The organism is Thalassobaculum litoreum DSM 18839 (assembly GCF_900102465.1).
Lineage (GTDB): Bacteria > Pseudomonadota > Alphaproteobacteria > Thalassobaculales > Thalassobaculaceae > Thalassobaculum > Thalassobaculum litoreum.
Genome location: NZ_FNBW01000005.1, coordinates 226,262 through 335,109 on the forward strand (window position 1 = coordinate 226,262; position 108,848 = coordinate 335,109).

104 protein-coding genes (1 of these 104 cut by a window edge) are annotated in these 108,848 nt (G+C 67.4%); 55 read left to right on the top strand and 49 right to left on the bottom strand.

Annotated elements, in window-relative coordinates:
- Positions 1-365, top strand: partial view of a methyl-accepting chemotaxis protein gene (locus tag BLS34_RS09850; RefSeq protein WP_093149977.1) — the 3' portion only. 964 nt of this gene lie to the left of the window's left edge; the window shows 365 of its 1,329 coding nt (coding positions 965-1,329); its start codon lies off the left edge, out of view; its stop codon occupies positions 363-365.
- A gap of 32 nt (positions 366-397) precedes the next feature.
- Here BLS34_RS09850 and BLS34_RS09855 read toward each other — a convergent pair whose 3' ends face one another.
- From BLS34_RS09855 to BLS34_RS09875, 5 genes are all read right to left on the bottom strand, one after another.
- A complete protein-coding gene (locus BLS34_RS09855; RefSeq protein ID WP_051243486.1) occupies positions 398-808 on the bottom strand; it encodes a PAS domain-containing protein in 411 nt (136 codons plus the stop codon).
- Positions 809-1,105: 297 nt separating this feature from the next.
- Positions 1,106-3,367, bottom strand: a complete 2,262-nt coding sequence (locus tag BLS34_RS09860) for a xanthine dehydrogenase family protein molybdopterin-binding subunit (RefSeq protein WP_093149980.1) — start codon at positions 3,365-3,367, stop codon at positions 1,106-1,108.
- Complete coding sequence (locus BLS34_RS09865) at positions 3,364-3,846, bottom strand: (2Fe-2S)-binding protein (protein WP_028792690.1); 483 nt, start codon at positions 3,844-3,846, stop codon at positions 3,364-3,366. Before BLS34_RS09865 ends, BLS34_RS09860 begins: the two co-directional genes overlap by 4 nt.
- A gap of 5 nt (positions 3,847-3,851) precedes the next feature.
- The gene (locus tag BLS34_RS09870) at positions 3,852-4,721 is read right to left on the bottom strand and encodes an FAD binding domain-containing protein (RefSeq protein WP_093149982.1); all 870 of its coding nucleotides are present in this window, start codon (positions 4,719-4,721) and stop codon (positions 3,852-3,854) included.
- A 149-nt stretch (positions 4,722-4,870) separates the two neighbouring features.
- The gene (locus tag BLS34_RS09875) at positions 4,871-6,499 is read right to left on the bottom strand and encodes an amidohydrolase (protein WP_093149984.1); all 1,629 of its coding nucleotides are present in this window, start codon (positions 6,497-6,499) and stop codon (positions 4,871-4,873) included.
- 131 nt (positions 6,500-6,630) lie between these two features.
- On the opposite strand from BLS34_RS09875, the gene BLS34_RS09880 reads away from it, so the two are divergent.
- From BLS34_RS09880 to BLS34_RS09915, 8 genes are all read left to right on the top strand, one after another.
- Positions 6,631-7,431: an MBL fold metallo-hydrolase gene (locus BLS34_RS09880; protein WP_093149986.1), complete on the top strand. Its 801-nt coding sequence runs from the start codon at positions 6,631-6,633 to the stop codon at positions 7,429-7,431.
- A gap of 84 nt (positions 7,432-7,515) precedes the next feature.
- Entirely contained in the window at positions 7,516-8,622 is a 1,107-nt protein-coding gene (locus BLS34_RS09885) for an ABC transporter ATP-binding protein (protein WP_093149988.1), read from the top strand.
- A 56-nt stretch (positions 8,623-8,678) separates the two neighbouring features.
- Positions 8,679-9,869, top strand: a complete 1,191-nt coding sequence (locus BLS34_RS09890) for an ABC transporter substrate-binding protein (RefSeq protein WP_028792685.1) — start codon at positions 8,679-8,681, stop codon at positions 9,867-9,869.
- Positions 9,870-10,022: 153 nt separating this feature from the next.
- Positions 10,023-10,859 carry an ABC transporter permease gene (locus tag BLS34_RS09895; protein WP_028792684.1) on the top strand — a complete coding sequence of 279 codons (837 nt, stop codon included), beginning with the start codon at positions 10,023-10,025 and terminating at the stop codon, positions 10,857-10,859.
- Positions 10,856-11,686, top strand: a complete 831-nt coding sequence (locus BLS34_RS09900; RefSeq protein ID WP_028792683.1) for an ABC transporter permease — start codon at positions 10,856-10,858, stop codon at positions 11,684-11,686. The genes BLS34_RS09895 and BLS34_RS09900 overlap by 4 nt, the downstream gene beginning before the upstream one ends.
- A 51-nt stretch (positions 11,687-11,737) precedes the next feature.
- Positions 11,738-13,342 carry a zinc-binding metallopeptidase family protein gene (locus BLS34_RS09905; protein WP_093149990.1) on the top strand — a complete coding sequence of 535 codons (1,605 nt, stop codon included), beginning with the start codon at positions 11,738-11,740 and terminating at the stop codon, positions 13,340-13,342.
- Between the two features lie 33 nt (positions 13,343-13,375).
- Positions 13,376-14,389: a dimethylarginine dimethylaminohydrolase family protein gene (locus tag BLS34_RS09910; RefSeq protein ID WP_093149992.1), complete on the top strand. Its 1,014-nt coding sequence runs from the start codon at positions 13,376-13,378 to the stop codon at positions 14,387-14,389.
- Between the two features lie 513 nt (positions 14,390-14,902).
- The gene (locus BLS34_RS09915) at positions 14,903-15,847 is read left to right on the top strand and encodes a helix-turn-helix transcriptional regulator (RefSeq protein WP_175474173.1); all 945 of its coding nucleotides are present in this window, start codon (positions 14,903-14,905) and stop codon (positions 15,845-15,847) included.
- Between the two features lie 419 nt (positions 15,848-16,266).
- Here BLS34_RS09915 and BLS34_RS09920 read toward each other — a convergent pair whose 3' ends face one another.
- The 4 genes from BLS34_RS09920 to BLS34_RS09935 are packed head-to-tail and all read right to left on the bottom strand — an operon-like array spanning position 16,267 to position 19,777.
- Positions 16,267-17,166, bottom strand: a complete 900-nt coding sequence (locus tag BLS34_RS09920) for an NAD-dependent epimerase/dehydratase family protein (protein ID WP_093149996.1) — start codon at positions 17,164-17,166, stop codon at positions 16,267-16,269.
- Positions 17,163-17,870: a hypothetical protein gene (locus tag BLS34_RS09925; protein ID WP_051243481.1), complete on the bottom strand. Its 708-nt coding sequence runs from the start codon at positions 17,868-17,870 to the stop codon at positions 17,163-17,165. Before BLS34_RS09925 ends, BLS34_RS09920 begins: the two co-directional genes overlap by 4 nt.
- A gap of 36 nt (positions 17,871-17,906) precedes the next feature.
- Complete coding sequence (locus BLS34_RS09930) at positions 17,907-18,722, bottom strand: sugar phosphate isomerase/epimerase family protein (RefSeq protein ID WP_093149998.1); 816 nt, start codon at positions 18,720-18,722, stop codon at positions 17,907-17,909.
- The gene (locus BLS34_RS09935) at positions 18,719-19,777 is read right to left on the bottom strand and encodes a Gfo/Idh/MocA family protein (RefSeq protein ID WP_093150000.1); all 1,059 of its coding nucleotides are present in this window, start codon (positions 19,775-19,777) and stop codon (positions 18,719-18,721) included. Before BLS34_RS09935 ends, BLS34_RS09930 begins: the two co-directional genes overlap by 4 nt.
- 169 nt (positions 19,778-19,946) lie before the next feature.
- On the opposite strand from BLS34_RS09935, the gene BLS34_RS09940 reads away from it, so the two are divergent.
- Together BLS34_RS09940 and BLS34_RS09945 are read left to right on the top strand one after the other, a co-directional pair.
- The gene (locus tag BLS34_RS09940; protein ID WP_215906078.1) at positions 19,947-21,644 is read left to right on the top strand and encodes an FAD-dependent oxidoreductase; all 1,698 of its coding nucleotides are present in this window, start codon (positions 19,947-19,949) and stop codon (positions 21,642-21,644) included.
- A gap of 26 nt (positions 21,645-21,670) precedes the next feature.
- Complete coding sequence (locus BLS34_RS09945) at positions 21,671-22,111, top strand: type II 3-dehydroquinate dehydratase (RefSeq protein WP_093150003.1); 441 nt, start codon at positions 21,671-21,673, stop codon at positions 22,109-22,111.
- 125 nt (positions 22,112-22,236) lie between these two features.
- Here BLS34_RS09945 and BLS34_RS09950 read toward each other — a convergent pair whose 3' ends face one another.
- Together BLS34_RS09950 and BLS34_RS09955 are read right to left on the bottom strand one after the other, a co-directional pair.
- A complete protein-coding gene (locus tag BLS34_RS09950; RefSeq protein ID WP_093150005.1) occupies positions 22,237-23,790 on the bottom strand; it encodes a bifunctional aminoglycoside phosphotransferase/ATP-binding protein in 1,554 nt (517 codons plus the stop codon).
- Positions 23,791-23,884: 94 nt separating this feature from the next.
- Complete coding sequence (locus BLS34_RS09955; protein WP_093150007.1) at positions 23,885-25,012, bottom strand: TauD/TfdA family dioxygenase; 1,128 nt, start codon at positions 25,010-25,012, stop codon at positions 23,885-23,887.
- A gap of 108 nt (positions 25,013-25,120) precedes the next feature.
- Between BLS34_RS09955 and BLS34_RS09960 the strand changes: the two genes are divergently transcribed.
- Positions 25,121-26,032 carry a LysR substrate-binding domain-containing protein gene (locus BLS34_RS09960; RefSeq protein WP_169400802.1) on the top strand — a complete coding sequence of 304 codons (912 nt, stop codon included), beginning with the start codon at positions 25,121-25,123 and terminating at the stop codon, positions 26,030-26,032.
- Here BLS34_RS09960 and BLS34_RS09965 read toward each other — a convergent pair.
- Entirely contained in the window at positions 26,021-26,905 is an 885-nt protein-coding gene (locus BLS34_RS09965; RefSeq protein WP_093150011.1) for a LysR family transcriptional regulator, read from the bottom strand. The two genes, BLS34_RS09960 and BLS34_RS09965, sit on opposite strands and share 12 nt — an antisense overlap.
- A gap of 192 nt (positions 26,906-27,097) precedes the next feature.
- On the opposite strand from BLS34_RS09965, the gene BLS34_RS09970 reads away from it, so the two are divergent.
- The 7 genes from BLS34_RS09970 (at position 27,098) to BLS34_RS10000 (ending at position 35,502) form a co-directional block, all read left to right on the top strand.
- Complete coding sequence (locus tag BLS34_RS09970; RefSeq protein ID WP_093150014.1) at positions 27,098-28,354, top strand: 3-methyl-2-oxobutanoate dehydrogenase (2-methylpropanoyl-transferring) subunit alpha; 1,257 nt, start codon at positions 27,098-27,100, stop codon at positions 28,352-28,354.
- A gap of 3 nt (positions 28,355-28,357) precedes the next feature.
- Complete coding sequence (locus tag BLS34_RS09975) at positions 28,358-29,371, top strand: alpha-ketoacid dehydrogenase subunit beta (RefSeq protein ID WP_028792670.1); 1,014 nt, start codon at positions 28,358-28,360, stop codon at positions 29,369-29,371.
- 1 nt (position 29,372) lies between these two features.
- Positions 29,373-30,689, top strand: a complete 1,317-nt coding sequence (locus tag BLS34_RS09980) for a dihydrolipoamide acetyltransferase family protein (protein ID WP_093150015.1) — start codon at positions 29,373-29,375, stop codon at positions 30,687-30,689.
- 3 nt (positions 30,690-30,692) lie between these two features.
- Complete coding sequence (gene lpdA, locus BLS34_RS09985; RefSeq protein ID WP_093150017.1) at positions 30,693-32,081, top strand: dihydrolipoyl dehydrogenase; 1,389 nt, start codon at positions 30,693-30,695, stop codon at positions 32,079-32,081.
- A 72-nt stretch (positions 32,082-32,153) separates the two neighbouring features.
- Positions 32,154-33,164: a membrane dipeptidase gene (locus BLS34_RS09990; protein ID WP_093150019.1), complete on the top strand. Its 1,011-nt coding sequence runs from the start codon at positions 32,154-32,156 to the stop codon at positions 33,162-33,164.
- On the top strand, positions 33,161-34,870 hold the full coding sequence (locus tag BLS34_RS09995; RefSeq protein WP_093150020.1) for a hypothetical protein: 1,710 nt from the start codon (positions 33,161-33,163) through the stop codon (positions 34,868-34,870). Before BLS34_RS09990 ends, BLS34_RS09995 begins: the two co-directional genes overlap by 4 nt.
- Positions 34,867-35,502, top strand: a complete 636-nt coding sequence (locus tag BLS34_RS10000) for a DUF3726 domain-containing protein (protein ID WP_139189212.1) — start codon at positions 34,867-34,869, stop codon at positions 35,500-35,502. The genes BLS34_RS09995 and BLS34_RS10000 overlap by 4 nt, the downstream gene beginning before the upstream one ends.
- A 125-nt stretch (positions 35,503-35,627) precedes the next feature.
- Here the strand turns inward: BLS34_RS10000 and BLS34_RS10005 are convergent, their stop codons facing one another.
- Positions 35,628-36,848, bottom strand: a complete 1,221-nt coding sequence (locus BLS34_RS10005) for a TauD/TfdA family dioxygenase (protein WP_051243468.1) — start codon at positions 36,846-36,848, stop codon at positions 35,628-35,630.
- Positions 36,849-37,214: 366 nt separating this feature from the next.
- Here BLS34_RS10005 and BLS34_RS10010 point away from each other — a divergent pair, with 366 nt between their 5' ends.
- From BLS34_RS10010 to BLS34_RS10035, 6 genes are all read left to right on the top strand, one after another.
- Positions 37,215-38,768, top strand: coding sequence for an ABC transporter substrate-binding protein (locus BLS34_RS10010; protein ID WP_093150025.1), 1,554 nt, complete (start codon positions 37,215-37,217; stop codon positions 38,766-38,768).
- A 474-nt stretch (positions 38,769-39,242) separates the two neighbouring features.
- Positions 39,243-40,964 (top strand): methyl-accepting chemotaxis protein, encoded by a 1,722-nt coding sequence (locus BLS34_RS10015; protein WP_093150027.1) that lies wholly within the window; start codon positions 39,243-39,245, stop codon positions 40,962-40,964.
- A gap of 108 nt (positions 40,965-41,072) precedes the next feature.
- Positions 41,073-42,131, top strand: a complete 1,059-nt coding sequence (gene ltaE / locus BLS34_RS10020; RefSeq protein WP_093150029.1) for a low-specificity L-threonine aldolase — start codon at positions 41,073-41,075, stop codon at positions 42,129-42,131.
- Positions 42,132-42,274: 143 nt separating this feature from the next.
- A complete protein-coding gene (locus BLS34_RS10025) occupies positions 42,275-44,113 on the top strand; it encodes an ABCB family ABC transporter ATP-binding protein/permease (protein ID WP_093150031.1) in 1,839 nt (612 codons plus the stop codon).
- Between the two features lie 111 nt (positions 44,114-44,224).
- On the top strand, positions 44,225-45,556 hold the full coding sequence (locus BLS34_RS10030) for an OmpP1/FadL family transporter (protein ID WP_093150033.1): 1,332 nt from the start codon (positions 44,225-44,227) through the stop codon (positions 45,554-45,556).
- A gap of 74 nt (positions 45,557-45,630) precedes the next feature.
- Entirely contained in the window at positions 45,631-48,021 is a 2,391-nt protein-coding gene (locus BLS34_RS10035; RefSeq protein WP_038012987.1) for a transketolase, read from the top strand.
- Positions 48,022-48,130: 109 nt separating this feature from the next.
- On the opposite strand, the gene BLS34_RS25345 is transcribed toward BLS34_RS10035, so the two are convergent.
- On the bottom strand, positions 48,131-48,505 hold the full coding sequence (locus BLS34_RS25345; protein ID WP_139189214.1) for a hypothetical protein: 375 nt from the start codon (positions 48,503-48,505) through the stop codon (positions 48,131-48,133).
- A gap of 258 nt (positions 48,506-48,763) precedes the next feature.
- On the opposite strand from BLS34_RS25345, the gene hmgA reads away from it, so the two are divergent.
- The 5 genes from hmgA to BLS34_RS10060 all read left to right on the top strand — a co-directional run bounded on the left by hmgA (position 48,764) and on the right by BLS34_RS10060 (position 54,051).
- Positions 48,764-50,134 carry a homogentisate 1,2-dioxygenase gene (gene hmgA, locus BLS34_RS10040; RefSeq protein ID WP_093150035.1) on the top strand — a complete coding sequence of 457 codons (1,371 nt, stop codon included), beginning with the start codon at positions 48,764-48,766 and terminating at the stop codon, positions 50,132-50,134.
- Between the two features lie 5 nt (positions 50,135-50,139).
- Entirely contained in the window at positions 50,140-50,811 is a 672-nt protein-coding gene (locus tag BLS34_RS10045; RefSeq protein ID WP_093150037.1) for a PAS domain-containing protein, read from the top strand.
- A 322-nt stretch (positions 50,812-51,133) separates the two neighbouring features.
- Positions 51,134-52,114 carry a TRAP transporter substrate-binding protein gene (locus BLS34_RS10050; protein WP_028792656.1) on the top strand — a complete coding sequence of 327 codons (981 nt, stop codon included), beginning with the start codon at positions 51,134-51,136 and terminating at the stop codon, positions 52,112-52,114.
- Positions 52,115-52,192: 78 nt separating this feature from the next.
- Positions 52,193-52,747 (top strand): TRAP transporter small permease, encoded by a 555-nt coding sequence (locus BLS34_RS10055; protein WP_093150039.1) that lies wholly within the window; start codon positions 52,193-52,195, stop codon positions 52,745-52,747.
- Positions 52,747-54,051, top strand: a complete 1,305-nt coding sequence (locus BLS34_RS10060; RefSeq protein ID WP_028792655.1) for a TRAP transporter large permease — start codon at positions 52,747-52,749, stop codon at positions 54,049-54,051. The genes BLS34_RS10055 and BLS34_RS10060 overlap by 1 nt, the downstream gene beginning before the upstream one ends.
- Before the next feature lie 77 nt (positions 54,052-54,128).
- Here the strand turns inward: BLS34_RS10060 and BLS34_RS10065 are convergent, their stop codons facing one another.
- From BLS34_RS10065 to BLS34_RS10080, 4 genes are all read right to left on the bottom strand, one after another.
- Entirely contained in the window at positions 54,129-55,034 is a 906-nt protein-coding gene (locus BLS34_RS10065) for a PRC-barrel domain-containing protein (RefSeq protein WP_093150042.1), read from the bottom strand.
- A 126-nt stretch (positions 55,035-55,160) separates the two neighbouring features.
- Positions 55,161-56,069, bottom strand: coding sequence for a polysaccharide deacetylase family protein (locus BLS34_RS10070; RefSeq protein WP_093150043.1), 909 nt, complete (start codon positions 56,067-56,069; stop codon positions 55,161-55,163).
- Positions 56,066-56,794, bottom strand: coding sequence for an aspartate/glutamate racemase family protein (locus BLS34_RS10075; RefSeq protein ID WP_139189216.1), 729 nt, complete (start codon positions 56,792-56,794; stop codon positions 56,066-56,068). The genes BLS34_RS10070 and BLS34_RS10075 overlap by 4 nt, the downstream gene beginning before the upstream one ends.
- Positions 56,749-57,165 carry a DUF3830 family protein gene (locus tag BLS34_RS10080; protein ID WP_093150048.1) on the bottom strand — a complete coding sequence of 139 codons (417 nt, stop codon included), beginning with the start codon at positions 57,163-57,165 and terminating at the stop codon, positions 56,749-56,751. The genes BLS34_RS10075 and BLS34_RS10080 overlap by 46 nt, the downstream gene beginning before the upstream one ends.
- Positions 57,166-57,401: 236 nt before the next feature.
- Between BLS34_RS10080 and BLS34_RS10085 the strand changes: the two genes are divergently transcribed.
- Positions 57,402-57,977 carry a GNAT family N-acetyltransferase gene (locus BLS34_RS10085; protein ID WP_051243452.1) on the top strand — a complete coding sequence of 192 codons (576 nt, stop codon included), beginning with the start codon at positions 57,402-57,404 and terminating at the stop codon, positions 57,975-57,977.
- Between the two features lie 116 nt (positions 57,978-58,093).
- Entirely contained in the window at positions 58,094-59,641 is a 1,548-nt protein-coding gene (gene guaA / locus BLS34_RS10090) for a glutamine-hydrolyzing GMP synthase (RefSeq protein ID WP_028792650.1), read from the top strand.
- Between the two features lie 12 nt (positions 59,642-59,653).
- Here the strand turns inward: guaA and BLS34_RS10095 are convergent, their stop codons facing one another.
- Positions 59,654-60,358 (bottom strand): 2OG-Fe(II) oxygenase, encoded by a 705-nt coding sequence (locus BLS34_RS10095; RefSeq protein ID WP_215906086.1) that lies wholly within the window; start codon positions 60,356-60,358, stop codon positions 59,654-59,656.
- Positions 60,359-60,678: 320 nt separating this feature from the next.
- Here BLS34_RS10095 and BLS34_RS10100 point away from each other — a divergent pair, with 320 nt between their 5' ends.
- Positions 60,679-61,383: a sulfotransferase gene (locus BLS34_RS10100; RefSeq protein ID WP_139189218.1), complete on the top strand. Its 705-nt coding sequence runs from the start codon at positions 60,679-60,681 to the stop codon at positions 61,381-61,383.
- A gap of 224 nt (positions 61,384-61,607) precedes the next feature.
- On the opposite strand, the gene BLS34_RS10105 is transcribed toward BLS34_RS10100, so the two are convergent.
- The gene (locus BLS34_RS10105) at positions 61,608-61,823 is read right to left on the bottom strand and encodes a DUF3126 family protein (protein WP_028792648.1); all 216 of its coding nucleotides are present in this window, start codon (positions 61,821-61,823) and stop codon (positions 61,608-61,610) included.
- A gap of 160 nt (positions 61,824-61,983) precedes the next feature.
- Here BLS34_RS10105 and BLS34_RS10110 point away from each other — a divergent pair, with 160 nt between their 5' ends.
- Entirely contained in the window at positions 61,984-63,012 is a 1,029-nt protein-coding gene (locus BLS34_RS10110; RefSeq protein ID WP_093150053.1) for a nucleoside hydrolase, read from the top strand.
- A gap of 95 nt (positions 63,013-63,107) precedes the next feature.
- Positions 63,108-63,989, top strand: coding sequence for a hypothetical protein (locus BLS34_RS10115; protein ID WP_093150055.1), 882 nt, complete (start codon positions 63,108-63,110; stop codon positions 63,987-63,989).
- A gap of 233 nt (positions 63,990-64,222) precedes the next feature.
- On the opposite strand, the gene BLS34_RS10120 is transcribed toward BLS34_RS10115, so the two are convergent.
- From BLS34_RS10120 to BLS34_RS10140, 5 genes are all read right to left on the bottom strand, one after another.
- The gene (locus tag BLS34_RS10120) at positions 64,223-64,999 is read right to left on the bottom strand and encodes an SDR family oxidoreductase (protein ID WP_028792645.1); all 777 of its coding nucleotides are present in this window, start codon (positions 64,997-64,999) and stop codon (positions 64,223-64,225) included.
- An 82-nt stretch (positions 65,000-65,081) separates the two neighbouring features.
- A complete protein-coding gene (locus BLS34_RS10125) occupies positions 65,082-65,678 on the bottom strand; it encodes a hypothetical protein (RefSeq protein ID WP_093150057.1) in 597 nt (198 codons plus the stop codon).
- A gap of 38 nt (positions 65,679-65,716) precedes the next feature.
- A complete protein-coding gene (locus BLS34_RS10130) occupies positions 65,717-66,070 on the bottom strand; it encodes a PilZ domain-containing protein (RefSeq protein ID WP_093150059.1) in 354 nt (117 codons plus the stop codon).
- 300 nt (positions 66,071-66,370) lie between these two features.
- Positions 66,371-66,652: a hypothetical protein gene (locus BLS34_RS10135; protein WP_028792642.1), complete on the bottom strand. Its 282-nt coding sequence runs from the start codon at positions 66,650-66,652 to the stop codon at positions 66,371-66,373.
- 309 nt (positions 66,653-66,961) lie between these two features.
- Positions 66,962-67,300: a DUF2794 domain-containing protein gene (locus BLS34_RS10140; RefSeq protein WP_028792641.1), complete on the bottom strand. Its 339-nt coding sequence runs from the start codon at positions 67,298-67,300 to the stop codon at positions 66,962-66,964.
- A gap of 254 nt (positions 67,301-67,554) precedes the next feature.
- Here BLS34_RS10140 and BLS34_RS10145 point away from each other — a divergent pair, with 254 nt between their 5' ends.
- From BLS34_RS10145 to BLS34_RS26660, 7 genes are all read left to right on the top strand, one after another.
- Complete coding sequence (locus BLS34_RS10145) at positions 67,555-68,199, top strand: tetratricopeptide repeat protein (protein WP_028792640.1); 645 nt, start codon at positions 67,555-67,557, stop codon at positions 68,197-68,199.
- A gap of 7 nt (positions 68,200-68,206) precedes the next feature.
- Positions 68,207-69,544, top strand: a complete 1,338-nt coding sequence (locus BLS34_RS10150) for an outer membrane protein assembly factor BamB family protein (protein WP_028792639.1) — start codon at positions 68,207-68,209, stop codon at positions 69,542-69,544.
- A gap of 10 nt (positions 69,545-69,554) precedes the next feature.
- Positions 69,555-70,994 (top strand): ribosome biogenesis GTPase Der, encoded by a 1,440-nt coding sequence (der, locus tag BLS34_RS10155; RefSeq protein WP_028792638.1) that lies wholly within the window; start codon positions 69,555-69,557, stop codon positions 70,992-70,994.
- Between the two features lie 76 nt (positions 70,995-71,070).
- Positions 71,071-71,373, top strand: a complete 303-nt coding sequence (locus BLS34_RS10160; protein WP_093150061.1) for a hypothetical protein — start codon at positions 71,071-71,073, stop codon at positions 71,371-71,373.
- 7 nt (positions 71,374-71,380) lie between these two features.
- Positions 71,381-71,908 (top strand): cysteine dioxygenase, encoded by a 528-nt coding sequence (locus BLS34_RS10165; protein ID WP_093150063.1) that lies wholly within the window; start codon positions 71,381-71,383, stop codon positions 71,906-71,908.
- A gap of 149 nt (positions 71,909-72,057) precedes the next feature.
- On the top strand, positions 72,058-72,582 hold the full coding sequence (locus BLS34_RS10170; RefSeq protein ID WP_093150065.1) for a PAS domain-containing protein: 525 nt from the start codon (positions 72,058-72,060) through the stop codon (positions 72,580-72,582).
- 163 nt (positions 72,583-72,745) lie between these two features.
- Positions 72,746-75,130: a sensor histidine kinase gene (locus tag BLS34_RS26660; RefSeq protein ID WP_093150067.1), complete on the top strand. Its 2,385-nt coding sequence runs from the start codon at positions 72,746-72,748 to the stop codon at positions 75,128-75,130.
- A gap of 49 nt (positions 75,131-75,179) precedes the next feature.
- On the opposite strand, the gene BLS34_RS10180 is transcribed toward BLS34_RS26660, so the two are convergent.
- From BLS34_RS10180 to alr, 7 genes are all read right to left on the bottom strand, one after another.
- Positions 75,180-75,890 (bottom strand): SDR family NAD(P)-dependent oxidoreductase, encoded by a 711-nt coding sequence (locus BLS34_RS10180; RefSeq protein ID WP_028792633.1) that lies wholly within the window; start codon positions 75,888-75,890, stop codon positions 75,180-75,182.
- A 7-nt stretch (positions 75,891-75,897) separates the two neighbouring features.
- A complete protein-coding gene (gene purF, locus BLS34_RS10185; protein WP_028792632.1) occupies positions 75,898-77,358 on the bottom strand; it encodes an amidophosphoribosyltransferase in 1,461 nt (486 codons plus the stop codon).
- Between the two features lie 93 nt (positions 77,359-77,451).
- Positions 77,452-78,141: a CvpA family protein gene (locus BLS34_RS10190; RefSeq protein ID WP_028792631.1), complete on the bottom strand. Its 690-nt coding sequence runs from the start codon at positions 78,139-78,141 to the stop codon at positions 77,452-77,454.
- A gap of 12 nt (positions 78,142-78,153) precedes the next feature.
- A complete protein-coding gene (radA, locus tag BLS34_RS10195) occupies positions 78,154-79,557 on the bottom strand; it encodes a DNA repair protein RadA (protein WP_028792630.1) in 1,404 nt (467 codons plus the stop codon).
- 14 nt (positions 79,558-79,571) lie between these two features.
- A complete protein-coding gene (locus tag BLS34_RS10200) occupies positions 79,572-80,348 on the bottom strand; it encodes an ABC transporter ATP-binding protein (RefSeq protein WP_093150068.1) in 777 nt (258 codons plus the stop codon).
- An 11-nt stretch (positions 80,349-80,359) separates the two neighbouring features.
- The gene (locus BLS34_RS10205) at positions 80,360-81,133 is read right to left on the bottom strand and encodes an MlaE family ABC transporter permease (protein WP_028792628.1); all 774 of its coding nucleotides are present in this window, start codon (positions 81,131-81,133) and stop codon (positions 80,360-80,362) included.
- A 46-nt stretch (positions 81,134-81,179) separates the two neighbouring features.
- Positions 81,180-82,301 carry an alanine racemase gene (gene alr / locus BLS34_RS10210; RefSeq protein ID WP_093150070.1) on the bottom strand — a complete coding sequence of 374 codons (1,122 nt, stop codon included), beginning with the start codon at positions 82,299-82,301 and terminating at the stop codon, positions 81,180-81,182.
- A gap of 101 nt (positions 82,302-82,402) precedes the next feature.
- On the opposite strand from alr, the gene BLS34_RS10215 reads away from it, so the two are divergent.
- The gene (locus tag BLS34_RS10215) at positions 82,403-83,200 is read left to right on the top strand and encodes a 2-keto-4-pentenoate hydratase (protein ID WP_093150072.1); all 798 of its coding nucleotides are present in this window, start codon (positions 82,403-82,405) and stop codon (positions 83,198-83,200) included.
- A gap of 4 nt (positions 83,201-83,204) precedes the next feature.
- On the opposite strand, the gene BLS34_RS10220 is transcribed toward BLS34_RS10215, so the two are convergent.
- The 9 genes from BLS34_RS10220 to rpsF all read right to left on the bottom strand — a co-directional run bounded on the left by BLS34_RS10220 (position 83,205) and on the right by rpsF (position 91,804).
- On the bottom strand, positions 83,205-84,023 hold the full coding sequence (locus BLS34_RS10220) for a CE1 family esterase (protein ID WP_093150073.1): 819 nt from the start codon (positions 84,021-84,023) through the stop codon (positions 83,205-83,207).
- 530 nt (positions 84,024-84,553) lie between these two features.
- A complete protein-coding gene (locus BLS34_RS10225; protein WP_093150074.1) occupies positions 84,554-86,083 on the bottom strand; it encodes a replicative DNA helicase in 1,530 nt (509 codons plus the stop codon).
- A gap of 374 nt (positions 86,084-86,457) precedes the next feature.
- A complete protein-coding gene (gene phnE / locus BLS34_RS10230; RefSeq protein WP_215906079.1) occupies positions 86,458-87,303 on the bottom strand; it encodes a phosphonate ABC transporter, permease protein PhnE in 846 nt (281 codons plus the stop codon).
- Positions 87,296-88,123, bottom strand: a complete 828-nt coding sequence (locus BLS34_RS10235; RefSeq protein WP_093150076.1) for a phosphonate ABC transporter ATP-binding protein — start codon at positions 88,121-88,123, stop codon at positions 87,296-87,298. Before BLS34_RS10235 ends, phnE begins: the two co-directional genes overlap by 8 nt.
- 49 nt (positions 88,124-88,172) lie before the next feature.
- Positions 88,173-89,039 carry a PhnD/SsuA/transferrin family substrate-binding protein gene (locus BLS34_RS10240; protein WP_093150078.1) on the bottom strand — a complete coding sequence of 289 codons (867 nt, stop codon included), beginning with the start codon at positions 89,037-89,039 and terminating at the stop codon, positions 88,173-88,175.
- 342 nt (positions 89,040-89,381) lie between these two features.
- On the bottom strand, positions 89,382-89,984 hold the full coding sequence (gene rplI / locus BLS34_RS10245) for a 50S ribosomal protein L9 (RefSeq protein ID WP_093150080.1): 603 nt from the start codon (positions 89,982-89,984) through the stop codon (positions 89,382-89,384).
- A gap of 104 nt (positions 89,985-90,088) precedes the next feature.
- Entirely contained in the window at positions 90,089-91,015 is a 927-nt protein-coding gene (locus tag BLS34_RS10250) for a DUF2232 domain-containing protein (protein ID WP_084618588.1), read from the bottom strand.
- Positions 91,016-91,073: 58 nt separating this feature from the next.
- Entirely contained in the window at positions 91,074-91,328 is a 255-nt protein-coding gene (rpsR, locus tag BLS34_RS10255; RefSeq protein WP_175474174.1) for a 30S ribosomal protein S18, read from the bottom strand.
- A complete protein-coding gene (rpsF, locus tag BLS34_RS10260; protein ID WP_028792618.1) occupies positions 91,325-91,804 on the bottom strand; it encodes a 30S ribosomal protein S6 in 480 nt (159 codons plus the stop codon). The genes rpsR and rpsF overlap by 4 nt, the downstream gene beginning before the upstream one ends.
- 368 nt (positions 91,805-92,172) lie before the next feature.
- On the opposite strand from rpsF, the gene ppk2 reads away from it, so the two are divergent.
- The 6 genes from ppk2 to mltG all read left to right on the top strand — a co-directional run bounded on the left by ppk2 (position 92,173) and on the right by mltG (position 97,639).
- The gene (gene ppk2 / locus BLS34_RS10265) at positions 92,173-93,060 is read left to right on the top strand and encodes a polyphosphate kinase 2 (RefSeq protein WP_051243441.1); all 888 of its coding nucleotides are present in this window, start codon (positions 92,173-92,175) and stop codon (positions 93,058-93,060) included.
- Positions 93,061-93,175: 115 nt separating this feature from the next.
- Positions 93,176-94,138, top strand: a complete 963-nt coding sequence (fabD, locus tag BLS34_RS10270; RefSeq protein ID WP_093150082.1) for an ACP S-malonyltransferase — start codon at positions 93,176-93,178, stop codon at positions 94,136-94,138.
- 25 nt (positions 94,139-94,163) lie between these two features.
- The gene (gene fabG / locus BLS34_RS10275) at positions 94,164-94,904 is read left to right on the top strand and encodes a 3-oxoacyl-[acyl-carrier-protein] reductase (protein WP_028792616.1); all 741 of its coding nucleotides are present in this window, start codon (positions 94,164-94,166) and stop codon (positions 94,902-94,904) included.
- A gap of 173 nt (positions 94,905-95,077) precedes the next feature.
- On the top strand, positions 95,078-95,314 hold the full coding sequence (locus BLS34_RS10280) for an acyl carrier protein (protein ID WP_028792615.1): 237 nt from the start codon (positions 95,078-95,080) through the stop codon (positions 95,312-95,314).
- 64 nt (positions 95,315-95,378) lie between these two features.
- Positions 95,379-96,644: a beta-ketoacyl-ACP synthase II gene (gene fabF, locus BLS34_RS10285; RefSeq protein WP_028792614.1), complete on the top strand. Its 1,266-nt coding sequence runs from the start codon at positions 95,379-95,381 to the stop codon at positions 96,642-96,644.
- Between the two features lie 11 nt (positions 96,645-96,655).
- On the top strand, positions 96,656-97,639 hold the full coding sequence (mltG, locus tag BLS34_RS10290) for an endolytic transglycosylase MltG (protein ID WP_028792613.1): 984 nt from the start codon (positions 96,656-96,658) through the stop codon (positions 97,637-97,639).
- Positions 97,640-97,748: 109 nt separating this feature from the next.
- Here the strand turns inward: mltG and BLS34_RS10295 are convergent, their stop codons facing one another.
- The gene (locus BLS34_RS10295) at positions 97,749-98,522 is read right to left on the bottom strand and encodes an SDR family NAD(P)-dependent oxidoreductase (RefSeq protein WP_093150113.1); all 774 of its coding nucleotides are present in this window, start codon (positions 98,520-98,522) and stop codon (positions 97,749-97,751) included.
- A gap of 77 nt (positions 98,523-98,599) precedes the next feature.
- Here BLS34_RS10295 and BLS34_RS10300 point away from each other — a divergent pair, with 77 nt between their 5' ends.
- Together BLS34_RS10300 and gmk are read left to right on the top strand one after the other, a co-directional pair.
- Positions 98,600-99,541 (top strand): YicC/YloC family endoribonuclease, encoded by a 942-nt coding sequence (locus BLS34_RS10300; RefSeq protein WP_245701952.1) that lies wholly within the window; start codon positions 98,600-98,602, stop codon positions 99,539-99,541.
- A 16-nt stretch (positions 99,542-99,557) separates the two neighbouring features.
- Complete coding sequence (gene gmk / locus BLS34_RS10305) at positions 99,558-100,190, top strand: guanylate kinase (protein ID WP_028792610.1); 633 nt, start codon at positions 99,558-99,560, stop codon at positions 100,188-100,190.
- A 7-nt stretch (positions 100,191-100,197) separates the two neighbouring features.
- Here the strand turns inward: gmk and BLS34_RS10310 are convergent, their stop codons facing one another.
- From BLS34_RS10310 to BLS34_RS10325, 4 genes are read right to left on the bottom strand one after another with little or no spacing between them, the layout of a single operon-like run.
- Complete coding sequence (locus tag BLS34_RS10310; protein ID WP_093150084.1) at positions 100,198-100,959, bottom strand: methyltransferase domain-containing protein; 762 nt, start codon at positions 100,957-100,959, stop codon at positions 100,198-100,200.
- Entirely contained in the window at positions 100,956-102,002 is a 1,047-nt protein-coding gene (locus BLS34_RS10315; protein ID WP_093150086.1) for a glycosyltransferase family 4 protein, read from the bottom strand. Before BLS34_RS10315 ends, BLS34_RS10310 begins: the two co-directional genes overlap by 4 nt.
- A 9-nt stretch (positions 102,003-102,011) precedes the next feature.
- Entirely contained in the window at positions 102,012-102,410 is a 399-nt protein-coding gene (locus tag BLS34_RS10320) for a 6-pyruvoyl trahydropterin synthase family protein (protein WP_093150087.1), read from the bottom strand.
- A 10-nt stretch (positions 102,411-102,420) separates the two neighbouring features.
- Positions 102,421-103,377: a zinc-dependent alcohol dehydrogenase gene (locus BLS34_RS10325; RefSeq protein WP_093150089.1), complete on the bottom strand. Its 957-nt coding sequence runs from the start codon at positions 103,375-103,377 to the stop codon at positions 102,421-102,423.
- Between the two features lie 108 nt (positions 103,378-103,485).
- Between BLS34_RS10325 and BLS34_RS10330 the strand changes: the two genes are divergently transcribed.
- On the top strand, positions 103,486-104,121 hold the full coding sequence (locus BLS34_RS10330) for a YceI family protein (RefSeq protein ID WP_245565533.1): 636 nt from the start codon (positions 103,486-103,488) through the stop codon (positions 104,119-104,121).
- A gap of 1,215 nt (positions 104,122-105,336) precedes the next feature.
- Here BLS34_RS10330 and BLS34_RS25350 read toward each other — a convergent pair.
- From BLS34_RS25350 to BLS34_RS10345, 3 genes are all read right to left on the bottom strand, one after another.
- Positions 105,337-105,936: a hypothetical protein gene (locus BLS34_RS25350; RefSeq protein ID WP_139189220.1), complete on the bottom strand. Its 600-nt coding sequence runs from the start codon at positions 105,934-105,936 to the stop codon at positions 105,337-105,339.
- 2 nt (positions 105,937-105,938) lie between these two features.
- Complete coding sequence (locus BLS34_RS25355; RefSeq protein ID WP_139189222.1) at positions 105,939-106,349, bottom strand: hypothetical protein; 411 nt, start codon at positions 106,347-106,349, stop codon at positions 105,939-105,941.
- Positions 106,350-106,410: 61 nt separating this feature from the next.
- The gene (locus tag BLS34_RS10345; protein ID WP_093150095.1) at positions 106,411-106,821 is read right to left on the bottom strand and encodes a hypothetical protein; all 411 of its coding nucleotides are present in this window, start codon (positions 106,819-106,821) and stop codon (positions 106,411-106,413) included.
- A 159-nt stretch (positions 106,822-106,980) separates the two neighbouring features.
- Between BLS34_RS10345 and BLS34_RS10350 the strand changes: the two genes are divergently transcribed.
- The 3 genes from BLS34_RS10350 to BLS34_RS10360 are packed head-to-tail and all read left to right on the top strand — an operon-like array spanning position 106,981 to position 108,838.
- Positions 106,981-107,286, top strand: a complete 306-nt coding sequence (locus BLS34_RS10350) for a helix-turn-helix domain-containing protein (protein ID WP_093150097.1) — start codon at positions 106,981-106,983, stop codon at positions 107,284-107,286.
- Positions 107,283-108,188: a ParB N-terminal domain-containing protein gene (locus BLS34_RS10355; RefSeq protein ID WP_175474175.1), complete on the top strand. Its 906-nt coding sequence runs from the start codon at positions 107,283-107,285 to the stop codon at positions 108,186-108,188. Before BLS34_RS10350 ends, BLS34_RS10355 begins: the two co-directional genes overlap by 4 nt.
- Entirely contained in the window at positions 108,185-108,838 is a 654-nt protein-coding gene (locus tag BLS34_RS10360; protein ID WP_093150101.1) for an MT-A70 family methyltransferase, read from the top strand. The genes BLS34_RS10355 and BLS34_RS10360 overlap by 4 nt, the downstream gene beginning before the upstream one ends.
- The last annotated feature ends 10 nt before the right edge of the window (positions 108,839-108,848 follow it).

A 108,848-nucleotide genomic window follows, 5' to 3' on the forward strand; every position in this document is an offset into this window, starting at 1 on the left:
TGAAGGCCGGCGTGCCGAACGCGACCATCCACGCCGCGAAATCCGACCACATGATCTGGATGCGCCGCCTGGCGCAGATGCTGGTCGGCCGCGAGGTGCTGCGGGCCGACGAGTTGGCCGATCATCACAGCTGCCGCCTCGGCAAGTGGTACGACGCCCAGAAAGATCCGCGTCTGACCGGCCAACCGGCCTGGAAGGCACTGATGGCGCCGCATCAGCGGGTGCACCGCTGCGGCATCGAGGCGGCCAAGGCCTTCGCCACCGGGGATCTCGACCGGGCAACCCACTTGGTCGGCGAGGCGGCCGACGCCTCCCACGAGGTGATGCGGTTGTTGAACGAGCTGTCGGACCACACGAAGGGGTAGGACGCCGGTACGGCCCTCCGTTCGGCCGGCGGTCAGGGGTCGGAGAAATAGATCGCCGCCCCCAGGATCTTGATCACCGTGCCGGCGTCATCGACGAGCGGCATCATGAGGCTCTCGAAGCGCTTGTAGTCCTTATCGACCCAGTTCAGCTGGCCGTGCGTGCGCACCGGCACGCGCCGCTGATAGATCAGCTTGTAGACGTCGAGCACCGGATGGCCGGCGGGAAAGGTTTCCTCGACCCTGCGGCCTGTCGTGTCGCGGTCCAGGATATCGGTGATCCGGGTGCCGATCAGGGAATAGGTGAAAGTCTGGCCCTCATGGTCGACGCGGACCATGAACAGGTCGCCGAGATGAGGGCGCAGGTTCAGCGGATCGATCCTGCTCGCCTTCGGCAGGTCGCCGCCGTCTTTCAGGGATTCCCAGTGCTGCAGCAGGTCACGCAAAGTCGGATGGCAGACCGCGGCCGATAGATCGGCGTAAAACCAAGGCGGGACATCAAAACCCGACGTGGGCAGGGGATTTGAAGACATGGATTCCGCCGGTCTTTTTCTTATAATTCCCGTTCTACCATGGACGGAGTCTTAGGGCCATTGGGTCGGATCGCCGCGCCCTGTCGATCATCCAGCAGTCTTTGGAGAGCTGAAAAGGAAACGGCCGCCGGCTCGATGATGAGCGCGGCGGCCGGTCCTTCGGAACCGTGGCGTGCCGGTCAATGCCGGCACGCCCGATAGCGGTGTGGGTTACTCCGCGGCCTGCAGGCTGCTGTTGGCGTCGATCGCCGCCAGGACGTTCGGCGGCGACAGCGGCAGATCGTCGATCCAGATGCCGAGCGCGTCGTGCACGGCGTTGCGGACGGCGGCCGGGCCCGGTACCAGCGGCACCTCGCCGACGCCGCGCACACCCTGCGGGTGCTTCGGGTTCGGGATCTCGATGATGCCGCAATCGAGCATCGGCAGGTCGGAACAGACCGGCATCCGGTAGTCGAGGAAGCCCGGATTATCGACCTGACCCTTCTTGTTGTAGATGTACTCCTCGTTCAGCGCCCAACCGATCCCCTGGGCGACGCCGCCCTGGAGCTGGCCTTCCACGTAGCTCGGATGGATCGCCCGGCCGACATCCTGGAAGCAGGTGTAGCGGAGCACGCGCACGATCCCGAGATCGACATCCACCTCGACGTCGCAGACATGGGTGGCGAAGCCACCCTCGGCACCGACGGTGTTGCTCTGGCTGCCGGCGCCGATCGGGCCGCCGGTGGCGTTCGCTTTGGCGGCCAGCTCCTCCAGGGACATGGAGGGGAAGTTGGCGCTGTGCTCGCCCATCGGACGCGCTTCGCCGCCCTCCCAGACCACCTGGGACGGATCGATGCCCCAGATCTTGGCGGCCCGGCCCTTGAGCTGCTCGATCACCTGCTCGGTCGACTCGGTGACCACCATGGCCGAGGCGAACAGCACGCGGCTGCCGCCGGTGAGGTTGCTGTAGCCGATGGACGCGGTATCGCCGATCTGCACCGACACCTGGTCGTAGTTGATGCCCAGAAGCTCGGCGGTGATGTTGGCGATGGACGCCCGCGAGCCGCCGATATCCGGGTGGCCCGTGGTCACCACGACGTTGCCGTCCTCGGTGATGTTCACCTGGGCGCTCGACTCGCCGCCGGCATTGAACCAGTAGCCCGAGGCCACGCCCCGGCCCTGGAACTTGCCGGTGAGCGGCGTGTTGTAGTGCTCGCTCTTCAGCGCCGCCTCCACGGTCTCGGCATAGCCGATGCGCGGATAGGTCGGGCCGTGGGCCGCCTTGGTGCCTTCCTTGGCGGCGTTCTTCAGCCGCAGCTTCAGCGGATCCATGCCGAGCTCGACGGCCAACTCGTCCAGCACGCTTTCCACCGCGAAGGCGCCGATCGGGGCACCCGGGGCGCGGTAGGCGGCGACCTTGGAGCGGTTGGACACCACGTCGTAGCCGAAGGAATGCACGTTCTTGATGTCGTACGGCGCGAAGGCGCAGCCCGCTGCCCCGCGGATCGGCGAGCCCGGAAGGCAGCCGGCCTGCAGGTAGAAGGTGCCCTGGCCGGCGACGATGGTGCCGTCCTTCTTGGCGCCGATCTTGACCGTGCTCTTGGAGCCCGAGGTCGGGCCTGTGGCGCGCATGACCTCTTCGCGGGTCATGACCATCTTCACCGGACGGCCGGACTTCTTCGACAGGATGGTGGCGACCGGCTCCAGATAGACGATGGTCTTGCCGCCGAATCCGCCGCCGATCTCAGCCGGGATGGCCTTGATGTTGGATTGCGGGATGCCGGTGAGATAGGCGGTCATCGCCCGGACCATGAACTGGCCCTGGCTGGAGCTCCAGATCGTGGTTCGGTTGTCGGGGGCGACGCTGACCACGCAGGCATGGGTCTCGATATAGCCTTGGTGCACCGGCTTGGTGGTGAAGCTGCGCTCGATGACCACGTCGGCCTCGGCGAAGCCGGCATCGACGTCGCCAAGGGTGTGCTCCAGGGTGCCGGCGATGTTGGACGGCTTGCCGTCGAACTTCATGAAGTCGTGCAGGATCGGCGCGTCCTTGGCGATGGCATCGTCGATCTCGATGGCGAAGGGCAGGACGTCGTACTCGACCTCGATCAGCGCGCAGGCCTCGGCGGCGATCTCCTCGTTGATCGCGGCGACGGCGGCGATGGGATGGCCGTGGAACAGGACCTTTTCCTTGGCCAGCATGTTGCGGCTCATCCAGCGCATGTCCTGGATGCCGAGCGGCACCGGCGTGTCGACCGGGAAGTCGACGAAGTCGGCGGCGGTGGCCACCGCCTTCACGCCCGGCAGCGCCTCGGCCTTGGAGGTGTCGATCGACTTGATGGTCGCATGGGGGTGCGGGCTGCGCAGCACCTTGGCCCAGATCATCCCGGGCATGGTGGCGTCGGCCGCATAGGCGGCGCGGCCGGTGACCTTGTCGGCACCGTCGGGACGGACGGTGCGCTTACCGATCCATTTGTTGCTCTGGTCGTTCATCGGGCAGCCTCCCGCATGTCGGCGGCGGTCTCCATGACCGCGCGGACGATCTTGTCGTAGCCGGTGCACCGGCACAGGTTGCCGGCGAGCCAGAAACGGACTTCGGTTTCGGTCGGATTCGGGTTGCGCTCCAGCAGCGACTTGGCCGCCACCAGCATGCCCGGGGTGCAGATGCCGCACTGCAGGGCGGCGGATTCCAGGAACTTCTGCTGCAGCGGGTGCAGCTTGTCGGGCGCTGCCATGCCCTCGATCGTCTCGATCTCGTGTCCGTCGGCCTCGGCCGCGAGCATCAGGCAGGAGCAGACCAGCCGGCCGTCCAGGGTGATGCTGCAGGCGCCGCAGTCGCCCGTGCCGCAGCCTTCCTTGGATCCGGTGAGGCCGAGCGTGTCGCGCAGCGCGTCCAGCATGCTGTCCGCCGCGTCGCACAGGAACTCGGTCGGCTCGCCGTTGATGGTGGTGGAAACGTGAATCTTCGCCATTGGTATCAGGTCCTCCCGGCGCGTTCGGCGGCGATTGCGGTCGTGCGTTTGAGCAGCACGCCGGCCACCTTTGTTCGGTAAGCGATGGTCCCGCGCTTGTCGTCGATCGGGTTGCAGGCCGCAGAGCAGGCGGCGGCGGCCTTCTCGATCGCGGCATCGTCGAGCGTGCTGCCGATCAGCGCCTTGGCGGCGTCCTCCACGAGCAGCACTGTCGGGGCGACGGCGCCCAGGCCGACGCGGGCGGCGGTGCAGGTGCCCCCCTCCAGGGTCAGGCTGACGCCGACGCCGACCACGGCGATGTCCATCTCCGTGCGCGGGATCATCCGCAGATAGGCGTCGCTCGACCCTTTGGGACGTGCGGGGAAGGTGAAGCTGACGAGGATCTCGCCCGGCTTCAGGTTGGTCTTGCCGGGCCCGGCGGGCACGTCCTCGACCTTGAGCTCACGGCTGCCGTTCGGTCCCTTGATCGTCGCCACGGCACCGGCCGCGACCAGGGCGGGGACCGCATCGCCGGCCGGCGATCCGTTGCACAGGTTGCCGCCCATGGAGGCGCGGCCCTGCACCTGGGTGGAGCCGATCAGGTTCAGCGCCTCCAACACGCCCGGCCAGGCCTTGCCGAAGTCCGGGTCCTCCTCGAGGGCTGCGCCCGAGATGGCGGCGCCGATCTTGAAGCCGCCATCGGCGGTCCTCTCGATCGCCGTCAGTTCCGGGATCTTCTTCACGTCGAGGATGGTGCTCGGCTTCAGGAGGCCGGAGCGCATCTGCACCAGAAGATCGGTTCCGCCGGCGAGAATGCGCGCGGCGCCCTCGGCCGCGGCGTATTGGGCGATCGCATCGTCGAGCGTCTGCGGCGCCAGATATCGAATGTCGGACATGGCCCTTCTCGTTTTCCTTTCCCGGACCCGCATCCCGATGACGCGGGGTCCCCTCTTCTGCGGGGGATTGCATACAAAATGCTCCGTCGCGTCAGGCTACGACGGCGAAAGCGACTCGGTCACCCCCCAAAGATTTCGGGGGATTTCACTCAACGCTGGTGGACGACTCTACCGCCTATGACCGTCATGTCGACCTGCACTTCGCGAATCTCTTCGGTCGGAATCGAGAAATAGTCCCGGTCGAGCACCGCGACGTCGGCCAGCTTGCCGATTTCCAGCGAGCCCTTCAGGTGTTCCTCGCGGCCGGAATGGGCGCCGAGCCAGGTATAGGCGTTGAGCGCCTCGGTCGGGGTGATCGCCTGGGAGGCGTCCAGGTCGCCGCCGGTATCCGACATGCGGTTGACCATCGACCACAGCGCCAGGAACGGGTTCGCCTGACAGACCATGGCATCGGAATGGCCGGGGGCGGGGATCCCGGCGTCGATCATCGCGCGGTGCGGCCACATGCGGGCCATGGCCTGCTGGCCGCGGTTGGCGATATAGGCGTCGCCCAGGTCGTACATGAAGCCCGTGGCCGAGCTGTCGATCACGCTGAGCTTCTTCAGGCGCTCCTGAAGGGGCGGGGTGACGTAGCAGCAATGCTCGACCCGCATCCGGTGGTCCTCCATCGGGTGCTGCTCCAGACAGTACTCGATGGCGTCCAGCGCGAAATCGATGCCGCGGTCGCCCACGCCCTCGATCATCACCTGCAGCCCGGCCTTGTGGGCGGCCAGCGCCCGGCGCTTCAGGTCCTCCAGCTCGTACAGCAGGACGCCGGTATTCGGCTCCGGCTCGCCTTTGATCTTCTTGCCGACATAGGGCTCGTAATAGGCGGCGGTGCGGCCGGAGGTGGAGCAGTCCGGGCACCACTCGACGCCGATGATCCGCACCCAGTCGTCGCCGAAACCGGAGCGGATGCCTGCCGCGGTCAGCGATTCCACGAGGCCCGCCTCGCGGCCCGAGGCGATGATGCCGACCCGCATGTTCAGGCGACCCTGGTCCTTCATCATCTGGTAGGCGCGGATGCCCTTGGACGGGGTCAGCGAGTTGTAGACCGAGGTGATGCCGTAGGAGGTCCACTCCGCGAATACCTTCTCCAGCCCGGCGGCGATGCTGTCCGGCGTGTCGCCGTCATGCACCCGGTCGAGGAACAGATGGGCCGCCGTCTCGCGCACGATGCCGGTCAGCTTGCCGGTTTCGGGATGCTTGTCGAAGGCGCCGAATTCCGGCGGTTGGGTGGTCTCGTCGATGCCGAGCTCGGCGAAGGCGCGGCTGTTCGCCAGGCCGATATGGCCGTCGGTGCGCAGGATGAAGAGCGGGCGGCCCTGGGCGGCCTGGTCCAGTTCCTCGATGGTCGGATAGCCGCCGGACTTGTTCTCGTTCAGACGGTACCCGGCGACCCATTCGTCGGGTCTCTTGCTCGCCGCCACGTCGGACAGGCGGGCCAGCAGCGCCTCGCGGCTCTGGATCCGGTCGGGGCTCAGCAGCTCCCAGGAGGCGAGGCGGGCGGCGTAGGCGTCGGGGTGATTGTGGCTGTCGACGATGCCGGGGATGGCGGTGCGGCCCCCCAGGTCGACGACCTTGGTCTCCGGCCCGATCAGTGCCTTGACCTCGGCGTTGTTGCCGAGCGCCACGATCCGGCCGTCGCGCGCCGCCAGCGCCTGCGCGAAGCTACCGGCCGCATCCATGGTGGCGATACGCCCGTTGGTCATCACCAGGTCGGCGGCGAGGCTCGTCATGTAAGTCTCCGGCTGTGCTTGCGCGGGAAGGGAGGGCATGCTGTGCGCCCGCCAATCCTCGCGAGGATCGCTGTGCCAGACAAGCGCCCTTCCTCGCGGCCTCCGTTTTTCGCCTGATCAGGGAGACAGCGATGCTGCCCGGTTCCATCCCCGGCCCGACTTTCGACCGCCTGCCGACCGCCGACAACTGGTTCGCCATCGAATGGCTGCCCCTCGGCGTGCTGCGGATCTGGGAGCCGCATGTCTCCCGCCTGCTGCGGGCCAACATGTTCCTGGTGCGCGGCCGCGACCGCGACCTGCTGGTGGATGCGGGAATGGGTGTGTGCAGCCTGCGCCGCTTTCTCGACCCGTTCATCGACAAGCCGGTGGTGCACGTTCTGAGCCATGCCCATGTGGATCACATCGGCTCGGCCCACGAGTTCGCCGAAGACCTGCGCATGCACGCGGCCGAGGCGGAGGTGATGCGCAACCCGCCGGCCGACCTGCAGCTCTCCTTCGACGGGTACAGCGAGAAACGGAAGGAAGACCTGCGGAAGTCCGGCTTCGATGTGTCGGGCGCGCTGATCGCCGCCTCGCCGTCGCCGTCGTTCCAGCCGGAAACGTGGCGCATCCCCGGGGTGGAGCCGACCGCGCTGCTGGCCGAGGGCGACGCGGTGGATCTCGGCGATCGCAGCTTCCAGGTGCTGCACACGCCGGGCCACAGTCCCGGCTCGATCTGTCTGTGGGAGGCGGAAACGGGTGTCCTCCTCGGCGGCGATACGATCTACGATGGCCTCCTGATCGACACCCTGCCGGACAGCGATCCCGCTGCCTATGCTGTTTCTATGCGCAGGCTAAAACAACTAAATGTCTCTGCGGTGCATGGCGGACACAGGGAAAGCTTCGGTCCCGCGAAGTATCAATTTCTAATTGATCAATATTTGGGCATTTAATGCTCGATATTTGGGCTTGCGCGCCTGTTGCCTAAAAGCGCAGCATACCGGTCTCGCTATTCGGTGAGTAAGGGATACACACACATGCCGGACGGATCGACCGGGGCGCGGAGCGGCCACGCCCTGTCATTGCGGAACCTTTCGAAGGTCTATGGATCGCTTGCCGCGGTCGACGGTGTCGACCTGGATGTTCCGCGCGGATCGTTCCTCACGTTGCTGGGCCCGTCCGGCTCCGGCAAGACGACGATTTTGATGGCGATCGCCGGCTTCGTGGAGCCGAGCGGCGGCAGCATCCTGCTGGACGACAAGGACATCACCCGGTTCCCGCCGGACAAGCGGAACTTCGGCATGGTCTTCCAGGGCTATGCCCTGTTCCCGCATATGACCGTGGCGGACAACATCTGGTTCCCGCTCAAGGTGCGCGGCGTCTCCAAGGCGGATGCCTCGGCGAAGATCAAGAGCGCGCTGGAGCTGGTGCAGATGGGCCATCTGGCCGAGCGCTATCCCTCGCAGCTATCCGGCGGCCAGCAGCAGCGCGTCGCGCTCGCCCGCGCCATCGTCTTCGAGCCTGACCTGCTGCTGCTCGACGAGCCGCTGTCGGCGCTGGACAAGAAGCTGCGCGCCGACCTGCAATGGGAGCTGAAATCGCTGCACCAGCGCCTGGGCACCACGTTCATCTACGTCACCCACGATCAGGAAGAGGCGCTGTCCATGTCGGACACGATCATCATCCTGCGTGACGGCAAGATCGAGCAGCAGGGCCAGCCGGGCGCCCTCTACGAGAAGCCGGCCACCCGTTTCGTCGCCGACTTCCTGGGAAAATCCAACTTCCTGCAGGGCACGGTGGGCGAGAAGAAGGACGGCGCCTTCACCTATGTCTGCGGCGGCCAGCCGCTGGTGCAGGTCGGGGCGGCCGAACATACCAAGGTGAACGGCGACGTCGTCGTGGCCCTGCGCCCGGAGAAGATCGCGCTCTCGGCCGAGCGGCCGGCGGCGACCAATGCGGTCTCCGGCAAGATCACCGCCTTCAACTACTACGGCTCGGCCTATCATTTTCAGGTGCAGACCGAGGCGCTGGGCGAACTGATCGCCACCACGCCGGCCTGGACCTGTCAGATCGAGCCGTCGATCGGTAACACGATCTGGCTCGGTTGGGAGCCGGACGCGTCCGTGGTCGTCCGCGACCGCTGAAACCTTTAGAAATCCGCGGTTGGCAGGGGGCCGGCCGCCAATGTGAGGAGCCTGGCATGACCTTGACCAAGACCCTGTACGAAAAGGATCTCTATCCCGAGATCGAGGACGCCGGAGACAGCGACTTCGCCCGTGACTGCGTGGAGATCGCGGCGGAGCGGCTGGAGAAGGGGCAGATCGACCGACGCACCTTCCTCCAGGCCATGGCAATCCTGGGTGCCGGCACGTCCGTCATGACCCTGGGCGGCGGGTCCGCCAAGGCGGCGACCGAGGTCGTGGTCGTGAACTGGGGCGGCCCGGCGGTCGAAGCCTATCAGAAGGCGTTCGGCGATCCGTTCGAGAAGGCTACCGGCAACAAGGTCGTGATCGACGGCACCGGCCCGCTCGGCTCCAAGATCAAGGCGATGGTCGACGCGGGTGCGGTGACCTGGGACGTCTGCGACACCGGCACCGGCACCACGCTGGTCCTGCAGAAGCAGGGCGTGCTCGAGCCGATCGACTACTCGATCGTCGACAAGTCGAAGATGCAGGAGAAGTTCGCCTACGAGTACGGCTGCGCGAACTACATGTTCAGCTTCGCGCTGACCTACAACAAGAAATCCGTGTCGTCCGAGCCGACCGGCTGGAAGGACTTCTGGGACCTGGAGAAGTTCCCGGGCAACCGCACCCTGCGCAAGCAGCCGAACGGCATGCTCGAGGCCTGCATGATGGCCGCCGGCCGCTCGCCGAACGAGGTCTATCCGATCGACATCGACCTGGCGGTCTCCAAGCTCAAGGAGATCAAGGACTACGTGATCGCCTGGGGCTCGGGCTCGCAGAGTCAGGAACTGTTCCGCACCGGCGAAGTGGTGATGGGCAACATCTGGCACACCCGCGCCAACCTCCTGAACCAGGAGACCAATGGCGACGTGACCTGGACCTGGAAGGACGGCATCGTGACCGCCGGCATGTGGAACGTGCCGAAGGGCAACCCGGCCGGTGTGGAGACCGCGATGAAGTTCATCGCCTCGGCCCAGGATCCGGAGCAGCAGCTGGTTCTGTTCAACGCCATGGGCAACGGCCCGGCCAACCCGGCCGCCGCCGACATGGTCCCGGCCGACAAGAAGTACATCGATCCGGGCCAGCCCGAGAATCTCGCCGTCCAGGTCCTGCAGAACGGCCCCTGGTACGAAGAGGACAGCGGCGTTCGGAACCTGACGAACGACGAGCTGTCGCGCGAGAAGTGGCTCGACGCCCTGTCGTCGTAATCCGATCGGTCACTAGAGCAAATCACGATCAGATGGAGACATCTGATCGTGTGAATTTGCTCTATCTTTAAGAGCTTAGAGGGCGGTTCACGGTTCGGATCGATTCGATCTGAACCGATCGCTCTCTAGACAAAGGGCATTGGCAGGCCGCACATGCACGCTTCACTTCGCCGGGTCTATTGGTGGCTGATCGCGCCGGCGGTCCTGCTCATGCTCGTCTTCTACATCTATCCGCTGATCCAGGTTCTCTGGATCAGCGTGACCGATCCCGTACCCGGGCTCGGCAACTACAGCGAACTGATCGACAGGGCGCTGATTCATCGGATCTGGATGACCACGATCCGGGTCTGCGTCATCACCACGGTCATCACCGTGGTCTGCGGCTACATCGTCGCCTACACGATGGCCCAGGTCGGCGAGCGCCAGCGCACCTGGATGATGTTCTGCGTGCTGCTCACCTTCTGGCTCAGCGTGCTGATCCGCGCCTTCGCCTGGGTGATGCTGCTGCGCACCCAGGGCCTGATCAACACGGGGCTCCAGGAGCTCGGGTTGATCGACCAGCCGCTGCGCCTGGTGCGCAACGAGTTCGGCGTGATCGTCGGCATGGTGCATTTCATGCTGCCGCTGGCGGTGCTGCCGATCTATTCTAACATGACCGGCATTCAGGACCGGCTGGTCAGCGCGGCGCGCGGCCTCGGCGCCTCGCCGTGGGTGGCGTTCAAGGACGTCTACCTGCCGCTGAGCAAGCCCGGCCTGATCGCCGCGACCATTCTGGTCTTCGTGTTCTCTCTCGGCTTCTTCATCACCCCGGCCCTGCTCGGCGGCGGCAAGGTGGTGATGATATCCGAGTACATCCAGGTGAGCTTCGAGGAGACGCTGCGCTGGGGGCAGGCGACCATGCTGGCCTCGACCCTGCTGTTCTCGGTGTTCCTGTCGCTCGCCCTGGTGGCCCGCTTCGTCGATCTGAAGAAAGTGTTTGGTGCGCGATGAAAAAGGATCCGCGCGTCGTCTTCGGCCGCTGTGTGGTCTATGGCCTTGCCTGGACCGTGCTGGCCTTCCTTGTCCTGCCGATGATCATCGTCGTGCCGGTCTCGTTCACCGACCAGTACTATCTGTCGCTGCCCAAGGAAGGCCTGTCGCTGCAGCACTATGCGGCGTTCTTCGAGAAGGAGATCTGGCTGGCCGCCACGCTGGACAGCGTGATCGTCGCCACCTGCTCGACCGTCGCCGCGCTGGTGCTCGGCACGCTCTGCGCCATCGGCTGCTGGCGGCTGGCGAGCAACGCGGCGGAGTCCGTGCGCACCTTCATGCTGACGCCGATCATCGTGCCGACCATCGTGCAGGCGCTGGCCATGTACCGGTTCTGGATCGATCTCGGGATCATGGACACCTATTTCGGCCTGATCCTGGCCCATACCCTGATCGCCATCCCCTATGTGGTGATCACCGTCTCGGCCTCCCTGGCGAATTTCGACGTCCGGCTGGAGCAGGCCTCGCGCAATCTCGGCGCCTCGACCTCGCAGACCATCCGTTGGGTGATCCTGCCGAGCATCGTGCCGGGCATGCTGTCGGGCGCGCTGTTCGCCTTCACCATCTCGTTCGACGAGATCGTCGTGGCGCTCTTCATCACCAGCCGCAACGTCTATACCCTCCCGAAGCGGATCTGGGACGGCATCCAGGATCACCTCGATCCCACCATCGCCTCGATCGCGACCATGCTGATCGTGATCACGCTGGCACTGCTGCTGACCGAGCTTTGGGCCCGTCAGCGGCGGCGGGCGCGGCTGACCGAGCGGATCGAGGGCGGCGAAGCCTGATCTTCCGGCGCCGGTTTCGGCCGGTCGCCTTACACATCGACGGAGACGACCATGACCGCGGAGCTGACGCCCGCCAAGCGGACCGCCCTTGCCTGGGTCGAGGCCAATGCCGAGCGCCTGTCGCGCGATCACATGGAGATCTGGCACCTGCACGAGCCGTCCTGGCGCGAGTACAAGTCGGCCGCCTGGTATGTCGAGCGCCTGCGGGCCGAAGGCTTCGAGGTCGAGCCGGGCTCGGCCGGGATGCCGACGGCGCTGTGCGCCACCTGGGAGAACGGGAGCGGCGGTCCGACGATCTGCTGCTACGCCGAATACGACGCCGTGGTCGGCTCCAGCCAGGAGGCGGTGCCGTATCGCAAGCCGCGCGAGGGGGTGCATCCCTATGCCGCCGGCCATACCGATCCGCACTCGGCGCTGGGCCTCGGCGGCCTGACCGGCGCGCTGGCCATGCAGGCGGCGATGAAGGAACACAGCATCGCCGGGCGCATCAAGTTTTTCGGCGAGCCAGCGGAGAAGATGTGCGGCTCCAAGCCGATCCACGCCAGCCACGGCTATTACGACGACATCGACGCGCTCATCAGCTTCCACCCGACCTCGCTGCCGGACCTCTCCAACACGGTGATCTGGGAGACCCATTGCGGCTGCTACTGGTCGAAGGTCTACACCTTCGAGTCCGTGGATCCGGAGACCTGGGGCTCGGCCGGCGAGCGCAAGGGCTCGCAGAACAGCCACGCCATCGCCCGCGCGCCGGCGGCCCTGGACGCCATGTGCCTGATGTACACGACCGCCAAGTACACCAAGGAGAACATGCTGCCTCACCGGGGTTCCTGGACCCTGAACGAGGCGATCCTGAACGGCGGGTTCGCGACGGCCGACAACCTGCCGCCGCGGTTCTCGCAGATCCAGTACGCCTGGCGCTGTCCGTCCATCGAGATGGCCGAGGCGATCGAGCGGGTGCTGGACAACAACGCCGAGCATGTCGCCGGCCTGACCCAATGCCAGGTCAAATCCGAGTGGGTGACCAAGACCCGGCCGGGCATGGCGAACAATGCGCTGGCCGAGATCACCTACGCGAATTTCGAGCTGGTCGGCCCGCCGAAATTCACCGAGGAGGCCAAGGAGTTCGGCCGCGAGATCATCCGCAACCTCGGCTACGAGGCGCCGGAGGAGCCGTTCCCGGAGATCCTGGAACAGCTCGTCGATCCGAAGGAGGGCGAGGCCATCCTGCGCTCGCAGATCCCGTCCTGGCAGAAGAACTACACATCCGACGACTACACCGACATGACCTGGCACACCCCGACCGTGCGCCTCTATGTCGGTCGCGCGGCGCTGAAGAACCCGGCGCCGGGGGTGAAGGTGCCGCACTGGTGCCACTGCGCGCTCGGCGGCGTGCCGGGGGCGATGGACCCGATGTTCCTCACCGCCGGCAGGGTGATCGCCACCACCGGGCTCGAGCTCATGGAAAGTCCTGAAGCGCTGGCCCGCTGCAAGGCGGAGTTCGACGAGCGCACCGGGGGCGGCATCGGCGGCGACAAGTGGGTGCCGCCGCTGCTCGGCAAGAACGCGCCGGCGCCGATCCACTTCCCGTGGCCGGAATACGTGGAGACGGTTCGCGGCCCGGAATGGGTCATGCCGACGCCGCCCGTTCAGGACTGATTGAAGACGACGACCAGAAGGAGGAAACCCGCCATGGGCGCGGTCAGCGAGTTCGAATACCGCTACAACATGACCATCAAGACCTTCCCCAGCCACGAGGAGCCGGGCTTCGAGAGCGCCGAGCAGCAGGAGACGGTCTGGGGCCGCAAGTGGGGCTGCGACAACGATGTCGGCCGGCTCCGTATGGTGCTGATGCATCGGCCGGGCGAGGAGATGAAGATCCTCGACCCGTCCAAGCGCCTGGAGCATCTGGGATCCTACGGCGACGCCGAGGGTCAGACCTGGTACTGGCGTGGCGACAAGATCCACACCATGGAAGAGCAGCAGGAGCAGCATGACGGCCTCGCCAACGCGCTGCGGGCGGAAGGCGTGGAAGTCGTCTACCTGAAGCGCTGCGCGCCGGGTAAGCACAAGTCGATCTACACCCGTGATTCCTGCATCGGCGTGAAGGGCGGGGCGATCGTCACCCGGCTCGGCCCGATCGTGCGCCGCGGCGAGGAGGCCCCGGTGACCGAGACCCTCGGCGCCCTCGGCATGCCGATCCTGCGCACCGTCCATGGCACCGGGCTGATGGAGGGCGGCAGCTTCGTGTGGCTGAATTCCAAGACCGCCGTGATCGGCCGCTCCTCCCGCGTGAACGAGGAGGGGACCCGCCAGGTCGAGGAAGTGCTGAACGCCCAGGGCGTGGAACTGCTCCGGGTCGACCTGACCGGCTACCGGCTGCATATCGACGGTGCGCTGGTGATGATCGACGTGGACACCGCGATCATCAACCCGACCCAGCTGCCGTTCTGGTTCCTCGGCAAACTGAAGGAGCTGGGCATCCGCACCATCGAGGTGCATCCGGACGATCCCTCCGGCGTGGTCAACTGCATCGCCGTGAAGCCGGGCCGGGTGATCATGGAGGCGGGCGCCTCCAAGCACACCGCCGACGCGCTGGACAAGCTCGGCATCGAGATCGTGCCGGTGAAGTACGACAAGATCTTCCAGGGCGGCGGCGGCATCCACTGCTCGACCTCGCCGCTGATCCGCGACTCGGTCGACTGACAGCGGGCCTCTGGACCCTATCGGGCCGCCCGTTCCGCAGGTGCGAAGGCATCGACGGGAACGGGCGGCCGTCGCCGTCCGTATCCGCGCTCTACCATAAGGCGGCCTGATCTGGCCGACCGACACAGGCCTGTCGGGTCGTGCCGGTCTTTGTGTTAACCATAATGCAAGATTGATCGTAGCCGATCTGGCCCGTCCTCGCCCCCGAGAGATGTGTAACTCGCATCAGTGGCGGCCCACTCTTCGGCTTCCGTTTCCGCGTCTTATTTGCAATCATTTCGCGTTTCCGGTGTGCGGTCGGAGAAGCCTGGACCGGAAACCCGTGCGTTTCTCGCAGTTGAGATTGCGAACTATTCGCAAGTTGCCTATTTTAGAGCCGTCTGCATGTCAGTCCGAGGATCGTCACGTATGAGTCACGTCAGCCGTCGAGTGGGCCGTCGCTCGGCCGACAGGTCCGATCTTGCCGTCGAGCCCCTGCAACCGGGCCTGCAGCATGCGGAGCCGGATTATTCGGTGCGTTCCGAGAAAATGTCGGTGCCGTCCCATCCGATGGACGGCCGATCGATCTTCCAGGATTTCGCCTCGGGCATAAGCCTGCACGCGACCGACGCGATCGAGATGGCGGATATCCAGTCCCGCGCCACCCTGCAGCCGGGCGTGAGCCTGCTCTTGCTGCTTGAAGGCGCGGTCGACGCGACCGTCGAGGGGACGGCGATCCAGTGCAATGCCCGGCGCGGTCCGGTCGGCCGGATCATTTCCGTCACCCGGCCCACCACCCTGCTGCGCACGTCCACGCGCGGGCGCTATGTGCGCAAGGTGACGCTGCGCATTCCGCTGGCCTGGTTCGAGGAACGCGGCTGCGGCGATCCGGCCTCGACCCAGTCGCGGGAACTCGCCACCTTCCTGCGAACCCATAATTCGGTGAAGGAGTGGGAGCCGTCGACCGGCGCGGTGCGCAGCGCCGAGGATCTCCTGGCCCGCAGCGCGGACGGCGGCGTGCTCGCCAGCATCGCCGGCGAGCGCGACATGCTGAACATGCTGGCCGATGCGCTCTCGGCCTTCCGTGACGACGAGCCGCGGCCGATGCCGCGCCACCTGCGGTCCCGCGACATCGTGCGGGCCCAGACCGCGCGCGAGCTGATCCTGCGCAGCCTGGACGACGGCCTGCACCTGCCGGATATCGCCGAGCAGACCGGCATGAGCGTCAGCACCCTGCAGCGGGTGTTCCGCGACTGCTTCGGCCAGACGGTGATGGAGTTCGCCCGGGTACGCCGCCTGGAGATGGCGCGCGACCTGCTGGACCGGGACGGGCTGTCGGTCGGGGACGTGGCCCAGCGGGCCGGTTATTCCAGCCCGGCGAATTTCGCCACGGCGTTCCACCGGAAATTCGGCTACCCGCCCTCCCAGGTCAAGGAACGCGCCCGCCGCGCCGCCATCGCCGAGACCGAGCAGGTTTAGGCGCCTCCCGCCTCATTCCAGTCGCACCCCCCAATCCGTCTCCCCGGCCTTGCGCCGGGGTCCAGGGTACAGGCTTGCCGGAGCGCGGGAGGCGTGATTCCGGCGCGCGGCGGCCTCGGTCCCGGCGCAGGGCCGGGAAGACGAGGAGGGGATTGTGTAGGGCGCTGCTTCGTTCGGGCGCTGCATCAGTGGATAAAGCGTTGCGCCATCGCGCGACTGACCCCGATCGCAAGCAGTAAGCCGTCTCCCCGGCCTTGCGCCGGGGCCCAGGGTACAGGCTTGCCGGAGCGTGGGAGGCGTGATTCCGGGCGCTCCGGCGCGCGGCGGCCTCGGTCCCGGCGCAGGGCCGGGATGACGAGGAAGGGGGGAAGGACAGCCAGGCTCCCGTCACCCTCTCGCTCACCCGGCTCCCGTCACCCTCACCCCGTCCCCGCGTTTCGATAGAACGCCACTGTCTGGGCCAGTCCGTCCCGCAGCGCCGTATGCGGGAGGTCGCCGAGAACCGCCCCGATCGGGCTCGGCGCGATGACCGGGTGCAGCGGCAGGGGCGGCCCGGCCCAGTCGATCGCCGCACCCGGCACGAGATCCTCGATGCCGGCAGCGATCGCCGAGATATCCGCCACCTCGCCGACCAGGGAGAAGGCGTGCGCGCCCTCGAACGGCCGGGTCGCCGCCGCCTCGAACACCGCGGCCACGTCGTCCACATAGATCATGTCGGCGGCACCGGAATAGCCGATCGTATAGGGTCGGCCGGCCACCGCCTCGCGGCAGGCGATGGACGGTCCCGCCGTCAGCCCGGTCTCGCGGCCCGGCCCGTAGACGATCGCCGGCCGGAAGCCGACGCTGGAGATCCCGGCATCGTGCCAGTAGGCCCGCCCGCTGCCCTCGCAGGCCAGCTTGAAGGCGCCGTAATGGGTGGTGGGGTAGGGGATGGCGCCGTCGTCGGGTCCGAACACGCCGGCGCTGCTGGCATAGGCGACGCCGCGCAGCCCGTGCGCCTTGGCCGCCTCGAACACGTTGAGGGTGCCGATCAGGTTGACCTGGGCGCCGAGGATCGGGTTCTCGGCACAGGCCGGGGTCAGCAGCGCGGCCAGATGGATCGCGAAGTCGCAGTCTTCCGCCGCCCGCAGTACATCGTCGCCCGAGGCGACGTCGCCGGTGCGCCACTCGACCCGGTCGGCCATGTCACCGGCGATGGCGCGCACGATGCCGCGGTCCTCGTGCCGGTCGAAGACGCGCACGTCCAAGCCCCGGGCGGCGAGGCGGCGGATGATCCAGGCGCCGAGAAACCCGCCGCCACCGGTGATCAGGACGGTCATGCCGTCTCTCCGGCGGCCATGTCGGCGGCGGTGAGCTGATAGGCGAGGTTGTAGACGATCGTCGCCGGACTGCCGACGCCGCAGCCGCTGTCGGCGATGGCCGCCTCGATGTCGCCGGCCGAGGCGATCAGCTCGGGCAGCCCGCTGCCTTCCACCAGGACGATGGCGTCGAACTCCTTCTCGCTCATCTTCGGGCGCAGCTCGGTCTCCTTCGTCTTCACCCCGGAGATCTCGCGCCGGGCGAGGCCGATATGGGCGCAACACGCCCCGGTCACCCCCAGCAGGGTCCGGCTGAGCTGTTCCGCCTTGGCCCGCACATCGGCCTCGCCGGCGCCGTCCAGGAAGTCGAGCCGGACGGTGGCCATCGCCCCGCCGTCTCCGACGCCGCTGGAGACCAGCCGCTCGCAGGCGACCCGCAGGAAGTTGCGGAAGGTCGGCTGCACCTTGTTGCTCCAATCGGTCGGGTTGTTCAGCCGCTCCAGATAGGCCGGCGAGCGGAACACCTCGGCCGTCTCGCCGCCATAGACCGTGCCGTAGCGGTAGCGCGGCAGGGCGTGGTTGATCAGCCGCTTGCCCACGGTGAAGCCGGGAATGGAGAGCCGCTCGGGCATATGCTCGCGGGTGTGCCACTCCATGTATTCGGTCCAGGAGGCCGGATCGATGTCGTGGAACAGCGCCAGAAAGGCGGAGCCTGTCAGGGCCATGGGGTTTCCTCGTGGTTTCGTGTTCGGTGGATGTGATCAGTCGCCCAGCAGGCGCTTGGTCGCCTCCAGGGACCGGCGCGCCACCTCGGACGGGCCGAGCCGGGCGGCGAGGTCGTCGTTCGGCACCTCGACGCTGACGGTCATGCCGGGCGGAACGTGGGCGGCGATGGCCGCGAGATCGATGCCGCCCTCGCCGGGGATCATCCGCGCGGTGCGGGCGACGGCGATCAGACCCTCGTCGGACGGGTCGAAGGGCACCGGGCCGTCGCAGATCTGCACGTAGTTCATCAGCGACGCCGGAAGCTCGGCGAACTCCTGCAGGGTCGCGCCGCAGCGGTCGAAATGCAGGGCGTCGAACAGCACGGCGGCACTCGGATGGTCGGCGGCCTCCACCAGCCGCCGGGCCGAGGCGAGATCCTTGCAGCCGGTCCAGGGCATGAACTCCAGATCGGCGGTGAGACGGTACTCCCCGAGCCGGTGGCACAGCGCGGTGTAGCTGTCCTGGGTGCGCGCCGGGTCGGTGTCGTCGATGGCGACCAGCACATGGGCCGCGCCGAGACCGGCGATGCGGTCGAGGAACGGGGTGAAGCTGTCCAGACGCGTATCCGGCTTCAGGCGGATCATCTCCGCATCCGCCATGGTCACGCCGGTGTCACGCATCGCCGCCTTGACCTCGGCCAGCAGGGCGTCGTCGTCGAGCAGCGGGTGCAGGGGCTCGCCGGCGGCCGGCAGCAGGCGGAAGCTGACCATGTCGTAGCCGTGCTCGGCGGCGATCTTCACCGCCGTCACCGGGTCGACGCCGTTGCCGGTTAGATAGCCGAGCGAATAGGCGCGGGATGTGGCTGCGGTCATGTCACGGACTCCAGTTCGGACAGGGCGACCGCCCGGCCGGTCTGCGCCGAGCGCTTGATGGCGGCGACCACGTGCATGTTGCGGATGCCGTCGTCGCAGGTGACCAAAGGTTTCACCTCGCCCCGTACGACGGCACAGAAATGTTCCGCCTGGGCGATGTAGGTGTCGCCGGTTCCGGCCTCAAGGCGCCGATGGGTGAGGGGATGGGTCCAGTCGCCACCGGGTTCGTACGTCCACAGCGACAGATCCGGCAGGCTGAGCCCACCCTCGCGCCCGGAATACAGATGGGTGATGTGGTCGTGCTTGGGGAAGCGGCCCGGGTTCTCGCCCGACGAGACCTCCCACGACCAGGGGCCGACCGCGGCGTCCGACAGGGCGAGGGTGGCGAGGCCGCCCTGCTCGAAGGTCAGGATCGCCGCGGTGGTGTCCTCCACGTCGAGCCCCCGCGTGGCGTTTGAGTGTGTGCCCTGGACGGTCGCGATCTCGCCGAAGAAATGCCGCAGCAGGTCGATATCGTGGATCGCGTTGATCAGCAGCGGGCCGCCCTGCTCCGGATCGCGGCGCCAGGGCACGTCGAAATAATCCGGCTGCTTCAGCATGGCGCAGGTCACCGTCGCCATGACCAGCGGGCCGATGGCGCCGTCGGTAATCGCCCGTTTGGCGGTCTTGATCAGCGGGTTGTGGCGGCGGTGATGGCCGACCAGCACCGGCACGCCGCTGCGCGCCGTCACCTCGGCCAGGATCGCGGCCTCCGCCAGCGTGCTGGCGACCGGCTTCTCCAGCAGGATCGGGATGCCGGCGTCCAGCATCCGCTCCGCCAGGGCGACATGGGTGTCGTTGGGCGAGGCGATGACGGCGGCGTCGCAGATCCCCGCCGCCAGCAGCGCATCGATATCCGTGAAATACGGGACCTGACGCTGTGCTGCGAGATCGCGGGCGGCGGGTGTCGGATCGACGATGGCCGACAGGGCGACGCCTCCGGCCTTCGACAGCGTGTCGATATGGGTGCGGCCGATGACGCCCGCGCCGATCACGGCGACCTTGAGGTCGTCCATTGTTTCCTCCCATTTTCCGTCAGCCTACACCGCGCGTGATGCGTGTTGGAACTGGCGTCGGCGATTGAAAACCCGCTGCGGTCGGATAGGCTCGGATATTCCGTGATTGCTACCCTCTGACTTCCACCCTCAGCCCGCCGTGTGAACCCCGATGGCCGATGCCTTGCCGATGCCCGCCGATCCTCTCCGCTCCGACTGGGACGTTGTCGTGCTCGGCGGCGGGGCTGCCGGTCTGGCGGCAGCACTCTTCGCCGCCCTCGACGGCGCGCGCACCCTGCTGATCGAGCGCTCGGAGCATGTCGGCGGCACCTCGGCCCTCTCGGCGGGCACGGTGTGGATCCCGAACACCCGCCACGGCGATGCCAGCGGCAACGCCGACAGCCCCGAGCAGGCTCTGGCCTTCCTCGACGCCGCCGTCGGAAACCGGGCACCCCGCGCCATCCGCCAGGCCTTCCTGGAGGCCGGGCCCGAAGCGATACGCCGGCTGGAGGAGCAGACGGTGGTGCGGTTCCGTGCCCGGCCGTTTCACCCGGACTATCTGTATGAGCTCGAGGGATCGGTGTCCGGCGGGCGGGCGCTGGAAGCGCTGCCGTTCGACGGCGGCGCCCTGGGCCGGGCCCTGCGCAAGCTGCGGCCGCCGATCCCGGAATTCACCCTGCTGGGTGGCATGATGGTCGACCGAGACGATATCGGCCACCTGATGAACCTGACGAAATCGCGCACATCCTTCGGCCATGTGGCGCGAATACTGAGCGGCTACGCGGTCGACCGGCTGCGGCACGGACGCGGGGCGCGGCTGGTCATGGGCAACGCGCTGGTCGGACGGCTGCTGCGCGCGGCGCTCGATGCCGGCGTGACGGTGGCGACCGAGACGGAGGTCACGGATATCGCCGGGGACGGCGCGGCCCGGACGGTCACCGCGAAACGCGGCGGCCGCGAGGTGCAACTGACGGCGTCGGGCGGGGTGATCCTGGCCTCCGGCGGTTTCGCCCGGCATCCGCAGCGCCGGGCCGAGTTCCTGCCCGACCCGCTGCCGGAATACAGCCCGGCGGCCCCCGGCAATACCGGCGCGCTGCACGACATCGCCTTGGCGCTCGGCGCCCGCTACGGCGAGGGGGCGGAGCAGCCGGTGTTCTGGGCGCCGGTCTCCCGCCGCAAGCGGCGCGACGGGTCCATGGCGGTGTTCCCGCATTTCGTCCTCGACCGCTCCAAGCCCGGAATCATCTCGGTCGGCCGCGACGGACGGCGCTTCGTCAACGAGAGCCTGTCCTATCACCAGTTCGTCGCCGCCATGTACGCCGCCAACCGGGACGGCTCGACCATCCCGGCCTTCGAGATCTGCGACGCCGACGCCCTGCGGAAATACGGGCTGGGCATGGTGCATCCGGGCGGGCGCGGGCTGGTGCCGTTCCTGGCCGACGGCTACCTGGTGCGCGCCGACACGCTGGCGGAGCTGGCCGGCCTGCTGGAGATCGACGCGGCCGGGCTGGCCGAGACCGTCGAGCGCATGAACGGCTTCGCGGAGACCGGAGAGGACACCGACTTCCAGCGCGGCACCAATGTCTATCAGCGCGCCAACGGCGATCCGAAGCACGGACCGAACCCGACGCTCGGGCCGATCCGAACGGCGCCGTTCTACGCGATCCGGCTCTGGCCCGGGGATATCGGCGCGGCGATCGGGCTGGAGACCGATACCGACGCAAGGGTGCTCGGGCCGGACGGGGCGCCGTTGGACGGGCTCTATGCCTGCGGCAACGACATGCACTCGGTGATGGGCGGGGTCTATCCGGCCCCGGGGATCAATCTCGGCCCGGCCATCGCCTTCGCCTACCTCGCCGCCCGCCACGCCGCGGCGCGCCGTTCCTGATCAAGAAGAAGCCCTGGAGGAAACCGATGTCCGCGCCCACCGTCCACATCATCAACGGTCCGAACCTGAACACGCTCGGCATCCGCGAACCGGAGATCTACGGCAGCACGACGCTCGCCCAGATCGAGAGTTGGTGCCGGGATGCGGCGCGCGGGCCGCTGGAATTCAGGCAGTCGAACATCGAGGGCGAGATCGTCGACATGGTGCAGGCCGCCCGCGGCAGGGCCGACGGGGTGATCATCAACCTGGCCGCCTACAGCTTCTATTCGGTGGCGATCCAGGACGCGCTGAAGATCTATGGCGGGCCGGTGATCGAGCTGCACATCTCCAACATCCACGCCCGCGACGAGGACCACCGCCATTCCATCCTGTCCAAGGCGGTGACCGCCGTGATCGCCGGCCTGGGCGCACGGGGGTACGTGACGGCGCTGGAGGCGATGTACGAGCTGATCGACGCGCGGGAGTAGGGCGCTGCGCCCGGAGAAGGCGGGAATGGCGGTGGCTAAACTCTTAAGTTTCTTCCTCTTCCCGGTGCAAGGCCGGGAAGAGGGGGGATAAGCCGGGCAGACGGATCAACCGGGCAGACGGGTATTTATGAGATCCCTACCGCCGCCCGGGCGGCCTGCAGCGTCTGCTCCGGGCCGCTGCCGGCATCGATGCGGTACCAGTCAAGATAGCCCAGATCCCGTTCCGCCTGGCTGACGACCACCGCGCCGTCGGCATCCGATGCGTCGCGGTCCCGATTGTCGGCGCGGGCCACCAGGGTCTCGGTCGGCGCCTCCAGCCACAGGCCGGTGAAGTCCACATCCATCTCGCTCGCCAGATCGGCCAGGGCCTCGCGCTCCTCGAGCCGCTGGTTCACCGCGTCGACCACCACGCTCTGGCCGGCGCGCAGGGCCGACGCGGTTTCCTGCAGCAGGGTGTCGTAGACCTGCCGGGTGACCGCCTCGGTGTAGCCGTCATCGCCCAGCTTCTCATGCTCGCCAACGCCCATCAGCCGCTTGCGGATCACGTCGCTGCGCAGATGGAGCGCGCCGGGAAACGGCGTCAGGTCGCCGGCAAGGTGGGCGGCGAGCGTGCTCTTGCCGGTGCCGGACAGGCCGCCGACCGCGACCAGCCGGGGCGGATAGGGTACCAGCACCGCCTCTGCGAAGTCGAAATACCGCTGGGCCTCGGCGATCAGGCCGGATTTCTTGTCCTGCGGTGCGTTCTCCACCGAGGCGGCGATCACCTTGGCGCGGATCACCGCCCGCACGCTGACGAAGAGCGGCATCGCCGCCAGCCCGGCGATCTGGTTCGGGTCGCGGTCCTCGGCCAGGTAGCGGTTCAGGATCAGGTTTGCCTCGCGCGTCAGCCCACGCTGGCCCAGATCCATCAGCAGGAAGGCGAGGTCGTACAGCACGTCGGTAGTGGCGAGATCCTCGTCGAACTCGATGGCGTCGAACAGGGTCGGTTCGTCGCCCAGCAGCACGATGTTGCGCAGGTGCAGGTCGCCGTGGCAGCGCCGCACCCGGCCCTGGCGTTCGCGGGCGTCCAGGGCGGAGGTCACCGATTTCAGGGCGCTCTGGGAGCGGCGGATCAGGTTCTCCGCCCGGAAGTCGTCGAACACCTCCGGTGCCTCGGCCAGGCTGCTGCCGTTGCTGCGGACGATCTCGGCCAGCGCCTTGGCGAAGGCGGTCCCTTCGCGCAGGGCTGCCCGCTGGTGCGACGCGGCGATGGCGGCGGCCGTGCGGCGCAGCAGGTCGTCGGACAGGCCGTCGCGCTCGGCGATGCGGTCCAGCGTCATGTCCACGTCGAAGCGGCGCATGTGCACGCACCACTCCACCGGCTCGCCGTCCCCGTCGATCGCCAGGCCGTTGCCGTCGCGGGTGATCGGGACCGCGCCGAGATAGATGTCCGGCGCGTTCGGCCGGTTCACGGCGATCTCGGCCTCGCAGGTGGTCTTGCGCTTGTCCAGGGTGGAGAAGTCCATGAACGGGAACTTCACCGCCCGCTTCACCTTGTAGGCATCGTCCCCGGCGAGGAACACGGCGGCCCCGTGGGTATCGATGCGGTGGACGTCGTCGGCACCGGCATGGGTGACCGGGTCGGCGAGGAAGTCGAAGACCGCGCTCTGGTCTTCGACCACGTGGGAGGCGGTCGCCATCTCAAGCTCCTGGCACTGGTGAGCGGGGCAGCCGGGGGTATCGCTGCCCTTTGCGAGATGGGTCCGTCGCGCCGGGGGCGCAAGTTCGGAAATGTCAGGCGGCGATGGCGCCGGCCCCGCCCTCCCGCCGCCGCGCGTGCAGCCGGTAGAGGCATTCCGGGCCGTCATAGTCGATGTAGCAGCCCTGCAGGAAACGCCGCCCATCCTCCGCGAAGGCGGTGCGGCCGTGCAGGGTGCGGTGGTTGTCCATCACCAGGCAGTCGCCGGGCGCCAGCTTGAAGCGGATCTGGAAGGCCGGGTCCTCGGCATAGGCGGCCAGACGCCGCCGGCCTTCGAAGAACAGGGCGAGCATTTCCGGATCGGCGGCCGGCGGGAAATCCAGCCGGGTCGACAGCCGGATCGCCCGCAGGCGGCCCCCTTCGTCGACATCGATCATCGGCGCGGTGGCCCGGTCGTCCACGGTGGCCGAGCGGTAGCGGAAGGTGACCGGGAGCCGAGTGAGGACGGAATAAGCCTCCGGCGCGTCCCGTTTCAGAGCGGCGGCGATGGCGACACCGTCCGCCAGGGTGCTGTCGCCACCGGTCGCCCCGTTCTCCAGGCAGTGCAGGAACTGGATTGCCGGGACCGCGCGGCGGTATGGATTGTCGGAATGGGCGGTCAGGGCGAGGCCGGTATAGGCGAGATCGCTGGCCTGGGCCTCGGTGCGCACGTTGAACAGCACGCCCCAGTTGGTCTCGCGGATCGGGCCGAACCGGCGGGCGATGTCGAGCAGGCTGTCCTCCTGCGTCGGCGTGTCGCGCAGGATGGCGAAGCCGCTGGCGAAGAACCCGTCGAGCAGGCTTTGCATTACCGACGGCTCCGACAGGGCGGACCAGGAGGCCGAGGGCGGGGTGATCGTGTCCGACGTCCAGGCGATCGGGTCGGGCAGGGCGGCGGGGTCCGGGGCAAGCCCGGCCTCCACGGCAAGCCATTCCAACTCGAAGCGGCAGCGGTGTCCGTCGGAGAAGCCGAGCGTCACGCCCGAGCCGTCCGCCTGGGCGTCCTCGATCCGCAGATCGGCTGGCAGGCGGGTCGGGTCGTAGGTCCGCTGATGGCTGTTCAGGTCCATCTGCTCCGGCGCCTCGCTGCGCTCCCGCAGCCACAGCGGGACCAGGGGGACGCGGCGCCCATTCCGTTCGATCCAGAGGTGGCCGGTCGTCCGATCCAAGTCGCAGAAGGTCATCGCCCCGTCCTGTCGGTCAGTCGCAGTGGGCTGGAGTCTTCCCTTTAATCGGAAGGTGTTACAGACATGAAATCCCGATGCCTGCTATAATCTCATGTTATGGTCGAGATGAGACACAGACTGCCGTCCCTCAACGCGCTCGCGGTGTTCGAGGCGGCCGGGCGGCTCGGCGGCTTCAGCCGGGCGGCGCGCGAGCTGCGGATCAGCCAGCCGGCGGTGACCCGGCATATCCGCGGGCTGGAGGCGGCGGTGGGTCACCTGCTGTTCCAGCGCGCCCATAACCGGGTGACCCTGACCGAGCCGGGTCTGCGCCTGTGGCAGGCGGTGAACGCCGGGTTCGGTGACATAGCCGCGGTGGTCGACAGTCTGCGCGTGGCGGAGGAGGGGGCGGTCCTGGCCCTGTCCACCCATTCCGGTTTCGGCCAGCAATGGCTGATGCCGCGGCTGGAGGGGCTGCGCGAGGCGCTGGGCGGACGGTCGATCAGCCTGTCCATCGCCGACCGCTCGGCGGAGTTCGACCGCACCGAATTCGATATCGGCGTGCGCCATGGATCGCGCGCCGATCTGGGGCCGAACGGCGTGCTGCTGGCGGAAGAGACGGTGATGCCGGTGGTCGGCTGGCGGCTGGCGGAGGCGCGGCCGGAGCTGTTGGCCCTGACCCCGGACGATCTGGTCGACGCCACCCTGATCCATATGGACGAGGGCGACCGGCCCTGGATGACCTGGGCGCAGTGGTTCCGGCTTGCCGGCGTGCGCCGCACGCCGCCGCCGGCCCGGGTGCGGCTGAACCATTATCCTCTGGTGATGTCGGAGGTGCTGTCCGGCACCGGCATCGGGCTCGGCTGGCGACCGCTGATCGACGAGATGCTGGAGAGCGGCGTGATCGTGCCGGTCGGCCCCGAGGTGGTGCGATCGGACTGGGGCTGGTGGTTCGTGTGGAGCGACCGGACGGCACCGCAGGACGTGGAGCGCGCGCTGGCCTGGTTCCGCTCCCGTCTTGCGCATCCCTCAGCCGGCTGACTGCACCCGCTCGCGCACGCCGCTGACGATCCGGTCGGCCACGGCGGAGACCCGCTTGAGCCGCACGTCGGTCTCGTGCCGGATCAGGTAGAACGACCGCTTCAGGGCGATGGCGTCGCCGCGCACCGGCTTCAGGGCCGGATACGCCCGGGCGATGAAGTCGGGCAGGATGCACACCCCCGCGCCGGCCAGCAGCCAGCGCAGCTGGATCAGCAGGCTGGTGGAGGTCAGCGCCGGGCGCACGTCGCTCACCACATGCGGGATGTAGTCGAGCGACGGGTCGAACACGAGGTCGGATATGTAGCCGATCCAGCGTGCCTGCCGCAGTTCCCAATCCCGCTCGAAGCCGTCATGGCGGGCAATAAGGGCATCGGTGGCATAGAGCCGGAGCCGGTAGTCGGTGATCTTCTGCACCGTCAGCCGGCCGCTGGGCGGGGGCGAGACCGCGATGGCGAGGTCGGCCTCGCGCTGGGACAGGCTGAACACCCGGGGCAGGGCGACGACCTCCATGTCCAATTCCGGATTGCTGTTGCACAGCTCGATGCAGAGATCGGACAGCAGGAAGTTCGCCACGCCCTCGGGCACGCCGATCCGCACCGCCCCGCTCAACGCGCCGGCAGCCTGTCCGACCTGCTCCCGCGCCGCCTCGGCCGCAAGCTCCATGGCTTCCGCATGCTGCATCAGGGCGTGGCCCGCCTCGCTCAGCGCGTAACCTTTCGGACTGCGCTCGAACAGCTTGGTCTCCAGGCTGTGCTCCAGGCTGGTCATCCGCCGGCTCAGGGTGGCGACGTCGAGGCCGAGGCGGCGCGAGGCGGCGGTCAGCTTGCCCAACCGGCCGATGGCGAGAAACAGTTTCAGGTCGTCCCAGTTCACGCCGATCCCCCTTGTGCCAACGAAAATGCAAAATGATTTTGACATCTATCCTATTCAATCCGGCACATTTGCAAAATAAGTCTGCGTTCCAATACCGGCCGACCCTCGAAATCCGTCGTCGCAAGAGACACATGAGGGAACTGGAGCGGCGCGAAGGTGTTGACCGTGCGGGTGCCGCCGAGAGGAGGGAGCATGAGCGAGGAGACCGGAACCGGAACTCCGCCTGAAACTCCGTTGAGCCTGCACGTGCCGGAACCGGCCGTGCGTCCGGGCGACACGCCGGACTTCTCCAACGTCACCATCGCCCGTGCCGGACAGGTGCCGCGCCCGCCGGTGGACGTCGCCCCCGACGACATCCGCGACATGGCGTTCTCGATCATCCGCGTGCTGAACCGCGACGCCGTCGCCGTCGGGCCCTGGGCCGGGCTGCTCACGGCGGAAGAGCTGCGCGACGGTCTCAAGCACATGATGACCCTGCGCGCCTTCGACGCCCGCATGATGATCGCCCAGCGCCAGGGCAAGACCTCGTTCTACATGCAGAACCTGGGGGAGGAGGCGATTGCCTGCGCCTTCCAGAAGGCGCTGACGCCCGGCGACATGAACTTCCCGACGTACCGTCAGGCGGGACTGCTGATCGCCGCCGGCTATCCGCTGGTCGACATGATGAACCAGATCTATTCGAACGAGAAAGATCCGCTCAAGGGGCGCCAGCTCCCGATCATGTACTCCTCGCGGGATCACGGCTTCTATTCGATCTCCGGCAACCTCGCGACCCAGTTCATCCAGGCGGTCGGCTGGGGCATGGCCTCGGCGATCAAGGGCGACAGCAAGATTTCGGCGGCGTGGATCGGCGACGGCTCGACCGCCGAGTCCGACTTCCACGCCGGGCTGGTCTTCGCCTCGACCTACAAGGCGCCGGTGGTGCTGAACATCGTCAACAACCAGTGGGCCATCTCCACCTTCCAGGGTATCGCCCGCGGCGGGTCGGGGACGTTCGCTGCCCGCGGCCTCGGCTTCGGCATTCCGTCGCTGCGGGTGGACGGCAACGACTATCTTGCGGTCTATGCGGTGGCGAAATGGGCGATCGAGCGGGCCCGGCGCAATCTCGGTCCGACCCTGATCGAGCATGTGACCTATCGGGTCGGCGGCCATTCCACCTCCGACGATCCCGCCGCCTACCGGCCGAAGACGGAAAGCGATGCCTGGCCCCTGGGGGATCCGGTCATGCGGCTGAAGAACCACCTGATCGAGCTGGGCGAATGGTCGGACGAACGCCACACCCAGGCCGAGGCCGAGATCCGTGACGAGATCATCACCGCCCAAAAGGAAGCCGAGAAGCACGGCACCCTGCATTCCGGCCAGCACCCCTCGGTGCGCGACATGTTCGAGGGCGTCTATGCGGAAATGCCGCCGCATCTGCGCCGTCAGCGCCAGCAGGCGGGGTACTGATCGATGACCCGGCGCACGATGATCGAGGCCATCCGCGATGCCATGGACGTCTCCATGGAGCGCAACGACGACGTGGTGGTGTTCGGCGAGGATGTCGGCTTCTTCGGCGGCGTGTTCCGCTGTACGGCCGGGCTGCAGAAGAAATACGGGCCGTCGCGCTGTTTCGACACGCCGATCAGCGAGGCCGGCATTGTCGGCGCCGCGATCGGCATGGCCGGCTACGGGCTGCGGCCCTGCGTGGAGATCCAGTTCGCCGACTACGTCTACCCGGCCTACGACCAGATCGTGTCGGAGGCGGCGCGCATCCGCTACCGCTCCAACGGTCAGTTTACCGCCTCCATGGTGGTGCGGATGCCGACCGGCGGCGGCATCTTCGGCGGCCAGACCCACAGCCAGTCGCCGGAAGCGCTGTTCACCCATGTGGCCGGCCTGAAGACGGTGGTGCCGTCCAACCCGCACGATGCCAAGGGCCTGCTGATCGCCGCCATCGAGGACGACGACCCGGTGATCTTCCTGGAGCCCAAGCGGCTCTATAACGGCCCGTTCGACGGCTATCACGACCGGCCGGTCAAGCCCTGGTCGAGCTCCGATCTGGGCGAGGTGCCGGACGGCCACTACACGGTCCCGCTCGGCAAGGCCAACGTGGTCCGTGAGGGCAAGGCGGTGACCATGCTGAGTTACGGCACCATGGTGCATGTGAGCCTGGCGGCGGCCGAGGCGGCCGGCGTGGATGCCGAGATCATCGACCTGCGCACCCTGGTGCCGCTGGATCTGGAGACCATCAAGCAGTCGGTGCTGAAGACCGGGCGCTGCGTTGTGGTCCATGAGGCGACGCTCACCTCCGGCTTCGGCGCCGAACTGGCGGCCCTGGTTCAGGACGAGTGCTTCTTCCATCTGGAGGCGCCGGTGCGCCGGGTCGCCGGCTGGGACACGCCATACCCGCACGCCCAGGAATGGGACTACTTCCCCGGGCCGGATCGCATAGCCCGGGCGCTGCAAGAAGTTCTGGAGGTCTGAGATGGGCACCCACACCGTCAAGCTTCCGGATGTCGGCGAAGGGGTCGCGGAGGCCGAACTCACCGAATGGAACGTGGAAGTCGGTACCATCGTGCAGGAGGACGACATCCTCGCCACGGTGATGACCGACAAGGCCGCCGTGGAGATTCCGTCTCCCGTCTCAGGCACGGTGCAGTCCCTGGGCGGTCAGGTCGGCGAGGTCCTGTCGGTCGGCGCGCCGCTGGTGACGCTGGAGGTCGATGGTGACGGCAACACCGCCCCGGAACCTGACGCGAAGGAGGCGGCTCCCGAACCTGACGAGCCGGAGGGCGAGGACGAAGAAGAGACGCAGCCGAAACCCGCGCCCGAGAAGAAGGCCGAGAAGCCGGAACCCAAGAAGCCCTCCAAACCCGCTCAACCCGCCAAGCCCGCTCCGGTCGCCACCGGCGGTCCGGCGCGCGGCGAGCACGACCGGCCGATAGCGGCCCCCTCCGTGCGCCGCCGGGCAAAGGAGGGCGGGGTCGATCTGCGTCAGGTGCGCGGCACCGGCCCGGCCGGGCGCATCACCCATGAGGATCTGGACCTCTGGTTCAGCGGCTCGGGCGAGGGGCGCAGCGGCGGCGGTCGGGTCGCCAACACGGCGGTGGAGGAGATCAAGGTCGTCGGCCTGCGTCGCCGCATCGCCGCGCGCATGGCCGAAGCCAACGCCCATGTCGCCCACATCACCTATGTCGACGAGATCGACATGACCGAGCTGGAGCGGCTGCGCGAGACCCTGAATAAGGAACATGCCGGCGAGCGGCCGAAGCTCACCCTGCTGCCGTTCCTGATGCGCGCCATGGTCAACGCCATCGCCAAGCAGCCGGCATTGAACGCCCATTACGACGACGATGCGGGCGTGATCCACCAGTATGGCGGCGTGCATATCGGCATCGCCACCCAGGCCCCCGGCGGGCTGATGGTGCCGGTGGTGCGCCATGTGGAGGCGCGCGGGCTGTGGGACAGTGCCGCGGAGGTCACCCGTCTTGCCGAGGCGGCGCGCACCGGATCGGCCAGTCGGGACGAGCTGTCCGGCTCGACCATCACCATCACCTCGCTGGGCGCCATGGGCGGCATCGCCACCACGCCGATCATCAACCGCCCGGAGGTTGCCATCGTCGGCGTCAATAAGATGCAGATGCGCCCGGTCTGGGACGGCACCCAGTTCGTGCCGCGTAAAATGATGAACCTGTCCTCCAGCTTCGATCACCGGGTCGTCGACGGCTGGGACGCGGCGGTCTTCGTGCAGGCGATCCGCCGGCAGCTCGAAAACCCGGCCACCCTGTTCGTGGAGGACTGAGCGATGCGCGATATCAGCTGCAAGGTTCTCGTCATCGGCGCCGGCCCCGGCGGGTATGTCTGCGCCATCCGGGCCGGCCAGCTCGGCCTCGACACGGTCATCGTGGACGGCGCGCCGCTGGGCGGTACCTGCCTCAATGTCGGCTGCATCCCGTCCAAGGCGCTGATCCATGCCGCCGATGAGTTCCACAGGCTGGAAGAGGCGGCAGCGGGCAGCACGCCGTTCGGACTCTCGGCGTCGGCGCCGAAGATCGATTTCGACAAGACCATCGCCTGGAAGGACGGCATCGTCGAACGGCTGAACATGGGCGTCGGCGGGCTGCTGAAGAAGGCGGGCGTGAAGTCGATCCGCGGCTGGGCCAAATTCGTCGACGGCAAAACCGTGGAGGTCGCCACCGATACCGGCACCCAGACCATCCGGGCCGAGAGCGTGGTGATCGCCACCGGCTCCGAGCCGGTCGAACTGCCGGACCTGGCCTTCGGCGACCGGGTGATGTCGTCGACCGGGGCGCTGGCGCTTAACGAGGTGCCGGGTTCCGTCGCGGTCGTCGGCGGCGGCTATATCGGCCTGGAACTGGGCACCGCCTTCGCCAAGCTCGGAAGCCGGGTGACGGTGGTGGAAGCGGCCGACCACGTGCTGCCGCAATACGACGCAGAACTTGTCCGCCCGGTCCTGGCGCGTCTGGAAGAACTGGGCGTGACCGTGCTGACCGGCGCCAAGGCCGGCGGGGTCGATAAGAAGGGCCTGAAGATCGACCACGGCGGCGAGGCCAAGAGCGTTGCCGCCGACAAGGTGCTGGTCACGGTCGGGCGCCGGCCGAAGACCGAGGGCTATGGGCTGGAGGAGCTGGACCTCGACCGCTCCGGCCGGTTCATCCGGATCGACGACCGCTGCCGGACCTCCATGCGCGGGGTCTATGCCATCGGCGACGTGTCGGGCGAGCCCATGCTGGCGCACCGGGCCATGGCCCAAGGCGAGATGGTGGCCGAGATCCTGGCCGGCGAGCGGCGGTCCTGGGACAAGGTGGCGATTCCGGCGATCTGCTTCACCGACCCGGAGATCGTCACGGTCGGCCTCAGCCCGGCCGATGCCGAGGCCGAGGGGCACAAGGCGATCTCCAAGCTGTTCCCGTTTCAGGCGAACGGCCGGGCCATGACCACGGCGCGGGAGGACGGCTTCGTGCGCGTCGTCGCACGGGCCGACAACCACCTGCTGCTCGGCGTGCAGGCGGTCGGTGCCCATGTGTCGGAGCTGGCGGCCGGTTTCGCCCTGGCGCTGGAGATGGGTGCCCGGCTGGAGGACGTCGCGGGCACGATCCACGCCCATCCGACCCATGGCGAAGCGTTCCACGAGGCGGCGCTGCGCACCCTGGGCCACGCGCTGCACATCTGAGGGACCGCACCCATCGACCATCAGGATTTCCCCCGCTAGGCTGATCGAGGCAAAGCAGGGGGATGAAGATCGATGGCGGAACGGTCCCTGATCGTCGATGGATGCCAGTACGCGAACTGGTCGGAGAAGATTTTCCGGGAGATGCGGGCGGGCGGCGTGGGCGCCGTCCATGTCACAATCTGCTATCACGAGGACTTCCGCGAGACGGTGCAGAACATGATCGTCTGGAACCGCTGGTTCGAGCGGTTCCCGGACCTGATCGTGCAGGCGCGCACCGCCGCCGATGTCCGACAGGCCCATGCCGACGGGCGCACGGCGATCATCTTCGGATTTCAGAACCCCTCGCCGATCGAGGACGATATCGGTCTGGTGGAGATCTGCCACGGGCTGGGCGCCCGGTTCATGCAGCTCAGCTACAACAACCAGTCGCTGCTGGCGACCGGCTGCTACGAGGCCGAGGACCCGGGCATCACCCGCATGGGCCGCCAGGTGATCAAGGAGATGAACCGGGTCGGTCTGGTGGTGGACATGAGCCACTCCGCCGAACGCTCGACCCTGGAGGCGATCGAGATCTCCGAGCGGCCGATCGCCATCACCCATGCCAACCCCGCCTCCTGGCATCCGGCCCTGCGCAACAAGTCGGACACGGTGCTTAAGGCGCTGGCCGAGAGCGGCGGGATGCTCGGCTTCTCCATGTACCCGCACCACCTTGCCGGCAAGTCGGACTGCACGCTGGAGAGCTTCTGCACCATGATCGCCCGCACCGCTGAGTTGATGGGGGTGGAACGGATCGGCTTCGGCAGCGACCTCTGCCAGGACCAGCCGGACAGCATCGTGGAATGGATGCGGGTCGGCACCTGGTCGAAGGAAATCGATTACGGCGAGGGCTCCGCCGCCCAGGCGGGCTTCCCGCCGCAGCCGGACTGGTTCACCTCCAATGCCGATTTCCCCGGGCTCGCGGACGGGCTGCGGGCCGTCGGTTTCGACGCGGAGGATGTGGCCCGGATCATGGGCGGAAACTGGCTCGATTTCTTTGAGCGTTCGTTCGGCCCGATGACGGCCGGCCCGATAGCCGCCGCATGACAGCGGCGCCGGCCGGCAGTGCGGTGGAAGGGACCTTGCGTCCGGCTTCGACCGTCATGCGGCTGGCGCGCCTGGGCGCGTTCTTTCCGACCCGGATCAGCTTTCTGCGTACGATGATCCGCCGGCTGCACGGCGAGGGCGCGGTCGTGCGCCGTCCGGTCTGGCGGATTGACGACCGGGGCTATGGCGTGGCGGTCTACAGCCTGGATTTCGGCGGCCATCCCTACAGTCTGGTGGCGTTCTCGACCGAACTGGCGACCGAGGACCGCAGCGACCGGGTCATCGCCGAGGCCTGGGACACCAGCTACGTGCTGTTCGACGGGATCCCGGACGCGGCGGATATCGACCGGCTCGCCGCCGCCGTCCCGCGCCAGGAGGCGGCGCGCTATACCGGCCGGGACCTGGTGCTGAGCCGGGCCAACCGCAGCGTGCGGCTGTTCGACCATGTGGTCGACGCGCTTGCCCGTGGCGACCAGCCGGACCGGACCCTGATCGCCGAGACCGGCTATCTGATGCGCACCACGGCGGTCTACGGCAATGGCAAGTTCGGGATCGCCGACCGGGCGCGCATCGCCGGCCGAGGGGGCCTCGGCGGACCGTTTCAGGCGGAAATGCTGGCGGTCTGGCTGATCCGGGGTTTCACCCTGGATCTGGTCGAGCATATCGCCCGGCGGCGCGGGGGAGCGCAGGCGGCGACGCTGGCGCCGGGCTACCGCCGCTATCTCGGCATCGGCAATTCGACCGGCCTGGGCATGGCGCCGTTTCTGGTCAACCATCCGCTGCTGCTGCACAACTGGATCGCCGCGCGGGAGACCGCGCTCGCCCGCGTGCGCGGCATCGAACGGGCGGCGGAGGCCGAGATCTCGGCCTTCCTCGCCGGGCTCGACCGGGTCCGGGCCCATGTCCGCGACTGGCGGGTCAGCGATTCTCGCCAGATGGCCCGGATCGAAGTGCTCGATGTCGAATTGGAGGCGGTCTCAGGCTGGCTCGATGCCGCCTGGCTCTCCCGGCTCTGGCCGTGGGAGCGGCTGATGGCGGAGGCGGAACGGCTGTCCCTGGAGGGCCAGGAACTGCTGGTCTCTCTGGTGCTGGAACCCCATGGCGCGCTGATCGACGACACGGCCGATTGCATGGCCAGTGACGGCGAACCCCGGCTCGACCCGACCGTTACCGTCGGCGACCTGCGCCGCGCGCTCGACACCGACTTCGACTGGGCGCTGGCGATCGACTTCTCCCAACCGGCGGAGTGCCAGCGGTTCTGGTACGTGTCGGAGGAAAAGAGCGAGCCGCGCCTCGGCGAACGCCGCCTGGAGGCGGGGGCGGAGCGGGAAATGCCGCTGGATGTCGCCCGGCGGGTGCAGGCGCTGGACAGCGATCTCGACGATGCCGATCCTGCCGAGCGCCTCGTCCGATTTCTCCTGCGCCATCCCCAGCATCGCTTCGCCGTCGGCCGGGTGCAGCTCGCCGCCGGGCATCTCTATGCGGAAATCCGCGACAACCTGATCGGCGCCGGCTGCGTGCCGGTGGATATGCTGCGCTGCAAGCTGTCGTTCTTCGGCGCCGGGCGGTTCGACCCGAAATCCGACCGCTGGACCCGCATCGTGCTGTTCCAAGGCGCGCCGGGCCTGGACGACATCGCCACCGCCGACCCCGACGGCTGGGCCTTCCCGATCCTCGCACGCGATGTCGCCGGGACCGGACCGTGAGAGTGTCCCTGAACGAGATCCGCACGATGGCCGGCAAGGCCGCGATCGGCGCCGGACTGCCTTTCGGCACGGCGGACGAGATCGGCCATGCCGCCGCCTGGCTGGCGCAGGTGGGACAGGATGCCGTCGGCCCGGTTCTGGTGGCGCTGACCGCCGCCGAGACCGCGCCGCCGCACCCGCTGGAGCCGTCGGAGGAAGATGGAAAGCTGGACCTTGTCGCCGCCGCTCAAGTCGGGGCTGGCGTGGTCGACCTGCTGTTCGCCCGTCCGTCCGGACAATCGCTCGCGATCGATCGGGTGGACGTGCCGGCGATGCTGATCGGTCTGATCGGTCAGGCGCTCGCCCGCGACGCGCGGGGTGGGGCGGTCACGGTCGATCTTGCGGGCGGCGACAGGCTCACGGTGACGGCGGATTGCCTCTTGCCGTGCCGCGGCCTGCGACCGGGTCCGGGGGGCGTGACCCTGGTCCTGACACGCGGCCACGCTTCGCAGCCGGCGCGCTTTCCCGACGGGGTAGAGGTGGATCCGGGCGACTGGCGGGCGCTGTCGGCCCTGGCCGCGCGCACCCTGGTTCCGGCCGACGGCACGTCGCGCCGCCGAGGAGCGGGAGCGGGCGATATCGACAACGAATAGAGCAAACTCACACGATCAGATGTTTCCATCTGTTGGTGATCTGCTCCAAGCGATGGGGTCGGCCGTCCGCCCCGGACCGAGCGGCAAAGCCCGGTCCAGGGGAGCGATCGATGCAGGTCGCGGGGTCAGTTGGAGACCAGACGCTCCCGCTTGTGCCGGGCGACGATCCGCAGGCGGGACCACAGCTCCTCGCGTTCCACATAGCAGCCGCGCAGGGCGCGTCCGCCGGTTGACGGGTCGAAGGCGGTGCGGCCGTGCAGGACCCGCCGGTTGTCGAAGCCGAGCATCTCGCCCGGCTTCAGGCGAACCGTCACCGTGTTGTCGGGGCTGTCGCCCATCTGGAACAGCCGGCGCAGGCCTTTGTAGACCTTGTCCGCCGTCTCGAAATCCGCCGTCAGCGGGGCGCGCAGCCACGGGTTCCAGCGCACCTCCAGCGGCTCGCCGGTGGCCGGATCCAGGTGGATCATCGGCACCGTCCAGCGGTAATCGGTGTTCACCGCCTTGTTCGCCGAGGTCATCGGCGTGGTCGACAGCGCCTCGTACAGCTCGGGCGCCTCCCGGCGCAGCTTCTCGACGATGAAGAACGAGTCCGCCAGCAGGCTCTCGCCGCCGGTCGACTCGTTCTGAAGGCAGTGCAGGAACTGCAGGCCCGGCATGTACTCGCGCGTCGCCAGATCCACATGCAGCGGCAGGCCCATCGAGGTATAGGCGTTGGAATCCGCGTCCGGCTTGGTGACCACGTCGAAGATGCGGCCGAAATTGTTGTCGCGCAGCGGGCCGAGCAGGGCGGGGACCTGCTCGATCACCGACCGGTCCGTCCCGAGGTTCTCCAGGATGGCGAAGCCGTGGACGTGCAGCGCCTCGCACCAGCGCGCGAGCTGGTCCTCGTCCTCCAGGATGTTGGAACCGTCGACCCGCACCGCCGACAGGTCCAGATCGCCGCCCCAGATCACCCGCTCGGGCATGTCCTCGTCGCGGGTCGCCTCGCCGGGGCGGTAGGTATAGAGCCAGCCCGGATGGTAGCGGCTGGCGGTACCGTCGGACCAGCGCACGGCCAGCGCGCCCGCCGGGTCGATGGACGCCTCGATCGCCGCCAGGTCGGCCGGAAATTCGGTCAGCATCCGCGCCTGCTCGCGGGTCACGGGGTGGATGGTCTCCGGGTCCGGCGAGTTCTCGCGCAGCACCATCGGGTGGTACCGGCTTCGACTGCCGTCATCCCATTCCACGTCGACGCCGCCCTCGGCCGCCCGAGCGGCGACGGGCCAGTGTTGGATCGGATAGCTGTCGAAGTCTGGCGTGCCGGGAAGACCGGTGGATTCGGCCACGGGCTCCAGGACCTGTGCCATGTGGTATCTCTCCATGAGTATCGGTGTGTCGGTTTTCAACGGGCGCAAGGCCTCGTTTACAGTTGCCCGCAGTGTGTCGGAACGTGTTTGCGGGTGAAAGGAAAATGCGGCCAGGACACGCATAGGTCGGTTTGGTTGACTTCGCGCAGGCTTGATGCACCGAATACCCGTCCGGTCCCCTGGGGTGCGGTTGTGGGATCGGGGTGCTATAAGCCGGCCATGCCGAAAACGGTGGCCTCGCCAGACGGGCAGTTTGGCTGATGTGCGTTAGCTTTGGGTCCGGGGAAAATGGGACCTGTTGAGCCTGAAGGTTCCGCGCCGGCCTTGGGGCACCGTTGGATTGGGCTTCACAAAAGGGGATACCACATGACCAAGATTTTGAGCGGCGCCTTCAATCGCCGCCGGTTCATGCAAACAACGGCCGTCGCCGGTATCGCGGCCAGCCTTCCGCTCTCGGGTGCGTCTGCCGCGCCGAAGAAGGGCGGCACGATGAAGATGGGCAAGGCCCATGGATCGACCTCGGACACGTTGGATCCGGGGCTTTCGGAAAACGGTTTCACCCTCGCGCTGCTGTTCGGCCTGCACGGCTATCTGACCGAGATCGGCGCCGATGGCGGCGTGAAGCCGGGGGTCGCCGAAAGCTGGGAGGCCTCCGCCGACGCGTCCTCCTGGACCTTCAAGCTGCGCAAGGGCGTGACCTTCCATGACGGCCGCGAACTGACCGCCGATGACGTGGTCGCAGCCATCAATCACCACCGCGGCGAGCAGTCGACCTCGGCGGCCGGTCCGATCGTCAAGGCGATCAAGGACATCAAGGTCGAGAACCCGTCGACCGTCACCTTCGTGCTCGACGGCGGCAACGCCGACTTCCCCTTCGTGGTCAGCGACTATCACCTGGCCATCGGCCCGTCCAAGGACGGCAAGCTCGATTGGAAGTCGGGCATCGGCTGCGGCGCCTACAAGCTGACCCGGTTCGATCCGGGCGTCATCGCCACCTTCGAGCGCTACGACGGATTCTGGGACGACAACCGCGGCCATTTCGACGCCGTGGAGATGCACTGCCTGGTCGACCTGAACGCCCGTACCACGGCGCTGGTCTCCGGCGAGGTGCACGCCATCGACCGTCTCGACCTGAAGACCAGCGGCCTGCTGGGCCGCAAGCCGGGCGTCGAGATCAACTCTGTCGCCGGTACCCAGCACTACACCTTCGCGATGGATTGCCGGGCGGCGCCGTATAACGACGTGAATGTCCGGCGCGCACTGAAATACGCCATCAACCGCGAGGAGATGGTTGAGAAGATCCTGTTCGGCTACGGCTCGGTCGGCAACGACGTGCCGATCGGTCCGAACCAGCGCTTCTTCAACAGCGAGATGCCGCAGACCTCCTACGATCCGGACAAGGCCAAATTCTACCTGAAGCAGGCCGGCATGGACTCCCTGTCGGTCAATCTGTCGGCGGCCGACGCGGCCTTCGGCGGCGCGGTCGACGCGGCAGTGCTGTACCAGAACTCGGCCAAGGCGGCCGGCATCGACATCACCCCGGTGCGCGAGCCGAACGACGGCTACTGGTCCGACGTCTGGATGAAGAAGCCGTTCTGCGCGGTGTACTGGGGCGGGCGTCCGATCGAGGACCTGATGTTCTCGACGGCCTATCAGAGCGGCGTGGCCTGGAACGACAGCTTCTGGTCCAACGAGCGGTTCGACGAACTGCTGCTCAAGGCCCGCGCCGAGCTCGACGAGGCCAAGCGCCGCGAGATGTACTACGAGATGCAGGTCATCCTGAACGAGACCGGCGGCGTGGTCATTCCGATGTTCGCCTCCTATGTCTTCGCGACCTCCGATAAGATCGGCCACGACAAGTTCGCGTCGAACTGGGATCTGGACGGCGAGCGCTGGATGGAGCGCTGGTGGTTCGAATAAGACCGGACCTTCGGATCAACGCGTGATCGACGGCGGGCTCTCGGGCCCGCCGTTTTTCATAGAGGGGCAAGGGCATCGCTCCCGTCTTTCGGGCTTCCGGCGGTAGCCGAATACCCATTTTTACTCTATGACTATGCGGCAGACGCTAATCTCGCGGAGACCGTGGTCCCGATCACCTGCAGCGCCGCTGCGGCGGCAGGGCAGCCCGCCGGGCCTTCGTTTCACGTTTCTTGGTGTGAAGCCTCAGACCCCTATTTGCGAGAGGCAACCGCGCGCGATCCGGCATGCGCGTTTAATTATTCGTCCTTTGCAATTCTTGGAAATCATTAGTGTCGGCTTAAGCTAAAAACATGAAATTTTAACAAAATATAACTCTTCTGCTGTGTAGCTATGGGGTGAGTTCGAAGATAGCGTCCCCACCGCTTCTTCTCCCACAAATCCAGGGTTTCCTGGCTCAGCAGGATATCGCCGACCATGACCATCCGACAGAAAATGGCCGCGTGTCTCGCGGGCATCATCCTCATCTTTGTTGCCGCGATCGGCTACGAAGCGGTTTCCCTTTCCCGTGATCTGGACCACCTGGAGAGCCTGGAAGAAGAGGTCAACACGGCCTTCACCAAGATTGTCCCGCTCGACCTTCTGGTGAAGGATGTCCGCTTTCATGTGGTGCAGGTGCAGCAGTGGCTGACCGACATCTCCGCCACCCGCGGGCAGGACGGGCTGAACGACGGGTTCGATGAGGCGCGCAGCCACCGGCAGTCGTTCCAGACCGTCGTCGCCGAGGCCGAGGCATTGGCCCGCGATCTCGGCTATACCGACGTGGTCGCCGCGCTGAAGCGGACGGCCGATGCCATGCCGGCCTTCTACGGAGAAGGCGAGCGGATGGCTAATGCCTATATCGAGGGCGGTGCGCCCGCCGGGAACAGGCTGATGGGCGCGTTCGACGCCGCGGCGGCCAACATGGCCGATGCGCTTGACGAACTCAGCGGACTGATCGAGGGCAAAGGCGCTGCCACGACCGCACACGCCGTCGAGAGCATGACCCAGGTCCGCTCCGATGTGGCCCGATCCGTCAACATGCTGATCATCGCCGCCGGCATCGCCATCCTCGTGGCGATCATTCTGTCGATCTACCTGTTCCGGGTGATCCGCGAGCCGATCGACAAGCTGCTCGCCGATCTGGATATCGTGTCTCGCCGGGCGCCCGAGCCGATCAACCTGGACAGCGGCCGTCGCGACGAATTCGGCGCGGTCGGAGCCTCCCTGGTGAAGCTGCATGGCGATCTGGTCGAGGCGGACCGGGCGGCCGAGCGCCAGAAGGAATCCGAAGCGCGCCAGGAGGCGGAGCGCAAGCAGAACATGCTGGCCGTCGCCAAGGCCTTCGAGGACCGGGTCGGCAATGTGGTGGACGCCGTGGCCAAGGCGGCCGCCGATCTGAAGGACTCCGCCAGCTCGATGACCGCTGCCGCCGATCAGGCCGGCTCCCAGTCCACATCGGTCGCGGCCGCGGCCGACCAGGCGGCCGCCAATGTCGAGACGGTCGCGTCTGCGGCGGAGGAACTGTCGAGCTCCATCGAGGAGATCCGCCGACAGGTGTCCAATTCCTCGCAGATCGCCAGCTCGGCGGCCAGCGAAGTCGAGCAGACCGTCGCGATGGTGAACGGGCTGACGCAGTCGGCCGAGCGGATCGGGACAGTGGTCACCTTGATTCAGGACATCGCCGAGCAGACCAATCTGCTGGCCCTGAACGCCACCATCGAGGCCGCGCGGGCCGGGGAGGCCGGCAAGGGCTTCGCGGTCGTCGCCTCCGAGGTGAAGGCGCTGGCCGGGCAGACCGCCAAGGCGACCGAGGAGATCAGCCAGCAGATCGGCAGCATCCAGTCCGGTACCGGCGAGGCGGCCTCCGCCATCTCTCACATCGCCCAGACCATCGGTCGGATGAACGAGATCGCCGCGGCGGTCGCGGCGGCGGTCGAGCAGCAGGGGGCCGCGACCAGCGAGATCGCCCGCAACGTGGAGGAAGCGTCGTCGGGCACCCGCGACGTCTCCTCCAACATTGCCGGCGTGAACCAGGCGGTCGGTCTGACCTCCGAGGGCGCCCGGCAGATCGAGACCGCGGCCGGGGACCTGTCCGGCCAGTCCAATCTGCTCAGCCGCGAGGTCGGCAGCTTCCTGGCGGAGGTCCGCGGCGGCTAAGCCGGTCGTCCGGACCGGGCGGAGAGGGCAGACGCCGTATTGGCGGCACGGGCGGATCGGGGTATCGGTGTAGGTCTTCCCAACCCGCCCCGATCCCAGGAGCCTTCCATGACAGCCGCCGCCCTTCGCCCGGTTCCCGCGAACCGCACCCTGGATCTGCGCAGCGACACGGTCACCCAGCCGACCCCGGCGATGCGCGAGGCCATGGCCAAGGCCGATGTCGGCGACGATGTGTTCGGCGAGGACCCCTCGGTGCTGGCGCTGGAGGCCAAGGTGGCCGGCATCATGGGCAAGGAGGCGGCGCTCTACGTCTCCTCCGGCACCCAGTCGAACCTGCTCGGCGTGCTGGCCCATTGCCAGCGCGGCGAGGAGTTCCTCATCGGCGACTGCTATCACGTGTTCCAGTACGAGGCGATGGGGACCGCCGTGCTCGGCAGCGTGGCCGCCTATCCGCTGCGCACCGACGCCCGCGGCGGGCTGGAGCCGCAGCAGGTGCTGGACGCGATCAAGCCGGACGACGTCCACAAGCCGATCACCAGGCTGCTGTCCCTGGAGAACACCGTGGCCGGCCGGGTGCAGAGCCAGGACCGGATCGACGCCCTGGCCGACGCCGCCCATTCTCGTGGCCTGCAGGTGCATATCGACGGCGCCCGTCTGATGAACGCGGCGGTCAAGCAGGGCCTGAAGGCGAAGGACATGGCGGCGAAGATCGACACCGTGTCCCTGTGCCTGTCCAAGGGCCTCGGCGCGCCGGTGGGTTCGGTGCTGAGCGGCCCGGCCGACTACATCAAGCGGGCCCGGCGTCTGCGCAAGATGCTCGGCGGCGGCATGCGCCAGGCCGGCATCCTGGCGGCGGCGGGACTGCACGCCCTGGAGCACCACGTGGACCGCATGGCCGAGGACCACGCCAACGCCCGGCGCCTGGCCCAAGGGCTTGCCGAGGCGGGACCGCTGACGGTCGATGTGGACGATATCGATACCAACATGCTGTTCATCGAGCCGGCGGCCGAGGATGTGGAGCCGCTGCGGGCCTTCCTGAAGGAACAGGGGATCGTGCTGGGGTCGCCGCGCCCGGCGAAGATCCGGGTGGTGACCCACCTGGACATCTCGTCCGAGGATGTCGACCGCATCGTGGCGGCGGTGAAGGCGTTCTACGCCAAGCGCTGACCGCATCGGGGTTTCACGCCGCTTATCGCCAAGCCGGCTATCACCAAGACCGCCGGCGTATTTCGAAGAAAGTGGGAAAACAATCCTGGCCTAGCCGGTAACGATGCCCCATATCGGCAGAGCGACCGAAACCCGGAGCTCCGATGTCCGCCCATGCCGATACCCGCCCTGAGGCCAAGGGCGACTGGAACACTATTCGCACGCTGATGCCGTATCTCTGGCCGCCCGGCCAGACTGGGATCCGCGCGCGGGTGGTGGCGGCCGTGCTGTGCCTGGTCATCGCCAAGCTCGCCACGGTCTACGTCCCGATCCTGTACAAGGATGCGGTCGATCTGATCTCCGACGGTTCCGACTTCGCGATTACCGCCCTGATCGGCATCGTCGTCGGCTACGGCCTGCTGCGCGTCGCCCAGCAGGCGTTCGGGGAGTTCCGCGAGTTCTTCTTCGCCCGGGTGGCCCAACGGGCGATCCGCACCGTCGCGCTGAAGACCTTCCGGCACCTGCACGCCCTGTCCCTGCGCTTCCACATGGACCGCCAGACCGGCGGGCTGTCGCGGGCCATCGAGCGCGGGGTGAAGGGCATCGAATTCCTGCTCTCGTTCATGCTGTTCAGCATCCTGCCGACGCTGATCGAGATCGCCATGGTCTGCGGCATTCTCTGGTACTTCTTCGACGTCTGGTACGCGGTGGTCACCTTCGTGACGATCGCCGGCTACATCGCCTTCACGATGTTCGTGACCGAATGGCGTCTGAAGTTCCGTCGGCGGATGAACGAACAGGATCAGACCGCGAATACCCGTGCGGTCGACAGCCTGCTGAACTTCGAGACGGTGAAGTACTTCGGCAACGAGCAGCACGAGGCGGACCGCTACGACGGCTCCCTGCGGCGCTACGAGGATGCGGCCGTCGCCTCGCGCAGTTCGCTGTCGCTGCTCAACGTCGGCCAGGGCTTCATCATCGCCGGCGGCCTGATCGCCCTGATGTCGATGGCCGGTTACGGGGTGAAGGCCGGGGCGATGTCGGTCGGCGACTTCGTGATGGTGAACACCTACCTGATCCAGCTCTTCCTGCCGCTGAACTTCCTCGGCTTCGTCTACCGCGAGATGAAGCAGTCCCTGGCCGATATGGAGGCGATGTTCCGCCTGCTCGACGTTCGGCGCGAGGTCGCGGACAAGCCGGACGCCGCCGCCCTGGGTCAGGGACCCGGCCGTGTCGACTTCGAGGACGTGCGCTTCGCCTATCGCGAGGATCGCCAGATCCTGCAGGGCATCTCCTTCAGCGTCGAGCCGGGTCAGACAGTGGCCATCGTCGGGCCGAGCGGGGCGGGCAAGTCGACGATCTCGCGGCTGCTGTTCCGGTTCTACGACGTGACCGGCGGGGCGGTACGGATCGACGGCGAGGATATCCGCGACGTCACCCAGCAGAGCGTGCGGGCCGCGCTCGGCATCGTTCCTCAGGACACGGTGCTGTTCAACGACACGATCTACTACAACATCGCCTATGGCCGGCCCGGGGCCTCGCCGTCGGAGGTCGAGGCCGCCGCCCGCCACGCCAGCATCCACGACTTCATCATGAGCCTGCCCGACGGCTACCAGTCGGCGGTCGGCGAGCGCGGCCTCAAGCTGTCCGGCGGCGAGAAGCAGCGCGTCGCCATCGCCCGCACGATCCTGAAGGAGCCGCGGATCTACGTGTTCGACGAGGCGACCTCGGCGCTGGACAGCCACACGGAGCGGGCGATCCAGCAGAGTCTGCGCGAGGTGTCGCGCGGCCGCACCACCCTGGTCATCGCCCACCGCCTGTCGACCATCGTCGATGCCGACCAGATCCTTGTGCTGGAGGCGGGCCGGATCGTCGAGCGCGGCCGCCACGGCGAGCTGCTGTCCCGCGACGGCGCCTACGCCGCCATGTGGCGCCGCCAGCAGGAGACCCGCGAGGACGAGGCTGCGCCCACCCGGACGGAGGAGGTCGTCGCCACCGGCTGACGGCAGCGCGGCCGTCGCCGGGAGGCGGCTTCACATTTTCGACACGTGCCCTACACTCAAGGCATAAACGACCGGGGCTGAATCCTGGCAGGTGAGTGGGGGGAATGCGGGATGCGTATGTCGCTCATCGTTGCGTGCAGCGTCGTGGGAGGGTCCCTGACGGCGGCGGATGTTGTCCTGGCTTCCGGTTTCCAGCTCAAGGAACAGAGTTCCAGCAAGCTCGGCAATGCCTTCGCGGGGGCCGGCGCGTCTGGCGACGATGCGTCCATCATGTTCTACAATCCTGCCGGCATCGCGTTGTTCAAGAACCCGCAGGCCATGGCCGGGGTGGCCGCCATCAAGCCGACTGCCAAGCTGGGTATTGCGTCGGCGACCGATGGCACCGGGGGGACCATGTCCGGTGGCGAAGGCGGCGACGCCGGTAGCCTGGCGGCCGTGCCAAGCGCCTATCTGGTGGCGCCGGTGAACGATCAGGTCAATGTCGGCCTGGCCATCAACGTGCCGTTCGGGCTGCGGACCTCCTACGAGGACGACTGGGCCGGACGGTACCACGCCATCACCTCGGATCTGGAAACCGTCTCCATCACCGGCGTGGCGTCGCTGAAGCTCAGCGACAAGCTCAGTATCGGCGGCGGACCATATGTCAATTACGCCCGCGCCCGGCTGACCAATGCCATCGACTTCGGCACGATCTGCGTGGGTGCGCTCGGGGCGGGCAGCTGCTCCGCTCTCGGCGCCTTGCCGCAGCAGGCCGACGGTAAGGTGGACATATCCGGGGACGACTGGTCGATGGGGGCGACCGCCGGCCTGCTCTACGAGCCGATGAAAGGCACGCGGATCGGCCTGTCCTGGCGCAGCCAGACCAAGGTCAGCGTCCAGGGCGATGCGGATTTCGACGTGCCTGACAGCGCCCGCGCCCTCACCGCGACGGGAGCCTTCACCGACAGCGACATTTCCAGCACGGTCACCTTGCCCGAGACCATCGGTCTCAGCCTGCATCACGAAATCACCGACGAGGTCGCCGTGATGGGCGACGTGGTCTGGACGGCGTGGCACCGGTTCGAGGAGCTGCGTATTGAGTTCGACAATGCGGCCCAGGCGGACAGTGTGACGCGGGAGAACTGGAACGACACCTTCTTCGTCTCGCTCGGCGCCACCTGGCGTCCCGACGACAATTGGACGCTGCGCACCGGCGTGGCCTACGATCAGAGCCCGGTCGATGCCAACTTCCGCACCGCCCGGATACCCGATCAGGACCGGTATTGGCTGGCCGTCGGCGCCGACTACCAGGTGGACGATCGCTGGAAGATCTCTGCGGGCTACACGCACATCTTCGTGGATAGCGCCGCCCTGGACGAGTCGAGTGCCGCGGCCGGCACCCTGCGGGGCACCTACGAAGGCTCCATCGACATCCTCACCGTCGGAGCGACTCTGCGCTTCTGACGCAATTTCCTGACATCGACGGGTCTGCGTCCCCTTGGTAGAACGGGGGCGTGAACCGGTGGAAAGGTATCGACATGGCGAAGCGGGCAGCGAACGCGGTCCCCAGCGGCGGTCTCATCGACCCCCAGAAGCTCGAGATCATGACGGCGCTGGAACGCAAGGTGCTGTGGCTGGCGATGTGGACGATCCACAACGCCAACCATATCCGCGACAGCCGCGACGGGCTGAAGGTCGGCGGCCACCAGGCGTCCTGCGCTTCGCTCAACACCATCATGAGCGCGCTGTATTTCGACGTGCTGCGCCCGCAGGACCGGGTCGCGGTGAAGCCGCATGCCAGCCCGGTCTTCCACGCCATCCAGTACATGATGGGCCGCCAGTCGGTGGACCAGCTCCAGCGGTTCCGCGGCTATGGCGGGGCGCAGTCCTATCCGTCGCGCACCAAGGACGCCGACGAGGTCGACTTCTCGACCGGCTCGGTCGGCCTCGGCGTGGCGATGACCCTGTTCTCCTCCATGGTGCAGGACTATGTGCGCATGCAGCACCTGGTCCAGGATCCGGAGCGGGTGGGCGAAAGCCCCGGCCGCATGGTGGCCCTGGTCGGCGACGCGGAGCTCGACGAGGGCAACGTCTACGAGGCGATGCTGGAGGGCTGGAAATACGACGTCCGGAACCTGTGGTGGGTGATCGACTACAACCGCCAGAGCCTGGACGGCGTGGTCTCCGACGGGCTGTTCCAGAAGATCCGCCAGTTCTTCGGCACGGTCGACTGGGAAGTCGTCATGCTGAAATACGGCAAGCGGCTGGAGCGGGTCTTCGCCCAGCCCGGCGGCGATACCCTGCGCAACTGGATCGACGAATGCCCGAACGACCTCTACTCGGCCCTGACCTTCAAGGGCGGGTCGGGCGAGGCGGGCGTGTGGCGCGACCACCTGAAGAAGGATCTGCGCGGCGTCACCGGCATCAAGGCGATCCTGGACGACCATGACGACGTCGAGCTGCACAAGCTGATGACCAACCTGGCCGGCCAGGACATGGAGGCGGTGCTGGAGGCGTTCCACGGTGTGAACGACGACCGGCCACGCTGCTTCATCGCCTATACGGTCAAAGGCTACAACACGCCGCTGGCCGGCCATAAGGACAACCACTCCGGCCTGATGACCCCCGACCAGATGGCCCGGTTCAAGGCCGATCACGGCATCGAGGACGGCGAGGAGTGGGAACCGTTCGCCCGCGCCGGCATGGACGAAGGCACCCTGCGCGAGTTCGTGCAGGTGGTGGACTTCAACGCCCCCGGCTCGCGCATCCACAAGGCCGACAAGGTGGAGATCCCATCGGTCCTGCCGATCCGCGGCCAGAAGACGATCTCCACCCAGATGGCCTTCGGCTCGGTGCTGCACGAGCTGTCGCGCGGCAACTCGGCCCTGGCCTCGCGCATCGTCACCACCTCGCCGGACGTGACGGTATCGACCAATCTCGGCGCCTGGGTGAACCAGCGCGGCATCTTCTCCCTCGACGTGCGCAACGACGTGTTCCGCCAGGAGCAGGTGGCCTCGGCGCAGAAATGGATGCGCCACGGCGGCGGCCAGCACATGGAGCTGGGCATCGCCGAGAACAACCTGTTCATCCTGCTGGCGTCGCTCGGCCTATCCGGGCCGCTGTTCGGCACAAGACTGCTGCCGGTGGGTACCCTGTACGACCCGTTCATCGCCCGCGGCCTCGATGCGTTGAACTACGCCTGCTACCAGGACGCCCGGTTCATGCTGGTCGCCACCCCGTCGGGCGTGACCCTGGCGCCGGAGGGCGGGGCGCACCAGTCGATCTCCACCCCGCTGATCGGTCTCGGCCAGCCCGGCCTCACCAGCTTCGAGCCGGCCTATGCGGACGAGCTGGCGCAGATCATGCGCTGGGGTTTCGAGTTCATGCAGGCCGATGACGGCGGCTCGGTCTATCTGCGGCTGTCCACCCGCTCCCTGGAGCAGCCTGACCGCAAGTTGGACGACGCCACGGTGGCCGACATCCTGGCCGGTGCGTACTGGCAGGTGGAGCCGGGGCCGGAGGCCGAGCTGGCGCTGGTCTATAGCGGGGCCGTCGCCCCGGAGGTGCTGGCGGCCTACGCGGAGATGGCCGACGACATTCCGGGCCTGGGCGTGCTGGCGGTGCCGTCGGTCGACCGGCTTTATCACGGCTGGCAGAAGAGCCTGCGCGGCCGCAACGGCAGCGGACCTGGTTCCAGTCATGTGGAGAAGGTGCTGTCGAAGCTGGCGCCGGGCGCGTCCCTGGTGACGGCCCAGGACGGCCACCCGGCGACCCTGAGCTGGCTCGGCTCGGCGACCGGGCGGCGGGTCTACCCGCTGGGTGTGACCGGCTTCGGCCAGTCCGGCGACATCCCCGACGTCTACGCCCATTACGGCATCGACACGGCGTCGATCGTGGATATGGCCGCGACGGCGTGTCTGGGGCGGTGAGGAGCTAGTTTCCCCCCATCCCGTCATCCCGGTTCGTCCCCGGACCCGTTCCGGGGCGAGACCGGGACCGTGACCCGGCCGAGTCTCCGGGTCCCGGCCGCCCTCCGGATCAGGCCGTTTGCCCATCCGAAGCCGCGAGTATTCTGACTTTCGCCAGGATGACGAACAAGTGCCGGATTTGCGGGCAGGGCGGTCGGCAGGCCGTGAGGGCTTCAGGATGATAGCGCCTGCGCGCCCTCACTTCTCCGCCAGGAATTGCAGATGGGCGATGATCGCCGCCATGTCGCCGTCGGAAATGTGCGCATAATACCCGAAGCACATCCAGCCTGCGGCCGTCCTTGCTCACGCCCCCGCGCACCGCCCGGACGAGTTCCGCATCGCTCCAGCCGTCGATCCCGGCCTCCATATCGGGGGTGATGTTGGGGGCATAGAAGGCCCAGATGTCGATATCCTCCATCAGCCGGCCGGAGAGCGCCCTGCTCATGTCCGAACCCTGGGGGCCGAAGGGGGTCGGCAGTTGCCGCGGGCTGCCGCTGCGTTCATCAGATACGCCCCGCAATCGACGCGCGAAAGCCTAGCAGCCTCTGGGCTCCCGTGCCATATGGAGCGAGAGAGGGCGAAACCCCGGCGGCCGGCGGCATCGGGCAGAGCGCGCGGAACTATCTTCTTGCTCTGCGACCGCCGCGGCGTTGGAATGATCCGCCCGTATTCTGGTTCGCACCGCACCCCCCAGGAGGGCGCCATGAACGAGCAATCGACCCGAATTTTCCGCGCCGCCAGCCGGGCGAAATACAACGAAGGCTATATGCCCGGCTTCGGCAACGACTTCGAGACCGAGGCGCTCGAGGGCGCGCTGCCGATCGGCCAGAACTCGCCGCAGCGCTGCCCCTACGGGCTCTATGCCGAGCAGCTTTCGGGCACGCCCTTCACCGCCCCGCGTGAGACCAACAAGCGCTCCTGGCTCTACCGCATGCGGCCGACGGTGCAGCATATCGGCGACATGGCGCGGATCGACCTGCCGCACTGGCGCTCCGCGCCCACCGTGGGCGAGAGCGATCTGCCGCTGGCGCCGATGCGCTGGGACCCGGCCCCGATTCCGGCCGATGCCGGCACCTTCCTGACCGGCATGCGCACGATCTCCACCGGCGGCGACGTGCATACCCAGACCGGCTTCGCGATCCACACCTACGCCGTCACCGAGAGCATGGAGAGCGAGGTGTTCTGGAACGCCGACGGCGAGATGCTGGTGGTGCCGGAGGTCGGGGCGCTGCGCTTCTTCACCGAGATGGGCGTGATCGACATCGCGCCGGGCGAGATCGCCGTGCTGCCGCGCGGCATCAAGGTCAAGGTCTTGCTCGCCGGAGAGGATCAGGCGCGCGGCTATATCTGCGAGAATTACGGCGACCATTTCACCTGTCCGGAACGCGGGCCGATCGGCGCCAACTGCCTCGCCAACCGCCGCGACTTCCTGTCGCCCGTTGCGGCCTACGAACAGCGCGACGGCGAGGCCCACCGGGTCGTCGTCAAATGGGGCGGAACCTTCAACGCCTGCGAGATCGATCACTCGCCGCTGGACGTGGTCGCCTGGCACGGCAATTACACGCCCTACAAATATAACCTGCGCCACTTCTCGCCGGTCGGGCCGATCCTGAACGATCATGCCGACCCGTCGATCTTCACGGTGCTGACGGCGCCCTCCGGCACGCCGGGCACCGCGAATATCGACTTCGTCATCTTCCCGCCGCGTTGGCTGGTGGCCGAGGACAGTTTTCGGCCGCCCTGGTACCACATGAACGTGATGAGCGAGTTCATGGGGCTGATCGAGGGCGTCTACGACGCCAAGCCCCAGGGCTTCGTGCCGGGCGGCATGTCGCTGCACAACATGATGCTGCCGCACGGTCCCGATGCCGAAGCGTTCTACGGCGCCTCCCTCAAGGAACTGACACCGCAGAAACTCGACAACACGCTGGCCTTCATGTTCGAGACCCGCTTTCCGCAGCAGCTCACCCGCTACGCGGCGGGTCTGCCGACTCTGCAGGTCAAGTATCCGGACTGCTGGCAGGGTCTGCGTAACCATTTCGATCCGGCCCGACCGGTCTGGAACGGGGAATAGGGACCTTGTCTGAACGATCGCAGCGCCTGCCGGTCGTCGGCTTCCGTCCGACCGGCGACGGGAATGACGATGGGCAGGATGCGCGCGCCGAGTCGAGGCGGGCGACCTTCGGCGCGGTCGCCCGGGAGAGCAGCACGCCGGTCGACTGGCGCTATGCCATGTGCCCGATCGACACGGATTTCATGCGGTTCGGCCCGTTTCGCGGTCTGGTGGCCCAGTGGCGCCTGCGCATCCGCCGCGGCGAGGTCCTGCCGCGGCGCGACGACTTTCAGTTCGAGGACTTCGCCGACTGGCTCGGCCGCATCTTCATCGCCAAGGTGGAGCGCGAGCCGTTCAACCTGCGCTTCACCCTATGGGGGGTGAAGCTGGTGGAGTGGTGGCGGGTCGACTACACCAACCGCACCCTGGGCGAGCTCTCGTCCAACCCGGATCTCTGGCGGATGACCGAGATCCAGTATTTCGCGGAGATGGACCGCGAGCCCTTCATCGGACTGGCCTGCGGGTTCCTGTCCCAGCACGGCCTGGCGCATATCAAGGTCCTCGGCCTGGACCTGCCGTTCTCCGACGGCGAGGGGCTGACCCATGTGATCTCGACCCACATGAAGATCGATCTGGGCGAAACCATCGAGGATGTCCTGCCCGATTGCCCGGTCACGGATTTCACGCCGGACTACTGATCGCGCCCGAATAGCCCGCCCGAATAGCCCGCCTCAAAAACCCGCCTGACCTGCCCTGACGGACCGAATTGAGTGCCTGGATATGAGGCATGAAATGTCCATTCGGTGAGCACGACATGGGGGTTCCCGTCCGTTGAACGGTTCGTCACCTGCCGGAAGCCGCCGGTCGGCGGGGTGGTCCCGTTTTTGCACTTGCGAGATGTGCCTATGCGCTCTCCCGCAATGCCGGTCCGGCACCAGGGGACGGGAGGGACCCAACCGCATGACGTGACGAAACGTCCGGCCGCGAGGTCGGGACAATGGACATTCAGGAGAGAGAAATATGGGGATCTTGAGGAACACGGTGATGTCGGCGGTGGTCGGCGCCTCCATCGCCCTGACGGCCGGCTCGGCCTCCGCGGCGGACTGGATCATGGCGTCCGGTTATCCGGACAGCAACTTCCACACCCAGAACATCCAGACGTTCATCGAGGAGGTGGAGGCCTCCACCTCGCTGAAGATTCAGCTCAACTCAAATGACACGCTGATCAAGCTCGACGCCATCAAGACGGCGCTGCAGCGTGGCCAGATCCCGATCGGCGAGATCCGTCTCGGCGTCTATGGCAACGAGGACCCGATGTACGTCCTCGCCGGCCTGCCCTTCATCGCCGCCGACTACACCGAGGCCTGGCTGCTGAAGGACCTGCAGAAGGAGTATTTCGACAAGATCTTCGCCGAGCAGGGCCTGCGCATCCTGTACTATTCGCCGTGGCCGGGTCAGGGCTTCTACACCAAGTTCCCGGTGACCAGCGTTGAGGACTTCTCCGGCAAGAAGCTGCGGATCTACTCCACGGCGACCCAGGAGATGGGCCAGATGCTCGGCTTCGACGCCACCATCCTGCCATTTGCCGAGATCCCGCAGGCGTTCTCCACCGGCCTGATCGAGGCGCTGTTCACCAGCCCGCAGACCGGTATCGACATCCAGGCCTGGGACAACACCTCGAACTTCACCTATGCCGGCGCGATCTTCTCGAAGAACGCCGTGGTGGTGAACGAGTCCTTCTTCTCGGCCCTGCCGGTCGAGGAGCAGATGGCCATCCTGAAGGCCGCCGAGAAGGCCGAGCTGCGTGGCTGGGAGATGAGCGCGCAGACCACCGCCGCACAGATGAAGACGCTGGCGGAGAACGGCATGACGACCGCCAGCGCGCCGCCGGCCGTGATCGAGAAGATGAAGACCATCGGCCTGAAGATGATGGAGACCTGGCGCAAGGACGCGAGCCCCGAGGCGGCCGCGATCCTCGACCGCTACCTGGCCCTGCAGTAAGGCAGACCGCCGCCGCCGGCTCCCCACGGGGCCGGCGGCTTTTCTATTATCCGGAAACCCACCAGCAGGACGCGCGCCATGCGCCAAGCTCTCGACCGGCTCTATCTCTGGAGCGGGTATCTGTCCGCGATCTTCCTCGTCGGGATCGCCGCGACCATCATCGCCCAGGTCGTCGCCCGCTTCTTCCCGAAGGTCATCGTCGTCGACTCGACCGAAAGCGCCGGCTTCTGCCTGGCCGCCTCGACCTTTCTCGGCCTGGCCTACACCTTCCGCCACGGTGCTCATATCCGCGTGACGCTGGTCACCCGGCTGGCGACCGGCATGGTCGACCGGCTGATCCATCTGTGGAGCCTCGCGGCGTTCATCGTGATCATGGGCTTCATGACCTACTGGTCCTTCGACCTGGTCTATTTTTCGTTCAAGTTCAACGACATCAGCCCGGGCCTGCTGGCCATTCCCTTCTGGATCCCGCGCTCGGCCATGGCGGTCGGGTCGCTGATCCTGCTGATCGCCCTGCTCGACGAGATCGTCTGCGTGCTCATGGGCAAGACGCCGAGTTATGTGGAGAACGACATGCAGGCCTACGAGGCCCATGACGACACCCCCGCCGTTCTGGACCGGGAGCGCGGCTGATGGACGCCGGAGTCATTTCGCTCATTCTCTTCGTCCTGCTGCTGGCGCTGCTGGCCTCGGGGCTGTGGGTGGCGCCGACGCTGATCGCGGTCGGCTATGTGGCGCTCGGGGTGTTCTCGCCGGCGCCGGCGGGCACGCTGTTGGCAAGCACGGTTTGGGACGCGAGCTGGAACTGGGCGCTGACCGCGCTGCCGCTGTTCGTGTGGATGGGCGAGATCCTGTTCCGCACGCGGCTGTCGTCGGACATGTTCACCGGGCTCGCCCCCTGGACCTCGCGCCTGCCGGGCGGGCTGCTGCACGTCAACATCCTGGGCTGCGGCGTCATGGCCGCGGTCGCCGGCTCCAGCGCGGTCACCTGCGCCACGGTCGGCCGCATGTCCATGCCCGAGCTGCGCAAGCGCGGCTATGACGAGGGACTGGCCATCGGCACGCTGGCCGGGTCGGGTACCCTGGGTCTGCTGATCCCGCCCTCGATCATGCTGATCGTCTATGGCGTGGTCGCCCAGGTCTCCATCTCTCGGCTGTTCATCGCCGGCATCGTGCCCGGCGTCATGATCATCGCCATCTTCATGACCTATGTGGCGATCCGCTCATCGCTCAATCCCAGCCTGGCGCCGAAGCCGGACCGGCATCTGAGCTTCGGAGAGAAGCTCTGGGCCTCGCGCTTCCTGATCCCGGTGATGGGGCTGATCTTCGTCGTGCTCGGCTCGATCTACGGCGGCTTCGCCACCCCGACCGAGGCGGCGACCATCGGCGTGATCGGCGCCCTGGTGCTGGCGGCGGTCAGCCGGTCGCTCACCTGGGACTCCTTCATGGAGAGCCTGATGGGGGCGGTGCGGACCTCCTGCATGATCGCCTTCATCCTGGCGGGGGCGGCGTTCCTGTCGATCGCCATGGGCTTCACCGGCGTGCCTCGCGTGCTGGCCGGCTACGTGGACGCCTGGAACCTGTCGCCCTTCGCGCTGATCGCCCTGCTGACGGTGCTCTACATCTTCCTCGGCTGCTTCCTCGACGGCGTGTCGATGATGGTGCTGACGGCGGCGGTGGTGCTGCCGATGGTGGAGAAGGCGGGGATCGACCTGCTGTGGTTCGGCATCTTCACCGTCATCGTGGTGGAGATGGCGCAGATCACCCCGCCGGTCGGCTTCAACCTGTTCGTCCTGCAGGGGATGACCGGGCGCGACATCCTGAAGGTGACGAAGGCGGCGATGCCGTTCTTCGCCCTGATGCTGCTGGGTATCCTGATCATCACCCTGGTGCCGGAGATCGTGCTGGCGCCGGTGCAGTTCATGCTCAGCAAGTAGGCCGTCGGCATCGCCCCTGACGACGAAAAAGGCCCGCGCCGGAGCGCGGGCCTTTCTGCATCCGACTGGAGCGTCGGTCAGTTCATCGGGGTCAGCAGCATGCCGTCGGACTTCTCGGCATAAGTGCCGGCGTCATAGGCCGTCGCCCCGTCGAGCTGCTCCTCGGTATAGGGGACGATCACCGAGATCTCGTCGGACTCGTTGCGGTACAGCTCGACGTCCTGGAAGGCCATCGCGACCGGCTTTTCGCCGAGACCGAGGAAGCCGCCGACATCGATCACCATGGCGTCGATCTTGCCGTCGGCCGTCATCAGCACGTCGCCGACCTCGCCGATGCGGTTGTAGTTGCTGTCATAGGCCCAGGCACCGTCGAGGGTGGTGGCCTCGATCTTCTCGGAGCTGAGCTTGGAGCGGCCCTCCATGAAGGACTCGCGGGTGTTCTCCGGGGTCGTGGCCGTCGTGGTGGCGTCCTTATCCACCGCGGCGACGGTCGAGGTCGCCGGCACGTTGTTGGCCGTCGACTCCTTCTTCATCGGCTCCTTGTCGATCTTGCCGTCCATCGCCGAAGAGCGCTCCGGGGCCTCGTAGGCACCAGCCTTCTCAAGCTCTTCCTTGGTCAGCGCCGAGACCAGACGGTACTCGTTGTCGCCGGTCTTCTCGAAGGAGAGACGGGTGAAATCGACGGCCACGTCCTTGTCCCCCATGCCGAGGAAACCGCCGACGCCGATGATCACGGCCTTGATCGAGCCGTCCTCGCTGACGACGGCGTCGTCGATCTCGCCGATCCGGTCGGCGTCGTCGGCCGTGGAGGCGTAGACGGAGTGACCCATCAGGTTGGACGCGAGGTAGCCGCGGACCTGCTTGGCACCGATCGTGTCGACGGAGTCGAAGCGCATGTTGGTCTGAGCGTCGGTCGACGCAGCGATCGCCGGGCCCGACATCAATGCGACGAGCGCCGTGGTGGCGAGCATCTTCTTGATCATTTTCTTCCCTCAATACGTTGGGCGGCGTGGGTGACCGCATGCCTAACCAACGGCAGTGAGGGAGGGCAGTTCCTTGGCGTTCGCTGTCGGCACTGACACAAAATACGCGTCTGATGTCGGCCGAGGTTACGCTGTGTCGAAGGTCTCCGGCAGGCCATTCAGGGCACGCCAGTGCCGGGCGATCTCGTCGCGCCGGGCGATCCAGATGCCGCCCTTCGCGGCGATGTGCTCCAGCACCCGGGCAAGGCCGGCGATCCGGCCGGGACGCCCGATGATCCGCAGATGCAGACCGATGGAGAGCATCTTCGGGGCAGTGCGCCCTTCCTCCCACAGCCAGTCGATGGCGTCGCAGCAGTAGCGGGCGAAATCCTCGGCGAAATGGAACCCGCCGCCGCGCTGGAACCGCATGTCGTTGGTGTCGAAGGCATAAGGCAGGACCACGTGGGGGCGATCTTCGACCGTCAGGATCATCGGCAGGTCGTCGCCGTAATGGTCGCTGTCGTAGAGGAAGCCGCCTTCCTCGACCAGCAGCCGGCGGGTGTTGGGGCTGGCGGCGGAGCGGGTGTGCCAGCCGACCGGCCGCACCCCGGCGGCGGCGCGGATCTCGTCCACGCAGCGGGCTATCACGGCACGCTCATGGTCCTCGTCCATATTGGCGTGCCGCTCCCAGCGGTAGGAGTGGCAGGCGATCTCGTGGCCGCGCCAGGCCATGTCTTGGGCGAGCCAGGGCGACAGGGTGAGGGCGCGCGCGCAACAGTTCATCTGCGCCTTGGCCCCGTATCGGTCGAACAGCTCCATGATCCGCCAATAGCCGGCGCGGGTGCCGTAGTCGAAATGGGTGTCCTTGGCCGGATCGGGCACACCGACCACTTCCTCGACGATCTCGTAGACCGCCTCGTTGCGCTCGTCGCCCAGCGAGACGGAGAGCTCGGCGCCTTCCTCCACGTTGACCACGAACGACACGGCCAGCCGGGCGTCGCCCGGCCAGTGCGGATGCGGCGGGTTGCCTCCGTATCCCCTGAGGTCGCGGCTCATGGACCGTCGGTCTCGATCAGCGCCTTGAGGGCGAGGGCGGCGGCGGGTACCGGTTCCACGATCGGCAGGCTGGCCTCCGCCCCCAGGGCGCGGGCGGCCTTGGCCAGGGGACCGCCACCGACGATCACCGCGTCGACCTCCAGCGTCTCCGTCGCCTCGGTCAGCATCTCCCGCAGGGTCGCCATCAGCAGATCCGGATCGCCCATGACCTTATAGGGGTCGCCCTTGATGCGCAGGATGTCGACCAGCCTCTCGCCCTCGCCATAGACCACGGCGAGCGCCCGCAGATGCGCGTTCAGGTCCGGCGTGGTCGACAGGATGGCGAAGCGGCCATGGCGGCCGGCGGCCTGCATGGCGGCCTCGGCGATGCCGACCACCGGCACATCGAGCATGGCCCGCAGATCCTCCAGACCCGGATCCAGGAAGGCCGACAGGATCACCCCCTCGCACGGGTCGAGCCCGTCGCGGAACAGCGTCAGCAGCGAGGCGGACGCCCGCTCCGCGCCGGCCACGTCCGTGATGATCGGCGGCGCGTCCTCGTTGGTCTTCAGCCGGACCGTCCAGCCGGGGCCGAGCGCTTCCTGGGCGAAGGCGCCCATCAGGTCGGTGCTGGCCCGGGTGCTGTTCGGGTTCAGCAGCAGGATGCTGTGGCCGGGGCCTTCATCGATGGCGGACAGGGTCAGCGCTCCTCGAAGGTGATCGGCTGCGCCCCTTCCCACAGGCACAGGCGGCCGAGCTCGGCCAGATTCTCCAGGCCCGAGGTGAGGGTGATGAAATGGTTGCCGGCAAGCTGGCCCATCTTCGAGGCGAAGTGCACGCCGCCATAGGCCAGCAGGATCTCGGTCTCGCTGATGCCGCCCGGATAGAGCAGGATCTGGCCCGGGGCCGGGTAACTGGTGTGGTTCTCGTAGCCGACGCCGAACTGCAGGTCGCCCAGGGGCAGCCAGACGCCTTCGCCGCTCCAGCGGACATGCACCGCCTTGCTCACGAACGGCATCTGGGCGCGGAACGCGGCGACGGTCTTGGGGGCGGCGTCCTCCTCGAACCTGGCGTCGAAGGTGAGCGGTCCGGCGGTGACGGTGAGGGCGCGCGGCATGGGCGGTGTCCGGAGGTTGTGACGGGTCTGACGACAGCCTGCCGCGCCCGTCGCCGCACTGCAAGATCGCCAACGCGGACCGTCGCAGTTCCCGAGCATCCGTCCCGGGGCGCAAATGGTCTGGGGCTTACCGGCCGGTGCCTTAATGGTTTGTGAGGTTTCCACCGGTAGACTCGTAACAGTCGGTCGGTCAGACTTCCCGTTGTGGAGGGGCGCCACCGGCTCGGGAGAAGCTCATGAAGCAGATCACGGTCTCCATCCGGTCTGCGGAGACCTCGGATGCCATCGGTCTGGCCCGCGTGCAGATCGAGACCTGGCGCGACGCCTATGTCGGGATTCTGCCCGACGAGTCCCTGATCGAATTGGATGAGATGCGGGCCGCCGTGCGCTGGACGCGCCTGGTGGCGGGGCTGGAGGAGCCGGAGCTGCTGTCGGTCGCCGAGGTCGACGGCGACGTGGTCGGTTTTTGCCATGGCGGGAACGGGCGCCGTGCCGTCTCGGCGGGGCTCGACTCGGGCGACCGCATGGCCGAGGTCTATGCCCTCTATGTCGATCCGAACTACCAGGGCCTTGGACTCGGCCGCGCCCTGCTCGGTCACGTGGCCCAGGGGCTCGAGTCGGACGGGTTCGAGGCGCTGACCATCCTCACGCTGGAGGCCAACCGCCATGGCCGGCGCTTCTACGAGGCGCTGGGCGGCCTGGCCGGGGATCCGGTCCCCTCGGTGGTGAGCGGCACACCGATCGACCAGACTCCTTATGTCTGGAGCGATATCTCGGTCCTGGTCCGGCGTATCGAGACCGCCCAGGGCTAGGCCCCGCGGCAGTGCCGGAATTGACGGTCGGATCGCGCGGCAATCCTGCGCTTGCCGGACCCCGGCGCTTGCAGTAGCTTCCGGCGCTTCCTGAGCACCGCGCCTGGGGGCCATAGATGACCGATCGCGTTCTTATCCTGGATTTCGGCAGCCAGGTCACACAGCTGATCGCTCGCCGGGTGCGCGAGAACGGCGTCTACTGCGAAATCTTCCCTTTCAATGTCGATCCCGACCGGATCCGCGACTTTGGCGCCGCCGGCATCATCCTGTCGGGCGGGCCGTCCTCGGTCTATGGCGAGGACGCGCCGCGGGCGCCGGACCTGGTGTTCGAGATGGGCGTGCCGATCCTTGGCATCTGCTACGGCTCCCAGCTCCTGTGCCACCAGCTCGGCGGCACCGTGGAGAAGAGCGACGAGCAGGAATTCGGTCGCGCCGAGATCATGGTGAAGGACAGCTGCCTGTTGTTCGACGACCTGTTCACGCGGGGCACCGTCGAACCGGTCTGGATGAGCCATGGCGACCGCATCGCTGCCGTCCCGCCGGGCTTCAAGACCGTCGCCACCACCCCGTCCGCGCCCTTCGCCGCCTTCGCCAACGAGGAGAAGCGGATCTACGGCCTGCTGTTCCATCCCGAGGTGGTACATACCCCGCGCGGCGGCCAGCTCCTGCGCAACTTCACCCATAAGGTCGTCGGCCTGAAGGGCGACTGGACCATGGCCGCCTACAAGGACCAGGCGATCGCCAAGATCCGCGAGCAGGTCGGCGACGGCAAGGTCGTCTGCGGCCTGTCCGGCGGCGTCGACAGCTCGGTGGCGGCCGTGCTGATCCATGAGGCGATCGGCGACCAGCTCACCTGCGTCTTCGTCGATCACGGCCTGCTGCGGGCCGGCGAGGCGGAGGAGGTCGACCGGCTGTTCCGTCAGCACTACAACATCCCGCTGATCACCCGCGATGCCAGCGACGTGTTTCTGGGCGAGTTGGAAGGCGTCGACGACCCGGAGGTCAAGCGCAAGACCATCGGCCGGCTGTTCATCGACGTGTTCGACGCCGAGGCCAACAAGATCGACGGCGCGCGCTTCCTGGCCCAGGGCACGCTGTATCCCGACGTGATCGAGAGCGTGTCGCCCACGGGCGGCCCGTCGGTCACCATCAAGTCGCACCACAATGTGGGCGGCCTGCCCGACTACATGAAGCTGGAACTGGTCGAGCCGCTGCGCGAGCTGTTCAAGGACGAGGTCCGCGAACTCGGCCGCGAGCTCGGCCTGCCGGAGACCCTGGTCGGTCGCCATCCGTTCCCCGGTCCGGGCCTCGCCATCCGCGTGCCGGGCGCGATCACCCGCGAGAAGCTCGACATCCTGCGCAAGGCCGACGCGATCTATCTCGACGAGATCCGCAAGGCGGGCCTGTACGACGAGATCTGGCAGGCCTTCGCCGTTCTGCTGCCGGTGCGCACGGTCGGCGTGATGGGCGACGCCCGCACCTACGACTACGCCTGCGCTCTGCGGGCGGTCACGTCGAGCGACGGGATGACGGCGGATTACTACCCGTTCCCCCACGACTTCCTCGGCCGCACCGCCACCCGCATCATCAACGAGGTGCGCGGCATCAACCGGGTGACCTACGACATTACCTCCAAGCCGCCGGGCACGATCGAGTGGGAGTGATCCCCGGCGGCGTCAGCAGGCGTCGTGGAAGATGATCCCGGCCGTATGGCGCAGGCCGGAGCGGACCCGGCTCACCCCGTGGCGGAGCTTCACGCGGTAGCTCCCGCGGGTGCCGCGTACCGGCCGGTTGTTGACGGCGAAGGCGACGGCATCGCCCTGGCGTAGCGGCACCACCTCCACCCGGCTCTGCATGCGGGGCCGCTGTTCGGTCATGCAGAACTCGCCGCCCGTGAAGTCCTCGCCCGGCTCGGAGAGCAGGATGGCGACCTGGATCGGGAAGACGAGATCCCCGTACAGGTCCTGATGCAGGCAGTTGAAGTCGCCCGGGCCGTATTGCAGCAGCAGCGGCGTCGGTCGGGTCTGACCGGCGGCGTGACAGCGCGCGAGATACGACGCGTGGCTCTCGGGAAAGCGCTCATCGACGCCCATGCGCTCGTTCCACTGGCTCGCCAGTCCCGCCAGACGCGGATAGAGCGTCGTGCGCAGGCCCGCGAGCAGGCCCGGCAGGGGATAGTCGAAGTAGCGGTATTCCCCCTTGCCGAACCCGTGCCGGGCCATGATGACGTGGCTGCGGAAGCGACCCGGCTCCGGATAGAGCGCGGCCGTGTCGCGGCATTCGGACGGGGTGAGGAGCCCGGACAGGACCGCGCAGCCGGTATTGTCCAACTCGCTGGTGAGCGCGGGCCAGTCATAGGCGGCGATCCGGGCATCCGTCATGGACTTCACTCCTGCTCTCCGTTCGGCGCGCATTTGCCCCTGTGCACGGCAGATGGACACTCCGATTGTTGCTCTCAAATCGGGCGCGTCCGTGGCGGCGGCGGAGGTGCGCGGCTTCCACGGCGCCCCATGCTGGCCGCCAGAAGGCGCGGGCAGGATCGGATTGGAGGGAGTTGCGTGTATAGGCGATTTATTCGACAGCGTTTCTGACTTGCATGAACTGTGATCGCACGGTTTAATTCATTGATTTATATTAGAGTTTCTGGAATTGCTTCACCTTTGATCGGGAAAGGCGCCTTGTCCGAAGGGCGAAAGAAACCATGACTCCAGAAGAGTTCACCAAGATTGTTTCGCCAACTGTTATTTCCAATAAGTCCTTTAATAAGGTTTTTTGTATCGGCTACAATAAAACAGGTACAACGACATTAGAACAGGTTCTTCGGCTCTATGGCTATAAGCTTCCCGATCAGCAGGATCAGGAAGTGCGCTTGACGAAGCAGGTGTTCTCTACCGACTACACCGAATTTAAGGAATATTGCCGGAATTTCGATGCATTCCAGGACATGCCGTTTTCGCAAGGACTGACCTACGTCGCCGCCGACGCATTATTTCCCAACAGCAAGTTCATTTTATCTGAGCGGGATCCCGACGCGTGGTTCGCCTCGATGTCCAACTTTCACAAAAAACTTTTCGACATGGGCGAGATGTCAAAAGTAACGGAAGAGGACATCCTTCATAAATTTACGTATCTTTATCCTGGGTACAATCACGCCAATAAGAAAATGCTCCTCAGCGTGTTCAATGGCGAAAACCGGGAAGTGCTGTGGGAAAAATTATACGATAAAGATTACTATGTGAATATGTATCAAAGCCGTAATGCTGAGATCAAAAGATACTTCTCGGAGACCGAAGATAAGCTTCTGATTATTGACGTTACCAAAGAACAGGACACCGGGAAGATATGTGACTTTCTGAACATCCCCCCGCACATGAAAGTTCCCATGCCCCATTCAAACAAGACATAAGAACGATCAAGGGCCTGGCCCGCTCTGGAAAACCAGGGCGGTTCGGTGTCGGTCCGGCATCCGCCCGGAATGCGGATCCGGCGGGAGGATGACGCCCGCGCCAACCGTCGGCAGTGCGTTGGACGTCATCGCGGGAGTACCCGCACCCGGGGCGGCGCACCGGAGGCGGTTCGATCAGGTGGGGATTTGGACGGTGTCGTGCGCCACTGCGGGTGCGCCCGGCCTTAGAGCGACGCCAGGTCGATGTCCAGGACGGTCATGTTGAACTGGTAGCAGACCTCGCCGTCCTCATCGTCGCGGAAGATCACCCCGAGGAATTCGTCGTCGAGCATGACCTCCACCGAATCGTCCTTGTTGGTGCGCGGGACGAGGGCGATCCGATTGTTCGAAAAGCGGTTGCGCAGATACGCCTGTACCTGAGCGATTTCCTTCGGTGTCACGTCGGTCTCCTCGCGGTGAAGTGAGTTGGCAATGTAGTGAGCATGATCTCGCTGTCGACCCCGGCTTATCGCAGGCGGCGGTGGTCGCGCAACCGCGATGGCGGTTTGGCCTCGCGCCCGGATCGCGTAGAAGGGGGCTGACTTCCGCCGAGGACCCGCCATGACGCCGCCGCCTTCCGCCCCACATGCCATGCCCGCCGCCGCACCCACCGACATCGTGATCGATTGTGATCCCGGCATCGACGACGCCATCGCCATTCTGCTGGCCGCCGCCTGCCCGCAGCAGGTGCGGATCTCCGCGCTGACCGCCACCCACGGCAATGTCGGCCTGGCGCTCACTGCCCGCAACGCCTGCAGGCTGCGCAGTCTGGCCGGCCTGCCGGAGGTGCCGGTGCATGCCGGCTGCCCGCGGCCGCTGACCGCTCCGGTGCACGACGCGGCCCATATCCACGGCGGCAACGGCCTGGGCGGAGTCGAACTGGCGGACGGCGACGATGGCCATGCCGAAGGTCGCGGGGGCCATGCCGAAGGCCGTGGGGGCCTCGCCGAGGCGCATGGGGTCGACGCGCTGATCGCCGAGGCTCAACGGGGCCGTACACTGGTGGCCGTCGGCCCGCTGACCAATGTGGCGGTCACGCTGATCAAGCGGCCGGAGACGGCGGCGCGCTGGCGCCGGCTGGTGATCATGGGCGGCGGGGTGGAGAAGGGGAACGTCACGCCCCAGGCCGAGTTCAACGTCTTCACCGACCCGGAAGCCGCCCGCACCGTGCTGACCACCACGGAATGGCCGGTGGCGGCCCGCCCGGTGCTGTTCCCGCTCGACACCACCCACCAGGCGCTGCTGTCGCCGGATTGGATCGCCGACCTCGCCGCGACGGGCGGAAAGGTCTGTCGGATCGCCGCCGCGATGCTCGGCGGCTACGACACGCCCAGCACCGCGGCGCAGGGCGGCAAGGCCGTGCACGACGCCATGGCGGTGGCCTGGACCATCCGCCCGGAGCTGTTCGAGACCCGGGCGGCCCGGATCGACGTGGTGACCGACAGCGGTGCGGCCCGGGGTCGCACGGTGGCCGATTTCGTCTCCATCGAGCCGACGGCTGATATCGTGACCGGCGTCGACGCGCCGGCCTTCATCCAGTGGCTGAAGGAGCGGCTGGCGTCGCTCGACGCGGCCCTGTCCGGGGGCTGAGTCTGGATGCAGCTGAGTCTGGTCGGGGCCGAGTCTGGTCGGGGCTGAGGCACGGCGGGCATGACGACGGGACTGAAACTTGGCATGGTAGGACAATGACGCTGACCGATCCCCTGATCGCCACCCTCGCGGTACCCGTTCTGGTGACGGTGGCCGTGGCCGTGCTGCTGCGGCTGATCGGCGGCGCCGGCACGGGGGCGCGGACGGCCGCTTTCGGCATTCCGGTGGGGCTGATCGTCGCCGTGGCCCTGCTGCCCGGGCTGGCGCCGACGCCGCCGGTGACGGTGATGGAGAAGCTGGTCTGGCTGGCGGCGGCCGGCGGGCTGATCGGCATCCTGATCGAGATGGTCACCCAGACCCGCTTCATCTCGGCCCTGGCGGCGTTCTTCTGGCCGTTCCTGGCGGTGGTCTGGACCTCCGGGATCGACGTGACCGCTGTCATCTCCGGCGAGACGCCGGCCCATCAGTTTCCCTACCGGGTGTTCGAGGTCTCGGCGGTCGCCGGCCTGATCGTCGGCCGGATGCACCAGATCGCCGAGGTCGAGCTCTGCGCCCCGGTGGCGCTGATCGTGATCGCTGCCGGGCTCGGCGCCGTGGGGCTGGCGACGGGACCGGGATACGCCTGGGCGATCGGCTTACCGCTGGCGGCGGCCGGGCTCGGCTGGGTGGTGTGCAACTGGCCGAACCGGCGCCTGCCGTTCGGCGCGCCGGGGGAGATCGGCGGCAGTGCGGTGGCGATCGCCCTGGCGGCGGTCATGGTCTACCAGGCCCGCGTACCGGTGGTGCTCGTGCTGCTGGTGCTGTCGGCCCTGGCGATCGAGCCGCTGGCCCGCCGCTTCGTGGCGACCAACGCGCTGACCAAATCGGAGGCGGTGCGTCCGATCGCCCTGGCGGGGATCCTGGCGCTGCCGGCGGCGCTGGCGGTGGTGCTGGCCCTGTACGCTCCGGCGTTGATCCCAGATATCTACCGGCCGTAGGCGGCGGTTTCCGTTTCTTCTGCTCACTGCCCGGATTTGTTCCGGGCCCTACGTAGCCGCGTGCTAGCGACGCGGGATCGTGTGCGCTCCACCCGTGGGCCCCGGCACAGGGCCGGGGAGTGGGAGAAGGGGAGAGGTGGCAGGAGTGCCCGGGTCGGCTTCGCTTCTCTTCCCGTCATCCCGGACGCGCCCCGAAGCGGATTCGGGGCGCGTCGGGAGGGCGGTGAGGGGCGCTACGCCAGCCCCTCCAGCCCGGCATCGACGCTGAGCGACTGGCCGGTGATGTTGCGGCCGGCCTCGGAGCAGATGAACAGGATCTGATGGGCGATGTCGCCCGCCGTCACGAAGCGCTTCATCAGCGTCACGTCGGCCATCTTGGTGCGCATCTCGTTCTCGGAGATGCCGCCGGCTTCCGCCTTGGCCTTGATCACCCGGTCGATGCGCGCGCCCTCCACCGGGCCCGGCTGGACGCAGTTCACGCGGATGCCGTGGGGGCCGAGTTCCATGGCGCAGGTGCGGGTGAAGCCGACGATGCCGAACTTCGCCGCCGAATAGGGGCTGCGCAGCGGGAAGCCGAACTTGCCGGCTGCCGAGGACAGGTTGACGATGCTGCCGCCGCCCGACTTGATCAGCGCCGGCACCGCCTTCTGGGTGCCCAGGAAGGCACTGGTCAGGTTGATGGTGAGGCAGGCGGTCCAGTCCTCCAGGGAGACGTCCTCCACCGGCGCGGTCGGCCCGGCGGTGCCGGCGTTGTTCACCATGATGTCGAGCCCGCCCAGGGTCTCGATGCCCTTGTCCATGAAGTCCTGGAAGGCGGCGGCGTCGCCGACGTCGCAGGGCACGCCCTGCAGGCCCGGGATCGTCGCCTTGGCGTCTTCCAGCGCGTCCACGTCCAGGTCGCAGGTATAGACGGTGGCGCCGGCAGCGGCGAAGACCTCCGCCGTCCTGCGGCCGATGCCCTGGGCGCCTGCGGTGATGATGGCGCGCTTGCCGGTCAGATCGAGCTTCATGGGGTCCCTCCGGTACTCGGTTTCTTGGCCGCAGGGACTATAGCGGGGGCCGGTTCGTCGCGTCAGTTCTTCAAATGCGGGTTCAGTCGTCCAGGTTGAGTTTCTGGCGCACGTCCTTGCGGATGATCTCCACGTCCTTGCCGCTCAGCATCACCCCGGCGACGACGAAGGCGAGCGCGAGGCCGATGGCCGAGGCCATGGCGCCCGTGCCCCAGGCCGGACCGTAGGTGTCCCAGATGAACACGGTGCCGAACCAGAACCCGCCGAACGAGGCTAGCGCCGCCAGCAGCAGGAAGCCGACGCGCATGCACAGCCCGCCGATGCGGTTGGCCGACATCAGCTCGCGGAACATGGCCGACGCCTCGGCCTCGGCGATGGCGCGGGTGATCTTGTTGCGCGCGATCTTCTGCCAGTCGCCGTAGGCCATGCCGGTGCTGCCGTCCAGGCGCCCTGGATTGAGGATCGCCTCCTTCAGGTCGGCGACGATGCTGTCGGCCCGTTCCTTCGGCGTCTTGCGCTTCAGGCTCGGATAGATCGGCCCGTCATCGGAGTTCGCGGGGGACTCGCGGAAGACCGGGCCGGGGGAGACCGCGGCTCCGGCACCGGCGGGGCCGTGCCGGGCGGGCGGGCCGGCGTGGGCAGGGCGGTTGGGGGCAGGGCGGTTGGACGGTGGGCGCATACGCTGTTCCGCTCGCATCGACATCGGGCTGCCCGCGATCAGAGGGTGCCGCGGAGCACTCGTTCGCGAAAATACCGGTTCAGCGTGGCGAAGGCGACCGAATCCAGGTCGTTGAACGCTACGCCGACCGACCCGTCATCGTCGTCCTTGCGCCGGACCTCGCCGCTGGTGCGGAACAGGGCGCCCGGGCCGGCGGTCGGCACGAAGACGCGCATGGCGGTACAGTCGCCCGGTTCCAGCGCGCCGGAATACTCCAGCACCCGGAGGCCGCCGAGGCTCCAGTCACCGATGGCATAGGGTGCATTGCCGATGACGACGGTCATGGGGGCGGAGATCCGGCGGGTGCTGCGGCGGTCGGCCTGGCGGTTGCCCGGGGCGGGGGTGGGTGACATGGGGTCATCTCCGATTGATGCTTCATCGTGTCCTGCGGAGGCGGTGTCCGAGGGCACGGTCTCCGCCGGTTCTCCAGCAACCGGCGTGCCAAGGCGGCAGGTCACGGCGGCGGGCGTTGTTTTCCAACGATTCGTGCCGTGCCGTCGGTCCGACGCGCCAGCGCCGGCGGCAGAATCTGCCCGGCCGGAGCCGTCCGCGTGGATCGCCTTTGCCCAGTGGGCCGACCGTGAATCGCCCTCCAACTCGTTAAGGATAGAGCGACTTCACACGACCGGATGTTTCGACTGACCGTGGTTTTTTTAGGCCGTGTGCTTGCTGACCGGGCCGAGATTGGGCCAGGCGGGGCGGGTCGACACGTCCTTCGATCCGCAGGAGCTGCACCGCATCCGCGCGCCGATCTCCGGCACCGGGAAGGCCGGGCCGAGCTGGGCGATCAGCATGGCGGTGGACGCCTCTGCATAGTGGCTGCACCGGTTGCACCAGCAGAACACGCCGACCTTGGCCGACAGCAGATCCCCCAACTGGGCCGCCCGCTGGTCGCGGTCCTTCCGGTCCATCAACTCCCGCTTCATCCGTCCCATGCCGCGACCGTCCTCGTCCCGTTCTGCCGAGTGAGAACATAACAAGAACATTCGAGGCGAACAACTGGGAGCGAAATTCAACCGGCCTTTTGCATGTCGCGGATTCAGTCAAAAGTTGTATTGGATAATGTGCGATTCAGTTGAAGCGACGCAAGCGTTTGAAGAAGTCTTTATGTTTGTTTTTATATTTATTTATCAACTCGCTCGTCATCCCGAACCGATCCCGGATTTAATCCGGGACGGGATGGCGGCGGGGGAGGGGGTGAGTTCGGAGGTGGCCGCGCCCGAGGTGATCGGCACAGAGCGCCCTCAGCTCTGTACCAGCCGGGGCAGCTTCTCGAAGACGGCGAGCACGTCCAGCAGGCTGGTGCTGCTCTTCAGGCGCTTCTGGCCCGCGAACAGGGCGAAGGTCGGCCGCTTCTGGCCGCGGCGCTGGGTCTTCGACACCGAATAGAGCGGCCGTTCGTGGGTGTGCCGGAAGATCGAGAACACCGCCATGTCGTCATGCCGGTCCAGCGCATAGTCCCGCCATTCGCCCGCGGCGACGCGGCTCGCATACAGCGAGAGCAACTGACCCAACTCGTGACGGGTGAAGAAGAAGTGGCGGACCGACTTGCGCGTGCTCGGGAGACGGATGAGATTTTCCATCGGCCGGCGGATATCCTTGCGTTACCTAGCCTGTCTGCTAGGAAGTCTTTCTGAATTTCCCGGCGGGGTAAACCCCCAGCGGTCATGTCCCGGGGACATGTCCCAGCCCTCGCGTCGCCGCCAAGGGCGGTTGGCGGGTGCGCGTTGATTTCCGCACGCCCCGCCGCTAGGTTGCGCGACCGCCGCATATCCGCGGATGACCGTGTTCCGGATGCGGCGGGCGAGCCGGACACCTGAGTTTGGAGAACGATGCCGTGGCCGACATCTTCCGGGAAGTCGACGAAGAACTGCAGCAGGAGCGCGCCGCGACGCTGTGGAAGAAGTATGGCGGCTGGGTCATCGCGCTCTGCGTTGGCATCGTCCTGGCCGTCGCCGGCAACGTCTTCTGGCGCGAATACAAGGCGAACCAGCGGGCCGAACAGGCCGCCGCCTATGCCGAGGCGTCCGCCCTGCTCGGGCAGGAGAAGCCGCGCGAGGCCGCCGAGGCCTTCGCCGCCCTGGCCGATTCAGGCGATGCCGGCTATGCCGCGATCGCCCGGCTGAGCCAGGCCGCCGCCCTGGTCGATGCCGACGATATTCCGGCCGCCGCCGAAACCTACATGGCGATCGCCAACGACTCGTCGGTGCCGGCGCCCTATGGCGATCTGGCGCGGCTGCATGGCGTAAGGCTGCGGATCGGCACCGCCAACGCCCCGACCCTGCACAGCGACCTTGCGCCGCTGCTGACCCCGGGCAACGCCTGGGAGCCGCTGGCCCGCGAGACCGAGGCGGCGATCTCGATCCAGGAGGGGGACATCGACGCCGCCCGCGAGTCCCTGAAGCTGATCGCCGACAACCCGGAGACGCCGGGCCAGCTGCGCCAGCGCGCCAGCGAACTCCTCCAGGCCCTGGGCGGGTGAGGTCAGCGTGATCCGCTTCGGCGCCCGTTTCCCCCTCGTCGCCTCCCTTGCCGCCACCCTCGCGCTCGCCGGTTGCGGCAGCGGCGACTTCTTCGGCGAGGACGCCCAGATTCCGCTGCCGGGCGAGCGGCTTCCGGTGCTGCAGATCGGCGAAGGCCTCAAGGAGGACCCGAGCATCGCCGACCTGCAGGTCGTGCTGCCGCGTCCTTATGTGAACGCCTACTGGTCGCAGCCCGGCGGCAACGCCTCCAAGGCGCTCGGCCATGTGGATGCCGGCGACGCCCTGGCACAGGCTTGGTCCGTGTCGATCGGCAGCGGCGGCGACGACGAGGTGTCGCTCCTGACCCAGCCGCTGGTGGTGGACGACACCGTCCTCGTGCTCGACAGCGAGGCCAATCTGCGGGCGCTGAACGCCGCCAACGGCCGCGAGCTGTGGGAGCACGACCTGCGGCCCGAGGACGAGGACGACGCGGTCTATCCGGGCGGCATCGTCGCCGACGCCGCGAACGTCTATGCCGCCACCGGCTTCGGCGAGGTGATTTCCTTTGCCATCGCCGACGGCTCCGAGAACTGGCGCGTGCGCCTGCCGGGACCGGTGCGCGGGGCGCCGGCGATCGCCGACGGGCGCCTGTTCGCGGTGACCCTGGAGAACCGAACCATCGCCCTGTCGACCGCCGACGGATCCCGGATCTGGGAGCACCAGGGCATCACCGAGATCGCCTCCCTGCTCGGCGGCGCCGCCCCGGCGGTGCAGGGCTCGACGGTGCTGGTGCCGTACTCCTCCGGTCAGCTCTTCGCCCTGCGGGTCGAGACCGGCCGCGTGGTCTGGGTCGAGAACCTGTCGAGCCTGCGGGCGCTGGACGCCATCTCCCGCCTGTCCGACATCCGCGGCAGCCCGGTGATCGACGGCGACCTGGCCTTCGCGGTCAGCCATGCCGGCCGCATGGCAGCGATCGACATGCGCTCCGGCCGCCGGGTGTGGGAACGCGCCATCGGCAGCACCTCGATGCCCTGGGTGGCCGGCGAGTTCGTGTTCGTCGTCAGCCTGACCGGCGAGGTCGTGGCCCTGACCCGGCGCGACGGCCGGGTGCGCTGGGTGCACCGCCTGCCGCGCTACGAGGACATGGAGGATCAGACCGGGCCGATCCAGTACGCCGGTCCGGTTCTGGTCGGCGACCGGCTGCTGGTCGGCTCGTCCGACGGCTTCGTCTATGCGATTTCGCCGTATACCGGCAAACTGCTCGGCCGGATCGAGGTCGGGGACCCGGTCTATGTCGCCCCCATCGTCGCCGGTGGCACGATCTACGTCCTCGACAACGACGCGCAACTGCGCGCGTACCGCTAGGGGACCCGCCATGGCGCTCAAGGTCGCCATCATCGGCCGGCCGAATGTCGGCAAGTCGACGCTGTTCAACCGGCTGACCGGGACCAAGCACGCCCTGGTCGACGACACCCCCGGCGTGACCCGCGACCGGCGTGAAGGCGACGGCCGGATCGCCGACCTCAATTTCCGCATCGTCGATACCGCCGGCCTGGAGGACGCCCAGGACGACAGCCTGGAGGGGCGAATGCGCCGCCAGACCGAGGCGGCGGTGCAGCAGGCCGATCTGGTCTTCATGATGATCGACGCCCGGGCCGGCGTCACGCCGCTGGACGCCCATTTCGCCGACTGGCTGCGCCGGGTGAAGGTGCCGGTGACCGTGCTCGCCAACAAGTGCGAGGGACGCGGCGGTATCGCCGGGCTGAGCGAGGCCTATAAGCTGGGTCTCGGCGACCCGGTGCCGATCTCCGCCGAGCATGGCGAGGGCATGGGCGAGCTCTACGACATCATCCGCGCCCGGATCGAGGCCGATCCCGTGCTCGCCGCCGAGCTCTATGCGGAGGACGAGGAGGACCCGTTCCCCGAGGAGGTCCTGGACGGCGTCGATCTCGACGAGGCCGATCTGGAAGAGGACGCGATCCTGCAGGATCGGGGGCCGAAGGGTCCGCTGAAGCTCGCCATCGTCGGCCGTCCGAACGTCGGCAAGTCGACCCTGATCAACCGGCTGCTCGGCGAGGACCGGCTGCTGACCGGCCCCGAGGCCGGCATCACCCGCGACTCCATCGAGATCCCCTGGAGCTACAAGGGCCGGGAGATCCACCTGATCGACACCGCCGGTCTGCGCCGCAAGGCCCGGGTGGTGGAGAAGCTGGAGCGGATGTCGACCACCGACAGCATGCGCGCCGTGCGCTTCGCCCAGGTGGTCATGCTGGTGCTCGACGGCGAGCAGATGCTGGAGAAGCAGGACCTTGCCATCGCCCGCACGGTACTGGACCAGGGTCGCGCCCTGATCATCGCCGTCAACAAGTGGGACGCGGTCGCCGACAAGAACGCCGCCGGCCAGCGCCTGCGCGACCGGCTGGACACGTCGCTCGCCCAGGTGCGCGGCATTCCCTGGATCGCCGTCTCCGCCCTGCGCGGCAGCAATCTGGACAAGCTGCTGGACGCGGTGTTCGACATCTACGACGTCTGGAACACCCGGGTGCCGACCAGCCGGCTCAACCGCTGGCTGGAGCGCATGGTCGATCAGCATCCGCCGCCGCTGTCCAAGGGCCGGCGCCTGCGCCTGCGCTACATGACCCAGGTCAAGGCCCGTCCGCCGACCTTCGCCGCCTTCGTCAGCCAGGCGGACGAGCTGCCGGAAAGCTACGTGCGCTACCTGATCGGCGGCCTGCGGGACGAATTCGGGCTGGCCGGGGTGCCGATCCGGGTTAATCTGCGCAAACGGCGCAACCCCTACGTCGACGACCGCTAGCCGAGAGGCGGTGACGGGGCGGCTGCCGCACGCAGCGCAGGACGGAGCCGCCATGCGAAGCCGCGGGAAGACGAAGTTGGATGCCAGGGTCTCGATCTCGGACCTTGCGCGGATGTACGACGGACGGAACGACGGCACGCCGCCGACCCACCGCTACACCAAGGGCCGCATGCCGCTGCGCCGCGGTTCCCTGAATCAGACCGGCACCGTGAACCAGGGCGGCACGCGGCTGGCCCGGCTGAAGGCCCGCGCGTCGGGCATCCGCTATGCGCTGCAGACCGAGGCGATGGACCGCTCCAAGCTGCGGGAGCTGGAGCAGACCCTGCGGAACCTGGAGCTGGCCATCCGCGGGATGGAAGACACCTTGAAGAGCGAGTGAGGACGGGGTGGGCGAGATTCTCAACAGGCTGGTGGAGGATTGCCGTCGTGCGGCGGGATCGACCGATCCGGTCGCCGGGGTGCAGGCCGCGCTGTCGCTGGTGACGGCGGATCCGGACACGACCATCGCCGAGATCCCCGACTTCGAGGGCGAGGATTACGTGCTGCACCGGGCCGACGACCTGTCGGTCTTCCTGGTGCGTCAGGCGCCGAACACGGCGGGGCCGCCGCACGATCACGGGATGACGGCGGTGATCGCCATGCTGGAGGGGGTGGAGATCCACCGCCGCTACCGCCGGGAGGGGCAGCGCATCACCCTGGACCGGGAGCAGACGGCCGGTCCCGGCGGCATTCTGGTGCTCGCCCCGCGCGACGTGCACGCCATCGCCAACCCGGACCCGACCCCGTCGATCGGCGTCCATGTCTATCTGGGCGACATCGTCGGGATCGAACGCACGCTGTGGGATACGGCTTCCGGCGAGGCGCTCCCGTTCACCCTGGAGAGCTACGAAAGCAGGGTGCGGGCCTACCGATAGACCAACCTCCCCACGGGGTTTGTGACAGCGACCACGGCTTGACACCCGACGCCCGGCCAACAAGGTTGGGGTTTCCGTCGTCGGTGCCGTGCCGACCTTACGTACGGATCGGTTCCGCCGGTCCAGGACCAGATTGTGGACTGTTTTCCATGTTACGCCCGGAGTCATTCGAGTCGGTCAACGACGCCCTGGACATGGGCACGATCGAGCGCTTCCCGGTTCTCTCCGGTGTTTTCGAGACCTGGCGGCGGCTCGGTGACGGCGCGGCGCCGACGGGCGTCGATGCCCTGGACCTCCCGCCCCGGGCGCTGCCCTATCTGATGCTGGTCGATCTCGACGGGACGAAGGACGCGGTGATCCGTCTGGCCGGAACGGCGGCCTGCAACCTCTATGGCCGCGAGTTGAAGGGGACCAGCGTCCACGACTTCTTCGGCGCCCGGGACGCGCGGCTCGTGCTCGACGACCTGCTGACGGTCGCGGAGAACGAGGCCCCGATGCTGACCCACCGCTCCTATGTCTCGATCAACGGAAAACCGTGGAGCTATGTCCGGCTGCTGCTGCCGATCCGTCCGGAGGGCGGCCGGGTGACACGGATCCTGAAGGCGCTGGAGCCGAGCAAATTCAGCGCCGTGCCGGTGCGCTCGACGCCGGCGAACCGCCACGCTGGGCTATAGGGCCGGCGAGCCTATGTCCGTGTAGGCTCTATACAGAGCACCCCCGATGTTTGAGTATTCGCCAGACGATTGGGCTGGTGCCCACGGCATCGGGTAGAAGGGGGATCGTTTCGGGCGCGCGATTCCGGGCGGCGCCGGCCGCTGAATTGGGGCGGATGACCCTATGAAACTGAAATGGCTGGTGCTTCTGGTCTTTGCCGGCGTGCAGACGCTCACCGCCGGGATCGTCGCCGTGAGCACCTGGGCGGTGGTGACCGGTTCGGTGGCGACCAACACCGCACACACCACCCGGGCCGTCGCCGATACGGTGCGGCTGCGCTTCGAGCGGTTCGTCGATCCGGCGACCGACGCGGTCGACCTGGCCCGCTTCGTCCTGCAGCGCCACGGTCCGGTGGACGTGTCCCTCGACACTTTCGAACGATTCATGTTCGACCAGTTGACCAGTCATCCGGTGGTGGACGCGCTCTACATGGGCCGCTCGACCGGCGAGTTCATGATGGTCAAACGGGTCCGGGCGCCGGGGCCGCCGACCTTCCTGACAAAGCATATCCGTGTCGGGGAAGAGGACCGCACGGTCGAGTTTCGCCTGCGCGACCGGCAGTTCGATCTGGTGCGGCGCTGGCGCGACGACGACGACCCGTTCGACCCGCGCACCCGGCCCTGGTACCGGGTAGCCCAGGAGCAGGCCGAGGAACAAGCCCAGGACGACATCCAGCGCTGGACCGAGCCCTATACCTTCTTCACCTCCGGCGCACCCGGCGTCTCCACTGCCAACGCCCTGATGGGCACCTCGGCCGACAGCTGGGGCGCGGTCTCGGTCGACATCGAGACCGGTTCCTTTTCCAAGTTCCTGTCCTCCCTGGCCCTGCCCGGCGGCGGCGAGGCGTTCATCGCCGGGTGGGACGGCGAGGTGGTCGCTCTGCCGGCGGAGGTCGGGGAGGCGGGGCGGGCGCTGTTCGCCGAGCCCGACGACAGCCGGCGCCCGGCCCTTCTCCTGGCCCTGCTCGAGGCCGACCGAGAGGCGCTGGCGGCGGCCGGAGACGGCCGGGTGCTGCGCGACGTGGTGGTCGGCGGTCGGTCCTACATCGTCCAACTCGTCGGTTTCGCGGAGGCCGGCATGCCCTGGAGCATCATCGTCGCCGTGCCCGAGGACGCCGTCTTCGGCTGGGTCTACCGCCTGCGTAACGAGATCATGGCGATCAGCGTCGCCGCCTGTCTGCTGGCGGGCGTCCTGCTGCTGCTGTTCTGGCACCGGGCGATCGAGCGGCCGATGGCGGCGATCTCCTCGCGGCTGGCGGTCATCGGCGCCGGCGGCAATGGGGACGGTGCGCCGGTCTCCGGGGCGAAGGAGATGCGGCAGATCGACCAGGCGGTGATCGCCGCCGGCCAGATGATTAGCGAACGCCAGGCTGCCCGGCTGACGCTGATCGACCGGCTGCGCGAGCTGGTGGAGGCGATGGAGCGGGCGCCGGTGGGGATCGCGATCCTGGAGGCCGACCGGCGGCTGAGCTTCGCCAACGGGGCGGCGCGTACCGCCCTGTCGGTCGGCGACGGCGACGATGTCCGCCTCGACACCGCGGTCCTGGGCATGTCGGAAGCCGAGTTCGCGGCCAAGGCCGAGCTGGTGGCCGGAGGGCGCACGATCCGCGGCGAGGCGGTACTGCCGGACGCCGACGGCGCGGAGGCGGAATACGGGGTCCTGCTGTCGCCGCTCGGCGACGGCGACGAGACCCGGATCCTGCTGGTGCTCGAGGACGTCTCCACGGCCAACGTCCTGGAGGCGGGAATTGTGGCGGCGCGCGAGGCGGCGGAGCGCAGCGACCAGGCCAAGACCCTCTTCCTGGCGCAGATGAGCCACGAGTTCCGCACGCCGCTGAATGCCATCGCCGGGTTCTCCGAGATGCTGCAGGGAGCGCCAGATATGGGCTCGGAGAAGGCTCGCCAGTATATCGGCCATATCAGCGCCAGCGCGGCGACGCTGCTGGAGATGGTCGATCGCATCCTGGAATACGCCCGCTACGAAAGCGGGGCCGTCGGCACGGCGCCGCGGCCGACGGATATCGCGGGCGTGCTGGAGGATGCCATCGACGCGGTGAGCCGCGAGGCGGCGGTGGCCGGGGTGACGGTGGAACTTACCCTGCATGGCCGGCTGGAGCCGGTGGCGGCGGATCCGGCGATGCTGACCCGCGCCCTGGAGCAGCTTCTGTCCAATGCCATCAAGTTTTCCAGGCCCGGCTCGGCCGTCTCGGTCGCCGCGGCCCCCAGCCCGGGCAAGGATCCGCGGCGCATCACGGTCGGCATCGTCGACCGTGGCAGCGGCATCAACCCGGTCGATCTGCCGCGGGTGTTCGATCCGTTCTGGAAGGCCGACACCCATCTGCGGGCCAGTACCGAGGGGCCGGGTCTGGGTCTGGCGATCGCCCGACGCATCATCGCCGGCTTCGGCGGTCAGATCGAGGTGGACAGCGCCCCCGGAGAGGGAACGCGGGTCGTGGCGACCCTGCCGGTGTTCTCAGGTCCGAGCCAGAACCGCTCGAACGGCAGCTGAGCCGACGTGCTTCTCCGGGGTGGTTCTTTCGGGCGGTTCTTCGGGGCGTTCAGCCTTGCGCGTCGATCCGTTCGCCATGGGCGACGCAGGCCGGAGAGGCCAGGTCGAGGAACGCGGGGGCGATATCCTCCGGCGTCTTCAGGGTCATCGGATCCTCACCCGGGAAGGCCGTCGCCCGCATCTTTGTGCGCGTGCCGCCCGGGTTCAGCAGGTTGATCCGCAGGTTGGTGCGCCGGGTCTCGCCGGCATAGGCGCGCACCATGGCCTCCAGCGCGGCCTTGGACACCGCATAGGCGCCCCAGTTCGGTCGCTCGCCGACGGCGGCACCGGAGGTCACGAAGATCGCCCGTCCGGCGTCCGACTGGCGCAGCAGCGGATCGAGGCTGCGCACCAGCCGCTGGCAGGAGCTCAGGTTGACCGTCATCACCTCGTCCCAGAGCTTGGGGTCGTAGTGCGAGATCGGGCTGAGCACCCCGAGGATGCCGTGGTTGGCGACCAGCACGTCCAGCTTGCCCCAGCGCTCGTAGATCGACGCGCCCAGGCGGTTGATCGCTTCGAAATCGGTGAGGTCCATCGGGACCAGGGTGGCCTCGCCGCCGGCCGCCTTGACCCGGTCGTCCGTCTCCTCCAGGCCGCCGACCGTGCGCGCCACCAGGATCAGGTGGGCGCCCTCGCGGGCGAAGGCCTCGGCGACGGCGGCACCGATGCCGCGCGACGCGCCGGTGATGAGCGCGACACGCCCTTCGAGAATGCCAGTCATAGAACCCTCAGGAGGCTTCGGCGAGCAGGGAGAGCTGACGCGTCCGGCCGCCGGTGTAATCGGTCAGCGAGATCGGATAGTCGCCGGTGAAACAGGCGTCGCAGAACTGCGGCACGTCGTTGTTCCGCGCGGCTTCGCCCATCGCCCGGTACAGCCCGTCGATGGAGATGAAGGCGAGGCTGTCGACGCCGATCTTCTCCGCCATCTCCTCCACGCTCATCTGCGCGGCGAGCAGCTTGGAGCGCTCCGGCGTGTCGACGCCGTAGAAGCAGGAATGGGTGGTCGGCGGGCTGGCGATGCGCATGTGCACCTCGGTCGCCCCGGCCTGGCGCACCATCTCCACGATCTTCGTCGAGGTGGTGCCTCGGACGATGGAATCGTCGACCAGGATCACCCGCTTGCCTTCGAGCTGCCCGCGGTTGGCGTTGTGCTTCAGCTTGACGCCCAGGTGGCGGACCTTGTCGGTCGGCTGGATGAAGGTCCGGCCGACATAGTGGTTGCGGATGATGCCCAGCTCGAACGGCAGGCCCGAGGCCTCGGCATAGCCGATCGCCGCCGGCACGCCGGAATCCGGCACCGGGACGACCACGTCGGCATCGACCCCGCTCTCGTTCGCCAGCTCGGCGCCGATCCCCTTGCGGGCGGCATAGACGCTGTGCCCCTCGACCATACTGTCCGGGCGGGCGAAGTAGATGTACTCGAAGATGCAGAACCGGCTCGGCCGCGGACGGAACGGGAAGAACGAGCGCACGCCCTTGGCGTCGATCACCACCAACTCGCCCGGATTGATGTCGCGGACGAAATCGGCGCCGATGATGTCCAGGCCGCAGGTCTCCGAGCACAGAATATAGGCGTCGCCGATCTTGCCGAGCACCAGCGGGCGTACGCCGAACGGGTCGCGCAGGCCGATCAGGGTGTCCTTGCTCATGCAGATCAGGGAATAGCCGCCCTCGACCTGGTTCATCGCCTCGACCAGCCGGTCGACCACCGACGCGCGACGCGAGCGGGCGATCAGGTGGATGATGACCTCGGTATCCATGGTCGACTGGAAGATCGAGCCCTGGCGCACCAGACCCTCGCGCACCTGCAGGGCGTTGGTCAGGTTGCCGTTGTGGCACAGCGCGAAGCCGCCGAACTCCAGATCCGCGAACAGCGGCTGCACGTTGCGCAGCGCCGTCTCGCCGGTGGTGGAGTAGCGGGTATGGCCGATCGCCGAGTGACCGACGAGCTGGTCCATGACCTCCTGATTGTCCTCGCCGAAATTCTCGCCGACATGGCCGAGGCCGCGGTGGACGTTGAACGTCGTCCCGTCGGTGGCGACGATCCCGGCCGCTTCCTGGCCGCGATGCTGCAGGGCGTGGAGGCCCAGGGCGGTGTGCGCGGCGGCGTCGGACGTGCCGAAGATGCCGTAGATCGCACACTCTTCATGAAGATGGTCGTCGTCATAGGGAGAGGTCGTGAGCGTCATGCGCGGGTCCGGTCCTCGCTCGAGGGGGAGATGTCGGACGGGGTCATACCCCATCCGATCGGCGACGGCCCTCCAAAACGAAACAGCACCCACCTATTGGGTGCTTTGGATGGCCCGGTTCAGTTCCTGACGTTCCTTGTCAGTATACCCCTGATTGCCCCCCGACGCATCGGGATTCGGGGTGTCGCTGCGAGGTGTGGGGCTGAGCAGCCGCTCTTTCAAGGCTTCGCGGGTTTCATCCTCAGCCTGCCTGCGGAGTCGCGCCGCCTCTGTGTCGGCCTGGCTGCGCAGGTGTTCCGGCACCAGGGTGACCAGCATGTCCGATCCGGCCACGATCAGAGGTAGAGATTTCGCCTCGGTGATCCAGGTCGGGTGATCCTGCGAGTCCGGTTCCGCCCACAGCACGAGCAGGTAGGCGACGCAGACCAGGACCACGCCACGCAACACCCCGAACAGGAAGCCGAGCGACCGGTCGACCGCGCCGAGCCCCACCATCTGCAGGGTTCCGCTCGCCAGTCGGGCGAGGATCATGAAGATGATCAGGGCGACGATGAACAGCACGCCGCCGGCAATCAGCTCGCCCAGCGGTCCGTCGATGCCGGTCAGGTCCTCAACGATGGGGGTCGCCGGCTTGTAGCCGTAGATGCCGACCGCCAGCGCGCCGACCCAGGCGACGATGGAGAACACCTCCGCGACAAAACCGCGCATGAGCGCCAGAAGGCCCGACAGGACCACCACGGTGATGACGGCGATGTCGGTGATGTTGATCGGCAGGGAATCCATTGAGGGCCCGTATCAGGAGGCGACGACTCGGCGGCCGATGCGGGCATCGTCGCCGGGATCGTGGAGCAGGTCCACCAGATCATGTAGCCGGGAGATTTCGACCAAATCGAGGCCGCCCGACAGGGCCTTGCCGCCCTTGCGGCGCGAGGCGGGCAGCAGGGCCTTCTCGAAACCGAGCTTGGCGGCCTCCTTCAGCCGCGCCTCGGCCTGGGTGACGGCGCGCACCTCCGCCGACAGGCCGATCTCGCCGAACACCACGGAGCCCTTGGGCACCGGCACGCCGGTCAGCGAGGAGAGCAGGGCCGCAGCCACCGCCAGATCGGCGGCCGGCTCCGACACGCGGAGCCCGCCGGCGACGTTGAGGAACACGTCGTTGCCCGCCAATGAGACGCCGCAGCGCGCCTCCAGCACGGCCGTGACCATGGCCAGCCGGTTGCCGTCCCAGCCGACCACCGCCCGACGCGGGGTGCCGTAGGGGGAGGGGGCGATCAGCGCCTGGATCTCCACCAGCACCGGCCGGGTGCCCTCCACCCCGGCGAAGACGCAGGCGCCGGAGATGTCGTCCTGGCGGTCGGACAGGAACAGAGCCGAGGGGTTGGTGACCTCCATCAGCCCGCCCTCGGTCATCTCGAACACGCCGATCTCGTCGGTCGGACCGAAGCGGTTCTTCACCCCGCGCAGGATGCGGAACTGGTGACCACGCTCGCCCTCGAAATACAGCACCGTGTCGACCATGTGCTCCAGCACCCGGGGGCCGGCGATGGCGCCTTCCTTGGTGACGTGGCCGACCAGCAGCAGGGCGATGCCGCGCTTCTTGGCCACCCGGATCAGTTCCTGGGCCGAGGCGCGGACCTGGGCGACGGTGCCCGGCGCGCTGTCCAGCGCGTCCACATACATGGTCTGGATCGAGTCGATCACCACCACATCGGGGCTGTCGGCGGCCTCCAGGCTGGAGACGATGTCGCGCACGCTGGTCGCCGCCGCCAGCCCGACCGAGGCCCCGGCCACGCCGAGACGCTGGGCGCGCATGCGGACCTGGTCCACCGCCTCCTCGCCGGAGACATAGGCGCAGCGGCAGGTGCCGGACAGGCCGGCGACCACCTGCAGCAGCACGGTCGACTTGCCGATCCCCGGATCGCCCCCGATGAGGGTCGCCGAGCCGGGGACCAGCCCGCCGCCAAGCACGCGGTCGAACTCGCCGATGCCGGTGATCCGCCGGGGCGTCTCCTTGCTCTGGCCCGCGAGTTCGACGAAGTTGATGCGCCGGCCGCCGCCGGGCTTAAGCCCTTTCGGCGCCGCCTCGACGACCTCTTCGACCAGGGTGTTCCAGGCGCCGCAGGCGTCGCATTTGCCGGCCCACTTGGCCGTCACCGATCCGCATTCCTGGCAGACGTAGCGGCTGGTCGATTTCGCCATCCGTGTCTCCGTCCTCAGCCGCGCCGGACGGCCATCTGGATCGGACCTTCGGCCCGGCCGTGGATGAACTGGTCGACATAGTCGTTGCCCGAGCTGTCGATCTCCGACACCGGGCCGGCCCAGATGATCTTGCCCTGGTACAGCATGGCCATGCGGTCGGCGATCTTGCGCGCGCTGGCCATGTCGTGGGTGATCGACAGGCCGGTCGCGCCCAACTCGCGGGTACATTTCACGATCAGGTCGTTGATCACGTCGGCCATGATCGGGTCGAGACCGGTGGTCGGCTCGTCGAAGAAGATGATCTCCGGATCGGTGGCGATGGCGCGGGCCAGCGACACGCGCTTCTGCATGCCGCCGGACAGCTCCGACGGCGACAGGGCGGCGACATCCTCGCTCAGCCCCACCTGGGCCAGCTTGTCGATGGCGACCTTGCGGGCGTCGGCCCGGTCCACCTGCTTGGAGGCCATCAGGCCGAAGGCGACGTTCTCCCAGACCGGCAGGCTGTCGAACAGCGCGCCGCCCTGGAACAGCATGCCGAACTTGCGCATATAGGCCTCGCGCTCGGAGCGCGGCAGGCCGACCACGTTCTCGCCGTCGATCTCGATGGTGCCGGAATCCGGCTCCATCAGGCCGATGATGCATTTCAGCAGCACCGACTTGCCGGTGCCGGAGCCGCCGATCACGACGACGCTCTCGCCGGCGCCGATATCCAGGTCGATGCCGTTCAGCACGACCTTGGCGCCGAAGCTCTTCTTCAGGTCCCGGATGCGCAGTTTAGGGGTGTCGCTCATCTGCTTCGCCCTCAATCCGCAAAGAACATCTCGGTGATGACGTAGTTCGCCACCAGGATCATGATCGAGGCCGTGACCACGGCGTTGGTCGTCGCCGCCCCCACGCCCTGGGCGCCGCCGCGCGAGTTGTAGCCGTGATAGCAGCCCATCAGCGCGATCAGGAACCCGAACACCGCCGCCTTGACCAGACCCGAGATCACATCCATCCGCTCCAGATACTGGATGGTGGAGCTGATGTAGTTGGCGGCGTTGAAGTCGAGCTTGTAGACGCCGACCACATAGCCGCCGAACACGCCGATGATGTCGCCGATCAGCACCAGGATCGGCAGGCTGATGGTGGCGGCGATGACCCGGGGGGCGATCAGATACTTGAACGGGTTGGTCGACAGGGTGGTCAGGGCGTCGATCTGTTCGGTCACCCGCATGGTGCCGATCTCGGCCGCCATGGCGGCCCCGACCCGGCCGGCGACCATCAGCCCGGCCAGCACCGGCGCCAGCTCGCGGGTCATCGACAGCACGACCACGGTGGCGACCGCGCCCTCGGCGGAGAACCGCGCGAAGCCGGTGTAGCTCTGCAGCGCCAGCACCATGCCCGAGAACAGCGTGGTCATGCCGACCACCGGCAGGGAGTAATAGCCGATCTCGATGAACTGCCGCAGGATCAGCCGCGGATAGAAGGGCGGGCGCACGCAGTGTCCGATCGCGGCGGACGCGAACAGCCCGATGCGGCCGGTGGTGGCCAGGAGTGTCAGGAAGCCTCGGCCGATCGCCGCGAGAGGATTCATCGCACGGAGTACCCCGATCGATCGTTGATGCAAGCGATCCCGGCCGTCATTCGGCGCTGTCGACGTAATGGCGCACATAGCGGCTGCCGAGCGAGGTCAGAAGCTCGTAGCCGATGGTGCCCGCCAAGTCCGCCATCGCGTCGGGCGTCACCGTCGGACCCAGCACTTCCACCATCCCTCCGGGAGCGGTGTCGGCCGGGTCGATGTCGGTCACGTCGACCGTGATCATATCCATGGAGACGCGTCCTACCACGTTGCACAGCCGGCCACCAACCGCCACGCGTCCGACCGACGAGAGGCTGCGCAGGTAGCCGTCGGCGTAACCCGCCGCCACCGTGGCGATCCGGGTCTCGCGTCCGGCCCGCCAGGAGCCTCCGTACCCGACGGTCCAGCCGCGCTCGACCGTCCGTACCTGGAGGATCCGGCCCTCGATTCGGATTGGGCAACGCATCGGGTTGTCGCCGCCGGCCGAGGGGCGGCCGCCATACAGGGCGATGCCCGGCCGGGCCAGATCGTGGTGATAGTCGGATCCCAGAAAGATTCCCGACGAATTGGCAAGGCTCGCCTTGATGGCTCCCGGCAGGCGGCGGCGCATTTCGGTGAAGCGGGCGAGCTGCTGGGCGTTCATCGGGCTGTCCGGCGCGTCGGCGGCGCACAGGTGCGACAGCACGTATTGCCAGTCGATGCCGTCGAGCAGCGCCGGATCCTCGGCAACTTGGTCCATCTGGCGGCCGTCCAGGCCGAGCCGGTTCATGCCGGTATCCACGTGCAGCATGGCGGCCAGCGGCGCGCCGGTCTTCACGCCGTGCGCGCGCCAGCGGGCGACCTGGCCGAGATCGTTCAGCACGGGGGTGAGCCGGTGTTCGACATAGGCCGCCTCGGTGCCCGGCAGCAGACCGTTCAGGCAGGCGATGTCGCCCTCGGGCAGGATCTGGCGCAGGCCCACCGCCTCGTCGAAGGTGGCGACGAAGAAGGTGCGGCAGCCCTCCTCGTACAGGACGGATGCCACATGGTCGGCGCCGAGGCCGTAGCCGTCCGCCTTCACCACGCCGGCGCAGGGCACGTCGCCGAGCTTCCGGCGCAGCCGCCGGTAATTCTGCCGCACCGCCCCCAGATCGATGGTGAGGCGGGACAGGGTAGCGTCGAAGGCGAATGTCGTCGTGACCATCAAGGTCCGATATCAGGCGGGCGGGACGGGGACAAGGCGCAAGAGGGCTTCTCCCCGATCGAGGTTCGATCCATGCTCCCGGAAAAGAGGGAGGATCCATCATGACTGACACCACCCGCATCGTCCGCGTCGCCGACGCGCTGGCCGATCAGCATGCCCGCCGCGCCCGGTACGAGCCGCTGGCCGGCGATCTGGCGCTGCCCGATCTCGACGCCGCCTACGACGTCCAGCGCCGGCTGATCGCCGGCTGGGAGGCGGGCGCCAAGGGGCCGATCGCCGGCTACAAGATCGCGCTGACCTCCAAGGCGGTGCAGGAGCTGTGCGGCGTCAATCAGTCCCTGGTCGGCGCCATCTTCGCCTCCACCGTCCACAAATCCCCCGCCCTGGTGAAGCTGTCGGATTTCGTGCGGGTCGGCCTGGAGTTCGAGCTTTGCCTCAAAATGGGATCGGATCTTTCTGATAATTCAGGAAAATATACAGCAGAGACCGTTCGCGATGCGGTGGAACTGGCGGTGCCGGCCTTCGAGCTGATCGAGGACCGCGATGCCGACTACAGCCGGCTCGACGGAGTCTCCATGGCCGCCGACAACGCCTGGTCAGGGGGTATCGTCCTGGGCGAGACGACCGGCGACTGGCGGTCGCTCGACCTCGTCACCACGCCGGTGCGTCTGGAGTACAACGACGAGGTGGAGGAGGCGGTGACCGGGGCCGCCATGGGCAATCCGCTGACCGCGCTCGCCTGGGTCGCCAACCTGCTTGCCGAGCAGGGCCGCCCCCTGCGGGCGGGCCACTGGGTTATGACCGGATCGACGGTGAAGACCCGCTATCCGAAGGCGGGCGACCGGGCGGTCTATACCGTCGAGGGGCTGGGCAGCGTCGAGGTGGAGGTCGCCGACTGAGCGGTTATCGCTCGGCGGCACGCGCCTCCGCCCAGGCGATCGCCCGTGCCATGTGGTCCATCGGAATGATGTGTCCGCCCGGGTGGAGGCAGAGCTGAAGCTCCCTGCCTGACGTGCAGCCGCGCCAGATCTCGCAGCGCAGGTCGCCGGTCTCGGTGACCTGCGCCGGGTCCGCCGGACAGCCGTTCTGTGCGCGCCAGAACGCCATGCCCGTCAGCACGTCGCCCTGGTGGTACACCTCGCGGATCGGCCGGCCCTGCATCGGCACCACCGTATCGCCGGTCCCGTGCACATGCATCAGGTTCACCGGGCCGGACGGGCAGCTCTCCGGATGCGGCCTCCAGAACGCGCCGGCCACCGGCAGGAAGGCGGTGAACAGCCCGCCCTGGAAACAGGCCTGGTGCCAAGTCATCGATCCGCCGATGGAGAAGCCCGACGCCCAGATCCGGCGCGAGTCCACCGGCCAGCGCCGCTTGGCGTCGGCCAGTACCGCGCGCACGAAGGCGTCGTCGTCGCGCAGCCGCTCGCGCAGCGGCGCGCCCTGGTGGGACCAGCGCTTCTCCTGGCCGTCTGGGGCGATCACCAGCACGCCTTCCGCGTCTGCCAGCCGCATCAGCCCGGTGTTGCCCATGACGACTTCGCCGCTCTGGCCGTAGCCGTGGAAGAACATCAGCAGGGGCAGTTGGGCGGCACCGTCCCAGCCGGCCGGAACATGGGCCTGGTAGGTGCCCGTCTCGACCGCATAGGACGCGGCCGGTTCCGCCCGGGCCGGGGCGGTCAGCAGGAAGGCGGCGAGGGGGAGAGACAGGAGCTGGCGGATCATGCCGGTACCCTGGCGGCTGCCTCACCGAGCGTCCAATGACAAGCCGGTGACCGGATTCGCGTCGATCTGAGGCCACAGGCCGGCGGGCCGGAGGGGGCGATATCCCCGGTATTCCTTGGTTTCCGTCGATGGGTTGTGGAACCGCGCCGTGCGCCGCACCATTTCCGTGGTGTTCAACCAACTGAAAGGAGGTGATCCGGTGTCTAGTGATCTTGCGATGAGGGGCGAGTTCGTGTGTCTCGGCAGGATGTCGGAGCAACCTTCGGCGGCCAACTGAAGCACATAAATCGAGTTCGAGCCTTCATCGACTCACGGAAAGGCCGCCCCATCCGGGCGGCCTTTCTTCTTTGCGCCCGCCTGACGCGGCCTTTCGACATGGCCCGACCAAACGGGCCAAACCTGCTCTGGGCGAGGCCGTTTGGGCTAAACCACCGTCATCCCGGGTCGAGCCCGGACCTGATCCGGGGTCGGGCCGGGATGACGATCTGAGAGGCGAACGTCGCAGAGAGGCGGCTCGTGCTTGCAGAGGCTCAGTAGTGGTCCGGCACGTGGTCGTCGGCGACGTAGTTGGTGAACTTCGTGGTCGAGCCGTCGAAATGCAGCGTCACCACGCCGGTCGGGCCGTGGCGTTGCTTGGAGATGATCACCTCGGCCTTGCCGTGGGCCTTCTCGCAGCGCTCCTTCCAGGCATCGTAGCGGTCGTGGAACTTCTGCGCATCCTCCTCGATCCGCTGGATCGGCTCGGCCTTCTGCAGGTAGTAGTCCTCGCGGTAGATGAACATGACGATGTCGGCGTCCTGCTCGATCGACCCGGATTCACGCAGGTCGGCGAGCACCGGGCGCTTGTCCTCGCGCTGTTCGACCGCGCGCGAGAGCTGGGACAGGGCCAGGACCGGCACGTCCAGTTCCTTGGCGATCGCCTTGAGGCCCTGGGAGATGGCGGAGATCTCCTGCACGCGGTTGTCGATGCGTGTACCCGGGGCCGGGCGCATGAGCTGCAGGTAGTCGACCACGATCAGGGCCAGGCCGTGCTGGCGCTTCAGGCGCCGGGCGCGGGTGCGCAGGGTGGAGATCGGGATCGCCGGGGTGTCGTCGATGAACATCGGCGCCCGTTCAAGATCCTGGCTCGCCTCCACCAGCTTGCCGAAATCCTCGTTGTCGAGCTGGCCGCGGCGCAGCTTCTCCGAGGCGATGCCGGTGCGCTCCGACAGGATACGGGTGGCGAGCTGCTCGGCCGACATTTCCAGCGAGAAGAAGGCGACCGGCTGCGGCGGCGTCTCCGGATCGTCCATTGAGGCGGTGGCGATGTGGAAGGCGATGTTGGAGGCCAGCGTCGACTTGCCCATGGCCGGGCGGGCGGCGAGGATCAGCAGGTCCGACGGGTGCAGGCCGCCGAGCAGGTTGTCGATGTCGATCAGGCCGGTGGAATGGCCGGCAAGGCCGCCGTCGCGCTTGTAGGCGGCTTCGGCCTGGGCGACCGATTCCATCAGCGCCAGCTTCAGTTCCTTCAGCCCGTTCTCGCCCTCGCCGGTCTCGGCCAGGGTGAATAGATGGTTCTCGGCCTTCTCGATCAGTTCCTGGGCGGCGGTGTCGAGGTCGCGGTCATAGGCGTCGTTGACCACGCCCTCGCCGATCTCGATCAGCTCGCGCCGCAGGTAGCAGTCGCGGATCTCGCGGCCGTAATCGGCGGCGTTGATGACGGTGACCACCGACGCGGCCAGCTTCACCAGATACTGGGCGCCGCCGACTTCGTTCAGGGCCTCGTCCTGGTCGAACAGGCCCTTGAGCGTGACCGGGGTGGCGATCTGGCCGCGGTCGATCAGCTTGGCGCAGGAGGCGAAGATGCGGCCGTGGACCGGATCGGCGAAATGCTCCGCGCGCAGAAACTCGCTGACCCTTTCATAGGAGCGGTTGTTGACCAGGATGGCGCCCAGCAGCGCCTGCTCGGCTTCCAGGTTGTGCGGCGGCTCGCGGTACGAGGCGGCGGCGGGACCGGCCGCGTCGGGGGCGAAGGCGGTGGGACCGGGGAAGGGGGCGATGCTGGACTCGGGATCGGACATGGCGAGGCGACTCGGCTTTGCTGTTCGTGTTCCCTCGGGACAGACTCTAACGCATAGCCCGCCGGAGGCCCGATTAGCGAGCGTCTTGCACGTACTATTGAAAAGGATTGTGGGGACGAAACCGAGGCTTAGCTGTGGATAGTTCGCGCTGGGGAGGCCGGGCCATGGGCTTGCGCGACTCGGTGCGTGTGAATGATACGGAGCCGGAACAACGGGGGCGGACCCTACCTCCGAATAAAACTTTCACTCCCCCGGTGCTGTACCGGGGCGAGGGTGCCGCGTGACGGGGCGGATCCGATCCTGTTGAAGCCCGTCGGTCCCGAGCGCTCGCCCCGGCACAAGGCCGGGGAATGCGCTCTGGCAGTTGAAGCGGCTCACCCCAGCCGGCGGCGCAGCCAGTCAGTCAGCTGCTCCATCACCAGCACGATCACGAAGATCGCCAGGATGATCGCCGAGGCCTTGGGGTACTGGAACAGCTCGAAGGCGCTTTTCAGCTCCTGGCCGATGCCGCCGGCGCCGACGATGCCCAGCACCACCGAGGATCGCACCGACAGTTCCAGCGCGAACAGCGAGGTGTTGACGAAGGACGGCATGCATTGCGGCACCACGGCGGAGGCGAGGATATCGAGCTTGCGGGCGCCGACTGCCTCCAGCGCCTCGCGTGGGCGCTTGTCGCTGTCCTCCATCGCCTCGGCGAAGAACCGGCCGCAGAACCCGGCGGTGTCGACGATGATGGTCAGCGTGCCGGCAATGGCCCCGAGGCCGACGGCGGAGACGAAGAACAGCGCCCAGACCAGGTCGGGCACCGTGCGGAACAGGGAGACCGTGCCCCGGGCCAGCCAGCGCAGCCGCCCCAGCGGGCTGAGTCCGGCAGCCGACAACCAGGCCAGCGGGAAGCTCAGCAGGATGCCGAACAGGGTGCCCACCAGGGCGATCTGAAGCGTCTCCACCAGCCGCAGGCCCATGCGGCCGAGAAAGGCAGGGTCGGTCTCCGGCGGCAGCATCCGTTCCAGCAGCGAGCCCATGCGCGGCACCGCCCCGATCAGCCGGTCGGCCGACGGCGCGACGTCGCCGATCGACGCCAGCAGCACCGCGCCGGCGGCCACCAGCAGGGTGAAGCGTAGCGGCGTGAGGCGGGGCCAGCGGGCGATGTCGCGGGCGCCGGGGCGGGAGGCTGCCGGGCCGGAGGTCGGCGGACGGGACGAGGTTGTGTCAGCCACGGTAGATCGGCTCCAGGTCGCGCTCGCTCAGGTCGGTGGCGGCGGCATCGAACACGACCCGCCCGGCCTTGAGCGCGACGATCCGGTCCGCGTGCTCCAGGGCGTGACGCATGTCGTGGGTGGTGTAGACCAGGGTGCGCGCCTGATCGGCGGCCAGGCGGGTGAACAGTCGCATGATGTCGAGGCCGGCGGCGGGGTCGAGGCTGGCGGCCGGCTCGTCGGCGAACAGCAGATCCGGGCCGTGCACGATGGCGCGGGCGATGGCGACCCGCTGGGACTGGCCGCCGGACAGGGTGTCGGCCCGCGCCGTCGCCCGGTCGGCCAGACCGACCGCCTCGAGCGCCTCCAGGGCGGCGTCGCGCAGGGCGGCGGGGGCCAGCGACTGGTGCCAGCTGCGCCAGCCATGACCCTGGCCCATCGCGCCGTTCACCACGTTGGACAGGGCGCTGGTGCGGCCGACCAGGCCGTGGAACTGGAAGACGAAGCCGAGCCGGCGGCGCAGGGTCGCGCGCTGGCGGGCCGTGGGCTGACGGGTGAAGCGCTGGCCGAGGATCTCCACCGCGCCGCCGGTGATCGGGATCAGCCCGACCAGGGCGCGCAGCAGGGTCGACTTGCCGGCCCCGTTGGCGCCGAGCAGGGCGACGCGCTCGCCCCGGCGGATGGCGAGGGTCACGCCGTCGAGCACCGCGGGACCGTCGGCGAAGCGCTTGGTCACCGACTCCGCCGAGATCAGCGGCGCGGCGGCGGCCGGAGCGGGCGCGGCCGGCGTCGGGCCGGCCGGGTCCGCGTTCAGCGGCGAGGGTTTGAGCAGGGCTGTCATGATGGGATCGGGGCGGGCGCCGGCCGTGGGGACCGGCGCCCTGCCTGCCTCAGTTGCCGACGAAGTTCTTGAAACCGTCGACGCCGATCGTCGTGTACATCGAGCGGACGTAGTCGTAGTCGCCGTCCTCGACCGTCGCGAGGAAGAAGCCGCCCTTGTACTTCTGATTGTCCTCGCCCTTCAGCACGGCGGCGAGCAGGGACTTGCCGTTCTCCACGAAGGCCTTGCGGATCTTGTCCATGGCCGCCGGGTCGGCATCGGCGCGGGCGACCAGGATGTCGTTCGGCAGGTCGCGGCCGCGCGCCACCACGGTAAAGGCGACGTCCGGATAGGCCTCGCGGGCGCGCTGCAGGTGGCTGTAGTTCATGCCGATGGCGGCGATGTCGCCGCGGATCAGTGCCTCGATGGCGACGTTGCGGGAGATGATCTTCGGCTCGTAGTCCTGGCCGTAGACGAGGCCGAGATCGGTCAGCGCCTGCGCCGGGCCGAGATGCTGGGAGGTGGAGCCGACCGAGCCGAAGGCGACGGCGCGGCCCTTGAGGTCCTGCACCCGGCGGATCGGACCGTCGGCCAGGGTGACGACCTGGGCGAAGTAGTCCGGACGCTGCCAGCCGACGACGATCCTGGCGTCGGTCAGTTCCTTGATCACCACGTATTCGGCCGGGCCGGTCAGCACCAGGTCGACCTGACCGGCGTTGATGGCCTCGACGGCGGCGGTGCGGTTGCCGACCGGGAACAGCTCGATGTCGAGACCGGTGCTCTTCTCGAGCGCCGCCTCGAACGGGCCGAACTCGCTCTGCAGGGCCTCCAGGCCCTCAATGTCGGTGACCGCGATCTTGATCGCGTCGGCGGCGCTGGCCAGGGACGGGGTGGCTACCGCCAGGGCGGCGGCGGCAAGCAGGGCGCGAAGGTTCATGAAGGCCTCCTCCAAGGGCGGGCAGATGCCCGGATCATTCGGAAGGCCCAGCGGATATCACCCCCCGCCTGTCGCCGGTGTGACAGGGCGGTGTCGGAACCGCGTCGGTTGCGTGATGGTTTGGTGACCGTGGATGTGTCCCGGTGGATGTCCAGCGTCAGTTGTCGAGGGGACGAAAGGGACAAAATCTCAAACGATCGTCACCCCGAACGCGCCCGGACCTCATCCATATGCGGGCCGGGATGACAGGATTGGAGCGGGGAGGTAGGCGGAGAGAGCACCTCAAATGCAAAGGGCCGCCCCGAAGGACGGCCCGTCGCAAATCTTGTCGCTGAGTAAGGATCAGGCCTCGGCCTTCTCCTCCTCGTCCTCGGCGGCGGCGGCCGCTTCCGGCTCCAGAAGCTCCTCGACCTCGGGAGCCTCGTCTTCCATCCGCTCTTCCTCGTCCAGGATGCCCCGGTCGAGCGCGCGGCCCAGGCGGGCCTGGGTCTCCGCCTCGTCCTGGGACCGGGCGATGTTCACGGTCACGTTCACCGAGACCTCCGGGTGCAGCTGGACGCGCACCGGCTCCAGACCGAGCGCCTTCAGCGCCTTGTCCAGCTTGACCTGGCTGCGGCCGACGGTGACGCCGGCTTCGGTCACCGCGTCCGCGATGTCGCGGGCGGAGACCGAGCCGTACAGCTGGCCGTTCTCGCCGGCGGCACGCACCAGCACGACGGTCATGCCGTCCAGGGTCTTGGAGACCTTCTGGGCCTCGGACTTGCGCTCGAGGTTCTCGGCCTCAAGCTGGGCCCGGCGCTCCTCGAAGACCTTGCGGTTTCCTTCGTTGGCGCGCAGCGCCTTCTTCTGCGGCAGTAGAAAGTTCCGGGCGTAGCCCGGCTTGACCGAAACCACTTCGCCCATCTGGCCGAGGCTCTCGATCCGTTCCAGCAGGATGACTTCCATCGTCCTCACTCCTTCTCTTGCGGGCCTACGCCCCCCGGATAGGTATCCGGATTTCCTCATCAGGGCGGCGCCGAGGCGACCGCTTGTCAGTTATCCGCCGACGGTCATTCCTGCGGGGGAGGCCCCGCGCGACGGCGAAAATCGAAAACCACGTCCAGCATTCCGACCAGCACGATCACGGCGGCCGCCGCCCAGCTGAAGACGATCAGCAGGGCATAGGTTCCACCGAGCCAGAGGCCCCCGCTGCCGCTGCGCCGGGCCAGGGCGTGAACCACGCCGAGCCCGGTGAACAGGAAGAGCAGCAGCACCACCGGAACCATGTTCTTGGCGGCGAAGCCGATCCCCTCCGGCAGATAGGCCAAGGCCAGCACCGCCGCGAGCACGAGCGCGATCCAACGCGGCGCCCGCAGGTCGGCGATGTCCGGCGTCGGCAGCGTCGCCTTTCCGAAGCGGCGCAGCAGAAGCTGCGCGAGCCCGGCGCTGGCCGCCGTGGTCAGCACCCATCCCGCGGCCGCGAAGGCCGGGAACAGACTGGCCAGGGAGGACAGCATGTCCTGCAGCTCCGCCATGGGAAGCGGCGGTTGCCCGGCCTCCTCCGCATAGCTGGAGATCGTCTCGAACGTCCGCTGCAGCTCCTCCGCGATCACCCCCTGCATGCCGTCCGGATGCCCGGACAGGATCAGGCCCGCCAGCGCAATCGTCGCGCAGGCATAGGCGATCAGGGTGAGCAGCAGGACCCTGGGCTCGCTGCCGCTCCGTTCGGCCTGCCAGATCAGCAGGCCGGCCGGAACGCCGGTCATCGCCGCATGATAGGCTGCGACGTCGAGACCCAGCGACAGGCCGAGGGCGACGAAGGCCGCCGCGGCTGCCGCCAGTCCCAGAACCGCTCCGTAGGCCAGACCTACCAGGAACAGCGGCAGCGAGGTCAGAGACAGCTGCAGCATCGCGAAGAACGGCGACGGATAGACCGCCACCGTCATCAGCGCGCTTGCTGCTGCCGCTATTCCAACCGTTAGCCAACCGTAGTTCATGCAGGGCCATCGTCGTGCCGACGCTCGTCAGGGTACCGCCGGATGCCTGTCCGGTCGCTCAGCTCACCACGAACGGCAGAAGCGCCATGTTGCGGGCACGCTTGATCGCGCGGGCCAGCTCACGCTGCTTCTTGGCCGAAACGGCGGTGATCCGGCTCGGCACGATCTTGCCGCGCTCGGAGATGAAACGGGACAGCAGCTTGGTGTCCTTGTAGTCGATCTTCGGCGCGTTGGCGCCGGAGAACGGGCAGGACTTGCGGCGGCGCATGAACGGCTTGCGCACGGCCGCGCGGGCGATCTGCAACTGGCTCATTCTGCATCTCCCTTGCTGGCGGTATCGCGCTCGCGGCGATCGCCACGGTCGCCCCGATCTCCGCGGTCACCCCGATCTCCACCACGGTCGCCGCGATCGCCACGGTCACGGTGGTCACGATCGCCCCGGCCGCCCCGGCCGCGATCGCGGTCGGACTTGGCCTGCATCATGATGGAGGGGCCTTCCTCGAGTTCTTCAACCTTGATGGTCATGTAGCGCAGCACGTCTTCGTTCAGACGCATCAGGCGCTCCATCTCGGTCACCGCCTCGGAAGGGGCGTCGAGGTTGAAGAGCACGTAGTGGCCCTTGCGGTTCTTGTTCACCTTGTAGGCGAGGTTCCGCAGACCCCAGTACTCGCGCTTCTTGACCTCGCCGCCGAGACCGGCGACGACTTCGGCGAACTGGTCGGTCAGCTGTTCGACCTGGGTGGACGAAACGTCCTGGCGTGCGATGAACACGCTCTCGTAGTACGGCATTGCGCACTCCTTGTGGATGTTGCGCCCGGGGCATCACCCCCTGGGCAAAGCCGCATCGGTGCGTTTGAGCGTATCGATGCAGCAAGGAGCTATGGTTACCGGACACCGGGGTGGCCGGAAGAGCGCGCACAATACGCAGAATTCCGCCATGCGCAAGGGTTTTCCCCCAGGGCGGAATGCATGTTGGGGAATGGGGCATCGGCGCTCTCCCGATACTCCATCGTCTTCCCGGCCTTGCGCCGGGATACAGGGTGACGCTTGCCGCAGTGGTGTAGGATCATCACCGGTGATCCATCGATCCCTGTTCTGGATCCCGGCGCAAGGCCGGGAAGACGGGTAGGGTGGCTGTGAAGGAATAGGGCAGAGCGATGGCGACCGGTAAGGACGGCAAGACGCAATCGGAGACCAAACCCGGCAATCCGGGCAATCGCGCCAGTGCCGAGGCGCGGCAGCGCCAGGCGGAGATGCGCCACGACCCGGCCGTGCTGCGCCACCTCTTCGAGAGCGGCGACTATCCCTACAAGTCGCCGATGGAGCGCGAGACCTACGAGAAGCAGAAGCGCGACCTGCAGATCGAACTGCTGAAGCTGCAGCGCTGGGTCAAGGATACCGGCCAGCGCATCGTCATCGTCTTCGAGGGCCGCGACGCCGCCGGCAAGGGCGGGGCGATCCGGCGCTTCATGGAGAACATGAACCCGCGCGGCGCCCGGGTCGTCGCTCTCGACAAGCCGAACGACCGCGAACAAGGTCAGTGGTACTTCCAGCGCTATGTCGCCGAACTGCCGACCCGGGGCGAGATCGTGCTGTTCGACCGCTCCTGGTACAACCGCGCCGGGGTCGAGCGGGTGATGGGCTTCTGCGACGAGGCGGAATACCGCGAGTTCCTGCGGGAGGCGCCGGAGCTGGAGCGGATGTGGGTGCGCTCCGGCATCCGGCTGTTCAAATACTGGTTCTCGGTCAACCGCGACGAGCAGGCCAAGCGGCTGCACGGCCGCGAGATCAATCCGCTGAAGCGCTGGAAGCTGTCGCCCATGGACCGGGAGTCGGTGAAGCGCTGGGACGCCTATACCGAGGCGAAGGAGACCATGTTCTTCCACACCCACACCGCCGACGCCCCGTGGACGATCATCAAGGCCTCGGACAAGAAACGGGCGCGGATCGCGGTGATCCGCCACTTCGTGCATTCCCTGGACTATCCGGGCAAGAACACCCGGGCGGCGAAGAGCCCGGACCCGCTGATCGTGGGAAGCTGGTAGGCCGCCGGCGGTACCCGGTGCGCCTTGACAAGCCGGCCGGTCCGTCGCAAACGACGCCCCGCCGCCGCGGCCCCGACGCCGCGGACGCGAAGAGACTTATTCGGGAGGAACGATCATGGCCGGCACCGCGCGGGCACTCGTGTTTCCGGGCCAGGGCAGCCAGGCCGTCGGTATGGGCAAGGACCTCGCCGATGCCTATCCCGCCGCCGCCCAGGTGTTCGAGCAGGTCGACGAGGCGCTCGGCGAATCCTTCTCCACGCTGATCTTTGAGGGTCCCGAGGACAAGCTCACCCTGACCGCCAACGCCCAGCCGGCGCTGATGGCGGTCAGCCTCGCCGCCCTGCGCGCGGTCGAGGCGGAGAGCGGCAAGACCATCGCCGAGATCTGCGACTACGTGGCCGGCCACTCGCTGGGCGAGTACTCCGCGCTGGCCGCCGCCGGCACGCTCGACATCGCCGTCGCCGCCCGGCTGCTGCGCCTGCGGGGCGAGTCGATGCAGAGGGCGGTCCCGGTCGGCGAGGGGGCGATGGCGGCCCTGATCGGCGCCGATCTGGAGACGGCCGAGAAGATCGCCGCCGCCGCCCGCCCGGGTCCCGACGGCGATCAGGTCTGCGATATCGCCAACGACAACGGCGGCGGTCAGATCGTGCTCTCGGGCCATGCCGATGCGATCGAGCGGGTGCTGACGCTGGCCGGCGAGCATGGGGTGCGTCGCGCCGTGAAGCTGCCGGTGAGCGCGCCGTTCCACTGCTCGCTGATGGCCCCGGCCGCCGATGTCATGGCCGACGCCCTGGCCGGCACCGACCTGCGGGCGCCGCTGGTTCCGCTGATCGCCAATGTGACCGCCGCACCGACCGCCGACCGCGACGACATCCGCCGCCAACTGGTCGAGCAGGTGACCGGTCGGGTACGCTGGCGCGAGACGGTGGAGAGTTTCGCCGGTCTCGGCGTGACCAGCGTGGCCGAACTCGGCGCCGGCAAGGTGCTGTCGGGCATTGTCAAGCGGGTCGACAAGTCGGTCGACGCCCACGCCATCAATACGCCGGCCGACGTCGCCGGCTTCGTCGCCGCGCTGTGACGGCGCAACGCAACGGGAGGAAGACATGTTCGACCTGAGCGGCAAGACCGCCCTGGTGACCGGGGCGACGGGCGGCATCGGCGCCGCCATCGCCGAGACCCTGCACCGTCAGGGCGCCCACGTGGTCCTGTCCGGCACCCGCCAGGCGGTGCTGGAGGAGAAGGCCGCGGCTTTGGGCGACCGGGTGTCGGTCGCGGCCTGCAATCTGGGCGACGCCGAAGCGGTGGAAGCGCTGCCGAAGGCGGCCGAGGCGGCAGCTGGTGCGCCGATCGACATTCTGGTGAACAACGCCGGCATCACCCGCGACCAGCTGCTGATGCGCATGAAGGACGACGACTGGGATCAGGTGATCGCGGTCAATCTGACCTCCGGCTTCCGCCTGTCGCGGGCGCTGGTACGCGGCATGATGAAGAAGCGCTGGGGCCGGATCATCGGCATCTCCTCCATCGTCGGCGCGACCGGCAATCCGGGCCAGGCCAACTACGCCGCCGCCAAGGCGGGCATGGTCGGCTTCTCCAAGGCGCTGGCGGCGGAAGTCGCGAACCGGGGGATCACGGTGAACGTTGTGGCGCCGGGATTCATCGCCACGGCGATGACCGACGCGCTGCCCGAAGCCCAGAAGGAGAAGCTGCTGGAGAGCGTTCCGGCGGGCCGACTCGGCACGCCGGAGGACATCGCGGCCTCCGTGCTATACCTCGCCAGCGAAGAGGCGGGCTATGTCACGGGAGCGACGATCCACGTCAATGGCGGCATGGCAATGCTTTGACGCCGACTGACGTCGGTTAGCCTGTAAAAGCGGCCGGGTGTGCTGGTCTTAACAAAAGACTTGTGTTACAGCCCGCCGATCCAAATATCGCGGGTTCGCCGGAATACGCGGCGGACCGCGACAACTGGGCAGCGAAAGCGCCCTCAGTAGAGAGAGATCAGAGGTTCAGGACCATGAGTGACGTTGCCGAGCGGGTTAAGAAGATCGTCGTCGAGCATCTCGGTGTCGACGAGTCGAAGGTGACCGAGGATGCGAGTTTCATCGACGATCTGGGCGCCGACAGCCTCGACACCGTCGAGCTCGTCATGGCTTTCGAGGAGGAGTTCTCCTGCGAGATCCCGGACGACGCGGCAGAGAAGATCCTGACCGTTAAGGACGCGATCGACTTTATCAAGAGCCAGGAAGGCTGAGTCGACTGCCGGAGCCCCGGCTCCGGCGCCGTCTCGCCTCGTGCAGCTGGAAATGAGTGACGTCATGCGACGCGTCGTCATCACCGGCCTCGGGATGGTCACCCCGCTTGGGTGCGGTGTTAAGACCAACTGGGACCGTTTGATGGCCGGTAAATCCGGCATCCGGGCAATCGACAGCTTCGACGTTTCGGACCTGCCGGCGAAGATCGCCGGTATGGTGCCGGAGGGGACGAAGGACGAGGGCGGCTTCGATCCGTCCGAGTGGGTCGAGCCCAAGGAACAGCGGAAGATCGACCGCTTCATCCTTTTCGGCATGGTCGCCGCGCAGCAGGCGGTGGAAGATTCCGGCTGGACGCCCACCGATGCCGAGGGTCAGGAGCGTACCGGTGTGATGATCGGCTCGGGCATCGGTGGTCTGACCACCATCGCCGAGGCCGCGGTGCTGCTGCAGGAGCGCGGTCCGCGCCGCATTAGCCCGTTCTTCATTCCCTCCGCGCTGATCAACCTGGTCTCCGGTCAGGTCTCGATCAAATACGGATTCAAAGGCCCCAACCATTCGGCGGTCACCGCCTGCGCCACCGGCGCCCACGCCATCGGCGATGCGGCCCGGCTGATCGCGCTGGACGATGCCGACGTGATGGTCGCCGGTGGGGCGGAGGCGGCGATCTGCCGTCTCGGCGTCGCCGGGTTCGCGGCCGCCCGGGCCCTGTCGACCGGCTATAACGACAGCCCCGAAGAGGCCTCACGCCCCTGGGATGAGGGCCGCGACGGCTTCATCATGGGCGAGGGCGCCGGCGTGGTCGTGCTCGAGGAGTACGAGCACGCCAAGAAGCGCGGGGCGACGATCTACGGCGAGGTGATCGGCTACGGCCTGTCCGGCGACGCGCACCACATCACGGCTCCGGCCGATGACGGCGACGGCGGGTTCCGGGCGATGAAGGCCGCGCTGAAGCGGGCGCAGATCTCGGTCGACGACATCGACTACATCAATGCCCACGGCACCTCGACGCCCCTGGGCGACGCCATCGAATTCGGCGCCGTGAAGCGCCTGTTCGGCAATGCCGCGGCCAACGTGTCCATGTCGTCGACCAAGTCGGCGATCGGCCACCTGCTCGGGGCCGCCGGTGCGGTGGAGGCGATCTACTCGGTGCTGGCGATCCGCGATCAGGCCGTGCCGCCGACGCTGAACCTGAACAACCCGTCCGAAGGCATCGACGGCATGGATCTGGTCCCGAACCAGGCGCGCGAGCGTCCGGTCCGGGTCGCCCTGTCGAACTCCTTCGGCTTCGGGGGCACCAACGCCGCCCTGATCTTCTCCAAGGTCGCCTGACCGGCGGGGCTATGGGGCGCTGGCTGCTCCGTCTGGCGTCCCTGCTGCTGTCGGCGGCGGTGATCGCCGGGTTCGCCGGGGTCTGGGCCTGGAGCGAATTCACGCGTCCGGGCCCGCTCGCCGAGGAGACCACCGTCGTCATCCCGCGCGGCTCCGGCATGGAGACGATCGCCCACCGGCTGCTCGAGGCCGGGGTGATCGCCGATCCCCGCATTCTCGCCATCGGCGCCAAGATCACCGGCCAGGCCCGCCGCCTGAAGGCCGGTGAGTTCGCCTTTCCCGCCGCGGTCAGCCCGCGGGGCGTCCTCGATATTCTGGAAAGCGGCGCGACGGTCGTCCGCCGCGTGACGGTGGCGGAGGGGCTGTCCAGCCTTCAGGTCGTCGCCGTGGTGAACGCCGCAGAGGGGCTGGAGGGCGAGATCGAGGACGTGCCGCTGGAAGGCACGCTGCTGCCGGAAACCTATCACTACGCCTATGGCGACGACCGGGCCGATATCGTCGCCCGCATGCGCGCCGAGATGGACGAGACGGTCAAGGCGCTGTGGGAGAACCGCGCGCCCGACCTGCCGATCGCCAGCCCGCAGGAGGCGGTGATCCTCGCCTCCATCGTCGAGAAGGAGACCGGCGTTGCCGAGGAACGCCCGTTGGTGGCCAGCGTCTTCGTGAACCGGCTGAACCGGGGCATGCGGCTGCAGTCGGACCCGACGGTGGCCTATGGCATCGCCGGCGGAGAGGGGCTGGACCGGCCGCTGACCCGGGCCGACCTGAAGGCGGAGAACCCGTACAACACCTATGTGATCTCCGGCCTGCCGCCGGGGCCGATCGCCAATCCCGGTCCCGCCGCCATCGCGGCGGTGCTGCGGCCGGCGGAGACGGACTATCTGTACTTCGTCGCCGACGGCAGCGGCGGCCATGCCTTCTCCAAGACCCTGGCCGAGCACAACCGCAACGTCCGTGCCTGGCGCCGGCACCAGCGGGAAAAGCGGGCGGAGTAGCGCTTCTTACTCTCCCCTTCATCCCGAACTTGTTTCGGGACCTCTTCCCAGTCTGACGTGTCCGAAGAGGTCCCGAAACAAGTTCGGGATGACGGGCTTAATTTTGATCCTACCCGGCCCCCTTCCGAGGCAGCCGCCGCAGCAGCGGGTCCACCCATGCCGGCGGCAGGGCCTGGAGCAGCCACATGGCCGCCGCCATCGGCCAGGGGAAGCTGATCCGTCCTCGGTTCCGCGCCAGCCCCCTCCGGATGATCCGCGCCGCCCGGTCGGCATCCATGATCAGCGGCATCGGGAAGTCGTTCACGTCGGTCATCGGCGTGCGCACATAGCCCGGGCAGATCACCGACACCCGGAGGCCCTTGCCGTGCAGGCTGCCCCGCAGGCCCTCGCCCAGAACCTTCACCGCCGCCTTCGACGCGCAGTAGCTCGGCGCCCCCGGCACGCCGCGATAGCCGGCCAGGGAGGCGACCAGGGCGAGCTGGCCGTGCCCGCGCGCCTCCATGGCCTCGATCGCCGGCAGAATCGTGTTCAGCACCCCGTCCACATTGGTGGCGAAGACCGCGCGCACCTGCTCCGCCGGCTCGGCCCCGTCGCGCCCGGCGGTGCCGGCGGAGATCCCGGCATTGGCGATCACCAGATCCAGGGGTGCGGCCCGGTCGCAGGCCTCGACCCAGGTCCGGACAGCCGTCGTATCGCAGACATCGACCACCGCCGTCTCGCAGGTCGCCCCAAGCGCCCGAACGTGCTGCGCCACCGTCTCCAGCCGGTCGGCGCTGCGGCCGGACAGGAACAGCCGCACCCCGGGCGCTGCGTATTCCTGCGCCAGGGCCGCCCCCAATCCGCTGGAGGCGCCGGTGATCAGGATCGTGCTCGGGTGGGCCATCTCGGTTGCCTCCTGCTTGGCGCCTCGGGTGCCCATGGATATAAGGGCCGGGACTTTTGATTTCGAAAGGATATCCCGTGAGCGAACAGAGCGCCCGCGTCACCAGCATGACCGGTTTCGCGCGCAGCGACGGCGGTGCGACCTCGACCTCCGACGACGGGGCCGCCACCGACTGGTCCTGGAGCTGGGAGATCCGCAGCGTCAATTCCAAGGGCCTGGACCTGCGCATGCGCCTGCCTTCGGTGGCCGAACGCTGGGAGCAGACAGTGCGCGAACGGGTGTCCGCCTCGGTGAACCGCGGCTCGGTCACGGTGAACTGGTCGCTGGAGAAGGCGGATAGGGCGACGACGCCGGAGCTGGTGGTGAACGAGGCGTTCCTGGAGACCGTGCTCGGCCTGCAGCAGAAACTGGAGGACAAGGGCCTGGTCTTCCCGACCGCGCCCAGCCTCGACCGTCTGCTGAATGTCCGCGGCGTGCTGGAGACGGTGGAGCGCGTGGCCGACACCACGGTGATCGAGCAGTTGCAGGCACCGGCCTTCGCCGATCTGGACACGGCCCTGGCCGCCCTGGTGGAGGCGCGCCACCGCGAGGGTGCGCGGCTGGAGACGGTGCTGCTCGGCCATCTGGACGAGATCGACAGCCTGACCGCCGATGCCGCCAAGGTCGCCGAGGCGCAGCCCGTCGCCCTGCGCAAGCGGATGGAGGGGCAGCTCGCCCTGCTGCTGGCGGCCTCGCCGCCGGTGTCGGAGGAGCGGCTGGCCCAGGAACTGGCGCTGCTGGCGACCAAGGCCGACGTGCGCGAGGAGACCGACCGGCTGTCCGCCCATGTCCACGCCTGCCGCGAGCTCCTCACCGGGGGCGGCGCGGTCGGACGCAAGCTCGACTTCCTGTGCCAGGAGCTGAACCGCGAGGCCAACACGCTGTGCTCCAAGGCGATCGACCTGGACCTGACCAATATCGGGGTCGAGCTGAAGACGCGGATCGAGCGGTTCCGCGAGCAGATCCAGAACGTCGAGTAAGCCGGAGACCCGCCCCATGATCACCAGACGCGGCCTGATGCTCGTGCTGTCCTCCCCCTCCGGCGCGGGCAAGACCTCGATCTCCCGCAAGCTGCTGGAGCGCGAGGACGAGCTGTCCATGTCGGTTTCCGTCACCACCCGGCCGCGCCGGCCGGGCGAGGTGCAGGGGCGCGACTATTTGTTCATCGACCCGACCGAGTTCCAGCTCATGGCGAACCGGAACGAGCTGCTGGAGCACGCCAAGGTGTTCGGCAACTACTACGGCACGCCGCGTGGGGCGGTGGAGGAGGCGCTGGCCGCGGGCAAGGATGTGCTGTTCGACATCGACTGGCAGGGCACTCAGCAGCTGGCGGCGAACGCGCGACAGGATCTCGTCAGCGTGTTCATCCTGCCGCCCTCGACCCGCGAACTGGAGCGCCGCCTGCGCACCCGCGCCCAGGACAGCGAGGAGGTGGTGGCCCAGCGCATGGCCAAGGCGGCGGACGAGATCAGCCACTATCCGGAATACCAGTACATCGTCCTCAACGACGACATCGCCGCCAGCGTGGAGAAGATCCGCGCCATCCTCCACGCCGAGCGCCTGAAGCGGGAGCGGCTGGTCGGGTTGCCGGACTTCGTGCGCGGCCTGCAGGACGGCAGCGGGGATTAAGCGGCGCTCACCCCGGCAGCCAGAGCTGGTCCGTGTGGCCGACGGTCAGCGCGCGTGGCTCCGAGGAAGCCCAGGCACGCCACGCGGCGATGCTCTCCGTTCGCTCCGGCGCGATTTCGGCGGCGGCACCCGACCAGCCGTCGACCAGCGCCCTCCGCATCGCCGTCTCGCCAGGGCCGACCTTCCAGTCGCTGGACGCCGTCTCGACACCGGGCAGTAGCCTGGAGAGCGCGCCCGGTGCGTCCGGACCGAGCGCCGCTCCGAAACCCTTGTCGCCGCGCTGGTGCCGGTTGACCAGGTCGCGAATCTCGGCGTCCTGCCCGGTCTCCCGTTCCCAGGCGATCCGGCCGTCGTAGGTGAGCACCACCAGCAGGGCGCAGCCGATTTCGCGCACCCGGTCGGCCAGACGCGCCAGCCAGGCCTGCGACACCAGGTCGATCAGCGCCGAGGCGGTGACGAGATCGGTCCCCTCGGGGATCAGCGCCGTCAGGTCGCCGGCGAGGTCGCCCGCGCGGAGCGTCACCCCAGGATGCCGCCGCGCCGCCGCCGCCAGCAGGGCACCGTCGGCATCGACGAGGGTCCAGCGCTGGTCGACGGCCAGGCGCGGGGCGAGATGCGCCAGGTTGTTGCCCGACCCGGCGCCGAGATCGACCACCGACACCGACCGCCGGCCTTCCAGCCAGTCGCCCAGCCGGTGCTCCAGCCCGGTCGCGCGGGCGGCGCTGTCGTAGGGTGCGCGCAGGGCCAGCCAGTCGGGGGAGAAGCTCATGCGAGGCCCTCCGCCACGGAGGCGAACTCGGCCCGCATCTCGGCCCAGCTCCGCAGGCCGGCCGCCGCCGACCGCGCACCCTCGGCCAGGGCGGTCCGGTGGATCGGATCGTCCAGCAGCCGAGCCAGTGCCGCGCGCAGGGCGGGGACGTCGCCCGCCGGGACCATGACCCGGCCGGCCTCGGGCACGGACTCGGGCAGGGCGCCGGCGTCGCTGGTGATCACCGGCAGGCCCCAGCGCACCGCCTCCACCGGGGCGATACCCCAGCCCTCGTGCAGGCTCGGGAAGACGAAGGCATCGGCCCGGCGCCAGTGATCCGCCAGCGCCGCGTCGTCGACGGCGCCGGTGAGCGTGATCCGGCCGGAGAGGGACGTGCCCTCTGTCAGTGTGCGCAGGCGCTGCGCATAGGCCGCGTCGCGCGCCTCGCCCACCAGGGTGAGGTGCCAGTCCCGGTCGGCGAGCGGCGCCAGCGCCTCCAGCAGCAGGTGCTGGGCCTTGCGCGGGATCAGCGTGGCGACGCAGAGCAGGCGCAGCGGTCCGGGCGCGCGGCTGTCGCGAAAGCCGAGGTCGCAGACGGGATCGACGCCGGGCACCACCGCCGTGACCCGGCCGCTGTCGATACCCAGTTCGGTCAGACGGCCACGGGTGGTGCGGCTGGTCACCAGAATATGCCGGGCATGGGCCAGGGCATCGAGCTCGGCGCGCAGCCAGCGCTCCCGGTCCTGCGGGCTCAGGCCGGTCTCGTCGCCCAGCGGATGGTGCACCAGGGCGATGATTCTCAGACGGGCGAGGACCGGCGCCAGGGCGGTATAGGCGAGGCCGTCGACGATCACCCGGTGACCGTCCGGCACGGCGGCGAGGCCGGTCTCCGCCGCCTTGAGCGTCGCCGCGTCGCCTTCCGGAAACGGTCCATCGACGCGGATCGTCCCGGCCAGCAGCCCGGCCTCGCGCAATCCTTCCAGGGCATGGCGGTCATAGAGGAAGCCGCCGGTCGGTGTCGCCGGATCGCCGGGGATCAGAAAATGAATGTCGGGGACCGTCACCGATGCCGCTCAGAGCGTACCGCGATAACCGGCCGAGGCGACGTGGGATTCGTTGAACACCACCTCCAGCGAGGCAAGTTCGTTGCCCGGGCGGCCCAACCCTCCGGACCGCGCCACCGCGGCGATCCTGTCGAAGGCGGTCTTGGCCAGAAACTCGGTGGTGGTGTTCACGCCGGCGAACTCCTCCAACTCGTCCAGGTTCCGATAGGCCCAGGGCTGTAGCGTGTCGGACAGGGCGGCATGGGCGGCGCCGATATCGACCACCACGCCGTTGGCGTCCAGGGTTTCGGCATTGATCCGCAGATCGACCACATAGGTGGCGCCGTGTAGGCGCTGGGCCGGGCCGAACAGGTCGCCCTTGAAGGAGTGCGCGATCATGACGTGGTCGCGTACGGTGACGGTGAACATGCGAACTCCTTCAATCCTCGTAGCGGATGCGATGACATAGGGCGGGCAGGCTGCCATCGGCAAGGGCGGCCATGGTCGCCGGCAGGGCGTTGAACGCGCTCTCGCCGTCGATTAGGCAGTCGAGTGCCGGGTCGGCCAGCAGGGCCAGGGCCTTGTCCAGACGCCGGGCGTAGTCCCAGCGCGGCCGGTGCGACGGTGCCACCATGCCGACCTGGGTGGAGCGCAGGACCAGCCGCCGGCTGTGGAACGCCTCGCCCAGGGCCAGCGCGACCGGCTGGCTACCGTGCCAGCTCGCCTCCAGCACCGTCGCCTCCATCCCGGCGAGGCGGAGGGCGGTCGCCAACCCGTCCGGCGTGCCGCTGGCATGGACCACCAGATCGGCGTCGATCCCATCCGGCGCCCGCGCGGTGAACGGGATGGCGAGACGCTCGGCGACGCCGGCCCGTGTCGGGTTCGGATCGATGCCGACCAGATCGACGCCGGGCACGCGCGCCGCCAGATAGGCGATCAGCAGGCCGACCACGCCGAGACCGACCACCGCCACCCGGTCGCCGGGCGCGATGCCGGAATCCCAGAGCGCGTTCAGCGCAGTCTCCATATTGGCGGCGAGCACGGCGCGGGCCGCAGGAACCTCCGCGGGGACCGGACGCACCATGTCGGCCGGAACGACGAAACGGTCCTGGTGCGGATGCAGGCAGAACACGGTTCGCCCGTCCTCCAGGGCTCCGACGGCGCAGTAGCCGTATTTCACCGGTCCGGGAAACCCGCCGGCCTGAAACGGACAGCGCATGGCGGCGTGCTGGCTTTCAGGCACCCGGCCACCGAAGACCAGGGTCTCGGTGCCCCGGCTGACTCCGGAATAAAGGGTGTGCACCGCGACCTCGCCCGGCCCAGCGGGGGTCAGCGCCTCCTGGCGGATTTCGCCCTGGCCCGGTCGGACGACCCAGAATGCTCGGGCTTGCGCCATGCTCGCCTCACGCGGTTGTTGACCGGTGCCCCGTTGCCGGTCCGGTTCGCCGTACTAGGTTGCCCCGTACTAGCCCGGGGCGGGGCGAGCTGGAAGGAGGAATGGACGATGCCGACTCACATCCCCGCGATGACCCGTATCCCCGCGTGCCTGGGCAGGGTGGCCGCCGTGCCGCTGCTGGCCGCGGCTCTGTGTCTGACGCCGGGCCTCGTACGGGCGGAACCCTACGAGTACGTGATCGACCCCGAGCATACCGCCGTCGCCTTCTCGGTCCGCCATCTGGGCTTTGCAGACGTGCTCGGCCGGTTCCTGGAGGTGGCCGGGTCCTTCACCTTCGATGAGGAGGCCCGCACCCTCAGCGATGTCACCGCCGAGATCCAGGCGGCCAGTGTGACCTCCGACCATGCGGCCCGCGACGACCATCTGCGCAAGAAGGACTTCCTGTGGGTCGGCGAGCATCCGGAGATCCGCTTCACCGGGACCGGTGCCGAGCCGACGGGCGAGCGGACCGGCAAGGTGTTCGGCGACCTGACGATCCGCGGCGTGACCCAGCCGGTTGTGCTGGACGTGACCTGGAACCGCAGCGGGCGCTATCCCTTCGGCGACAAGCACTATGCCATCGGCATCTCCGCCCGAACCTCGATCAAGCGCTCCGATTTCGGCATGACCTACGCGCTAGAGGGCGACATGGTCGGCGACGAGGTCGATATCGTGCTGGAGTTCGAGGCGATCCGGCAGGAGTAGGGGGGCGTATCCGGCCGCACTTCGACTACCTCCGTCTCTCTCAGCCTCAAGCTCTACACGCTCCCTGGGCCTCTCCGTATGTCACTGGACAATAGGTTCTAGAGTAAACCGAGATTAACCGTAATAACCCGTAACAACTCGTTACAAGGGCGGAGTTCTGCGGGTTAGAGACCCGCCGGGCCGTCGCCGCGGAAAGGCCTTTAGGTTTTAGAGTCACACCCCGTCGGGCGCCCGCAACGTCACCATCGGCCGCATTTAAACGACGAACGTTTCAGGCGTTCAAATGCCATTTAAACGGCGGATTTCGGCCAACTCCGACTGTCGCGCTTACGCTAGAACCGAAGCAGTGAGCCCGACCATTCTGGGAAGAACAAGGTATTAGTTGGAATATTCTTCCCAGAATGGCGAATTGTGGCAGATCTAAGCCACTTTCGCGCTCGAATGCTGCGCGGCAGACGATGGCAAACTGGGAAGAGATTTTTGCCGGCATTTGGTGATTCGCGGTCTGTAGCGCCGCTGCCATCGACTGCCAGCGCAACCGCCACAACGAGTTACACGGAATAAATCTAGGGCGAATTCGAGGCCACTAAAATTGGCGCGTCTGTCATGGAGGCGCCAATGATGCCGAATCTAAAGCATCCCTCACCAGTCGTCGCGGTGCCGAGTGAGTTTGACGAAGTCCTTTCAACATTCGAATCCGCAATGCGGCGGCTCGCGGCGCGCAGCAATTTCCGCGTGGTCGTGTCGACCGACATGGAGGCATTCGTTAGCTTTCTGGGAAGCGCGCCCGGCAACGATGGTGTGTCGCCGGTATTCAATCCCGCACGGGTGGAGATCGAGGACGCCTTCTGGATCTCCGTTATCCATCATGACCAGGTCATCGGGACGAACGCCCAGAGGCTCTTCGATTGCACGAGGGCGGGCTACTACGACCAGATCCGGTCTGGAGCGGTCTTTGGCTCCGAGCCCAAGGCCCCTATCGACCTTCTCCATAAAGAGCCAGGCACCCGGGGGAGATGCTCACACTCTGGAGGCATATACGTTCATCCATCTTACAGAGGGACAGGCCTCAGCTGGTTTCTGCCGCACCTGGGCCGTGCGATCGCGATACGAAAGTGGCGCATCGATATGTGCTACGGCATGGTCTTCGATAGCCTGAGACGAACCAATATTGCGGAGAAGAACTACGGCGCCCAACGGGTCGTTCAAATGTACTCAGGCTCGTTCCCGCATAAGGCGGGCGACGTTTTGCTCTGGAGCGTCGAATCTGAAGCGGGCTTCCTTGTTGAGCGAATTCGGAAGTCTCTCTTCGAGATCTCGAACAGCCCCAACAAACAGATGGGTGACTTCGCTCCCGTGGTCAGACGATAGAGGAATGATCAGCCTGCGGTACACGGTCGACAGATCTAGCACGTTGTCTTCTAACTCGATCTGCGTGACCGACGTCCGGCGCTCTTCCTTGGCCAGTTTGTAGTCCCGCAGGGAGTCCAGCCGTAGCGCGGACCACTCAATGGATGTGACCGGCTTGCGCGCGAGGGATTTCCCGCCCTCGAGCCTGCAATGCCTATTGTACCGCTCGAAGAAATATCCAGTCGGCTCGGCACTGGAGACATCTACAAGGTGCGCGGACCCCAGCATTCCGGATATGGCCAGTCGGTCGATGCGGATATCGTCGACGTCCACCAGTTCGTTCGACGGCTTTTCGTTTAGGAGCTGCTGCAGCCGGATGAAGGGATTGTCGATGCCAACTATGTAGTCGGATCGAGCCTTCCAGATGCGTCCCCGCGAGCAATACAGTTTTGAATAATCCAGCATCTCTAAACTGCCATCACGTTCAGCATATGCCGGTCGAATACATAAAACGGACAAACCAAAAAGACGCCAGATAGAGACGATTTATCGTCGCAATATAGCAGTTTTGGGGCCTTTATCTCTTCCTTGCCTTGGAACAGCAATTCACTCATCTCTGTGAGCAGCGGCCTCAGCGGGTCGGCCTGAGCGGGGAAGATCGAAACTTGATCGGCGCAGTCCACGATCATGCGGCAGTTTTTCAGTGAAGGCTCAGAAAGAAAAGTTGCCAAATCCCGAAATCGTTTAAGGGTACTCCACTCCGATGCCAATAATGTCGCGCGCTCGCTACACTGTCTTATTCCCAGCTCTTTGACATACACCTGTCCTGCGCTGACCCCGCGTGGGAAAATCAATACATTTGGAGGGGCTATGTTCATTTACACAATCTGCCAGGGACAACCTAACATGGAACGAATAGTCGAGTGTTGTAGCTATGAGTCAAGCCGATTCCTGATCGGAGGCGTCGACCTCACCGCGTAGCACCATCAAGGCCCGCTTGGCGGCGGCCATACCTATCTGCTCTGGAGTGTGCTCGCCAAAGTACGGGGCCATACGAAGGGCGAATGGCACCGCATCGGAGATCGCCCGCTCCAATTCATCATCGGAATAGCTTGGCCTATCGCTTAGGCCGGTGAGCCAATCCAAAGACCGAGAGGTCGCTCGACAGACCACTTTGGCCGCGTAGAGAGGCATCTTCGTCTCACCGCGCCACCATCTGTACACCTGGTCGTGCTTTACGCCGATCAGCGCGGCCGTCTTCGGAACGCCTCCGATCTCATTGATAATTATGCCTAAACGATCCTGAAACTCTTGTTCCCAGCCTCTGGCAGGGCCGTTGCTGCTCGACATCCGTAGCTCCCGCACACGAGTTTGCAAACGGACGCCTTCCACTTTTTGCGCAATCACTGTTGCACCTTCTCAAAAAATGGCAGATATTTAGTCGCATCCGCGAATAAGGGTCGCGTTTGCGACTGGCGAAATCAACGCTTCTAGTGGCTAGGCGCTTGAATGTCCGACGTTTCCGAGAGTTCCAACGCTGATCCATTCTGGGTCGAGGCCGAAGTTAAGCGTCGCGGAAAGCGGCTTGCGGAGCTGGCCGCCGAAGCAGGCGTCCATCACAGCACCGTCACCCAAGCAAGATTTCGAATCATCCCCCGTGGAAATCGCATTATTGCGAACTTTCTGGGGGCATCCGTCCATGAGCTTTGGCCTGAGTGGTTTGACGTGGCAGGCAACCGTATCCGGTCGTTCTGCGAATCGGACGATGGCCGATCGGCGGATCAGCGTCACCGTCAAAAGGGTGCCGCGGCGTGACAAATCAGCTGGAGATTGTTGCCGGTGAAGAGCGCCAGAACCGCTCAAAGCCCGCCGACCGCATCGCGCTTCCGATCGCCATTGATCGCGTAATTGTGCGGGATCGGCTGCGGGCGGTGGACCACGACCACGTGGCGACACTGGCCGGCAGCATGGCAGACCGAGGCCAACAGCAACCAATCGCGGTCGCCGTGCGACCGGAAGGCCTGAAACTTGTGGCCGGCCTCCATCGGCTGCTTGCCGCCAAGTTACTCGGGTGGGCGACGATCTCTGCCGTAACTGAGGAGGGCACCGATGAGGAACTGCGCCTTGTCGAAATCGACGAAAACCTTGCCCGAAATAACCTTTCCGCGCTCGATCGAGCGATTGCGCTTCAAGAGCGCAAGAGGATCTACGAGGCAATCTACCCGGAAGCCAAGCGGGGCGGCGACCGGAGGTCTTCGCAACAGGATCAAAACGACATTGTGTCGTTTAGCTCCATTAACCGGCCTGACATCGTCGCCTTCTCAAAGGCAGTTTCGGCAAAGCTAGGGCTGGACAAGAGGAGCGTCGAGCGGGCGGTCAAGATCGCGACGGCCCTCTCAGCCGAGCACCGCGAAGCGCTCTCAACTCATAAGATCGCGAAGAACCAGGCCGAGCTGCTGAAGCTCGCAAAACTCCCAACGGCCGAGCGCGACAAAGCGGTCCAGCTGCTCACCCGAGCTGAGGAGCCGGCGAAGAACGTCTCAACGGCTGTCGAAATCATCCGAGGCCACCGCGCCACCGCCGAGCGCTCCCCTGAAGACAAGGCATTCGAGCGACTGCTGAACCTGTTCGGCCGGACGCCGAAGAAGGTTCAACGGCGCTTCATCGAGCACCTTCAGGCCAACGGCCAGCTCGACGGCCTGAAGGGGGACGCATGATCGACCTCCGCGATCGCCATCAGCTTGTTCACCACCGCCGAACCGGCGGTTATCCTGTGATCCTCGCCGATCCCAACTGGCCCTTCGACACGCACAGCGAGAAGGGCCAGGGAAAGAGCCCGAGCCGGCATTACGACACCATGTCGATCGGCGAGATCTGCAGCGTCGACGTCAGCCTTCTCGCGGCCAAGGACGCCACGCTGTTCCTGTGGGTGACCTGGCCGCACATGCCGTCCTGGACGCGCGTGATCGAGGCCTGGGGCTTCGAGTATGCCGGCCTCGCCTGGGAATGGCGGAAGTACAACCCGGAGACCGGCAAGTATGCCTTCGGTCCCGGCTACGGCACCCGCAAGAACCTGGAGCCGTGCCTGCTCTGCACCCGCGGCAACCCCCAGCTCCGCAAGCCGACTGCCTTCTTCGGCGACGTCGAGATCCCCGAGGGCGTTCACAGCGTCCGCGACTTCATCGACTGGTGGCCGCACGACGAGATCCGCTCTCCCCGGCGCGGCCATAGCCAGAAGCCGCCTAGCCAGTACGAGCGCATCGAGACGCTGTTCGACGGCCCGTATCTGGAGCTGTTCGCGCGCAACACCCGCCCCGGCTGGAAGTCCCTCGGCGACGAGGTCGCCAAATTCGGTGAGGTCGGATGATGGCCAAGGC

What these genes read in the sequence shown, in the direction of transcription:
- BLS34_RS10345 (WP_093150095.1), bottom strand. Translation starts at nt 106,821, where the DNA reads ATGTCGAGCAGCAACGGCCCTGCCAGAGGCTGGGAACAAGAGTTTCAG.
- fabD (WP_093150082.1), top strand. Translation starts at nt 93,176, where the DNA reads ATGGCCGGCACCGCGCGGGCACTCGTGTTTCCGGGCCAGGGCAGCCAG.
- BLS34_RS09980 (WP_093150015.1), top strand. Translation starts at nt 29,373, where the DNA reads ATGGGCACCCACACCGTCAAGCTTCCGGATGTCGGCGAAGGGGTCGCG.
- BLS34_RS10120 (WP_028792645.1), bottom strand. Translation starts at nt 64,999, where the DNA reads ATGAAGCTCGATCTGACCGGCAAGCGCGCCATCATCACCGCAGGCGCC.
- BLS34_RS09860 (WP_093149980.1), bottom strand. Translation starts at nt 3,367, where the DNA reads ATGAACGACCAGAGCAACAAATGGATCGGTAAGCGCACCGTCCGTCCC.
- BLS34_RS09900 (WP_028792683.1), top strand. Translation starts at nt 10,856, where the DNA reads ATGAAAAAGGATCCGCGCGTCGTCTTCGGCCGCTGTGTGGTCTATGGC.
- hmgA (WP_093150035.1), top strand. Translation starts at nt 48,764, where the DNA reads ATGAACGAGCAATCGACCCGAATTTTCCGCGCCGCCAGCCGGGCGAAA.
- BLS34_RS09990 (WP_093150019.1), top strand. Translation starts at nt 32,154, where the DNA reads ATGGCGGAACGGTCCCTGATCGTCGATGGATGCCAGTACGCGAACTGG.
- BLS34_RS09895 (WP_028792684.1), top strand. Translation starts at nt 10,023, where the DNA reads ATGCACGCTTCACTTCGCCGGGTCTATTGGTGGCTGATCGCGCCGGCG.
- BLS34_RS10125 (WP_093150057.1), bottom strand. Translation starts at nt 65,678, where the DNA reads ATGCGCCCACCGTCCAACCGCCCTGCCCCCAACCGCCCTGCCCACGCC.
- BLS34_RS09890 (WP_028792685.1), top strand. Translation starts at nt 8,679, where the DNA reads ATGACCTTGACCAAGACCCTGTACGAAAAGGATCTCTATCCCGAGATC.
- BLS34_RS09975 (WP_028792670.1), top strand. Translation starts at nt 28,358, where the DNA reads ATGACCCGGCGCACGATGATCGAGGCCATCCGCGATGCCATGGACGTC.
- BLS34_RS10190 (WP_028792631.1), bottom strand. Translation starts at nt 78,141, where the DNA reads ATGGATTCCCTGCCGATCAACATCACCGACATCGCCGTCATCACCGTG.
- BLS34_RS10095 (WP_215906086.1), bottom strand. Translation starts at nt 60,358, where the DNA reads ATGACGGATGCCCGGATCGCCGCCTATGACTGGCCCGCGCTCACCAGC.
- BLS34_RS10015 (WP_093150027.1), top strand. Translation starts at nt 39,243, where the DNA reads ATGACCATCCGACAGAAAATGGCCGCGTGTCTCGCGGGCATCATCCTC.
- BLS34_RS10220 (WP_093150073.1), bottom strand. Translation starts at nt 84,023, where the DNA reads ATGATCCGCCAGCTCCTGTCTCTCCCCCTCGCCGCCTTCCTGCTGACC.
- BLS34_RS10035 (WP_038012987.1), top strand. Translation starts at nt 45,631, where the DNA reads ATGGCGAAGCGGGCAGCGAACGCGGTCCCCAGCGGCGGTCTCATCGAC.
- BLS34_RS09995 (WP_093150020.1), top strand. Translation starts at nt 33,161, where the DNA reads ATGACAGCGGCGCCGGCCGGCAGTGCGGTGGAAGGGACCTTGCGTCCG.
- BLS34_RS10080 (WP_093150048.1), bottom strand. Translation starts at nt 57,165, where the DNA reads ATGCCGCGCGCCCTCACCGTCACCGCCGGACCGCTCACCTTCGACGCC.
- radA (WP_028792630.1), bottom strand. Translation starts at nt 79,557, where the DNA reads ATGGCGAAATCGACCAGCCGCTACGTCTGCCAGGAATGCGGATCGGTG.
- BLS34_RS10130 (WP_093150059.1), bottom strand. Translation starts at nt 66,070, where the DNA reads ATGTCACCCACCCCCGCCCCGGGCAACCGCCAGGCCGACCGCCGCAGC.
- BLS34_RS10140 (WP_028792641.1), bottom strand. Translation starts at nt 67,300, where the DNA reads ATGGAAAATCTCATCCGTCTCCCGAGCACGCGCAAGTCGGTCCGCCAC.
- BLS34_RS10320 (WP_093150087.1), bottom strand. Translation starts at nt 102,410, where the DNA reads ATGTTCACCGTCACCGTACGCGACCACGTCATGATCGCGCACTCCTTC.
- BLS34_RS09950 (WP_093150005.1), bottom strand. Translation starts at nt 23,790, where the DNA reads ATGGCGACCGCCTCCCACGTGGTCGAAGACCAGAGCGCGGTCTTCGAC.
- BLS34_RS10025 (WP_093150031.1), top strand. Translation starts at nt 42,275, where the DNA reads ATGTCCGCCCATGCCGATACCCGCCCTGAGGCCAAGGGCGACTGGAAC.
- gmk (WP_028792610.1), top strand. Translation starts at nt 99,558, where the DNA reads ATGATCACCAGACGCGGCCTGATGCTCGTGCTGTCCTCCCCCTCCGGC.
- lpdA (WP_093150017.1), top strand. Translation starts at nt 30,693, where the DNA reads ATGCGCGATATCAGCTGCAAGGTTCTCGTCATCGGCGCCGGCCCCGGC.
- rpsR (WP_175474174.1), bottom strand. Translation starts at nt 91,328, where the DNA reads ATGAGCCAGTTGCAGATCGCCCGCGCGGCCGTGCGCAAGCCGTTCATG.
- BLS34_RS10200 (WP_093150068.1), bottom strand. Translation starts at nt 80,348, where the DNA reads ATGAGCGACACCCCTAAACTGCGCATCCGGGACCTGAAGAAGAGCTTC.
- alr (WP_093150070.1), bottom strand. Translation starts at nt 82,301, where the DNA reads ATGGTCACGACGACATTCGCCTTCGACGCTACCCTGTCCCGCCTCACC.
- ltaE (WP_093150029.1), top strand. Translation starts at nt 41,073, where the DNA reads ATGACAGCCGCCGCCCTTCGCCCGGTTCCCGCGAACCGCACCCTGGAT.
- BLS34_RS10085 (WP_051243452.1), top strand. Translation starts at nt 57,402, where the DNA reads ATGAAGCAGATCACGGTCTCCATCCGGTCTGCGGAGACCTCGGATGCC.
- BLS34_RS09970 (WP_093150014.1), top strand. Translation starts at nt 27,098, where the DNA reads ATGAGCGAGGAGACCGGAACCGGAACTCCGCCTGAAACTCCGTTGAGC.
- rpsF (WP_028792618.1), bottom strand. Translation starts at nt 91,804, where the DNA reads ATGCCGTACTACGAGAGCGTGTTCATCGCACGCCAGGACGTTTCGTCC.
- BLS34_RS09875 (WP_093149984.1), bottom strand. Translation starts at nt 6,499, where the DNA reads ATGACGAGCCTCGCCGCCGACCTGGTGATGACCAACGGGCGTATCGCC.
- BLS34_RS10010 (WP_093150025.1), top strand. Translation starts at nt 37,215, where the DNA reads ATGACCAAGATTTTGAGCGGCGCCTTCAATCGCCGCCGGTTCATGCAA.
- BLS34_RS10055 (WP_093150039.1), top strand. Translation starts at nt 52,193, where the DNA reads ATGCGCCAAGCTCTCGACCGGCTCTATCTCTGGAGCGGGTATCTGTCC.
- BLS34_RS10005 (WP_051243468.1), bottom strand. Translation starts at nt 36,848, where the DNA reads ATGGCACAGGTCCTGGAGCCCGTGGCCGAATCCACCGGTCTTCCCGGC.
- BLS34_RS09905 (WP_093149990.1), top strand. Translation starts at nt 11,738, where the DNA reads ATGACCGCGGAGCTGACGCCCGCCAAGCGGACCGCCCTTGCCTGGGTC.
- BLS34_RS09910 (WP_093149992.1), top strand. Translation starts at nt 13,376, where the DNA reads ATGGGCGCGGTCAGCGAGTTCGAATACCGCTACAACATGACCATCAAG.
- guaA (WP_028792650.1), top strand. Translation starts at nt 58,094, where the DNA reads ATGACCGATCGCGTTCTTATCCTGGATTTCGGCAGCCAGGTCACACAG.
- der (WP_028792638.1), top strand. Translation starts at nt 69,555, where the DNA reads ATGGCGCTCAAGGTCGCCATCATCGGCCGGCCGAATGTCGGCAAGTCG.
- BLS34_RS09955 (WP_093150007.1), bottom strand. Translation starts at nt 25,012, where the DNA reads ATGACCTTCTGCGACTTGGATCGGACGACCGGCCACCTCTGGATCGAA.
- BLS34_RS25355 (WP_139189222.1), bottom strand. Translation starts at nt 106,349, where the DNA reads ATGAACATAGCCCCTCCAAATGTATTGATTTTCCCACGCGGGGTCAGC.
- purF (WP_028792632.1), bottom strand. Translation starts at nt 77,358, where the DNA reads ATGACGCTCACGACCTCTCCCTATGACGACGACCATCTTCATGAAGAG.
- BLS34_RS10180 (WP_028792633.1), bottom strand. Translation starts at nt 75,890, where the DNA reads ATGACTGGCATTCTCGAAGGGCGTGTCGCGCTCATCACCGGCGCGTCG.
- BLS34_RS10050 (WP_028792656.1), top strand. Translation starts at nt 51,134, where the DNA reads ATGGGGATCTTGAGGAACACGGTGATGTCGGCGGTGGTCGGCGCCTCC.
- BLS34_RS25345 (WP_139189214.1), bottom strand. Translation starts at nt 48,505, where the DNA reads ATGAGCAGGGCGCTCTCCGGCCGGCTGATGGAGGATATCGACATCTGG.
- rplI (WP_093150080.1), bottom strand. Translation starts at nt 89,984, where the DNA reads ATGGAAGTCATCCTGCTGGAACGGATCGAGAGCCTCGGCCAGATGGGC.
- BLS34_RS25350 (WP_139189220.1), bottom strand. Translation starts at nt 105,936, where the DNA reads ATGCTGGATTATTCAAAACTGTATTGCTCGCGGGGACGCATCTGGAAG.
- BLS34_RS10330 (WP_245565533.1), top strand. Translation starts at nt 103,486, where the DNA reads ATGCCGACTCACATCCCCGCGATGACCCGTATCCCCGCGTGCCTGGGC.
- BLS34_RS10030 (WP_093150033.1), top strand. Translation starts at nt 44,225, where the DNA reads ATGCGTATGTCGCTCATCGTTGCGTGCAGCGTCGTGGGAGGGTCCCTG.
- BLS34_RS10065 (WP_093150042.1), bottom strand. Translation starts at nt 55,034, where the DNA reads ATGATCAAGAAGATGCTCGCCACCACGGCGCTCGTCGCATTGATGTCG.
- BLS34_RS10350 (WP_093150097.1), top strand. Translation starts at nt 106,981, where the DNA reads ATGTCCGACGTTTCCGAGAGTTCCAACGCTGATCCATTCTGGGTCGAG.
- BLS34_RS09940 (WP_215906078.1), top strand. Translation starts at nt 19,947, where the DNA reads ATGCCCGCCGATCCTCTCCGCTCCGACTGGGACGTTGTCGTGCTCGGC.
- BLS34_RS10205 (WP_028792628.1), bottom strand. Translation starts at nt 81,133, where the DNA reads ATGAATCCTCTCGCGGCGATCGGCCGAGGCTTCCTGACACTCCTGGCC.
- BLS34_RS10170 (WP_093150065.1), top strand. Translation starts at nt 72,058, where the DNA reads ATGTTACGCCCGGAGTCATTCGAGTCGGTCAACGACGCCCTGGACATG.
- BLS34_RS10215 (WP_093150072.1), top strand. Translation starts at nt 82,403, where the DNA reads ATGACTGACACCACCCGCATCGTCCGCGTCGCCGACGCGCTGGCCGAT.
- BLS34_RS09920 (WP_093149996.1), bottom strand. Translation starts at nt 17,166, where the DNA reads ATGACCGTCCTGATCACCGGTGGCGGCGGGTTTCTCGGCGCCTGGATC.
- BLS34_RS09960 (WP_169400802.1), top strand. Translation starts at nt 25,121, where the DNA reads ATGAGACACAGACTGCCGTCCCTCAACGCGCTCGCGGTGTTCGAGGCG.
- BLS34_RS10060 (WP_028792655.1), top strand. Translation starts at nt 52,747, where the DNA reads ATGGACGCCGGAGTCATTTCGCTCATTCTCTTCGTCCTGCTGCTGGCG.
- BLS34_RS10240 (WP_093150078.1), bottom strand. Translation starts at nt 89,039, where the DNA reads ATGAACCTTCGCGCCCTGCTTGCCGCCGCCGCCCTGGCGGTAGCCACC.
- BLS34_RS26660 (WP_093150067.1), top strand. Translation starts at nt 72,746, where the DNA reads ATGAAACTGAAATGGCTGGTGCTTCTGGTCTTTGCCGGCGTGCAGACG.
- BLS34_RS10280 (WP_028792615.1), top strand. Translation starts at nt 95,078, where the DNA reads ATGAGTGACGTTGCCGAGCGGGTTAAGAAGATCGTCGTCGAGCATCTC.
- ppk2 (WP_051243441.1), top strand. Translation starts at nt 92,173, where the DNA reads ATGGCGACCGGTAAGGACGGCAAGACGCAATCGGAGACCAAACCCGGC.
- BLS34_RS10135 (WP_028792642.1), bottom strand. Translation starts at nt 66,652, where the DNA reads ATGGGACGGATGAAGCGGGAGTTGATGGACCGGAAGGACCGCGACCAG.
- BLS34_RS10295 (WP_093150113.1), bottom strand. Translation starts at nt 98,522, where the DNA reads ATGGCCCACCCGAGCACGATCCTGATCACCGGCGCCTCCAGCGGATTG.
- BLS34_RS10325 (WP_093150089.1), bottom strand. Translation starts at nt 103,377, where the DNA reads ATGGCGCAAGCCCGAGCATTCTGGGTCGTCCGACCGGGCCAGGGCGAA.
- BLS34_RS10235 (WP_093150076.1), bottom strand. Translation starts at nt 88,123, where the DNA reads ATGACAGCCCTGCTCAAACCCTCGCCGCTGAACGCGGACCCGGCCGGC.
- fabG (WP_028792616.1), top strand. Translation starts at nt 94,164, where the DNA reads ATGTTCGACCTGAGCGGCAAGACCGCCCTGGTGACCGGGGCGACGGGC.
- BLS34_RS10250 (WP_084618588.1), bottom strand. Translation starts at nt 91,015, where the DNA reads ATGAACTACGGTTGGCTAACGGTTGGAATAGCGGCAGCAGCAAGCGCG.
- BLS34_RS10100 (WP_139189218.1), top strand. Translation starts at nt 60,679, where the DNA reads ATGACTCCAGAAGAGTTCACCAAGATTGTTTCGCCAACTGTTATTTCC.
- BLS34_RS09930 (WP_093149998.1), bottom strand. Translation starts at nt 18,722, where the DNA reads ATGACCGCAGCCACATCCCGCGCCTATTCGCTCGGCTATCTAACCGGC.
- BLS34_RS09885 (WP_093149988.1), top strand. Translation starts at nt 7,516, where the DNA reads ATGCCGGACGGATCGACCGGGGCGCGGAGCGGCCACGCCCTGTCATTG.
- BLS34_RS09925 (WP_051243481.1), bottom strand. Translation starts at nt 17,870, where the DNA reads ATGGCCCTGACAGGCTCCGCCTTTCTGGCGCTGTTCCACGACATCGAT.
- BLS34_RS10225 (WP_093150074.1), bottom strand. Translation starts at nt 86,083, where the DNA reads ATGTCCGATCCCGAGTCCAGCATCGCCCCCTTCCCCGGTCCCACCGCC.
- BLS34_RS10110 (WP_093150053.1), top strand. Translation starts at nt 61,984, where the DNA reads ATGACGCCGCCGCCTTCCGCCCCACATGCCATGCCCGCCGCCGCACCC.
- BLS34_RS10115 (WP_093150055.1), top strand. Translation starts at nt 63,108, where the DNA reads ATGACGCTGACCGATCCCCTGATCGCCACCCTCGCGGTACCCGTTCTG.
- BLS34_RS09880 (WP_093149986.1), top strand. Translation starts at nt 6,631, where the DNA reads ATGCTGCCCGGTTCCATCCCCGGCCCGACTTTCGACCGCCTGCCGACC.
- BLS34_RS09865 (WP_028792690.1), bottom strand. Translation starts at nt 3,846, where the DNA reads ATGGCGAAGATTCACGTTTCCACCACCATCAACGGCGAGCCGACCGAG.
- fabF (WP_028792614.1), top strand. Translation starts at nt 95,379, where the DNA reads ATGCGACGCGTCGTCATCACCGGCCTCGGGATGGTCACCCCGCTTGGG.
- mltG (WP_028792613.1), top strand. Translation starts at nt 96,656, where the DNA reads ATGGGGCGCTGGCTGCTCCGTCTGGCGTCCCTGCTGCTGTCGGCGGCG.
- BLS34_RS10070 (WP_093150043.1), bottom strand. Translation starts at nt 56,069, where the DNA reads ATGAGCCGCGACCTCAGGGGATACGGAGGCAACCCGCCGCATCCGCAC.
- BLS34_RS10310 (WP_093150084.1), bottom strand. Translation starts at nt 100,959, where the DNA reads ATGAGCTTCTCCCCCGACTGGCTGGCCCTGCGCGCACCCTACGACAGC.
- BLS34_RS10360 (WP_093150101.1), top strand. Translation starts at nt 108,185, where the DNA reads ATGATCGACCTCCGCGATCGCCATCAGCTTGTTCACCACCGCCGAACC.
- BLS34_RS09945 (WP_093150003.1), top strand. Translation starts at nt 21,671, where the DNA reads ATGTCCGCGCCCACCGTCCACATCATCAACGGTCCGAACCTGAACACG.
- BLS34_RS09870 (WP_093149982.1), bottom strand. Translation starts at nt 4,721, where the DNA reads ATGTCCGACATTCGATATCTGGCGCCGCAGACGCTCGACGATGCGATC.
- BLS34_RS09935 (WP_093150000.1), bottom strand. Translation starts at nt 19,777, where the DNA reads ATGGACGACCTCAAGGTCGCCGTGATCGGCGCGGGCGTCATCGGCCGC.